General features: G+C 28.8%; 113 protein-coding genes, 1 tRNA gene and 1 pseudogene. 69 read left to right on the forward strand and 46 right to left on the reverse strand.

The annotated features are described in order from the left end of the window. The first annotated feature begins 282 nt into the window (after positions 1 to 282). On the forward strand, positions 283 to 1,131 hold the full coding sequence (gene htpX / locus O6B72_RS05465) for a zinc metalloprotease HtpX (RefSeq protein ID WP_269492462.1): 849 nt from the start codon (positions 283 to 285) through the stop codon (positions 1,129 to 1,131). 140 nt (positions 1,132 to 1,271) lie between these two features. Beyond that, complete coding sequence (brnQ, locus tag O6B72_RS05470; RefSeq protein ID WP_269492463.1) at positions 1,272 to 2,600, forward strand: branched-chain amino acid transport system II carrier protein; 1,329 nt, start codon at positions 1,272 to 1,274, stop codon at positions 2,598 to 2,600. Positions 2,601 to 2,658: 58 nt separating this feature from the next. Here brnQ and O6B72_RS05475 read toward each other — a convergent pair whose 3' ends face one another. Beyond that, positions 2,659 to 6,063, reverse strand: coding sequence for an acyl-[ACP]--phospholipid O-acyltransferase (locus tag O6B72_RS05475; RefSeq protein ID WP_269492464.1), 3,405 nt, complete (start codon positions 6,061 to 6,063; stop codon positions 2,659 to 2,661). Positions 6,064 to 6,189: 126 nt separating this feature from the next. On the opposite strand from O6B72_RS05475, the gene O6B72_RS05480 reads away from it, so the two are divergent. Then, positions 6,190 to 6,711 (forward strand): hypothetical protein, encoded by a 522-nt coding sequence (locus O6B72_RS05480; RefSeq protein ID WP_269492465.1) that lies wholly within the window; start codon positions 6,190 to 6,192, stop codon positions 6,709 to 6,711. On the opposite strand, the gene ciaB is transcribed toward O6B72_RS05480, so the two are convergent. Next, positions 6,701 to 8,485 (reverse strand): invasion protein CiaB, encoded by a 1,785-nt coding sequence (gene ciaB / locus O6B72_RS05485; RefSeq protein ID WP_269492466.1) that lies wholly within the window; start codon positions 8,483 to 8,485, stop codon positions 6,701 to 6,703. The two genes, O6B72_RS05480 and ciaB, sit on opposite strands and share 11 nt — an antisense overlap. 115 nt (positions 8,486 to 8,600) lie before the next feature. Here ciaB and O6B72_RS05490 point away from each other — a divergent pair, with 115 nt between their 5' ends. Then, positions 8,601 to 9,011, forward strand: a complete 411-nt coding sequence (locus O6B72_RS05490) for an acyl-CoA thioesterase (protein ID WP_018712897.1) — start codon at positions 8,601 to 8,603, stop codon at positions 9,009 to 9,011. Between the two features lie 66 nt (positions 9,012 to 9,077). On the opposite strand, the gene O6B72_RS05495 is transcribed toward O6B72_RS05490, so the two are convergent. Further along, positions 9,078 to 9,722, reverse strand: a complete 645-nt coding sequence (locus O6B72_RS05495) for a ferritin family protein (protein WP_269492467.1) — start codon at positions 9,720 to 9,722, stop codon at positions 9,078 to 9,080. 256 nt (positions 9,723 to 9,978) lie between these two features. Beyond that, positions 9,979 to 10,671, reverse strand: a complete 693-nt coding sequence (gene dut, locus O6B72_RS05500) for a dUTPase (RefSeq protein WP_269487983.1) — start codon at positions 10,669 to 10,671, stop codon at positions 9,979 to 9,981. 79 nt (positions 10,672 to 10,750) lie between these two features. On the opposite strand from dut, the gene O6B72_RS05505 reads away from it, so the two are divergent. After that, positions 10,751 to 11,161 carry a hypothetical protein gene (locus O6B72_RS05505; protein ID WP_258299191.1) on the forward strand — a complete coding sequence of 137 codons (411 nt, stop codon included), beginning with the start codon at positions 10,751 to 10,753 and terminating at the stop codon, positions 11,159 to 11,161. Positions 11,162 to 11,176: 15 nt separating this feature from the next. Here O6B72_RS05505 and luxS read toward each other — a convergent pair whose 3' ends face one another. The 7 genes from luxS to O6B72_RS05540 all read right to left on the reverse strand — a co-directional run bounded on the left by luxS (position 11,177) and on the right by O6B72_RS05540 (position 18,404). Next, positions 11,177 to 11,671 (reverse strand): S-ribosylhomocysteine lyase, encoded by a 495-nt coding sequence (luxS, locus tag O6B72_RS05510; protein WP_101637092.1) that lies wholly within the window; start codon positions 11,669 to 11,671, stop codon positions 11,177 to 11,179. A gap of 11 nt (positions 11,672 to 11,682) precedes the next feature. Then, entirely contained in the window at positions 11,683 to 13,131 is a 1,449-nt protein-coding gene (locus tag O6B72_RS05515; protein ID WP_269487985.1) for a Ppx/GppA phosphatase family protein, read from the reverse strand. Then, positions 13,128 to 14,366, reverse strand: coding sequence for a sensor histidine kinase (locus O6B72_RS05520; RefSeq protein ID WP_269492468.1), 1,239 nt, complete (start codon positions 14,364 to 14,366; stop codon positions 13,128 to 13,130). Before O6B72_RS05520 ends, O6B72_RS05515 begins: the two co-directional genes overlap by 4 nt. Positions 14,367 to 14,404: 38 nt before the next feature. After that, positions 14,405 to 15,076 (reverse strand): homeostatic response regulator transcription factor HsrA, encoded by a 672-nt coding sequence (gene hsrA, locus O6B72_RS05525; protein WP_024962405.1) that lies wholly within the window; start codon positions 15,074 to 15,076, stop codon positions 14,405 to 14,407. A gap of 78 nt (positions 15,077 to 15,154) precedes the next feature. Continuing rightward, a complete protein-coding gene (locus O6B72_RS05530; RefSeq protein ID WP_258299193.1) occupies positions 15,155 to 15,472 on the reverse strand; it encodes a dihydroneopterin aldolase in 318 nt (105 codons plus the stop codon). Next, positions 15,469 to 16,068 carry a glycerol-3-phosphate 1-O-acyltransferase PlsY gene (gene plsY, locus O6B72_RS05535; RefSeq protein ID WP_258299219.1) on the reverse strand — a complete coding sequence of 200 codons (600 nt, stop codon included), beginning with the start codon at positions 16,066 to 16,068 and terminating at the stop codon, positions 15,469 to 15,471. Before plsY ends, O6B72_RS05530 begins: the two co-directional genes overlap by 4 nt. Positions 16,069 to 16,154: 86 nt before the next feature. Further along, positions 16,155 to 18,404, reverse strand: coding sequence for a helicase HerA domain-containing protein (locus O6B72_RS05540; protein ID WP_269492470.1), 2,250 nt, complete (start codon positions 18,402 to 18,404; stop codon positions 16,155 to 16,157). Between the two features lie 102 nt (positions 18,405 to 18,506). Between O6B72_RS05540 and O6B72_RS05545 the strand changes: the two genes are divergently transcribed. After that, positions 18,507 to 19,400, forward strand: coding sequence for a methylenetetrahydrofolate reductase (locus O6B72_RS05545; RefSeq protein ID WP_269492472.1), 894 nt, complete (start codon positions 18,507 to 18,509; stop codon positions 19,398 to 19,400). A gap of 38 nt (positions 19,401 to 19,438) precedes the next feature. On the opposite strand, the gene O6B72_RS05550 is transcribed toward O6B72_RS05545, so the two are convergent. The 4 genes from O6B72_RS05550 to O6B72_RS05565 are packed head-to-tail and all read right to left on the reverse strand — an operon-like array spanning position 19,439 to position 23,900. Beyond that, positions 19,439 to 20,650, reverse strand: coding sequence for a hypothetical protein (locus tag O6B72_RS05550; protein WP_269492473.1), 1,212 nt, complete (start codon positions 20,648 to 20,650; stop codon positions 19,439 to 19,441). Between the two features lie 56 nt (positions 20,651 to 20,706). Beyond that, complete coding sequence (gene dxr / locus O6B72_RS05555) at positions 20,707 to 21,783, reverse strand: 1-deoxy-D-xylulose-5-phosphate reductoisomerase (RefSeq protein WP_269492474.1); 1,077 nt, start codon at positions 21,781 to 21,783, stop codon at positions 20,707 to 20,709. Then, a complete protein-coding gene (locus tag O6B72_RS05560; protein ID WP_269492475.1) occupies positions 21,777 to 22,532 on the reverse strand; it encodes a phosphatidate cytidylyltransferase in 756 nt (251 codons plus the stop codon). Before O6B72_RS05560 ends, dxr begins: the two co-directional genes overlap by 7 nt. A 51-nt stretch (positions 22,533 to 22,583) precedes the next feature. Next, positions 22,584 to 23,900 (reverse strand): NFACT RNA binding domain-containing protein, encoded by a 1,317-nt coding sequence (locus O6B72_RS05565; protein WP_269492476.1) that lies wholly within the window; start codon positions 23,898 to 23,900, stop codon positions 22,584 to 22,586. Between the two features lie 69 nt (positions 23,901 to 23,969). Here O6B72_RS05565 and leuC point away from each other — a divergent pair, with 69 nt between their 5' ends. From leuC to O6B72_RS05595, 6 genes are all read left to right on the forward strand, one after another. Then, entirely contained in the window at positions 23,970 to 25,235 is a 1,266-nt protein-coding gene (gene leuC / locus O6B72_RS05570; protein ID WP_269492478.1) for a 3-isopropylmalate dehydratase large subunit, read from the forward strand. 9 nt (positions 25,236 to 25,244) lie between these two features. Next, positions 25,245 to 25,808: a molybdenum cofactor guanylyltransferase gene (locus O6B72_RS05575; RefSeq protein ID WP_269492479.1), complete on the forward strand. Its 564-nt coding sequence runs from the start codon at positions 25,245 to 25,247 to the stop codon at positions 25,806 to 25,808. Beyond that, positions 25,805 to 26,863 (forward strand): phospholipase A, encoded by a 1,059-nt coding sequence (locus tag O6B72_RS05580; RefSeq protein WP_269492480.1) that lies wholly within the window; start codon positions 25,805 to 25,807, stop codon positions 26,861 to 26,863. The genes O6B72_RS05575 and O6B72_RS05580 overlap by 4 nt, the downstream gene beginning before the upstream one ends. Positions 26,864 to 26,881: 18 nt before the next feature. Continuing rightward, complete coding sequence (locus O6B72_RS05585) at positions 26,882 to 28,255, forward strand: GntP family permease (RefSeq protein ID WP_269492481.1); 1,374 nt, start codon at positions 26,882 to 26,884, stop codon at positions 28,253 to 28,255. Beyond that, positions 28,252 to 29,361, forward strand: a complete 1,110-nt coding sequence (locus O6B72_RS05590) for a glycerate kinase (RefSeq protein ID WP_269492482.1) — start codon at positions 28,252 to 28,254, stop codon at positions 29,359 to 29,361. Before O6B72_RS05585 ends, O6B72_RS05590 begins: the two co-directional genes overlap by 4 nt. Positions 29,362 to 29,426: 65 nt before the next feature. Then, a complete protein-coding gene (locus O6B72_RS05595; protein WP_269492484.1) occupies positions 29,427 to 29,708 on the forward strand; it encodes a hypothetical protein in 282 nt (93 codons plus the stop codon). Between the two features lie 57 nt (positions 29,709 to 29,765). Here O6B72_RS05595 and O6B72_RS05600 read toward each other — a convergent pair whose 3' ends face one another. After that, positions 29,766 to 30,488: a nitrous oxide reductase accessory protein NosL gene (locus tag O6B72_RS05600; protein WP_269492485.1), complete on the reverse strand. Its 723-nt coding sequence runs from the start codon at positions 30,486 to 30,488 to the stop codon at positions 29,766 to 29,768. A gap of 158 nt (positions 30,489 to 30,646) precedes the next feature. Between O6B72_RS05600 and O6B72_RS05605 the strand changes: the two genes are divergently transcribed. Continuing rightward, a complete protein-coding gene (locus tag O6B72_RS05605) occupies positions 30,647 to 31,417 on the forward strand; it encodes a hypothetical protein (RefSeq protein WP_269492486.1) in 771 nt (256 codons plus the stop codon). Here the strand turns inward: O6B72_RS05605 and tilS are convergent. From tilS to panC, 3 genes are read right to left on the reverse strand one after another with little or no spacing between them, the layout of a single operon-like run. Beyond that, positions 31,414 to 32,391, reverse strand: a complete 978-nt coding sequence (gene tilS, locus O6B72_RS05610) for a tRNA lysidine(34) synthetase TilS (RefSeq protein ID WP_332112745.1) — start codon at positions 32,389 to 32,391, stop codon at positions 31,414 to 31,416. The two genes, O6B72_RS05605 and tilS, sit on opposite strands and share 4 nt — an antisense overlap. Further along, entirely contained in the window at positions 32,372 to 33,667 is a 1,296-nt protein-coding gene (gene rimO / locus O6B72_RS05615) for a 30S ribosomal protein S12 methylthiotransferase RimO (protein ID WP_269487999.1), read from the reverse strand. The genes tilS and rimO overlap by 20 nt, the downstream gene beginning before the upstream one ends. Before the next feature lies 1 nt (position 33,668). After that, positions 33,669 to 34,490 (reverse strand): pantoate--beta-alanine ligase, encoded by an 822-nt coding sequence (gene panC, locus O6B72_RS05620; RefSeq protein WP_269488000.1) that lies wholly within the window; start codon positions 34,488 to 34,490, stop codon positions 33,669 to 33,671. A gap of 156 nt (positions 34,491 to 34,646) precedes the next feature. Between panC and nhaA the strand changes: the two genes are divergently transcribed. The 4 genes from nhaA to O6B72_RS05640 are packed head-to-tail and all read left to right on the forward strand — an operon-like array spanning position 34,647 to position 37,811. After that, the gene (gene nhaA / locus O6B72_RS05625; RefSeq protein ID WP_269488001.1) at positions 34,647 to 35,906 is read left to right on the forward strand and encodes a Na+/H+ antiporter NhaA; all 1,260 of its coding nucleotides are present in this window, start codon (positions 34,647 to 34,649) and stop codon (positions 35,904 to 35,906) included. Next, positions 35,899 to 37,005 carry a peptide chain release factor 2 gene (gene prfB / locus O6B72_RS05630; protein WP_269488002.1) on the forward strand — a complete coding sequence of 369 codons (1,107 nt, stop codon included), beginning with the start codon at positions 35,899 to 35,901 and terminating at the stop codon, positions 37,003 to 37,005. The genes nhaA and prfB overlap by 8 nt, the downstream gene beginning before the upstream one ends. Positions 37,006 to 37,020: 15 nt before the next feature. After that, positions 37,021 to 37,344 carry a hypothetical protein gene (locus O6B72_RS05635; protein ID WP_024962305.1) on the forward strand — a complete coding sequence of 108 codons (324 nt, stop codon included), beginning with the start codon at positions 37,021 to 37,023 and terminating at the stop codon, positions 37,342 to 37,344. Between the two features lie 5 nt (positions 37,345 to 37,349). After that, positions 37,350 to 37,811: a hypothetical protein gene (locus O6B72_RS05640; protein ID WP_269492487.1), complete on the forward strand. Its 462-nt coding sequence runs from the start codon at positions 37,350 to 37,352 to the stop codon at positions 37,809 to 37,811. Between the two features lie 37 nt (positions 37,812 to 37,848). Here the strand turns inward: O6B72_RS05640 and O6B72_RS05645 are convergent, their stop codons facing one another. Genes O6B72_RS05645 through gatC form a run of 8 tightly spaced genes read right to left on the reverse strand, consistent with a single transcriptional unit; the run spans position 37,849 to position 44,749 of the window. Beyond that, a complete protein-coding gene (locus O6B72_RS05645; protein ID WP_101637069.1) occupies positions 37,849 to 38,622 on the reverse strand; it encodes a shikimate dehydrogenase in 774 nt (257 codons plus the stop codon). Next, entirely contained in the window at positions 38,622 to 39,506 is an 885-nt protein-coding gene (locus O6B72_RS05650) for an SPOR domain-containing protein (protein ID WP_101637068.1), read from the reverse strand. Before O6B72_RS05650 ends, O6B72_RS05645 begins: the two co-directional genes overlap by 1 nt. 8 nt (positions 39,507 to 39,514) lie before the next feature. Further along, on the reverse strand, positions 39,515 to 40,759 hold the full coding sequence (locus tag O6B72_RS05655) for a serine hydroxymethyltransferase (RefSeq protein WP_101637067.1): 1,245 nt from the start codon (positions 40,757 to 40,759) through the stop codon (positions 39,515 to 39,517). A 2-nt stretch (positions 40,760 to 40,761) separates the two neighbouring features. After that, entirely contained in the window at positions 40,762 to 42,273 is a 1,512-nt protein-coding gene (gene lysS, locus O6B72_RS05660) for a lysine--tRNA ligase (RefSeq protein WP_269492489.1), read from the reverse strand. Between the two features lie 3 nt (positions 42,274 to 42,276). Further along, on the reverse strand, positions 42,277 to 42,759 hold the full coding sequence (locus O6B72_RS05665; protein WP_101637065.1) for a Fur family transcriptional regulator: 483 nt from the start codon (positions 42,757 to 42,759) through the stop codon (positions 42,277 to 42,279). Continuing rightward, complete coding sequence (locus O6B72_RS05670) at positions 42,728 to 43,372, reverse strand: CvpA family protein (RefSeq protein ID WP_269492491.1); 645 nt, start codon at positions 43,370 to 43,372, stop codon at positions 42,728 to 42,730. The genes O6B72_RS05665 and O6B72_RS05670 overlap by 32 nt, the downstream gene beginning before the upstream one ends. Beyond that, positions 43,373 to 44,455, reverse strand: a complete 1,083-nt coding sequence (locus O6B72_RS05675) for a type IV pilus twitching motility protein PilT (protein WP_269492493.1) — start codon at positions 44,453 to 44,455, stop codon at positions 43,373 to 43,375. 12 nt (positions 44,456 to 44,467) lie between these two features. Continuing rightward, entirely contained in the window at positions 44,468 to 44,749 is a 282-nt protein-coding gene (gene gatC, locus O6B72_RS05680) for an Asp-tRNA(Asn)/Glu-tRNA(Gln) amidotransferase subunit GatC (protein WP_269492495.1), read from the reverse strand. A 123-nt stretch (positions 44,750 to 44,872) separates the two neighbouring features. Here gatC and O6B72_RS05685 point away from each other — a divergent pair, with 123 nt between their 5' ends. The 5 genes from O6B72_RS05685 to hisG are packed head-to-tail and all read left to right on the forward strand — an operon-like array spanning position 44,873 to position 47,995. Then, positions 44,873 to 45,451 (forward strand): hypothetical protein, encoded by a 579-nt coding sequence (locus O6B72_RS05685; protein ID WP_269492497.1) that lies wholly within the window; start codon positions 44,873 to 44,875, stop codon positions 45,449 to 45,451. Beyond that, positions 45,438 to 46,445, forward strand: coding sequence for a hypothetical protein (locus tag O6B72_RS05690; protein WP_269492499.1), 1,008 nt, complete (start codon positions 45,438 to 45,440; stop codon positions 46,443 to 46,445). Before O6B72_RS05685 ends, O6B72_RS05690 begins: the two co-directional genes overlap by 14 nt. A gap of 13 nt (positions 46,446 to 46,458) precedes the next feature. Further along, positions 46,459 to 46,776 (forward strand): hypothetical protein, encoded by a 318-nt coding sequence (locus tag O6B72_RS05695; RefSeq protein ID WP_269492500.1) that lies wholly within the window; start codon positions 46,459 to 46,461, stop codon positions 46,774 to 46,776. Next, on the forward strand, positions 46,758 to 47,390 hold the full coding sequence (locus O6B72_RS05700) for a type III pantothenate kinase (RefSeq protein ID WP_269492554.1): 633 nt from the start codon (positions 46,758 to 46,760) through the stop codon (positions 47,388 to 47,390). The genes O6B72_RS05695 and O6B72_RS05700 overlap by 19 nt, the downstream gene beginning before the upstream one ends. Next, on the forward strand, positions 47,387 to 47,995 hold the full coding sequence (gene hisG, locus O6B72_RS05705) for an ATP phosphoribosyltransferase (RefSeq protein WP_269492502.1): 609 nt from the start codon (positions 47,387 to 47,389) through the stop codon (positions 47,993 to 47,995). Before O6B72_RS05700 ends, hisG begins: the two co-directional genes overlap by 4 nt. Here the strand turns inward: hisG and O6B72_RS05710 are convergent. Beyond that, positions 47,981 to 48,886, reverse strand: coding sequence for a LysR substrate-binding domain-containing protein (locus tag O6B72_RS05710; protein WP_269492504.1), 906 nt, complete (start codon positions 48,884 to 48,886; stop codon positions 47,981 to 47,983). The genes hisG and O6B72_RS05710 overlap by 15 nt on opposite strands. 173 nt (positions 48,887 to 49,059) lie before the next feature. On the opposite strand from O6B72_RS05710, the gene O6B72_RS05715 reads away from it, so the two are divergent. After that, positions 49,060 to 50,151 carry a YeiH family protein gene (locus O6B72_RS05715; protein ID WP_269492506.1) on the forward strand — a complete coding sequence of 364 codons (1,092 nt, stop codon included), beginning with the start codon at positions 49,060 to 49,062 and terminating at the stop codon, positions 50,149 to 50,151. Between the two features lie 29 nt (positions 50,152 to 50,180). Here O6B72_RS05715 and nadD read toward each other — a convergent pair whose 3' ends face one another. Beyond that, positions 50,181 to 51,059 carry a nicotinate (nicotinamide) nucleotide adenylyltransferase gene (gene nadD / locus O6B72_RS05720; protein ID WP_269492508.1) on the reverse strand — a complete coding sequence of 293 codons (879 nt, stop codon included), beginning with the start codon at positions 51,057 to 51,059 and terminating at the stop codon, positions 50,181 to 50,183. 66 nt (positions 51,060 to 51,125) lie between these two features. On the opposite strand from nadD, the gene gap reads away from it, so the two are divergent. The 34 genes and pseudogenes from gap to O6B72_RS05885 all read left to right on the forward strand — a co-directional run bounded on the left by gap (position 51,126) and on the right by O6B72_RS05885 (position 83,895). Next, complete coding sequence (gap, locus tag O6B72_RS05725; protein ID WP_269488013.1) at positions 51,126 to 52,130, forward strand: type I glyceraldehyde-3-phosphate dehydrogenase; 1,005 nt, start codon at positions 51,126 to 51,128, stop codon at positions 52,128 to 52,130. A 10-nt stretch (positions 52,131 to 52,140) separates the two neighbouring features. Beyond that, positions 52,141 to 53,352 carry a phosphoglycerate kinase gene (locus O6B72_RS05730; protein ID WP_050335598.1) on the forward strand — a complete coding sequence of 404 codons (1,212 nt, stop codon included), beginning with the start codon at positions 52,141 to 52,143 and terminating at the stop codon, positions 53,350 to 53,352. After that, on the forward strand, positions 53,349 to 54,047 hold the full coding sequence (locus tag O6B72_RS05735; protein WP_269492509.1) for a triose-phosphate isomerase: 699 nt from the start codon (positions 53,349 to 53,351) through the stop codon (positions 54,045 to 54,047). The genes O6B72_RS05730 and O6B72_RS05735 overlap by 4 nt, the downstream gene beginning before the upstream one ends. Further along, positions 54,040 to 54,243, forward strand: coding sequence for a hypothetical protein (locus tag O6B72_RS05740; protein ID WP_018712847.1), 204 nt, complete (start codon positions 54,040 to 54,042; stop codon positions 54,241 to 54,243). The genes O6B72_RS05735 and O6B72_RS05740 overlap by 8 nt, the downstream gene beginning before the upstream one ends. Continuing rightward, a complete protein-coding gene (locus O6B72_RS05745; RefSeq protein ID WP_101637053.1) occupies positions 54,240 to 54,626 on the forward strand; it encodes a type II toxin-antitoxin system death-on-curing family toxin in 387 nt (128 codons plus the stop codon). The genes O6B72_RS05740 and O6B72_RS05745 overlap by 4 nt, the downstream gene beginning before the upstream one ends. Beyond that, positions 54,623 to 55,444, forward strand: a complete 822-nt coding sequence (gene fabI, locus O6B72_RS05750; protein ID WP_258298747.1) for an enoyl-ACP reductase FabI — start codon at positions 54,623 to 54,625, stop codon at positions 55,442 to 55,444. Before O6B72_RS05745 ends, fabI begins: the two co-directional genes overlap by 4 nt. Positions 55,445 to 55,453: 9 nt before the next feature. Beyond that, entirely contained in the window at positions 55,454 to 56,308 is an 855-nt protein-coding gene (locus O6B72_RS05755; protein ID WP_269492511.1) for a 3'-5' exonuclease, read from the forward strand. Between the two features lie 53 nt (positions 56,309 to 56,361). Further along, entirely contained in the window at positions 56,362 to 56,544 is a 183-nt protein-coding gene (locus O6B72_RS05760) for a hypothetical protein (RefSeq protein ID WP_269492512.1), read from the forward strand. A 531-nt stretch (positions 56,545 to 57,075) separates the two neighbouring features. Next, entirely contained in the window at positions 57,076 to 58,089 is a 1,014-nt protein-coding gene (gene galE / locus O6B72_RS05765) for a UDP-glucose 4-epimerase GalE (RefSeq protein ID WP_269492513.1), read from the forward strand. 3 nt (positions 58,090 to 58,092) lie between these two features. Continuing rightward, entirely contained in the window at positions 58,093 to 58,533 is a 441-nt protein-coding gene (locus tag O6B72_RS05770) for an ecotin family protein (protein ID WP_269492514.1), read from the forward strand. Between the two features lie 17 nt (positions 58,534 to 58,550). After that, positions 58,551 to 60,047, forward strand: coding sequence for an oligosaccharide flippase family protein (locus tag O6B72_RS05775; protein ID WP_269492516.1), 1,497 nt, complete (start codon positions 58,551 to 58,553; stop codon positions 60,045 to 60,047). Continuing rightward, positions 60,044 to 61,324, forward strand: a complete 1,281-nt coding sequence (locus O6B72_RS05780; RefSeq protein ID WP_269492517.1) for a Coenzyme F420 hydrogenase/dehydrogenase, beta subunit C-terminal domain — start codon at positions 60,044 to 60,046, stop codon at positions 61,322 to 61,324. Before O6B72_RS05775 ends, O6B72_RS05780 begins: the two co-directional genes overlap by 4 nt. Next, positions 61,321 to 62,400 carry a polysaccharide pyruvyl transferase family protein gene (locus tag O6B72_RS05785; protein WP_269492518.1) on the forward strand — a complete coding sequence of 360 codons (1,080 nt, stop codon included), beginning with the start codon at positions 61,321 to 61,323 and terminating at the stop codon, positions 62,398 to 62,400. The genes O6B72_RS05780 and O6B72_RS05785 overlap by 4 nt, the downstream gene beginning before the upstream one ends. Next, positions 62,390 to 63,418, forward strand: a complete 1,029-nt coding sequence (locus O6B72_RS05790) for a glycosyltransferase family 2 protein (protein ID WP_269492519.1) — start codon at positions 62,390 to 62,392, stop codon at positions 63,416 to 63,418. Before O6B72_RS05785 ends, O6B72_RS05790 begins: the two co-directional genes overlap by 11 nt. Continuing rightward, positions 63,411 to 64,292, forward strand: coding sequence for a choline kinase family protein (locus tag O6B72_RS05795; protein ID WP_269492520.1), 882 nt, complete (start codon positions 63,411 to 63,413; stop codon positions 64,290 to 64,292). Before O6B72_RS05790 ends, O6B72_RS05795 begins: the two co-directional genes overlap by 8 nt. Then, complete coding sequence (locus O6B72_RS05800) at positions 64,289 to 65,161, forward strand: DMT family transporter (protein ID WP_269492522.1); 873 nt, start codon at positions 64,289 to 64,291, stop codon at positions 65,159 to 65,161. The genes O6B72_RS05795 and O6B72_RS05800 overlap by 4 nt, the downstream gene beginning before the upstream one ends. Before the next feature lie 3 nt (positions 65,162 to 65,164). Then, positions 65,165 to 65,872: an NTP transferase domain-containing protein gene (locus tag O6B72_RS05805; RefSeq protein WP_269492524.1), complete on the forward strand. Its 708-nt coding sequence runs from the start codon at positions 65,165 to 65,167 to the stop codon at positions 65,870 to 65,872. Continuing rightward, positions 65,850 to 66,671: a LicD family protein gene (locus O6B72_RS05810; RefSeq protein ID WP_269492526.1), complete on the forward strand. Its 822-nt coding sequence runs from the start codon at positions 65,850 to 65,852 to the stop codon at positions 66,669 to 66,671. Before O6B72_RS05805 ends, O6B72_RS05810 begins: the two co-directional genes overlap by 23 nt. 1 nt (position 66,672) lies before the next feature. Continuing rightward, positions 66,673 to 67,740 carry a glycosyltransferase gene (locus O6B72_RS05815; RefSeq protein WP_269492527.1) on the forward strand — a complete coding sequence of 356 codons (1,068 nt, stop codon included), beginning with the start codon at positions 66,673 to 66,675 and terminating at the stop codon, positions 67,738 to 67,740. Then, the gene (locus O6B72_RS05820; RefSeq protein WP_156846932.1) at positions 67,737 to 68,702 is read left to right on the forward strand and encodes a glycosyltransferase family 2 protein; all 966 of its coding nucleotides are present in this window, start codon (positions 67,737 to 67,739) and stop codon (positions 68,700 to 68,702) included. The genes O6B72_RS05815 and O6B72_RS05820 overlap by 4 nt, the downstream gene beginning before the upstream one ends. Beyond that, complete coding sequence (locus O6B72_RS05825; protein WP_269492529.1) at positions 68,703 to 70,787, forward strand: STT3 domain-containing protein; 2,085 nt, start codon at positions 68,703 to 68,705, stop codon at positions 70,785 to 70,787. 9 nt (positions 70,788 to 70,796) lie between these two features. Next, entirely contained in the window at positions 70,797 to 71,912 is a 1,116-nt protein-coding gene (locus O6B72_RS05830; RefSeq protein ID WP_156846930.1) for a glycosyltransferase family 4 protein, read from the forward strand. After that, positions 71,905 to 72,510 (forward strand): undecaprenyl phosphate N,N'-diacetylbacillosamine 1-phosphate transferase, encoded by a 606-nt coding sequence (gene pglC / locus O6B72_RS05835; RefSeq protein WP_269492530.1) that lies wholly within the window; start codon positions 71,905 to 71,907, stop codon positions 72,508 to 72,510. Before O6B72_RS05830 ends, pglC begins: the two co-directional genes overlap by 8 nt. Continuing rightward, positions 72,497 to 73,078 (forward strand): annotated as a pseudogene (locus O6B72_RS05840) (acetyltransferase); the annotation flags it as partial. The gene pglC and the pseudogene O6B72_RS05840, both read left to right, overlap by 14 nt. 21 nt (positions 73,079 to 73,099) lie before the next feature. After that, positions 73,100 to 73,450 carry a DUF6578 domain-containing protein gene (locus O6B72_RS09520; protein WP_332112747.1) on the forward strand — a complete coding sequence of 117 codons (351 nt, stop codon included), beginning with the start codon at positions 73,100 to 73,102 and terminating at the stop codon, positions 73,448 to 73,450. A gap of 26 nt (positions 73,451 to 73,476) precedes the next feature. Then, entirely contained in the window at positions 73,477 to 73,686 is a 210-nt protein-coding gene (locus tag O6B72_RS05845) for an alkylphosphonate utilization protein (protein WP_024962270.1), read from the forward strand. A 42-nt stretch (positions 73,687 to 73,728) separates the two neighbouring features. Continuing rightward, positions 73,729 to 74,835: a UDP-N-acetylbacillosamine transaminase gene (pglE, locus tag O6B72_RS05850; RefSeq protein WP_269492531.1), complete on the forward strand. Its 1,107-nt coding sequence runs from the start codon at positions 73,729 to 73,731 to the stop codon at positions 74,833 to 74,835. After that, positions 74,828 to 76,618 carry a UDP-N-acetylglucosamine 4,6-dehydratase (configuration-retaining) gene (gene pglF / locus O6B72_RS05855; protein WP_269492533.1) on the forward strand — a complete coding sequence of 597 codons (1,791 nt, stop codon included), beginning with the start codon at positions 74,828 to 74,830 and terminating at the stop codon, positions 76,616 to 76,618. Before pglE ends, pglF begins: the two co-directional genes overlap by 8 nt. 3 nt (positions 76,619 to 76,621) lie before the next feature. Next, positions 76,622 to 77,524 carry a PDC sensor domain-containing protein gene (locus O6B72_RS05860; protein WP_269492534.1) on the forward strand — a complete coding sequence of 301 codons (903 nt, stop codon included), beginning with the start codon at positions 76,622 to 76,624 and terminating at the stop codon, positions 77,522 to 77,524. 24 nt (positions 77,525 to 77,548) lie between these two features. Next, entirely contained in the window at positions 77,549 to 78,256 is a 708-nt protein-coding gene (gene hisA / locus O6B72_RS05865; RefSeq protein ID WP_258298760.1) for a 1-(5-phosphoribosyl)-5-[(5-phosphoribosylamino)methylideneamino]imidazole-4-carboxamide isomerase, read from the forward strand. Positions 78,257 to 78,325: 69 nt separating this feature from the next. Beyond that, positions 78,326 to 79,153 carry a 50S ribosomal protein L11 methyltransferase gene (locus O6B72_RS05870; RefSeq protein WP_258298761.1) on the forward strand — a complete coding sequence of 276 codons (828 nt, stop codon included), beginning with the start codon at positions 78,326 to 78,328 and terminating at the stop codon, positions 79,151 to 79,153. 17 nt (positions 79,154 to 79,170) lie between these two features. Beyond that, positions 79,171 to 81,111 carry an ATP-dependent zinc metalloprotease FtsH gene (gene ftsH, locus O6B72_RS05875; protein WP_050335567.1) on the forward strand — a complete coding sequence of 647 codons (1,941 nt, stop codon included), beginning with the start codon at positions 79,171 to 79,173 and terminating at the stop codon, positions 81,109 to 81,111. Positions 81,112 to 81,382: 271 nt separating this feature from the next. Beyond that, positions 81,383 to 82,894, forward strand: coding sequence for a 2-isopropylmalate synthase (locus O6B72_RS05880; protein ID WP_269492535.1), 1,512 nt, complete (start codon positions 81,383 to 81,385; stop codon positions 82,892 to 82,894). Between the two features lie 71 nt (positions 82,895 to 82,965). Next, positions 82,966 to 83,895: a bile acid:sodium symporter family protein gene (locus O6B72_RS05885; protein WP_269492536.1), complete on the forward strand. Its 930-nt coding sequence runs from the start codon at positions 82,966 to 82,968 to the stop codon at positions 83,893 to 83,895. Positions 83,896 to 83,949: 54 nt separating this feature from the next. Here O6B72_RS05885 and serS read toward each other — a convergent pair whose 3' ends face one another. From serS to O6B72_RS05925, 8 genes are all read right to left on the reverse strand, one after another. After that, the gene (gene serS, locus O6B72_RS05890) at positions 83,950 to 85,194 is read right to left on the reverse strand and encodes a serine--tRNA ligase (protein ID WP_101637030.1); all 1,245 of its coding nucleotides are present in this window, start codon (positions 85,192 to 85,194) and stop codon (positions 83,950 to 83,952) included. Positions 85,195 to 85,263: 69 nt separating this feature from the next. Next, entirely contained in the window at positions 85,264 to 85,422 is a 159-nt protein-coding gene (locus O6B72_RS05895) for a hypothetical protein (protein ID WP_258298766.1), read from the reverse strand. 556 nt (positions 85,423 to 85,978) lie between these two features. Beyond that, positions 85,979 to 86,422 carry a copper resistance protein CopD gene (locus tag O6B72_RS05900; protein WP_332112746.1) on the reverse strand — a complete coding sequence of 148 codons (444 nt, stop codon included), beginning with the start codon at positions 86,420 to 86,422 and terminating at the stop codon, positions 85,979 to 85,981. 53 nt (positions 86,423 to 86,475) lie between these two features. Further along, on the reverse strand, positions 86,476 to 87,447 hold the full coding sequence (gene trpS, locus O6B72_RS05905) for a tryptophan--tRNA ligase (RefSeq protein ID WP_258298768.1): 972 nt from the start codon (positions 87,445 to 87,447) through the stop codon (positions 86,476 to 86,478). 13 nt (positions 87,448 to 87,460) lie between these two features. After that, positions 87,461 to 87,964 (reverse strand): hypothetical protein, encoded by a 504-nt coding sequence (locus O6B72_RS05910; protein WP_018712811.1) that lies wholly within the window; start codon positions 87,962 to 87,964, stop codon positions 87,461 to 87,463. After that, a complete protein-coding gene (locus tag O6B72_RS05915; protein ID WP_101637027.1) occupies positions 87,930 to 88,496 on the reverse strand; it encodes a shikimate kinase in 567 nt (188 codons plus the stop codon). Before O6B72_RS05915 ends, O6B72_RS05910 begins: the two co-directional genes overlap by 35 nt. Then, positions 88,471 to 89,847, reverse strand: a complete 1,377-nt coding sequence (der, locus tag O6B72_RS05920) for a ribosome biogenesis GTPase Der (RefSeq protein ID WP_269492538.1) — start codon at positions 89,845 to 89,847, stop codon at positions 88,471 to 88,473. Before der ends, O6B72_RS05915 begins: the two co-directional genes overlap by 26 nt. Positions 89,848 to 89,906: 59 nt before the next feature. Then, a complete protein-coding gene (locus O6B72_RS05925) occupies positions 89,907 to 91,241 on the reverse strand; it encodes a hypothetical protein (RefSeq protein WP_156846913.1) in 1,335 nt (444 codons plus the stop codon). 81 nt (positions 91,242 to 91,322) lie between these two features. Between O6B72_RS05925 and O6B72_RS05930 the strand changes: the two genes are divergently transcribed. The 10 genes from O6B72_RS05930 (at position 91,323) to O6B72_RS05975 (ending at position 98,781) form a co-directional block, all read left to right on the forward strand. Beyond that, a complete protein-coding gene (locus O6B72_RS05930; protein WP_018712807.1) occupies positions 91,323 to 92,216 on the forward strand; it encodes a DMT family transporter in 894 nt (297 codons plus the stop codon). Between the two features lie 9 nt (positions 92,217 to 92,225). Then, positions 92,226 to 93,029, forward strand: coding sequence for a 3-deoxy-8-phosphooctulonate synthase (kdsA, locus tag O6B72_RS05935; RefSeq protein ID WP_258298771.1), 804 nt, complete (start codon positions 92,226 to 92,228; stop codon positions 93,027 to 93,029). Next, positions 93,019 to 93,351 (forward strand): DMT family transporter, encoded by a 333-nt coding sequence (locus tag O6B72_RS05940; protein ID WP_018712805.1) that lies wholly within the window; start codon positions 93,019 to 93,021, stop codon positions 93,349 to 93,351. Before kdsA ends, O6B72_RS05940 begins: the two co-directional genes overlap by 11 nt. Continuing rightward, entirely contained in the window at positions 93,344 to 93,664 is a 321-nt protein-coding gene (locus O6B72_RS05945; protein WP_018712804.1) for a DMT family transporter, read from the forward strand. Before O6B72_RS05940 ends, O6B72_RS05945 begins: the two co-directional genes overlap by 8 nt. A 12-nt stretch (positions 93,665 to 93,676) precedes the next feature. Next, positions 93,677 to 94,147 carry a 6,7-dimethyl-8-ribityllumazine synthase gene (gene ribH, locus O6B72_RS05950; RefSeq protein WP_024962249.1) on the forward strand — a complete coding sequence of 157 codons (471 nt, stop codon included), beginning with the start codon at positions 93,677 to 93,679 and terminating at the stop codon, positions 94,145 to 94,147. Continuing rightward, on the forward strand, positions 94,148 to 94,537 hold the full coding sequence (gene nusB, locus O6B72_RS05955) for a transcription antitermination factor NusB (RefSeq protein ID WP_258298773.1): 390 nt from the start codon (positions 94,148 to 94,150) through the stop codon (positions 94,535 to 94,537). Next, on the forward strand, positions 94,534 to 95,283 hold the full coding sequence (locus O6B72_RS05960; protein ID WP_269492540.1) for a DUF3108 domain-containing protein: 750 nt from the start codon (positions 94,534 to 94,536) through the stop codon (positions 95,281 to 95,283). Before nusB ends, O6B72_RS05960 begins: the two co-directional genes overlap by 4 nt. Before the next feature lie 60 nt (positions 95,284 to 95,343). Further along, positions 95,344 to 95,434 (forward strand) — tRNA-Ser (locus tag O6B72_RS05965). 204 nt (positions 95,435 to 95,638) lie between these two features. Further along, a complete protein-coding gene (locus tag O6B72_RS05970; protein WP_269492542.1) occupies positions 95,639 to 96,784 on the forward strand; it encodes a tyrosine-type recombinase/integrase in 1,146 nt (381 codons plus the stop codon). 410 nt (positions 96,785 to 97,194) lie between these two features. Next, positions 97,195 to 98,781 carry a primase-helicase family protein gene (locus tag O6B72_RS05975; protein ID WP_269492544.1) on the forward strand — a complete coding sequence of 529 codons (1,587 nt, stop codon included), beginning with the start codon at positions 97,195 to 97,197 and terminating at the stop codon, positions 98,779 to 98,781. Positions 98,782 to 98,904: 123 nt separating this feature from the next. Here the strand turns inward: O6B72_RS05975 and O6B72_RS05980 are convergent, their stop codons facing one another. The 3 genes from O6B72_RS05980 to O6B72_RS05990 are packed head-to-tail and all read right to left on the reverse strand — an operon-like array spanning position 98,905 to position 101,580. Further along, positions 98,905 to 100,137 (reverse strand): ATP-binding cassette domain-containing protein, encoded by a 1,233-nt coding sequence (locus O6B72_RS05980; protein ID WP_269492546.1) that lies wholly within the window; start codon positions 100,135 to 100,137, stop codon positions 98,905 to 98,907. Positions 100,138 to 100,139: 2 nt separating this feature from the next. Continuing rightward, a complete protein-coding gene (locus O6B72_RS05985) occupies positions 100,140 to 101,159 on the reverse strand; it encodes an excinuclease ABC subunit UvrA (protein ID WP_269492548.1) in 1,020 nt (339 codons plus the stop codon). Next, the gene (locus O6B72_RS05990) at positions 101,152 to 101,580 is read right to left on the reverse strand and encodes a MarR family winged helix-turn-helix transcriptional regulator (RefSeq protein WP_269492550.1); all 429 of its coding nucleotides are present in this window, start codon (positions 101,578 to 101,580) and stop codon (positions 101,152 to 101,154) included. The genes O6B72_RS05985 and O6B72_RS05990 overlap by 8 nt, the downstream gene beginning before the upstream one ends. A 709-nt stretch (positions 101,581 to 102,289) precedes the next feature. Between O6B72_RS05990 and O6B72_RS06000 the strand changes: the two genes are divergently transcribed. After that, positions 102,290 to 102,640, forward strand: a complete 351-nt coding sequence (locus O6B72_RS06000; protein WP_269492555.1) for a plasmid mobilization protein — start codon at positions 102,290 to 102,292, stop codon at positions 102,638 to 102,640. Position 102,641: 1 nt separating this feature from the next. Continuing rightward, entirely contained in the window at positions 102,642 to 103,862 is a 1,221-nt protein-coding gene (locus O6B72_RS06005) for a relaxase/mobilization nuclease domain-containing protein (protein ID WP_462898179.1), read from the forward strand. A 184-nt stretch (positions 103,863 to 104,046) separates the two neighbouring features. Here O6B72_RS06005 and O6B72_RS06010 read toward each other — a convergent pair whose 3' ends face one another. The 6 genes from O6B72_RS06010 to O6B72_RS06030 all read right to left on the reverse strand — a co-directional run bounded on the left by O6B72_RS06010 (position 104,047) and on the right by O6B72_RS06030 (position 108,337). Beyond that, positions 104,047 to 104,376, reverse strand: a complete 330-nt coding sequence (locus O6B72_RS06010; RefSeq protein WP_000359188.1) for a hypothetical protein — start codon at positions 104,374 to 104,376, stop codon at positions 104,047 to 104,049. Between the two features lie 649 nt (positions 104,377 to 105,025). Further along, positions 105,026 to 105,409: a hypothetical protein gene (locus O6B72_RS06015; protein ID WP_001027813.1), complete on the reverse strand. Its 384-nt coding sequence runs from the start codon at positions 105,407 to 105,409 to the stop codon at positions 105,026 to 105,028. 15 nt (positions 105,410 to 105,424) lie between these two features. Next, complete coding sequence (locus O6B72_RS06020; RefSeq protein ID WP_000039974.1) at positions 105,425 to 106,114, reverse strand: hypothetical protein; 690 nt, start codon at positions 106,112 to 106,114, stop codon at positions 105,425 to 105,427. Positions 106,115 to 106,538: 424 nt separating this feature from the next. Continuing rightward, the gene (erm(A), locus tag O6B72_RS06025) at positions 106,539 to 107,270 is read right to left on the reverse strand and encodes a 23S rRNA (adenine(2058)-N(6))-methyltransferase Erm(A) (protein WP_000810833.1); all 732 of its coding nucleotides are present in this window, start codon (positions 107,268 to 107,270) and stop codon (positions 106,539 to 106,541) included. Positions 107,271 to 107,327: 57 nt separating this feature from the next. After that, complete coding sequence (locus O6B72_RS09580; protein ID WP_415271061.1) at positions 107,328 to 107,453, reverse strand: erythromycin resistance leader peptide; 126 nt, start codon at positions 107,451 to 107,453, stop codon at positions 107,328 to 107,330. 404 nt (positions 107,454 to 107,857) lie between these two features. Next, positions 107,858 to 108,337 (reverse strand): Csac_0668 family 2Fe-2S cluster-binding (seleno)protein, encoded by a 480-nt coding sequence (locus O6B72_RS06030; protein ID WP_269492552.1) that lies wholly within the window; start codon positions 108,335 to 108,337, stop codon positions 107,858 to 107,860. Positions 108,338 to 108,420: the final 83 nt, after the last annotated feature.

Consider the following 108,420-nt stretch of genomic DNA (forward strand, 5'->3'; position numbering starts at 1 on the left):
TGGAGGTGAACTTGGTGTTATTTATAGTATAAAACCTCTATCAAATATAAGCTTTGGTGTTGGAGCAATGGGTGGTAAAATAGATGAACTTAGTGCAAATCTTAGATTTGTGTATGGGTGGTAGTAAGATATATTAAAAAATAACTATAAAATTAAATTTGCCAGTCTATTTTTTATAGACTGGCAAAATATTGTGTAACATACTTCTACGATATTGATTCAAAAAGACAAATTTATATTTTTAGTGTAAAATATTAGGTACTAAATTTAAAGGATAAATTTATGCAAATAATAAAAACTTCTATTTTAATGATTGTTTTAATGCTTTTATTCATGATAATTGGCTACGCAATCGGTGGTCAAGGCGGTATGGTAATTGCATTTTTAATAGCTTGTGCAACAAATTTTTTTAGTTATTTTTTTAGTGACAAGATAGTTTTAAAGCACTATAATGCAATTTTAGTAACTAAACAAAACGCATCTGGTCTTTACGATATAGTTGAGAAACTTTGTAAAAAAGGTAATTTACCACTTCCTAAAATTTGCATTATTCCTGATCCTACTCCAAATGCTTTTGCAACTGGAAGAAACCCAAAGCATGCTGTTGTTGCAGTAACTGAAGGTCTTTTAAATTTAATGAGCGAAGAAGAGATTGAAGCTGTTATTGCTCATGAGTTAAGCCATGTAAAGCATTATGATATTTTAACTGGCTCAATTGCAGCTGTTTTTGCAGGGGCAATCGCAATTTTAGCAAATATTGCAAAAATGGGAGCTATGTTTGGAGGTAATAATAAAAACTCAAATAGATCAAATATTTTTGTTTTAATAGCTCTTGCTGTTATTGCTCCACTTGCTGCTACTATTATTCAGCTTGCAATTTCAAGAAGTAGAGAGTTTGAGGCCGATCGTGGTTCAGCTGAGCTTACTTCAAATCCAAACGGACTTATAAAAGCACTTTCTAAGCTTGAAAGCTATTCTAAAAATCCTCTTAAAAATGCAGATCCAAGCAGTGCTCATATGTTTATTGTAAATCCACTGAGTGGTAAAAGTAACTTTTCATCTTTATTTAGAACTCACCCAAGCACAGAAGAGAGAATTAAAGCACTTAAGAATTTAAGAATAAAAGCTTAAATTTAGTTAAATTTAAGTACAATTTCAGATTATTGTAAATTTGTAACATAAATTTTGCATAGTTTTAAAATTTTTAGTAATTTTATATAAATTTAATTAAATTGCTATATTATTACTAAAAGTCAAATAAAGGTTTTTGTATGAAAGAGATATCGTTTAGGAGCTTTTTAGTAGTTGGGCTTACGCTTTTTTCTATGTTTTTTGGTGCTGGAAATTTTATATTTCCACCATTTTTGGGTAATCTTGCGGGAGAGCAAACTCCAATTGCAATAATTGCATTTTGCTTAACAGCTGTTTTATTTCCTATTTTAGGTATTGCAGCAGTTGCAAAGTCAAATGGACTTCATAATCTTGCACAAAGAATTTCACCTAAATTTGCACTAATTTTTTCAATATTTTTACTTCTTATAATTGGACCATTTTTTGCTATTCCAAGGGCTGCAAATATGCCTTTTGAGCTTGCTATTAAGCCATTTTTATCACAAGGCTTACAAGCCAGTTTTATACCTTTATTTTTGTACTCTATAAGTTATTTTATAGTAAATTGGGCTCTTTCAAGAAATCCAACAAAAATGATATCAACATTGGGTAAAATTTTAACTCCTATTTTACTTATTTTGATACTTGTTTTATTTGCTGTTTCTATTATTGATCCACTTCACAGTTCTTCATTTTTAGAAGCAAAGGGAAGTTATGCAGCTCATCCTATAACTACTGGTATTTTAGAAGGCTATCAGACAATGGATGCTTTGGCAAGCCTTAGTTTTGGACTTGTTATTTTGCTTACTTTTAAAAGAATTGGCATAAAAGATAATGAAAAAATAGTAAGTGCAACCATAAAAGCAGGCCTTTTGGCAGGACTTATTTTGATGATAATTTATATGATGCTTTCATATATTGGTGCAAGTGCAGGTGCAGCAGTAGGCTTGCTTGAACAAGCACCTACAAATGGAGCTGAAATTTTAGCAATAGCAACTGAGTATTGGTTTGGAAAATATGGCATTATAATATTTGGTTTAGCAATGTTTTTAGCTTGTTTGACAACAACTGTTGGTCTTACTTGTGCAATAAGCGAATATTTTATAACAATTACAAAGATTAAGTATAAACATTGGATAATCATTTGGTCTGTTATAAGTTCACTTATGGCCAATGTTGGTCTTACTGCGATTATTAATTATGCGGTGCCATTTTTAGGCATTATTTATCCACTAGCACTTTCTTTAATAGTTTTATCTTTATTAAACAATAAGTTAAATGAGGATAAATTTACTTATTCTTTAGTTATTTATGTTGTTTTAGTGATAAGCTTAATTGGAACTTTTGATAGAAGTTTTAATATTGCAATACCAGGTTTGGTTGATTTGTGTAGGCTTTTACCACTGTATGATCAAAGTCTTGAGTGGATGATACCGGGCATTATTTGTTTATTGGTTGGTATGATCAAGATAAAATCAGGTAAAAAATAAATATTTACATAGAGGGCTTTTGCCCTCACATTTACATTAAAATTTGCTTTTTGTATTTTTAATCTTGTTTATCAAGTTGTAGTGCTAGATCTTTAACACCTTTAAAATTTACCTTTCCTGTACCTAAAACTGGAATTTTTTCTACTTTATGAATAACACTTGGTCTCATAAGAGCATTTAGATGTGAATTTTTTATTAGTTCTTTTATCTTGTCAATACTTTTTTCGCCCTCATAAAGTAAGACTATCTTTTCGCCTTTTTTATCGTCTTTTAAATTTGTAACACTTATAATATCATCATCGCACAATACTTCGTGAAGTGCATTTTCAACCATTGAAAGACTTATCATCTCGCCACCAAGTTTTGCAAAACGTGATATTCTATCTGTTATATATATAAAATAGTCTTGATCTAAGTATCCTATATCGCCTGTTTTGTAATATTTTATGCCATCTGCCTCAACTAAAACATCACTAGTTTTGTTAAAATAGCCTCTCATAACTTGATGTCCGCCTACTAAAATAAGACCGTTTTCGTAATCTTCAAGCTCTTTTAAGGTATCTGGATCTACTATCTTTACGATAGTTCCATTTAATGGCATTCCAACACTTCCTTTTTTGTTGAAAACTTGCACTTTCCCATCTTTTAATTCATTTGGTAAATTTACACTAACCACAGGTGAAGTTTCTGTTGTGCCATAACCTTCTAAAATTTCTTTATCAAATTTTGCTTCAAATTCATTTTTTGTATTTAAATTAAGTTTTTCACCACCTGCTACTGCGTATTTAATACTTTCAAACATATCTTTTGTAACTTTTTTATTTTTAGTATAAAGTCTAAAGAATGTAGATGTTCCGAATATAACTTCTGCTTTATGCTTTTGAAGCATTGTGCCAAGAGTAAATCCATCTGTTGGATCAGCTACAAAAACGCTTTTTAGGTTTGAATAAAGTGGATAAAGTGTAGTTAAAGTAAGTCCAAAAGAGTGAAAAACAGGAAGACTTGAAAGCATAACTTGGATATTTTCTCTTCCCAAAAGATCACTTACTTGAACTATATTTGTAAGTAAATTTTTATGTGTTAATACTATGCCTTTTGGTTCGCCTTCGCTTCCACTGCTATAAATTATTGCTGCTGTGTCATCTAAGTTTGCTTTTTTAAAATAGAGTTTTTCAATTAAAATTTTAGGCAGCATGGCTTTAACAAAAGCTCTTATTTTATCAAATTTTGTAATTTTTAAATCTTCTAAATAAAAGAATTTCTGTTTTATTTGTGTGCTGAAATTTATATCTTTACTGTTTAATTTCTCTACAAATTTTTTAGAAGTTAAAATGGTTTTAATACCTGCATTTTCTAAGCAGTTTTGCAAAGAGTTTGTGTTTGATGTGTAGTTTAAATTTATAATTACTTTTTTTTGTGTAAGAAGTGTAAGGTTAATTATCGCACAAGCGTTTGATGACGGAAGTAAAATTCCTATATTTTCTTCATCTTTTAAGTTAAGTTTTTTTGCAAACAAAAGCACCCCAACAAGCACTTTGAAATTTGATAATGTTTTGGTGCTAAAATCAACCATAGAAGCATGAAATGGAGTTCTTTTTACCCATTTTAGCCATTCATATTGAAGTGGCTTTTGCAAATCTAGATAATTCCCAAGGTTAAAATAAGATAGTTTTATAACCTCTTTTTTAAGATTGCTTGGTGAAATTTGTGAGTCTAGGGGTTGACTAAAAGATATATTTAAAACTCTTCTTTTAAATGTCTTTTTCTTATAACTAATATCAGCTCTTGAAAAAAATGAACCCCAAAAACCTCTTATATGAAAAGCAACTATTTTAGCACCCGTGTCTTTTATAGCAAGCATATATCCTTTTTTAAAAACATTTAAATTTGAGTTTTGAGTTATGTGACCTTCTACAAACATCGCCACAACTTCACCATTTTTAAGTGCAGCTTGTATTTGATTCATAGCAAGTTTGTTTGTACCTTTTCCAACTCTTATAACATCAAAAATATTAAAAAACCACTTTAGATGAAGCTTTTCATAAAAACTTACATGCATTACAAATTTAATTTTTCTATTAACTGCAATTTGTATTAGTGCCCAATCTATAAAGCTTAGGTGATTTCCAAGCATTAAAACCCCACCATTTTGTGGTATGTCGCCTTTAACTCTTACTTTATAAAAAAGTTTAAAAAATGGCATTACTAAAAGTCTTAAAGTTAAATTTGGTACAATAAAAAATGAAATTATTGAACAAATTAATGCACTCAAGCTTGCTAAATAAAAAATATTTTTTGAGTTTATACTAAAATATGCACAAAATATCGCTAAAAATAAAAATATAACCATAAAAATGTTTTGTATGAAATTGCTTCCTGCCATTATCTTACCTGCATTTTCCTTTCCTGCATTTAGTTGAATATTTGCATTTAAAGGGATTATAAAAGCCCCACCCATAAAGCCAAATAAAATAGCTGTTAAAAACATTAAAAAGATAGAATTTACACTTGCAAAAAGTACAAGCATAATAAAAAGTCCAAAAGATGAGATGCAAACTATTCCTAGTTCTACTCTTTTTTTAGATAAATAACCTGAAAATAGTGCCCCAAACACTATTCCGATTGTACTGCTTGCTAAAATTATTTGAATTATTGCAACATTATCATCTATAATATCTTTATAGTGCCTTGGAAAAACTGCTATTATAAGCTGAGCCAATGCCCAAAAAACAGAAACTCCAAGTACGCTTAATAAGATGTTTTTGTTTTTAAAAATTAGCGTTAAATTTTCTTTTAGATATCCAAAAGTTATATATTTTTTAATTTTAAACTCACTTGTCTTATCGCCAGCTTCAAAATATGGAATTTTAAATGCAAAATATGTTTCCAAACATGTGAAAATAAATAAAATTATTCCTATAAACCAAACAGAACTCATCATCTTTCCTGGGCTATCAGCAATAATTACAAATTTTTCAAAAATTATAGAAAAAATTAAAGATGAGAGTAAAATAGCGATAATTGTGGCAGATTCCACTACGCTATTTGCTAAAGCAATATTTTCTTTTTTTGCAATTTGCTTTATAAGTGCATATTTAGCAGTAGAAAAAATCGCACTTTGAACAGCTAAAAGCAATGTCATGAAAAATGCAAAATAAAACCAACCCTTAAAGTAAGCAATTGTTATTAAAAATGTAAAAATTATAGTAATAGCTGCTGCAATCCTTGAAATTTGAGTACGCGAAAATTTATCATTTAAAAATCCAGATAGCGAAAAAAGTGAAATATAAGGAAGTAAAATGAGTAAATTGACAATTGCAGTAAGAGCTATTAAAATATCACCCGAATAACTTTTAACTAAGATATTTTGAATGGTAATTTTGTGTCCTAAATCAACTACTGCATTTATAAAAAGAACTACAATAAAAGGCAAAAAGCCTTTTATGTTAAAAAGTTTTCGCATATCTTTCCTAACATTTTTTATATAAAAATTATTTTTATTTGTAAATTTAAGATTTTAGCGAAATTAATAAAATAAATTAAGAAAATTTGATAAAATAGTCAAAATTTATAAAATTTAAGGAAAAAAATGGAAGTAATAATTACAAATAAAGATGTTGGGAATTTAAGGAAATTTATGATACTCTACAGTAAAAAGGCAAAAAGACAAAAAATAATGAGCTTTTATGCTGTACCATTTGAGTTTGTTGTTGTTGGTCTTATTTTAGATGGTCTTTTAAAAACAGTTCCTATTTTAAGCTTAACTTCTTTGGTTTTGGCTATTTTATGGTTAATATTTTTTCCAAAATATTATAGAAAAATTTGCAATAAAGAGCTTGTGAAGTCAGATAATTTACCAGAATCTAAAATAAAAATGAAATTTAATGTAGATGAGAATAATATAACTTTTTCAAACGATGAAAAACCAAAGCCAAGTGAAATTTTTAACTTGAACTCACTTGATAAGATAGCAAAAACTAATGAAAATTATTTTATCTCATTTAAAGAGGGTCATCACATCGTGCTTCCACTAAGTGATGAGACTACAAAAAAAATAAATGAGATAAAATCTCGCTTTTCAAAAGGCAGTATTGAAGAAGTTACTCTTTAACTTCTGAAACTTCATTGCCAATTTGTCTATAAAGATCAAAGTAGTAGATAACAAACTCTTTTACATCTTTACAAATTGGCAAATAGCTTGATTTATGAGGTACACAAAATTTTGATAAAAACTTATTTGCATCTTCTTTTTCATCATAGATTTTTGCTAAATTTTCATAGTTTTTTATACAAATATTTTTGAAATCACTATATTTTTCCAAATTAACTTTTAGTTTTTTACCATCAAACTTTAAAGCCTTACTTTCAAAAAGAAGAGTTAGATGAATTAAACTTTCGCAATAATATGCCTTAACAGGGTCATTTTCCATCCATGAGATAAGTCCAACACTTCTTTTTATAAGCTCGGCAAAAACTGGAAGTTTTAACTCTTCAATCTCATTATCAAAAAATGCTATAAGTCCACCAGTTGTGGCTTTATACTCTTCTATAAATTTAAAAACTCCACTTTTATTCATTAAAGTTTCACTATCTTCATCTATAAATAAAATATGCCCAAACTCATGTCCTATAGTGCTTACTCCATAAACTTGACGCCAAATTTCTTTTTTGTTAAATAAAATATCGCGCGTATAGTTTAAAAACTCTTTTTCAAAAATTTCGTCATTTATTTTCATAAAAGGTTTTGCTTTTATGCTTTCATAAACATGATCTACAAAAGCAAATATTTTTTTACCTGAGTTTGCACTCACAAACTCATCATTTGGCACAACTTGTGCACTGAAAAGCCCTTCTAAATCAGCTCCATAATAAATCATTGGGGTTGAGATATAAAGTTGTGTTTTATCTATGTTTGAATTAACCATAGAGTGCATTATTTGGTTATTCGAGCCAATATTTTTATAGACATTATCGAAGCTATTTTTAACCGATTTTTTTATCTCTTTTTCGTCATATGTAGTTTCTTCTTTTAGCCTTATATCCCATTCTAGAGCAACTGCGTGAGTGTAAAAGTCTTCATAATATTCAAGTGGATGACCAATTTGAAGATATGATTTAGTATCCATCCACGCCATTTCAGCATCTCTCCAAACTTTTATAACATCACTATTATCTGTGCATGCAAATGCAATTTTTAATTTTTTAAAATATTCTATATATGCTTTTTCATCGCTGCTTATAGCAAGAAGAGATAGCGCTTGGATTAAATTTTCAAACTCATCAATTAGTTTTGGCATATCTAAAAAAGCTTCATAATATGTTTTTAAAACAGCACTTGTGTTATTTTTATTAAAAAATACAACTCCGTAAGTTCTATCGCAAATTTCACCTCTTGGGGTTTTTTGATAAAGTTCATTTTTTTCTATAAATTCAAATGGATTACTCATTGAAGCAAAAATTTTAGAGTTTTTATCAATTACTATATGTTGCCATTGTTTTTGAATTTTGTTTAAAATAAGGCCTATTTTATGAACACCACTTATTAAGGCCAAGTTAAATTCATTTAAAATTTTATTATCGACTGCTTTTAAGATTAAATTTCTATGAGAGTTTTCGTGTATTAAAGATACAAAATCATACATTTCATCACGTATTTTCAAAATTTTATCTTCACTATAATTTTTCTTTTTTAGTTCAGTTAAAAGAGGGTCTGTTTTTAAATCAACAATTCGTCTTAAAACGGCTATTTTTTCAGACTCACTTCCTTTAAAACCACAAATTTCAAGTGCTTTTTTTACATAGTCATTATCTTGATTTTTATATAAATCGTTTATTATTTTTTGATTTTCATCTGAATATTGTAATAATTTTTTATAATCATTCATAATTTATCCTTTTAAATTTATAAAAAAATTTTAGCAAAATATAATTAACCAGTATTAAAACAAACTTTAAAAATAGTTGGTAAAATCATAATAAATTTATAATTAAAGGAAATTTATGGATTTAAAAAATATGGGAGAGCCAAAGATAAAAATAGTTGCAATGCCAAGAGACACAAATCCTGCTGGAAATATATTTGGTGGATGGATACTAGCTCAAATAGATAAAGCCGGGGCAGTTGCAGCAAGGGAAGTTGCACCAATTAGAGTTGTAACTATCTCATTTAAGGAAGTAATTTTTAAAGAACCTGTTTTTGTTGGGGACTTAGTCAGTTGCTATGCAAAAATTATAGGAGTTGGAAAAACATCCATAAAGGTAAAAGTTGATGTTATAGTTCAAAGGTTAAATGAAGATAATAAGGTTGTTAAAATACCAGTAACAAGCGCAGAAGTAACCTATGTAAGCGTTGATAGGGCAGGAAACAAAAGAGTTATTGATGAGGATTTGAAAAAAATTTGTGGATTTTAAATTAGAACAAAAAGAAAATATTTAGGAGAAGTGCTTTCTCCTAAATATTATTATAAATTTTTGATTTTACCCTAAAAATTCTCTTTTAAAATACTCTTTTGGAGCTTTACATAAAGGACAGGCACCAGGAGCTTTTTTGCCACGATGAACATGACCGCAAACTTCACAAACCCAAACATCTTCTTCTTCGCTTTCAAAAAAGCCATCATTTTCAAGCATTTTTTTGAGTTCTAAATACTCTCTTTCGTGCTCAACTTCAACTTTTGCAATAGCTTTAAAAAGTCTTGCAACATCTTTTTTGCCCTCATCTTCAGCTATTTTTGCAAAACCTGGATACATCTCTTCGTGTTCAAATTTTTCTCCAGCTGCTGCATCAAGTAGATTTTTATCCATTCTATCAAGCGGTATGTTGGCCATTTCATGATGTTTTTTAAGCTCAGCTCTTGCGTGCCATTTTTCATTTTCAGCTGCTTCATAAAAATGCTTTGCAATAGCGTGATATCCAGCTTCTTTAGCCAAATCTCCATATAAATCATATTTGTTTCTAGCCATTGATTCACCAGCAAATGCTTTCATCAAATTTACAGAAGTTAGATCAGTTGTTATGCACTCCATCTCTTCACCACAGCATACTAGTTTGCCACCACCGACTTTTTGTACTTCAACTTCATTACCACATTTATGACATTTGTAAGTCTCATATTGCCTCATCATTAAACCTTTCATTATCAAAATTAAGAGATTTTATCATATTAAAAAAAATTTGTCAATAATAAAATTTATTGATACTAAGTATCAAACAAAATATTAAAAGTAGTTTGAAATATCAAGTAAATTCTAAGCTTTAAGAAATTTGATATTTATGATTTTATATTATTTTTGTGTAAAAGATGTGCGAACACATCTTTTTTGTATTTTGTAGTTTTTATAACTATGTATTCAAAATTTATATATTGTTTTTTAAAATTTATTTTTTGATTTTTTTATAATTTTCATCAAGTTTTTTATAAATTTCATCCATATTTATAACGTCTGAGTTTAAAATTTGACTTAATACTTCGTTATCTTCTTTGCCATTCCAAATTTTTACATAAGTTCCGTTTTGATATCCATGATCTTGTCTAAATTTGTTTAACACATTTTTGCCAACATATTTTTCAAAAAGCTCATTTAAGTTTAAGCCGCATTTGAGTGAGAGTCTAAAAAAGTTAGTTAAAAGCTCATGAATTTTAAGTTCAAAACCACTGCATTCATGTATTATAATCTCAATATCGTTAATAATTTCATATAGATTATATTCACTCATACTGTAGGCTTCAAGTGTAAAATCCCTAAATCCACTAACTGAAATAATATCTTTTACAATATCATCAATATTTTTATTCGGATATGCTTTTTCTAAGACCAAGCTCATTATAAAATGCCAAATATCAGTTAGTTCAATCTTTATATTTTCACTATTTGCTTTTTGGTTTATGCTTTTCCAGTGTTTCCATGAAAAGCTATCGATTAGTTCAGCACACTCCATATAAATACATCTTTTCCAATTTATGAGTTTGCCATTTTGTGCGGTTCCTTCTTCCCATTTTTTACCATTTGTTTCATCATTTAGTCGTTGTTGCATTAAAAACATCTGTTTTAGAATTTCTACATTTTCCATTAAATTTCCTTAATATTTTCATTAAATTATACAAAAAATTTGCTATTATTAAGTAAATTTTATAAAAAAGGCAAAAAAGTTGTATGAAGAAATAGATAAATTCGTAAAAAAAATGCATCTTTTATCTTTTTGCGTGAGTTTTGATAATAAACCATATTGTGCAAGTGCATTTTATGCTTATGATGAAAAAAATTCAAGTTTAATTTTTGCTTCAGATGAAAAGACAAGCCATATTCAAATGGCTTTAAAAAATACAATTGTTTCAGGTATAATACATCTTGATACAAAAATAGTTGGAAATATTAAGGGTGTTCAGCTTTTAGGCGAGTTTAAAAAGGCCAATGAAGAGCAAAAAAAAATTTATTTTAAAAGATTTCCTTACGCGCTTGCTTTAAAGCCAAATATTTGGTGTATGGAAATTTCGTGGGCGAAATTTACAAATAACAAGGCTATTTTTGGTAAAAAATTAATTTGGGAAAAAGCAAAATAAATTTTTTTCTTTAAACTAAATATCTTTTAAAGCAATTTCATCATTGTTTATAATGCAAATTCCTTTATTTAAAACATTTTGAGCTATTTTTTTAGCTTCTTTTAAACTGTGCATAGAAGCAGTTCCACACTGATAAATATTAAGTTCTGGAATATCACTTTGTGAAGATACATTTAAAACATCTTTCATTGAATTTTCCCAAGCATTGATAACTTTATCAATATTTGGATTTCCTATTAAGCTCATATAAAAACCAGTTCTGCAACCCATTGGCGAAATATCGATTATCTCAACATCTTTACTATTTAGGTGTTCTCTCATAAAGCCTGCAAAAAGATGCTCTAATGTATGTGTTCCATCTTCGCTCATAATCTCTTTGTTTGGTAGGCAAAATCTTAAATCATAAACGCTTATAATATCACCTTTGGGGGTTTTCATACTTTTTGCAAGTCTTACTCCCGGAGCTTTCATTTTTGTGTGGTCAACTTTAAAACTATCAAGTAGTGGCATTTTATTCCTTTTTAATTAAATGTAATTGCAAAAATTCCTGGTTTTTGCATTTTTTTAATAGTGTCTTTTATATATTCATCTTCTTTTAATCCATAAATTTCAAGTGTTTTATTTTTGTAGCTAAGACTTACATTTTTTATATCACTATAGTCTAAAACTGTAGCTAGTTTTAAAATAAAACTTAGCCAAATAATTGAGTTTTCATCGGGTAATAACTCTTTTAATTCTTCATATTCAATTTGACTCATGCTTTTTTTTCCATTTTGTTTTATTATCGTTGCAATTAGGGCTTTTTCTTTATGTGTATAGCCATAATTAAGTGCGTTTAAGATAATAAAATTAGCGTTTAAATGCTTTGAGTAAAAGCCTATTTTTCTTCCAATGTCTGTGAGTTTTGAGGCTGTTAAAAGTTCATTTATATAATTTTCACTAACTTTATGAAGGGGTTTTAGGGTATAAAAAAGCTCTTTTGAAAATTTAGTTATATTTGGACGATTTTGAGTTATAAACCTATCTTGTAAGCTTTTTAAAGATGGATTAAAATTTCCAGGAAATTTTGCATTTTTACCTATTAAATTTGTTAAAAAAACTCCCTCTCTAACACCAACTCCACTTGTAATTATCTCTTTTGCTTTTAAAATATCAGCAACTTTTTTGAAAATATAAGCTCCGCCTCTTATCGTATCAAAACGATCTTTTTTTATAAAAAAGCTTCCCAAATCTGATATTTTTGAAGAATAAATTTTTTCTATAAAGCTTTTTTCTCTTTCATAATTATAGGAAAATCCATGAACCATTTTTAAAGGATAATTCTTTCTTTGTATAATTGCATTTGAAATGGCTCTTAAGCTTCCCCCAATTGAGATAATTGTATTGTTTTGAAAATCTTTTGGAATTTTATCTGTTAACTCTTTAACAAATTTATCAAGTCCATTTAAATTTTCTTTATCATAAAAAAGCTCTTTTAATCTTACAGTTCCTAAATTTAAAGAAAGTGTTTTTACAACTTTTCCACTTTGTATTTTAGCAAGTTCTGTTGAGCCACCACCAATATCAATAGTTGTTGCATTATCTGGGTATTTTACAAGTCTTGCTGCTCCAAAGCCACCATAGTATGCCTCCATATCGCCATCTACAACTTTTAGGCTAATGCCAAGCTTTTTAACCATATTTATAAACTCATTTGCATTTTTTGCATCTCTTAAGGCTGATGTTCCAACGGCTAGAATTTTTTGAATTTTATACCTATTTAATATTTTTCTAAACTCCACAAAAGCGCCAAAGCATTTTTTCATAGCATCTTCTTGGATAATTCCACTATGCTCATAGGCTCCTTCACCAAGTCTTACTTTCATTTTATATTCGCCAAGTATGTAAAATCCAAGCCTACTAGTTCTTCCAAAAATTACCATTCTTGCTGAGTTTGAGCCAAGGTCTATAACTGCTACTTTTTTCGTCATTTAAAAGCCTTATTTAATTTTTTACTTGTTTTTGAAATTGGAATTTTAATAGTTGCAATGACTCCTTTTTGATCACTTCTATTTTTAAGTGAAATTTGAGCATTCATTGCATCGGCTGCACCTTTTGCTAAAAATAAGCCAAGTCCAGCACCGCTTTTATTACCACTTCGTTTAAATGGTGCAAAAAGATCCAAACTTTCATCTATTCCAATTCCCTCATCAACAACATCAAGTTTAAAACAATCGTCTAAAATAGTGCTTTTTATGATAATAGCTGAGTTTTGTGGTGAAAACTTAATAGCATTTTGAATGAAATTTTGGACAATATGTAAAAATAAATTTGGTTGAATGCTCATAAAAAACTCATCTGGTTTTAATTTTGTAATTATTGCCTTATCTTTTGATTGTGCTAATATCTTAAAATTTAAACAAGTTTCTTTTATAAGTTTTATAATGTCAATTTCAACAGGCTTTTCAAATTGTGCACCTTCTTGTCTTCCAACTTCTAAAATTGAGCTTATCATTTTATTCATATTATCAATTGAAATATTATTATTTTTTAAAGCTTCTATATATTTTTCATTATCTCTTGGCTTTAAAAGTGTAACTTCATTTTTGGTTTTCATAACAGCTAGTGGAGTTTTTAACTCATGAGCAATGCCTATAAAAAGTTCTTTTTGATATCCTATAAAAGTGTGAATTCTATCAATAAGCCTATTTATACCCATTCCAAGAGGTTTGAATTCTAATGGAATTTCATTTTCATCTATGTGGTCAAGTGCTATTTCATTAAGTTTTGAAAGCTTGGCTGAAAGAAGCTTAACAGGAATTAGAAGAGATCTCGATAAAAATAAAGCAAAAAATAAAATTAAAAATATCATGGTCGCATTTATAATGATAATATCAGTTAATATTTGAGAAATTAATTTGTTATAAAAAGTTGTGTCCGTATCAAGTATGATAATGCTATTTTTATAGGGATATTCAAGCATAAGAGATGATTTTTCTTCTGTTTTTATGCTTGTATATTTTGGTTTTTTTAGATTTTTTTCATTTTGAATTATTTTTACATTTATCGGTGTGTGACCAAGCTCTTTTGTGTAAAAGTTAAAGCTATTGGTTATATTTTGAGATGATAATTTTATAGCTTCTTGATTTAGAACCTGTACCACTGTTTCAAAAATATTGATTTTTATATAGTGGTAAAGCATAGTTGAAAATATTAAAATTAGCATCGAAGAACCCGATGCTAACTGAATGATAAATTTAGTCCTTAAGCTTTTTTGGGAAAGCAAAATCTATATCCGCGTCTTCTTACAGTTTCTATTGTTGATATATTTAAAGGTTTATCCATTTTTTGTCTAATTTGGTTTATTGCTACTTCAATCACATTTGGAGTAACAAGCTCTGGCTCCTCCCAGATTGCATCAAGGAGTTGCTCTTTTGAGACTATTTGATCGCTATGTCTTGCAAGATGAGTTAAAACCTCAAATGGTTTTCCTTTTAATTCTACTTCTTGATCTTTATAAATTATTTTTTCCTCATCTGGGTCTATTGTAAGTTCGCCTATTTGAATTACATTTGTACCACCAAATCTAAGTTGAACTTCAATTCTTGCTAAAAGCACATCAAAATCAAATGGTTTTTTTACATAATCGCTTGCTCCTGCTTTTAATGCTTTTATTTCACTTTCTTTATCTTCTTTTGCTGATAGCATTACAATTGCAGTTCTAGGGCATTTTTGTTTTATAATATTGATAAGGTCAATTCCATCTCCATCAGGAAGCATCCAATCTGCTAGAACTAAATCATAGTTTCTTATGCCGATATAGTACTCAGCATCTTTGAAGTTTTCAGCACAGTCTGCTTGATAACCAAATTCTTGCAAACCCTCGGCAATTGTTTTATTTAGAGTAACTTCATCTTCTACTATCAAAATTCTCATTATACTTTCCTTAATTTTAAAATTATTTCAGCGATTATAACAGAATTTAAGCTTAAATTCAAGTTTTTTAAATATATCTTAAAAAATTTTTTCTATCATTGCCCCAACATCTGCATTTTGTAAAATTTCTTTTTTTATAATTTTCATAAAAAAATAATTTATTGTTGGGTATTTTTTTTTAAAAAAATCACAAAAATAATTTAAAGCATCTTCAACTTTTACAAATTTATTTTTATTAAACTCATTTTCTATAATTTCACAAGCTAACGCATAATCGATAAACTCATGAGCTTGAAATTTTGCATCTATTTTTATCATTTGAGTAGTAGTGCGTTCAAACTCAAGCATTCCAATAATTGTTTTAAGTTCTAAATTTTCAATTAAAACAGTTATCATAGAACCTGTTTTTCCTCTTTAAAAATAAGTCTTTTGATATTTGGAATGTGTTTATAAAACACAATAAAAACAATTATTATAATTGGTGCATGTGTGTTTATTGGTAAAATTTGTGGATGTATTATTAGTGAAAGAATTAAAAAGGTAAAAATTCCACTAAGAGATGCAATGGATGAAACTTTTATAAATTTTCCTACAAAAAACCAAACAACTACTGATAAAGCAACTTCAATTGGTAAGAATGCTGCAAAAACTCCATAGCTTGTTGCCACACCTTTTCCACCTTCAAATTTTAAAAATGCACTAAAACAATGCCCTAATACAGCCATTACTGCCATCATCCATAAAACATTTTCATCAATTCCTGCAAATTTGGCAATAATAATAGGCAAAAAGCCTTTTAATACATCGCAAATTATTGTAATAATTGCTATTTTTTTTGCATTTTTTAAATCAATATTCTTTAAAACTCTATAAACATTTGTTGCTCCAATGCTTTTGCTTCCTTCTTTTGTAATGTCCACACTATAAAGAGATTTTACAATAATAACTCCAAATGGAATTGAGGCTATTAAATAAGCAGTCAAATAAAGCATAATATTTGGATTTGTTAAGAAATTTATTAATCCGTTCACTGTTTTTCCTTTAAAATTTTTAAGCTTAAAATTCTATCAAAACTATTTTAACTTTTCCATAAAAGTGATATTTTTTCATCAAAAATATCACTTTTTTTAGCTGCAATTTCAGTTGTTTTAATATCTAAATTTTTTAAATTATACTTTTCTCTTAGTTCTTTTAGTTTCGCGCTTTCTTCCAATATAAGCTCATTTAATTTATTTTCAAGTGCTTCAAGTGCATCTTTTGCAAGTGCGACATCTTTTCTTTCATTTAAAACTCTATTTGCACTTTTTGAACTAGTTAGAACTTTTGAAGCATTTGTTTTTGTAAGAGTTTTATTTCCTAAAAGCATACCTAAAATAGCACCTCCGATACTAATAGCTGCGTTTATTCCACTTGATTTAACATCTGATTTTTCTTTATCAAGTTTAATTTGAGCTTTTTGAATTTGAGCTTCTAATTTTTCTTTTTCTGCTTTAAATTTAGCTTCAAATTTGGAGGTTTCATCCTCTAAAATTTCATTGCATTTATCATTTAGTCTTATTAAAAAATCGCTTTTTTCTTCATTTGGTTTTGAAATTTCACCAAGAGCCTCAAAAAGTGTAAGTTTAATATTTCTAAAAATATAATCTTTAAAATCTCTTGCTTCTTTACTTAAATCTTTATTTGAAGATATAAATGAAGGGAGTGGTTCAAACTCGCTATCTTCTTTTGCTGTTTTGCTTAAAATTTGATTGAAATTAAAGGCATTTTCCCACTTTATTTCATCACTGACAAGTGGTATTGCTAAATTTAAATCTTTTTGATATTCAAAATCTTTTGTTTTGTATATTACTTTTGCACTTGCTAGAAGATGCGGTATTAAATTTAGTGAGTTTTCATAACAAAAATACTCATCAATGTTTGGTGAAACTACAGGTTTTGTTTTTGAAAGTGTTAAATTTAATGGTTTGAAATTTTCTTTTTTATCGGCCATTAAATTTGAAATTTGATCACTACTTAATGGGCCTTTTAGATAACTTAATGCAAATCTTGAAGAAATTATTTCTAAATTTGATTCATTTATGTTTTTAACTAAAAAACTTCTTTTTTTAAGATTTGAAATTTGCTCTAATAATTTATTTTTATCACTTTCTCCAACACCAGTTAGCCCGCTTATTACTCTATTTTTATCTTGAGCTGTTTGAAGTCTTCCAATAAACCAAGTGCCTATGTTAGAAAGACCTTTGTAGTCTAGATCTATTGGGTTTTGTGTTGATAAAACACATCCAATACCAAAAGCTCTTGCTTGTTTTAAAAGTGTTAGCATTGGTGTTTTTGACGGAGGATTTGAAGTTGGCGGAAAAAATCCAAAAATTTCATCCATATATAAAATCATTCTTAGGCTATTTGTGCCATCAGTTGTTCGCATCCATCTTATGATTTCATTTAAAAGCAAGGTCACAAAAAACATTCTTTCATCATCATTTAGATGTGAAATTGTAAAGATATTGCATCTTGCTTTTCCACTATCATTAAAAAGCATTTTTGAAATATCAAGTTTTTCGCCTTTACACCATTGCGAAAATGACGGACTTGCGATTAAGGAGTTTAGCTTCATTGCAAATTCCATTCTTTTATTTGCTGGATAAAGAGTTTCTACATCAAAAACTCCAAGCTTTGAAAATGGTGGAGTTACTATTTGATGAATTAAATCTGCAATACTTAAATTTAAATTTTTTTTGAAATTCGCTAAAAATATGTTTTGTAAAAAAAGCTCTTTTGAATTATCATTTTCGCCTATTAGTGATAATACTGAGTTCGATAAAGATAGTGTGTATTCATTTAAGCCTTCTTCATCTAAATTTATAGGTGCTTCAAAATTACTTAAAAGGCTTATTCCAAGTCCGGAGCTACTTTTTGGAGTAAATATCTTAAACTCAGCACTGTTTTTTAATAAATTTACTCTATCTAAACTTTGAAATGACCCCTCAATACCATTTTTCCAGATTTCAGCTGTTTTTTCTGCCAACTCTTTTGTTGTCATACTTTTGCTTTTTGCCTCATTTTCATCAATATATGGTAAAAAGTCATCTGCTTGCATTTTTGGAAAAGTAAGAGCTAAATTTGTCATATCGCCTTTTGGGTCAATTACAATTGATGGGATATTATCAATGGCAGCTTCTTCTAAAAGCGTAATTCCAAGACCAGTTTTTCCACTTCCAGTCATTCCAATAATTGCTGCGTGAGTTGTTAAGTCTTTATTTTTATATAAAAATGGCTCACCATTTTCTTTAAGTCCTAAATAAAATAATTTTAAATTTTCTTGTAGCATTTTCGCCTCTTTTTAAAAGTTTTTTGTATGATACCATATCAAGGTTTAAGAAAAAGCAAAATTTTAATTTGTTATCATATAAAAAATAATTTAAGGAAAAATATGTTTTTTGAAAAACTTAAAAACAATGAAAGTGGAATTTTGCTTTATGGCCAAACACCACCAAAGCAAAATCATCAAAATTTAGAAAATTTATTTGAACTTAGAAAAAAAAGACTTAACTTACTTGATGTTGATGGTATCGTTATATATGATTTGCAAGATGAGGGCGATAGAAATGATGAAAAAAGAACTTTTGAGTTTGTAAAAACTATAGATCCGTATGAGTATTATAAGGCTTTGGAGCTTAAATTTCCAGGTATTATTTATAAATCAGTAGGAAAATACAACCAAGATGAGTTTATAAAAAGTTTAAAATTTGATAAAAATATAGCAAATGTTTTTGTAGGTGCTAGTTCAAAGGATCAAAAAATAAAACTTAGTTTAAAAAAAGCTTATGAGATCAAAAAAGAATTTGCAAAAGATATCCCACTTGGTGGAATTTGTATACCTGAAAGACATGAAATAAAACACAATGAGCATTTAAAAGTTGCAAATAAAACACTAAATGGTTGTGAGTTTTTTATAACCCAAGCAGTTTATAATGCAATAAATGCCAAGAATTTTATAGATGACTATGCAAAACTAAATATAAAAAAAGTTCCAATTATTTTTACTTTTACACCGTGTGGAAGTTTAAAAACACTTGAGTTTATGAAATGGCTTGGTATTTCAATTCCACCATTTTTAGAAAATAGGTTAAAAAATAGTATTGATATTTTACAAAGTTCAGTTTCGCTTAGTTTTGAAATGTTTGAATTTATATATAGATATGCTAAAAATAAAGGCGTTGTTGTTGGGGCAAATGTTGAAAGCATTTCAACTAGAAAAGTTGAAATAGAAGCATCTATCAAGTTATTAAAAGACATAAAAAGAAGCATCGATAGAAAAGTTTAAAAAATCAAGCAATTAAGTTTGCTTGTTTTTCTTAAATTTTATTTAAAAAATCTATCAAAAAGGTTGAAAATATCAGCTACAACACTTATAAATGTTAAAATTGTAATAGTTGCTGCAATAAGTGTAATCTTAGAGTTAAATTTATCTCTTTTTTCTTTTTCAGCTTCTTTTTGAGCTTTTTCTTTTTCTCTTTCCTCGGCTATTTTTCTTAATTCTTCCTGGCGTGAATCTCTTTCTATTTCCCTTTGGCGTTTTTCATCTTCAAGAGCTTTTTGTCTTTCATCTCTTTCAAGCTCTCTTTGAACTCTTGCATCCTCATACTCTTTTTGTCTTTGAATTTGCTCTTTTTCTTTTCTTTCTAGCTCTTTTTGGCGATATTTTTCTTCTTTGATGTTAGTTTCTTCTTTAATAATTTCAAAAAAATCACTCAAATTTTTAGAAATTTCGTCATATTTTTCTTCAAATTTTAAAGTTTTTTTAACAAGAGTAAAAATATCACTAGCTTCTTTTCTATCTTCTTTGATTTCGTAATTTGTCATTATCTTATAACTAAAAAATTTCTTTTTTAGCTCTAAGACTTCATCTACTGAAATTAAGTCAAATTCATTCTGCAATTTTTCCTTAACGCTTAGATTTATATTTTCATAACTTAATGCAATTAATTGAATTATGAGATTTTTAAATATATTTTGTTCTTTTGATAAATTTATTTCATCTTGAAATTTCGATAAATTTGCATCAAAAAGTATGAAATTTCTTTCGTTAAAAGCAAGATTATAATCTCCATTTTTTCTTTTAAAAATACTATCTTCGCCTATAAAGCATCTATCTTTTAAAGATGTGAATTTATCGGGCTCATCAGTTATAACAAAGTAATTTCCAACCCAAAATCTATTTTTAAAATTCTCATTTATCCACTCATCTTTAATTTCTTGAACAAAAAACATTATTTGATTATTAAAAAGTGTGAAGATATAATCCGAATATAAAATTTTATACTCTTCATTTATTTTAACAATTTCTGTGATTTCTTTTAAATTTTTTTGAAAATGTTCCAAAAGCTCATAAAAATTTCCATCAATTATCTTTATCTTGTCTTTTTCATTTTGTAATTTAAAATGATTTTTTAGATATTTTACAAATTCTATAAATTCAGGCTTACAAGCATTTAGATTTCCTTTTATTTCTTTGTTTAAAACAGTAAAAATTTCTTTATTTTCAACTAAATTTATCCTATAAAATTTTGTCATTTTCTACCTTTTAAAAATTTTTTGTAATTATATATAAAAAAGTTATATTTTAAAATTTATGCTAATTTTTTAGCAAATTCTCTTACTTTTTTATCCATTTCAAAAATTTCTTCTAGATTCAAAGGCTTAAAAGAGGCAAAATTATCTAAACTTTCAAAAATTATTTTTTTAATATCTAAAAATTTGCACTCATTATTTAAAAATTTATTAACATAAATTTCATTTGCAGCATTTATTATTACCCCTAAATCAGGGTTTTTTATGACTTCATCTTTTAGTGAAAAGACTGGATATTTTTCTAAATCAATTTTTTCAAATTTAAGCCCTTTTTCTAAGCTCAACAAATCAAAATGCTCTAAGATTGGTTCATCTATTTCATCTAAAATAGCATTTGCAATTGAAAGTTTCATATCTGTTTTTGAGATATGAGCCGTGGTTGAGCCATCGATAAACTCAATTAATGCGTGAATCGTTGAGGTTCTTTCAATATATGCATCTAAATTTGAAATTTTATAAAGATGAAACGCTTCCATTATTTCAAAAAGTTTATTCATCATAGTTGCACTATCTATTGTTATCTTTGCTCCCATGCTCCAATTTGGATGCTTTAGTGCATCTTTTGGAGTTGCATTTTTAAGCGTATTTAAATTGGCATCTCTAAATGCTCCTCCACTTGCAGTGATTATCATTTTATGAATTTTCATCTCTTTTAGTAGAAATTTAAGTCCAAAATGTTCGCTGTCAATTGGAACTATTTTTTTTGTATCAAGAAATTTTCCAGCCACAACCAAGCTTTCTTTATTTGCAAGGCATAAGGTTTTATTCAAATTTTGTGTTTTAATACTTGGTTTTAGTCCGGCAAAACCAACAAGGGCGTTTATAACTTTTTTGCTTTTGCAGTTTTCAAGCATTTTTAAAAGCCCATTTTCACCAACAAAAACAGTTTTGTGATTTACTGATTTAACTAAATTTTCATCGCCAACACAGACGAATTTCGGTTTGAATTTTGCAATTTGTAAATTTAGCAAATCCACATTTTTATTGCAACTTAATGCTTCAACTTCAATGTCAAATTTATTGGCTATAAGGAGCGAATTTACGCCAATTGATCCAGTTGAGCCTAAAATTACCATATGTAAATTAAACTCATAGCAACCCCACCAAAAAGGTAGCTGTCTATTCTATCGAGCATTCCACCATGTCCTGGAAATATATCGCCACTATCTTTAACTCCAGCTTTTCTTTTCAGATAGCTTTCAAACAAATCTCCAAAAATTCCAGCAATAACGATAAAAATAGTTGAAATTAAAGGATTGGGTAAAGTTCCTGCATCCATGAAAAATGCGTAATAAGCTCCGCCTACAAACACGGCACAAACTACACCGCCAAGAAGTCCCTCAAGTGTCTTGTTAGGTGATGTTTGACAAAAACCGTGCGAACCAAAAGCTTTGCCGATAAAATATGCACCACTATCTGCACAGGCTATTACTATAAGCAGATAAACAAGGCAAGTAATGCCTAAAACTTGATATATACTAAACATTATAAATATTGGAGCTAATGGATATATAAATACTTTTAAAGAATTTAAATTTTCACTATTTTTATAGGCTAAAAATGAGCTTGCAATAAGTAAAATAAGTGCTATAAATTTATAAACATGTGAAAAACTATTTCCTGAAAAAATAGCAAATATTACAAAAAGTCCAACGCCAAGCGGAATGATAGTTTCATCATCTATTTTATAAAGCTTTAAAGCCTCACTCAAAGATAATGCTAAAACACCTGCAAATATTAAAAAGTTGAGCAAATACAAGTCTAGCCAAACAAGCACAAGTAGTGCTAAAATTAGTATACCTGCTGTTTTTAAGCGAGTTTTCATAATGCATCCTTTTGTAAGAATTTTAAACATATTTTATCTAAATTTACTTATTTAAGTCTTTAAGATATTAATTGTTTTGTAGTTTATGTAATTTACAAATGCTCCATCAACCACTTTTACATTTGCTCTTTTTGTGTAATCAACTTCAAAATTTCCACTATTTTTAACGCTAAAATTAACACAAATTTTTGCTGCCATTTTAATTATTTCATCGCTTAAGTTTTGTTTATTTGTTTTAATTATCACATGAGCTGATGGGATATCTTTTAGATGAAACCAAAAATCATCTTTTTTTGAGTTTTTAAGTAGGCTTATATTTCCTTTTTCGTTTTTTCCAACAGAGATTTTGAAATCACCTATATAAAAATTTTCTATTATCTCACTTTCCTTATTTAAAGGAAGTTTTTTACTTTTTTTAGGAAATAAAGCCTCAATTTCATCTAAATTTGAGACATTTTTAACTAATTCTTTTAAATTTTGAAAAAACTCTATTTTTTCATTTAAATTTGCTTTTTCAAATTTAACTCCACTAGCTTTTTGTCTTAGTTTTTTACTCTCATCAAAAAGTCTTTTTGCTTCAAGTTTTGGAGTATTTTCACATTTAAAAAAGACATCATTTCCGTTAAAATCTTTTAAAATAAACTCTTTTTGAAAATCATTTAAAAGATGTAAGTTTGCTGTTATAATTTCACCTTTTTTATTTAAGCTCATTGATTTTTCAAGTAGATTTTCTTGGCTTTCTAGCTCAGTTAAATTTTTAGTTAAACTATCTATTTTTTTATCTAAAATTGTTATTTTTGAATTTTTTATATCAAAAAGCTTTTTTGAGTTTATTTTTTCAAATTCGCTTTTTAAAAACTCATCAAAATTTACAATTATTTGGCTTGGCTTCTCTTTTATTGTGATTTGGCTTAAGTGTTTCAAAGTTTTCCCAGGTTTTATGCTTCTATTTGTGTTTTCATAGTGACTTAAAGCTTCTAATATATTATCATTTTCATCTGTTATTATAATATTTGTAAATCGCCCTGTAAATTCAAAATATAAATTTGAAACTATCTCTTTGTAACTTCCACTTTTTTTTGCTTTTATAAAAAGTATTCTATTATTTTCTAAAACTTCTAAATTTATTAAATTTGACGCATTAAATCTTTTACTTAAAATTACATCAAAAGGTGCTTTATAGCTTTTTAAATTCTTGTAATCATCGTTTTTATAAATAGCTGAGTTTTGCTTATCCATATCAAAAAAGATAGTGTTTTGTTTATCGAACTCTATTAAAACAACTCTATCGCCAACTCTTTTTATACTGTTTATTTTTTCAAATTTTTTTAAAAAATCCGCAATTTGCATTAATATTTTATACTTCATAACTCTAATTTTAGCAAAATTTAGATAAAATCTTTTAGTTTAAATAAAAAAATAACAAAAAGGGATTTAATGAAACAAACAATTACTGAAAAAATTTTCAGCGATCATGTAGGATATGAGGTAAAAGCTGGGCAAATAATAGATAGCAAGATTGATATGGTTATAGGAAATGATATAACAACACCAATTTCCATAAAGGCTTTTAAAGAAAGCGGTGCAAAAAGCCTTGCGAACCCAGATGGTTTTGCCATTGTTATGGATCACTACATCCCAGCCAAAGATATTTTAAGTGCAAATCAAGCAAAAATTTCAAGAGATTTTGCATATGAACATAACTTAAAAAACTATTTTGATGAAAAAGATATGGGAATTGAGCATGCACTTTTGCCTGAAAAAGGACTTGTTATTCCAGGAGATGTAATAATAGGGGCTGATTCTCACACTTGTACTCACGGAGCTTTAGGAGCTTTTGCAACAGGTATGGGAAGTACTGATTTAGCATATGCAATGATAACTGGAAAAAATTGGTTTAAAGTACCTGAAACAATAAAGATTGTTTTTAAGTCAAAACCTGCACAACATGTTTATGGAAAAGATTTAATTTTGGAAGTAATTAGGCAAATTGGCGTTGATGGAGCACTTTATAAAGCTTTAGAATTTACAGGTGATAGCATCCAATATTTGGATATGGATTCAAGATTTAGTCTTTGTAATATGGCCATAGAAGCAGGCGGAAAAAGTGGCATAATTGCAGTTGATGAAATAACAAAAGATTTTTTAAAAGATAAGAATTTAAGAGATGAGCCAAAGTATTTTTACTCAGATGATGGAGCAAATTATACAAAAGTTATAGAAATAGATACTTCAAAGCTAGATCCTGTAATTGCCTATCCGTTTTTGCCAAGTAATGGAAAAAGTGTAAGAGAAGCTGTTAAAGACAATATTGCAGTTGATCAAGCTTTTATAGGAAGTTGCACAAATGGAAGATTAAGTGATTTAAGAATTGCAGCAAGTATTTTAAAAGGTAAAAAAGTAGCCCGTAAAACTCGTCTTATAATAACACCAGCTACACAAAAAATAGCCTTGCAAGCACAAAAAGAAGGACTTATTGATATTTTTATAGAAGCAGGTGCTGTTGTAAGTAATCCAACCTGTGGAGCTTGTCTTGGCGGATATATGGGAATTTTAGGAGCAGGAGAAAGATGCATCTCTACAACAAATAGAAATTTTGTAGGTAGGATGGGTGATAGAAGTAGTGAGGTTTATCTTGCAAACTCAGCTGTTGCAGCAGCATCTGCAATAACTGGAAAGATTGCTGATCCAAGAGATTTATAAAGATTTAAAATGTATGAAAATTGCGTTGTTTTAGCTGGTGGAAAAAGTTCTAGAATGGGAAGAGACAAATCACTTTTGCCATTTGAAAATTTTCATACTTTAACGCATTTTCAAGTTTTTAAATTTAGTAAAATTTTTAAAAATGTTTTTGTAAGTTCTAAATTTGATAAATTTAGCGGTGAATTTAAATTTATAAAAGATACTTTTGATGATTTTTCGCCAATGGGCGGACTTTATTCAGTTCTATCAAATTTTAAAAATAAAAATGTTTTTATAATGGCTGTTGATATGCCTTTTGTCAAATTTGAAACTATAAATTTACTTTATGAAAATTTAGGCAAAAATGAAATTTGCGTTGCAAAAGATAAAGAGCATATTCATAGCCTGTGTGGATTTTATAATTCAAATTTGAGTGATTTAGCCTTGTCTTTATATAAAAAAAATATTCATAAAATAAAAGCTTTATTTCAAAAGTCTAAATTTAAAAGCGTTTTTTTTGATGATGAAAAAGAGTTTTTAAATTTGAACTACTTTGATGAATATGAAAAAGCAATAAAAAAAGGAACTTTATGAAAAAAATAGTCTATTTATCGCTAATAGCAACTTTGTCTTTGGCAAATAATTTTAGTGATGAAGTGTATCAAAAATCACTTAAAAAAGCTATGGAATTTGAACAAAATGGTGATTATAAAAATGCAATGCTTGAGTATAAAAAGCTTGCTGAGTTTTCAAAAACACAAAATGAAATTTTGCAAAAAGAAGTAGCTAAAGAAAATACTAATACTTTAAATAAATCACAAGATGAAGTAAAGCTTCATTATGCAGATTTGAATTCTCAAAACTTAGATAATTCAAAAACTACTTTGAATAATGAAGAAATTACACCAAAAATTTCTCAAAAATCAAAATCCTTGTATCCAAAAGCAAATGAAGAAAATTCTCAGTGGCTTTATATGTATGAGCCAACTTATATAGGCTATGCTTATGATTTTAGTAAAAAACCAGATAGGAGAAAAGGTGAAACTAAATTTCAAATAAGTTTTCAAAAACCAATTTTTGATGATATTTTAGGTCTTGATGAAACTTGGAGCGTGGCTTATACTCAAAAATCTTTTTGGCAAATTTCACAAGATTCATCCCCATTTAGAACAACTGATTATGAGCCTGAAATTTTTGTAACCATACCAACTGATTTTTTAGGACTTGATTATTTTAGAGTTGGATTTAATCATCAGTCAAATGGTGAAGCTGGAGAAATTTCAAGATCTTGGAATAGGATTTTTGCACAAACTAGCTTTAATTTAGGAAATTTACGTATAACTCCAAGAGTTTGGCATTCGTTTAACTTTGATAATACCAATAAAGACATAAGACAATATTTAGGCTATGGAGATATTAAATTTAACTACGATATTGGAAATCATCATTTAATGGCTCTATGGAGAAACAATTTAAGATTTGATAAGGAAAATCGCGGAGCGATAGAATTAAATTATTATTTTCCACTTCCATTTTTTAAAGAACTTCACGGATTTGTGCAGTATTTTAGTGGATATGGTGAAAGCTTGATTGATCATAATAAACATGTTGATAAGGTAATGTTGGGTATTGCATTTTATGAAAACTAAGCTTTAAGGAGGCTTATTATGAGTGGAATTTGGCTTATTGTGGCTTTAGTTATAGCCATTGTTTTAGTTATTTTTATGATAGCAAAATTAAAAATTCACGCATTTTTATCTTTAATGAGTGTTTCTTTGCTTTTGGCAATTGTCGTAGGAATTCCACTTGTAAAAATTCCTACAATTATTGGAGAAGGTTTTAGCTCCATTTTTAAAAATATTGGAATAGTCATTATCTTAGGTGCATTAATTGGAGCTATTTTGGAAAAAACTGGAGCCGCGCTTAAGTTGGCCGACATGGTTGTAAATGCTGTTGGTGAAAAAAGACCAAATTTAGCAATGATGGTAATGGGTTGGGTTGTAGGAATTCCAGTATTTTGCGATAGCGGATATGTTGTTTTAAATCCAATTAGAAAAGCTCTTGCTCAAAAAATATCATCAGCAAATCCTATGGCAATGGCAGTTTCGCTAAGTGGAGGACTTTTTATATCACATAATTTAATCCCACCTACTCCAGGACCAATTGCAGCTGCTGGGGCTTTGGGTGTTGGAGAAAATCTTTTTTTAGTAATTATGCTTGGAGTTGTTATAAGTATTCCAATTTTAATCTCTCTTTGTTTTATTTCTAAATTTATGGATAAAAAAGAGATTTCTAAAAATGAAAAAGATGAAATTTTTAAAACTTATGATGAGTTAAAGGCTGAGTTTGGAACTCTTCCGTGTGGTTTTAATGCTATTATGCCAATTTTAGCTCCAATTATTTTTATGGCACTTGGCTCAATCAGCTCTATTTTAAAATTTGGTGGTTTTTTTGGAAATTTGTGCACATTTTTAGGAGCTCCAATAATTGCTTTAAGTATTGGTGTGTTATTTGGAATTTATCAGCTTTATAGCTCAAAGAGATTGGGTGAGTTTTATGAACTTTGTGAAAGTTCATTAAAAGTTGTTGGTCCGATTATTTTTATAACTGCTGCAGGTGGTGTTTTAGGTAAAGTTATAACTGAGGCGGGCTTTGTGAATTTTATGAAAGAAAATGCTAGCGTTGTTTCAAGTGTTGGCATATTTTTCCCATTTATTATTGCGGCTGTTTTAAAAACAGCCCAAGGTTCATCAACAGTTGCTATTGTAACAACCGCTTCTATTTTGGGGGCTTACGCAGATCCAAACTCTTTAATGGCAGTTTTAGGGCTTAACACTTCACTTGCTGCAGCACTTTGTGTTATGGCGATAGGTTGCGGTGCAATGTGTGTATCTCATGCAAATGATAGTTATTTTTGGGTTGTAACAAATTTTAGTGGATTGTCAGCTGAACTTGGCTATAAGACTCAAACATTAATGACGCTTGTAATCTCAGTTGTAGGCATAATAAGCGTGTTTATATTGTCTATAATCTTGCTATGAAAGTTTTAGTGGCAATTGACTCTTTTAAGGGTAGTTTAACTTCTATTGAGGCTGGAAATGCTGTAAAAAATGGCATTTCTAGTCTTTGTGATGAGGTTGCTGTGATTGGAATTGCTGATGGGGGTGAGGGTAGTTTAGATACTATTGCAAATTTTCTCGGAGCAAATTTTGATGAAATTTTAACTTTTGATCCGCTTTTTAGGCAAATAAAGGCAAAATATGCTTATAAAGATGATTTAGCAATTTTAGAAATGTCTCAAAGCTCTGGGTTAAATTTATTAAAAAAAGATGAGCAAAATCCATATCTTACTTCAACTTACGGACTTGGAATTATGATAAAAGATGCTATTTTAAAAGGTAGAAGAAATTTTATCATAGGAATTGGTGGAAGCGCAACAAATGATGCGGGAACTGGAATGCTTGAAGCTTTGGGATTTAGCTTTTTTGATAAAAATGATAATTTAATAAAAGCAAATGGTCAAAATTTGATAAAAATTTCTAAAATTTCAGATAAAAACATCTTAAAAGAACTAAAAGAGTGCAAATTTAAAATAGCTTGCGATGTAAATAATCCCCTATATGGCAAGAATGGAGCCGCTTATGTATATGCTGCGCAAAAAGGTGCTAGTAATGAAATGATAAAAAATCTTGACTTAGGCCTTATAAATTTTAGTAAAGTAGTTTATAAATTTATGGGCATTGATAATTCTAATATTGCTGGAAGTGGGGCAGCTGGTGGGCTTGGGTTTGGATTTATGAGTTTTTTAAATGCTAAGCTTTTAAGAGGATTTGAAATAATTTCAAAGATTATAAATTTAGAAGAAAATATTAAAAATGCTGATTTGATCATAACTGGTGAGGGAAAACTAGACGCTCAAAGCTCTATGGGTAAAGTTCCTAGCGAAGTAGCAAAATTAGCTAAAAAGCATTCCAAAAAAGTAGTGGCTTTGGGCGGTGCTGTTGATGATGGTTTCGATGATGGACTTTTTAATGGGGCATTTTGTATTTTAAACTCACCAATTATCCTTGAAGATGCTATGAAAAAAGAGATTGCAAAAGCAAATTTAACTAAAATTTCAAGACAAATTTTAAAACTTTTAAAGTAAATTTCAAAAAGCTTGACATGTTTTTTTTGTAAAATACAGCAATTTTATAAGAAAAAGGATTGCCTATGATTTGCCCTTATTGTGGTGAAGAACTAAAATATGGTGTTAGTGTTTGTAGAGGTTACCAAGCAGAAATTTCTTATAAATCAGCACCTACAGGTTTTTTGATGTTTATAATTGGATGTGGACTTATATATTATCATTTTAAAGGGTTTTTCCCATATACTATTGTTCCCCTTATCATTGGAATTATAACTTTATTGGTTGGGATATTTCAATTCTATTTAAAAATAACTGGAAAAAGAGGTCCCGCAAAACTGATATTTAGAAGGCAATTTAGTAGATAGTTTTGTAGAATGCATAAGCTAAAGTACTTTGAATTTTAGGGCAAAATCGCCCTAAAATTATCTTCTTTTTAGATAATGTGCAACTTGGGAAAGTTCTTTTGGATTTAAATCACCGCAAGGTTTGTTTTTGATTAGATAAGCTTTTGCTCTTCCTGATGTGTTAAATTTCTCTTTTATATCTGCACAACTTGCTTTATATATTTCTTCGCCTTTTAATGCTGCCATTTTTTGTCTTTTGTCGATTAAGGCTATATCATCAGCCAAACTTTCTTCAACTTTTTTTGAAATTTCGCCAAAGCTTAAAATTTCTCCACCAAAGTTATTTTTAAATTCTTTCGCATCATCTTCATTTTCAAATGCGTATGAACTTACAGTTGCCATTGTGGCTGGCTTATTTGAGCCATAAACATAAAAAGCATTTTTTGAATCTATAAATTTTAAAGTTTTAGCATCAACTACTTTTGGATTTTTAATTTCCACTTTTTCGCTCATTGCCTCTTCAAACATGCAGTGAATTGAGCAATATTGATGAATTTCATCTTTGCCATTTACATCATAATCGCTTGCGTGAGAAGTTTTATAAAACTTAATTAAACTCATACCGCAAACTATGCAAAACTCTTTACCATCTCCATCTTGTAAAATAATTGCTTCCTCGGGTTTTACCTCTCTAAAATCAATCTCACTCATATCCATTTTTGCAAAAAGATTTGGACTAAAACCAATACTTCCTGCTAAAAAAACTAATCCAGTTGTTTTTAAGAAATTTCTTCTTTCCATTTGTATGCTCCTAAGAAAAATAATAAAATTAATTTTATCACACAAATATTAAATTTGTGTTAAGTAAATTGTTATGAAAAAACACAAAATTCAAATTTTCAGTTTATTTTATTAAAAATTTGATAAAATTGTAAATAATTACATAAAAGGAAATCATAATGGCTTTTTTAAAACGAAATTTAAGAAATTTTTATACGGTTTTTTTTGATGATGGCTCATGTAAGATTAAATTTAGAAATCTTAACTCACAAAAAGTGATATTAAAAGAGTATTTTAATACAGTAAGACCAAAAGATGGCGACTTATTTAAAAGTGTAAATGAGTATTTAAAAGACACTAAAAAAGATAAAAAAAGTTATGTTTCCGTGATAGATGGAACTTTAAAGCACTCCTTGGTTATGGAAAATAGCGATGATCTAAAAGATAAGCTTACACAAAAAATAGATAAAAATATAATAGCTATTTTAGATGAAGATAAATTTCAAAAATATAAAGAAAATATAGAAGTAAATGAATTTGAATATATAAGCCCTTTTAAAGTGCTTTATTTCTTATATAAAAATTGCAAGCTAGATGGCGTTAATCTATTTTTAATAAAATTTCATCAAACTCTTGCAATAATGGTTGCTAGTAAAGATAAAGTAATTGATGCAAAAATGATATCTTTAGAAAAAAGTTATGAAAAAATGATTTTAGAAAATTTAGATTTAGATATAAATAGTGATGAAATTTTTTGCGCAGCTATTGAAGATTATTTAAAAGAATTCTATGAAAAACATGATGATTTTATAGAAAAAATTATGGTCTATGGGAGTGTAGGACCTGAGATTGGATATTATATTTTCACTAAGGTTTTCATAAAAACAGAAGTTGGCATGGAAAATATAATAGACTTTGCAAACAAAATAAATATAAAAGAAAACTTTTAAAAATATTTAAGTAAATTTTGATGAGTAAAAATATAGCCTCTAATTAATTTAGGGACTTTTTTTACTCTACAAATTTCTTTAAATTTCTTAGTCATAATTTCTTTTTTATATGGCGCTATGTAGATTTTATCATCTTTATAAGAAATTGTTATTTTACCACTTATAACGGTATCTTTTATCGCTTCATCTCTTTGTTTTTGGCTCATTACAATACCAAATTTTTTTAAAATTTTATCTAATAAATTTATGGAATTTGGCTGGTTTTTTATAACGAAAAACTCCAAATTTTCATATATTAAGCCATCTTGTAAAATTTCTTTATCTTTTTGCATAAATTTTAAGCTGCTTTCTAGACCTTTTTTATAAAGTTTTACAAACTCATTGCTAAAATTCTCTCTTATAAAATTTCTTTGAAATTTAGTGTTTTTATTTGAGCTATCTATAAAGTATTTTAGATGATTTTCATTTAAGAAATTTAGTATTTCATCCCTTGAGGTATATAATAAAGGTCTTATTATTTTTAAATTTTCTTTTTTATCATAAACACTCATTCCAATGACATTACAAAGTCCAGCACCTTTTGAAATTCTCATTAAAAACCATTCGAAAAGATCATTTAAATTATGAGCTGTAATTAGAAATTTATAATCAAATTTAGAAAAAATTTCATTAAAAAACTCATATCTTAAATCTCTTGCTATTTTTTCAAAATTTGAACTTTTTTCAAGATTTAAATTTACTTTTTTAACAAATATTTTTTTATTAAATTTTTTTGCTAAATTTATAGCTTCATTTTCTTCTAAAATACTTTCTTTTCTTGTGTTGTAGTTTACAAATGCCAAATCAAAATTAATATTTTGATTAACCAAAAGATAAAACAAAGCTGTGCTATCAACTCCGTGAGAAAATGCTAAAATCGAGCTTTTACCTTTTAATAAATTTAAAGCATTTTGGTCAAGCAATAATTTCTCCAACTAACTTATCGCCAGCAATTGAAGTTATAAGACACTTATAGACTTTGCCAATTTCAAGATTTTTAACTTTACTATCATTTATTAAAATCTCTCCATCGATATCTTTATCCCAAATTACATTTTTTGCACCATAAAACATTTCACCTTCACTGCTAATACCATTAATTTCACAAAGTATTGTTTTTCCTACTTCTTTTTGAAGGCTATTTTTAAGTGAGTTTAAAGTTATTTTTTCTATTAAATTTAATCTTTTTGTAACTACTTTTGAAGGAATTTGCTCCATTTCAAACGATGCGGTATCTTCTTCTTTTGAGTAGGCAAAAACACTAATTCTATCAAAACTAAATTCTTTTAGAAATTTGCAAAGTTCATCAAAATCTTCCTGGCTTTCTCCTGGATGTCCCACGATAAACCCACTTCTTAAAAATGAATTTGGTGCTTTTCTCATCATTTCTAAAAGTTTAAATTCATTGCCATTTGGGCGTTTCATAAGTTTTAACATTTTTTGACTAATATGTTGTAAAGGCATATCAAAATAGTTTAAAAACACTTTGGAATCAATTATTTTTTGAATTAAATTTACTGAAGTTGTAGCAGGATAAAGGTATAAAATCCTAGCAAATTTAACACCATCAATTTTTTCAATTTCGTTAATTAAATTTATAAGCCCGTCTTTTATACCAAAATCTCTTAAATAACTTGAACTATCTTGAGAGATAAAACTAAAATCATAAAAGCCTTGTTTGACTAGACTTTTTACCTCTTCAACAATACTTTTTAAGTCTCTACTTTTTAGTTTTCCCTTAAAAGTTGGAATCGCACAAAAACTACATTTTTGATTACAACCTTCTGAAATTTTAATATAGGCATGATAGTTTGAGCCAGTTATAACTCTTTTTTCATTTTTTTGCAGATATGTTTTTGGACTAAATAAATTTTGTTTTTTTAAAATCATTTCATCTATTTTATCATAGTCTCCAACTCCACTAAAAATATCAACCTCTGGAAGTTCGCGCATAAGTTCATCTTTGTAACGCTGCATCAAGCACCCAGTTACTACCAAAACCGAGTTTTCTTTTTTGTAGTTTGCTAATTCTAAGATTGTTTTTATGCTTTCTTCTTTTGCAGAAGTTATAAACCCACATGTATTTACTATCATAACATCAGCGTTATCAGGAGAATTTACAACTTCATAGTTTTGTAGTCTTCCAAGCATTATTTCACTATCGACTAAATTTTTATTACAGCCTAAAGAGCAAAGATAAAGTTTTGGCATTTTAAATCCAAATGTTATCGATTAATCTTGTTTTATCAACAAATGCTGCTATTAAAATTATTGTATTTCCTAGTTCAATTTTTTCTATTTCGTTAAAGTTTCTATCTACAATTGCTACATAATCAACTTTTAATGGCTCAAGTGTTTCCTTTATGGAGGCAATAATTTGTTTTGATTCAGTCTCACCTTTTTTTACTAAATTTGAAGCTTTCAAAAGAGATCTAGATAGTTTTAAAGCATCTAGTTTTTGCTCTTCATTTAAGTAGGTATTTCTTGAGCTAAGCGCTAAACCATCGGCTTCTCTAACTATTTCACAAGGATTTATTTTAACATCTAAGAAAAATGAATCAACCATATTTTTTACAACCGCAATTTGTTGAGCATCTTTTTTCCCAAAATATGCATTATTTGGTTTTATGAGATTAAAAAATTTATTTAAAACTCTACATACACCATCAAAGTGTCCTGGTCTAAAAGCGCCTTCTAAAACGGAATTTAATTTTTCATTTGCTTTTATAGTTGTTTCATTTTTTTTATAAATTTCATCCACGCTTGGTAAAAATAGCAAATCAACTTCCGCAACTTCGCATATTCTTGTATCTGCTTCTTGATTTTTAGGATATTTTTCAAAGTCCTCACCTGGTAAAAATTGAGTTGGGTTTACAAAAATTGAAACAACTGTAAAATCATTATCTTTTTTTGAGTTCTCTATTAAACTTAGATGACCCCTATGTAAGGCCCCCATTGTAGGGACATATCCAATTGTTCCATTAAATTCTTTTAAATTCTCTTTTAATTCGCTAATTGTGCGAGCTATTTTCATAATAAAACTTTCCTATTTAGTGTAAAATTTTCGCAATTATAACTTAAATTTTCTAAATTACTCTTAATCTATGTTAATCTATGCTAGATTTAAAGATTTTTAGATAAAATATAATACTAAATTTATGTCATACAAATAGTGTGAGAAAGGGTGTAGGTGGAAAGACTAGGGAGGTTTTTAAAACACGAATCAATTGGTGGAATTTTGATAATTATGGCTACATTTTTAGCTCTTGTTTGTCAAAATACAATTTTAACTGAATTTTATAATGATTTTTTAAGATTAAAAGCTGGAATTACGGTAGAAGATTTTAAAATAGTTAAACCAATTATTTTATGGGTAAATGATGGTTTAATGGCGCTTTTTTTCTTTTATATTGGACTTGAAGTTAAAAGAGAGATACTAGTTGGTGAGTTAAGTTCTCCTGATAGAGTTGCACTTCCATTAGTTGGAGGCCTTGGTGGTGTTATAGTTCCTGCACTTGTTTTTGCAGCTTTTACCTATGGCGATAGTTTTGCTATGCGTGGTTGGGCGATACCTACTGTTAGTGATACTGCTTTTGCTGTTGGAGTGTTGCTACTTCTTGGTTCAAAAGTACCACCATCCTTAAGAATTTTTCTACTTCTTTTAGCAATCATTGATGATATTTGTGCTGTTGTTATAATTGCTATTTTTTATACAAGTGAACTTTCTAATTATGCTCTTATAATGGCTGGAGTTTTAATTGTAATTTTGATTATTTTAAATTTGCTTAAGGTAAATAAAAAGTTTTTTTATATTGTAATTGGGCTTTTACTTTGGACAGCGTTTTTGCAATCAGGTGTTCATACTACAATAGCTGGAATAATAGCTGCTATTTTCATTCCACTAAAGCCAATTCATGGGTACTCTATGCTTAGAGATATTGAAAATAAATTAGGCGGATTTATAACTTATTTTGTAATGCCATTATTTGCTTTTGTCAATGCCGGTATTCCACTAACTTCAGATGCTTTTAGTCATTTAATTCATCCTGTTTCCTTGGGAATTATTGTAGGGCTTGTTATAGCAAAACCTTTGGGAATTTATGGATTTTCTTATGTTATTATAAAATTTGGAGTTTCAAAACTTCCATCTGGTGCAAATTTAATGCAATTTTTTGGACTTTGTGTTTTAACAGGAATTGGTGCAAGTATGAGTTTATTTATCTGTTCAATTGCTTATCATGATAGCAATATATTCCATTATGCTGAAAAATTTGCTATACTTATAGCATCATTTATCGCAGCCATTGCTGGATATTTTGTAATGAAAATAGGCTATAAATATCAAAAACAAAGAGAAATTTTGAAAGAAGATGATTATTTATTGGCTGAAAAAGCAAAAGAAGCACAAAAAGTTTTAGAAGAGCAGAAATTAAAGGAAAGTATTGGATAATTACGAATATGGTGAATTATTAAAAAAACTAAAAACAAAAGTTGATAATATAAGCCTCATAATAAAACCAGATTTATTGCAAAAAAGAGTTGATAGTATAGCAGTAGAGCAAGCAGATCCTAGTTTTTGGAGTGATGCAGCAAATGCGGCTAAAATCAATAAAGAAAAAACTCAAATTTCATCTATGTTAACTAAATTTAAATCAGTAAAACAAGCAGTTGAAGATGCGTTTGATATGTTCAAGTTAGCAAGTGATGAAAACGATAGTGATCTTTTAGAAAGTCTTTTTGAAGATGCTGATGAGTTAGAGGAAAAAATTACAAATTTAGAGATTTCAATGCTTTTAAGTAGCGAAAATGACTCTAAAAATGCAATTGTTACAATTCATCCAGGTGCTGGTGGAACAGAGAGTAATGACTGGGCTAGCATGCTATATAGAATGTATTTGAGATTTTGTGAGAGAGAAAATTACAAGGTTGATGTTTTGGACTTTCAAGAGGGTGATGAGGCTGGATTAAAAGACGTAAGCTTTATAGTAAAAGGTGAAAATGCCTACGGATATTTAAAAGCTGAAAATGGCATACACAGACTTGTTAGAGTAAGTCCATTTGATAGTGCTGGAAGGCGTCACACAAGTTTTACAAGCGTTATGGTAAGTCCTGAGCTTGATGATGATATAAACATAGAAATAGAAGAAAAAGATATAAGAATAGATGTTTATAGGGCAAGTGGAGCAGGTGGCCAACATGTAAATAAAACAGAAAGCGCAGTTAGAATAACTCACTATGAAACTGGTATTGTTGTGCAGTGTCAAAATGATAGAAGCCAACACAAAAATAAAGCAACTGCAATGAAGATGCTTAAATCGAGACTTTATGAGTTAGAACTTCAAAAACAAAATGAAGCACATAATAATGTAGATAAAAGTGAAATTGGATGGGGGCATCAAGTTAGAAGTTATGTACTGTTTCCATATCAACAAGTTAAAGATAATAGATCAAATTTAAGTTATTCAAATGTTGATGCAGTCTTAGATGGTGATATTAAAAAAATCATTGAGGGAGTTCTAATCTCTCAATCTGATAAAAAACAATTTTAAATAAAAGGATTTAGTATGAACGAAGAAGGAATTTTAGTAAGTTTGGGTTATGTTTTAAACGACTCTACTTTGGAACAACTAAGAGGTATATTATCAAAATGTGATTTTAATCAAAGTGAACTTGATGATATTATTAATTTAAATGATAAACTTAAAATTTATGGTGCTTATATAGCTATGTCAAATTCAAACCCATATTTTAAAATTAAAAATGACCCTGATAGTGAGAGAGAAAGAAAAGTTGTAAGAGATATGATATTTGAGTGGGCAGATAAATATAAGATGAATCTAGAAAAGGTTAGTGGTAAGGAAACTTACTATATTAAAGGAAGGTTATAATAAAAATGAGAAATAAAATTTTAAGTAGTTTGGCTATATTTACTGCTTTAATTTTGGCTGGTTGTTCTCAGACTACCCCAAAAACTCCAGTAGTAAGTACCCCATCTGCATCTAATGGTGGCGGTGCAGTGATTCCAGCAGCAAAAAATAGTGGTGCTGTTATAAATTCACCTATAAACTCAAATCAAGCAGCCGATATCTATAATAGGCTAAATCAATTAAGCCTGGAGCAGTGTATTTCAGTAGCTGATGGATATTATTATAATGCCAATTTTGTGAATGCACTTTTAGCGTATGATTATACTTGCGTAAGATTTCAAGATATTCCAACTTGCATGAAACTTGGTAAGATGTTTGAAAAAGGTGAGGGTTCAGCAGTAGATAAAGTAAAAGCTTTAGATATATATCAAAGAGCTTGCTTTGGTGGCTATGATCCAGGATGTAAGGAAATGAAAAGACTTCAATAGGTCGAAGTTTTAATTTTGGCTTGCAAATTTAAATATATTAATTTAGATTTGCAGCCTTTCTCATATAAAGTTCTATTTTTTTCTCATCAAGCTTATTATTAAAAAATAAATTTAGCGCTAAAACTGCTTGATAAATAAGCATATCAAGACCGTCTTTGTGTTTGAGATTTAATTTGCTAGCTAGGTTTAAAAATGGTGTTTTTCTACCATATATAACATCAAAAGCATATTTAGAAAAGCAATCCTTTAAAATTTCTTCTGGAAGTGGTAAAGTGGCATCTTTTAATCCAGCTGAGGTTGAGTTTATAACTAAATCAAATTTCTTTGGTTTGAAATTTTTATAAGTAAAAAAATTAAATTCTTTAAAATCTAAATATCTATCGCTTCTATTTACTATTTCTAAATCCAAATTTGATAAGGCGTTTGCTAAAGCTTTTGCTGTGCCTCCTGCTCCAATTACTAAAACTGATTTGATATCTTTAAATTCATTTATAGCTTTTAAAAAACCAGGTGCATCTGTGTTATAGCCAAAAAGTTTATCTTTATTTTTTACTATTGTATTTAAAGAGCCTATTTTTTCTGCATAAGGATCTATTTCATCACAAATTTGAAACGCTATTTGTTTATATGGAATTGTTATGTTTGCACCGTTTAAACCTAAATTTAAAAAAGTTTCTTTCAATAAGCTACCATCTTTTAAACAAACTCTACCATAAAAAGCATCTAAATTTAGCTCTTTTATGGCGAGGTTGTGAAGTCTTGGCGATATTGAATGAGATATTGGATCGCCAAAGACTGCAAATTTTTTCATTATTTTACTCTAAAGACAAAAGCATCTTTGTTTATGGTCGCTCTTATATTTGGCATCTCGCTATTAAGTTTTGCCTCATCAAATGGTCCTACTAAAACCTTAACATATTCTCTGCCTTTTACTGTGGTTTTATAAAGAGTATATGAGTATCCTTTACTCTTTAATTTTTTTATGTAATCGGCATCTGGTTTAAAGTCAGCAGTTGCTAAAACTTGTATATAGTTTCCTTTTTGCAAAGTTGTTTGTGTAACATTATTTTTTTGAGTTGAAGTTTGGTTTTTGCTCTCTTGCTTTTGAGCTTTAGGGGTTTGCTTTTTAACCTCTTGCTTTTGAGCTTCTTTTTTAACCTTTTCTTCTTTTATAGCTTTTTTAGGCTCTTGTTTTGGAGTCTCTTTTTTAGATGTTACAACTACAACTTCTTGTTTTGATTTAGTTGCTTCAGCTTTTGGCTCTTGTTTTATTTTTTCCTTTGAGCTGCTTTTTTCTATAGTTTGTTTAGCTTCATCTTTTGTTTCTGCTGCTATAGTATGCTCAATTTTCTCTTCTGGTTTTGGAGTCTCTTCTATTCTAATTGGTCTAATTTCAACAATTTGCGGCTCTATTTTTTTAGTTTCCACATTTTTGTTTGAAGTTTCATCAATTTCTCTTATTGGCTGACTCGGTTTTTTAGCTTTAGGCTTAAATATTGTCTCTTCACTCGGCATAACAAGTGGTTTTGGCTCTTCCATATTTCCACTATTTATAAATTTCATAATTATTAAAACTATTAAAAAAAGCACTACTAAAATAGCAATGCCAGTTAAAATTTTTTTAATATTATTTGTTTTCGCAGTTTTAGGGTCTAAGACAATATTATCATCTATACTAAATCTATCATCGCTCATTTTTTCTCCTAGAACATAGCTTTATCATAAATTATAAATTTATGTGCTAATGCTTTTACCTCTTCTTTTATTTTAGCATGAAGATCTTTATTGTTTATATCATCTAAAACATCGGCAATTTTATTTGCTATAAACTCAAATTCAGCTTCTTTCATACCTCTTGCAGTTAGTGCAGGGCTTCCAATTCTTACTCCACTTGTTACGAAAGGACTTCTTTTTTCTCCAGGAACTGTGTTTTTATTTGTTGTTATACCAGCATCTTCTAGCGCAGCTGATGCATCTTTTCCACTATATTCCTTATTTGACAAATCCATTAAAACAAGATGATTGTCAGTTCCGCCACTTACTAGGTCATATCCTCTTTTTATTAAAACCTCACCAAGTTTTTTAGCATTTGCCTTAACTTGTTTTGCATAAACTTTCCATTCAGGGCTTAAATTATGTTTAAATCCAACTGCTTTTGCTGCAATTACATGCATTAAAGGTCCGCCCTGAATGCCAGGAAATATACTTGAGTTTATTTTCTTAGCAATTTCCTCATCATTTGTCATTATAATTCCACCTCTTGGGCCTCTTAATGTTTTGTGGGTTGTAGAACTAACAACATGGCAGTGTGGAAATGGACTTGGGTGTTCACCTGCTACAACTAAACCTGCGATGTGTGCAACATCAGCAAAAAGATAGGCTCCAACAGCATCAGCTATTTCTCTAAATTTTGCAAAATCTATCTCTCTTGCATATGCACTTGCACCACAAACTATAAGTTTTGGTTGAACTACTTTAGCAATTTCTAATACCTTATCATAGTTTATTCTTCCATCTAGCTCAACTCCATAAAAAAAGCTATCATAGTTTTTGCCACTAGCATTTACCTTTGCACCGTGAGTTAAGTGTCCACCATGGCTTAAGTCCATACCTAAAATTCTATCACCTGGTTTTAAAAGTGCCCCATAAACACCTTGATTAGCTTGACTTCCTGAGTTTGGTTGAACATTTGCAAATTTGCAGTTAAAAAGCTTCTTACATCTTTCAATAGCAATTTCTTCGATTCCATCTACAAACTCACAACCTCCGTAGTATCTTTTATGTGGATACCCTTCGGCATATTTGTTTGTCAAAATTGACCCCATAACTTCCATAACATCAGGATAGGTAAAATTTTCACTTGCAATCATTTCCAAGTAGTCACACTGTCTTTTTAATTCCTTGTTTGTTAAATCAAAAATTTCTTTATCGTAATTTTCTAAACTCATTTTTACTCCTTATCTTCATCGGTTTGTATTGTTTTTAATGGTCTCATAGCTGGAAATAAAATAACGTCTCTAATTGATTTTTTATTAGTTAAAAGCATTGTAAGTCTATCGACTCCAAGTCCCCAACCAACAGTTGGTGGCATTGCATAGCCAAGAGCTTTTACATAATCCTCATCCATTTCATGAGCTTCATCATCTCCTGCATTTTTTGCCTCAATTTGTGCTTTAAATCTTTCATATTGATCAAGTGGATCATTTAGTTCATTAAAAGCGTTTGCTAGTTCATTTCCTGCTATAAATAGCTCAAATCTTTCGGCAATATTTGGATTTTCATCACTTCTTCTTGAAAGTGGGCTTATTGAAATTGGAAAATCAACTATAAAAGTTGGATTTATAAGTTTTTCCTCCACATAATTGTCAAAAAGCTCAGCTTGTAAATGTCCAAGATCCAAATTTTCATTTGCTTCAAAGCCATCTTTTTCTAGTTTTTCTAAAATTTTATCTTTATCATTTATGATATCTTGTGAAAGTCCACCTATCTCAACAAGAGCATCTAAATATTTAACTCTTGCAAATGGTTTTGAAAAATCAATCTTTTTATCATCATATTCTAAAATTTCAGGTAAATTAAGCCCTTTTAATAGCATTTTGAAAAGCTCTTCTGTTAGATTCATGGCCTCATTATAATTATGCCATGCCCAGTAAAACTCAATAGATGTAAATTCCGGATTATGGGTTAAATCCATTCCTTCGTTTCTAAAATTTCTATTTATTTCAAAAACGGCTTCCATTCCACCAACAATTAGTCGTTTTAAATAAAGTTCTGGCGCTATTCTAAGATATCTATTTACATCAAGTGCATTATGATAAGTTACAAATGGTTTTGCATTTGCTCCACCAGCAATTGGGTGCATCATAGGAGTTTCAACTTCCATAAAGCCTTTTTCTTCAAAAAAATGTCTAATTAGTGAGATGATTTTCGATCTCTTTTTAAAATCATTTCTAACCTCTGGGTTCATTATCATATCAAGATATCTTTGTCGGTAACGCATCTCAATATCTACAAGTCCATGAAATTTCTCAGGAAGTTGTGAAATTGCTTTTGAGGCTAGAGTTAGGTTTGTAACATGCATAGAAAATTCCCCTGTTTGAGTTACAAAAGGAAAACCTTTTACTAAAACCACATCTCCAACTTCAAGATTTTTTTTAAAAACTTTATATAAATCCTCGCCTATACTGTCTCTAGAATAATAAATCTGAACATTACCACTTTCATCTTCAATATTTGCAAATGTTGATTTACCAGCTACTCTTTTTAGCATAAGACGCCCTGAAATTATAACTTCATCATTAACTCTTTTTTCATCGAGTTCTTTTATATATTCAAATTTATCCCTAAATTCTTTTATATCCATATCTTTTTTTAGAAAATGCGGATATGGATTTATTCCTAATTTTCTTAATTCTTCTGATTTTTCTATTCTTTGAATTTCTAATTGATTATCAAATACCACTTACTATGACTCCTTTTTACTACAATTTTTGCAAGTTCCGTAAAGTTGCATTAAATGCCCTGTTAATGTAAAACCGTTCTTTTTTGCTATTTCTTCTTGCTTTTTTTCAACAGAAGGATCTTCAAATTCCACTATTTTACCACAGTTTTTACAAATCAAATGATCATGATGTGGCTTTGTTGCAAGTTCAAATTTCTTACCTTGTGTGCCGAAAGAAATAGATGTAACCATACCTGAGTCTTCAAGTAAATTTAAAGTTCTATAAACGGTTGCAATACCTATATTTAGTTCAGGTTGCTCGTCTCTTATCTCCAAATAGAGCTCTTCTGGAGTAAAGTGATGGTCACTGTTATAAAGCATTTTGATAACAGACTCTCTTTGTTTTGTATATTTAAGCTTGTTTTTTCTTAAGATTTCTCTAAACTCATATAGAATTGCATCAAATTCTAAATTTTCAATTCTCGTAGTTTTGTTTTTCTGTTTCATTGCTCTCTCCATTTATAAAATTTTCATTAAAATTACTTTTTTCATAAATTATATTTGTTTGATTTGCTTCTTGGTTTTTTTCATCTTCAATAACAGGAATAATATCATTCAATTTCAATCCCATCATCCAAGCACCTGTATTTATAAGATATGGGTAAGTAAAGCTATTTTCAAAAAAAGGTCTTGCTTGTTTGTTTAAAAAAGCTGATGATCTTATAAAAACAGCAATTATTGCAAAAATTAAAAATATTTTTGCTCCGCCAAATACAAATCCACCAATTCTATCAACTATACCAAGACCACTAAGACTTAGCATTTTAGTTAAAAGTTCACCCAAAATCAAAGCTATAAACCAAATACCAAAAAGTGCAGCTACAAATCCTGCTATAATCTCAGTTCCATTTGAATCCATAAGTCCTAATTTATTTAAATCATAAATATTTGCACTTATCCAAGCTCCAACTTCTGCTTTAAATTTTATTGCGATTATAAATCCACCAATCATACCTATAATTCCAAAAATTTCTCTTATAAGACCAGAGCTAAGTCCTTTTAGTGCAAAAATTAAAGTAAAAGCTATTATTATTAAATCGAGCCAATTTATGCCGCTCATCTACTCACCCCCTAAAGCTTTAATTAACTCTTGTCTATTTGTAGTGTAAGCAAGAGCACTTTCTTTTGAAATAAGTCTTTTATTAAGTGCTTGTAATAGTGCTTGAGTTTGAGTTACCATACCTGTTTCTTGTTGATTTAACTGCATTTGAGAATAAATTTGTTGAGTTTTATCTTCTCTTATTAGGTTTGCAATAGCGTGATTATTTACCAAAATTTCATGAACTGCAAGTCGTCCTTTTCCAATTTTTGGAAGTAGGGATTGTGAAACTATTGCACTTAATGAAACTGATAACATATTTCTTATTTGTGTTTGTTCACTTCCATCGAAACTATCAACTATACGGCTGATTGTTTGCATAGCTGAGTTTGTGTGAAGTGTAGCAAAAACTAAGTGTCCTGTTTCAGCTGCTGTAATGGCAATTGAAATAGTTTCTCTATCTCTCATCTCACCAATTAGTATAATATCAGGGTCCTCACGAAGAGCATATTTTAAAGCATTTGCATAAGAGTGAGTATCGGTTCCTATATTTCTATGAGAAAAAAGACATTTTTTATTTTCATGGACAAATTCAACTGGGTCTTCAACTGTTATAATGTGCTTTCTTTCAGTCAAATTTATCTCATTTAGCATTGCTGCTAAAGTAGTTGATTTACCACTTCCTGTAGGACCAGTTACTAAAATCATCCCTTTTTCTCTTTTAACTAGATCTTTAAAAATACTTGGAGCCCTTAAATCATCAAGCGATGGAATGTCAACAGGAATTTTTCTAAATGCAGCTGCCAAATCACCATTCATAGTATAATAATAATTTCCTCTAAACCTTCCTATGTTTGGAATTTCCATAGCAAAGTCAAGTTCTTTTTTTTCCTCGAGTTCACTTTTTTGTGCATCTGTAATAATTGCATAACAAAGATGTTCAATGTCTGTTCCTGTTAAATTTGGCATATCAAGAGGAACTAGTTTTCCATCGATTCTAATTTGTGGGGCACTTCTGCTTACTATATGAAGGTCACTTGCATCGTTATTTATTTGTACCTTTAAAAGGGTTTGAATATCGGTTTTTATATTGCTTTTTTCCATTACGGTGTCCTTTTATTCTATAATTTTTGGAACTACAAAGAAATGATCTTCACTTGCTGGAGCTGATTTTAAAATCATATCAATAACTTCTTGATCTTGATGTGGTAAATCCTCTCTTAATGGAGTGAAATTTTGGTTTTTAATTTCCAAATTTTTACTATCAACCTCATCTAAAATTTTGACAAAATCTATAATTTTTTCAAGCTGTGATTTCATTTGACTTCTTTGGTTTTCTGGTATTTTTAAGGCACTTAGTTTTTCAAGTTTATTTAATAATTCATCATCAATTAGCATAGAATTTTTCCTTTTTTGCAAATAATAAGTGTTGGTATTATAACACATTTTATCTTACATTAGGCGTTATTTAAAAGATTTTATGCTACAATACACGAAAATTTTATTTAAAAGGGAATAAGTTTGGCTATAAAAGACGATATTAAAGATGTCAAAGAGAGAATGGACTCTCAAGGGCAGTTTTTAGAAAATATTATAAAAAGTGAGTTGTTTATCAAAAAATACAAGAAGCCAATTGTTGGCACTTTTATTGTTGTGTTTTTGGCTATTGTTGTGTATTTGGTGGTTGATTACCAAAAAGAAACAAAATTTAAAAAAGCAAATGAAAGCTATAATGAGCTTATTTTAAACCCAAATGATAAAGAAGCAGCCAAGAAGTTAAAAAGTTTAGATAAAAATCTTTTTGCTCTTTTTGAATTCAGACAAGCCATGGATAATAACGACAGTAAAAAAATTAACGAATTATCAAATTTAGAAGATATCGATAGGCTTTTAAAAGATATTATAAAATATGAAGCTGGAGAGCAAAGCGGTGAAATTTTAAGCTCATATAGTGCTTTTATAAATGGGTATGCTTATTTAAAAGATGGAAAAGTAGAAGAGGCTAATAAAGAATTTATTAAGATTTCTCCAAGCTCAGGATTGACTCAAATAGTTAAAAATTTAAGACACTATAATGGAAATAAAAATGAAAAAAATTAATTTGTTAAGTATAGTTTTATTATCTATTTTTTTAGTTGGTTGTTCAACAAAAAGAGAGTATTTTTCACCACAAAAAGAGGAAATTTTAGGAAAAGTTTCTTTTGATAATAAAACAGGAAGTGAAATTTTATATGTAACAAAAAGTGGAATTACTCTTAAAAATGGCAAAGTTATAACAAAAGATGAAAGGTCTTTTAATTTAGATTTAGAAAAAAAAGAGAAATTTTTAAACTATAATGATGAAAAAATAATAACCTCAACTATTGATGGAAAGTTGAAAATACTAGATGTAAACTCAAATCTTATTTTCAGTGAAAAGTTTTCATCTCAGCCTATTAGTGCAAGTTTAATTGGAACAAAACTAGCGGTTGTTTGTGCTGATAATTCTATTTGGATGATAGATATAAATAATAAAAATGTTATTTTAAGTGATAAGTTTGATACTACTTTTACGCTTGATTCAAGAATCGCATCTCCTTTATTTGCTGGAAATGGAGTTGTTATTTTTCCAACACTTGATGGAAGGATTGTAATAACAGTAAATGGAATGAAGGCGCAAGATGTTTTTGTAAGTGCTGAGTCATTCTTTAACAATATAATATATTTAGATGTGTTGGGTGATAAGATGTTTGCAGCTACAAATTCAACTTTAATTTTAATTTCACCAAGTGGAAATAAAAGATTGCTTCAAAATATAAGAGATATTTTTAGATATGAAGATAGAATTTATATATTTGGAAAAGATGGAATAGCCAAAATTTACGATTTAAATTTGAATGAGATCAAAGAAAGTAAGTTTAAATTTGCAATTTTTTCAGGGGTTATGCCATATAAAGACAGTATTTATATATTTGAAAAAACAGGATATCTTATAAAAACAGATTTAAATTTAGAAAATGCTCAAATTTATAAATTAAATGATGAACTTAGTAAGCTTAGCTTTGCAAGTATAGAAAATTTTTATCATAAAGATAAATTTATAAAGTTAAAATAAAGTTGTGTTAAAAATGGATGAGCTTTTAGTAAAGCACAATATAATACTTCAAAAAAGCAAAAATTTAAGCCTTAAAGAGTTTAAAACAAGATCTTATAAGGCTTTATTTGGCATTGATCTAAAGTCAAATAATACAATTTTATTTTTTAGGGATGCTAAGAGCAGGTTTTTACAAAAAGATAGCTTAAAGCTTGTCCAAATGTTAGAAAGTTTAGCAAAAAAAGAAAATAGAATCATCAAAAAAAAGATATTTTTTTATAATTGTGAAATTTGTTCAAAGGCGTTGGAATTTTTGAAAAAGAGTGGTTGGAAATGTTACTTTGCGATGTAGGAAATTTTAGCGCTAAGTTTTGGGATGATGGAAGACTTTTTAGTCTAAGTATTGATGAGCTTAATAAATTTAACCCAAAAGAAGATGTTTATTACATAAGTGTAAATTCTAAATTTATTCCAAAAAGCAGTAGCTTTATAGATATAAAAGATTATTTTAAATTTGATACTATTTACAAAGGTCTTGGTATAGATAGGATAGCAGGGTGTTATACTATAGAAAACGGGGTTATTGTAGATGCAGGAAGTGCAATAACGATTGATTTGATGATTTCAAATACTCATCAAGGTGGATTTATTACTCCAGGCATTGGAGCTTATCTAAATGCTTATAAAAGTATCTCGCCAATTTTAAATATTCCATTTAACTCACAAATTGAGCTCGATTGTTTTCCGCAAAAAACAAATGATGCTATTTCTTATGGAATTGTAAAGCCTCTAGTTTTAGCTATAAATGAAATGGCAAAAAATAAAGAGATTTATTTTACAGGCGGAGATGGAAGTTTTTTTGTCAAATTTTTTGAAAAAGCTATTTTTGATAAAAATTTGGTTTTTAGAGGCATGCTTAAAGCCATAAATGAACACAATAGTAAAACTACTAAGGATGATAAATGATAACAATCGCCCTTCCAAAAGGAAGAATAGCAAATGAAACTTTAGAAATTTTTGAAAAAGTTTTTAAAAAAGAGTTCGTTTTTGAAGATAGAAAACTTATATTAAATGTGGAAAATTTTAAATTTTTAGCTATTAGAAGTCAAGATGTGCCTACTTATGTAGAAAATGGCGCTGCTGATGTAGGCGTAGTTGGACTTGATGTTTTAGAAGAGCATAAGCCAAATATTTTAAGACTGCTTGATTTAGGGATTGGTAAATGCAAAGTCTGTGTTGGCATACAAAAAGATAAGATTTTAAATTATGATAAGCCAAATTTAACAGTTGCAACAAAAATGACAAATATAACAAAAGAATTTTTTGCTAAAAAAGCCACTCCAGTTTCTATTATAAAACTATATGGTTCTATTGAACTTGCTCCGTTAATAGGACTAAGTGATTTGATAGTTGATAATGTTGAAACCGGAACAACAATGAAACAAAACGGACTAAAAGTAGCTGAAACTATCATGGATAGTTCAGCTTTTTTAATATCTAACAAAAATAGTTTCATAAATAAAAAAATTGAAATTTTAGAAATTTATGATAAAATCTCAGCTGTTTTGTGATGAGATTTTCTTGTGAAATTTTCTTATATTTTCAATAATTTCATTTATTATATTCATAAAAGTTTCGCTATTTTTCTTGTCTTTTGAGTAAATTGCATATAGATTTCTTATAAACTTTTTACCTTTCATATTCACTTTATAAAGTCCATTTCCAAGTTCATTATGTATTGCAAAATAAGGCAAACAGGTAAATAATGGTCTGTTCCTAATAGAGTTTTTTATTGCTTCTGATGTTGGAAGCTCTAAGATTATATTTAAATTTGGATTTTCTTTAATATTATTAAAAAAGACTTCTCTTGTGCCAGAGCCAACTTCTCTCATAACCCAACCATAGTCTTTTAAAGAGCTTATGTTCCAAGATTTTTGCGCGAGATCTTTATCTCCAGTTACTATAAAAAGCTCATCTTCACATATTGTTATAGTACTTACTTCACTGTTTTTTAAGCTGCCTTCAACAAGACCAATATCGCATTGATTATTTAAAATACTTTGCAATATAGCTTCAGTATTTTCAATTTTTATATCTAAGTGAATTTTTGATTTATCGTTTTTATTTTCCAATATTTCGCTTACTGCTTCTGGCAAAAGATAACTTCCGATATTTTTACTCGATGTAATTGCAATATCAAACATACCTCCATTTAGCATATTTTTTCTAATTTCTAAAACTCGGTTATAAATTGGAGTAATTGATTTTAAAAAAGCTTTTCCTCTTTCATTAATTACAAGACTTTTACCTATTCGATCAAACAGCTCACCGCCAAGCGAGTTCTCAAGATTTTTAATAGCAATTGACATTGCTGATTGTGAAATACCAAAAAATTTTGAACACTCACTAATTTGTTTTAATTCGCAAACCTTGATAAAATACTCAATCTGCTTTAGTGTCATAGAAAATCCTTTTTGATATAAAATTTATTGCATTATAGCTAAATAATTAAAAATATATTATATAAAATAATTTATTATATAAATTTTTTAAATGTTTTGTGAATTTATGTAATAATTTAGTTTTGTTTGATAAAATACAAATATCAATATAAAATTTATATAAAGGAAATTTTTTGGAAAATTCCAATTTAAGTAAAAAGAATTTTAAAAAAGAAAATAATAAGAAAAAACTATCTCATAAATCAATATATAAAAATAGAAAATTGAAAGCTTGGGTTTTTATTTTAACAAGTGCACTTTGTGCTTATTCTTTATCGCTTCTTGCACCAATTAAGACTTTAGCAATAAGCCCTTTAATAATTGCTGTTGTTTTAGGAGCTATTTTGTCAAATACTTTTTATGAGACTTCACTTTTTTTAGAAAAAACAGGCGTTATAAAAATTGCAACAAAACAAATTTTAAGACTTGGAATAGTTTTATATGGCTTTAAAATAACATTAAATGATATTGGTCATGTTGGATTTAGCGGCGTTTTAATGGCATTTTTTATAGTTTTTTCTACATTCTTTATAGGATATTTTTTAGGACTTTTCTTAGGACTTGATAAAAAAAGTTCTATTTTGATAAGCTCAGGAAGTTCTATTTGTGGTGCAGCAGCAGTTTTAGCAACAAGCAGTGTTATAAAAGCAAAGAGCGATAAAATAGGAGTTGCAGTTTGTACTGTTGTGGTTTATGGGACTATTTTTATGTTTTTATATCCAGTTTTATTTAGACTTGGAGTTTTGGATTTATCAAAAACACAAATGGGATATTTAATGGGACTTTCTCTTCATGAAGTAGCTCACGCAGTTGGTGCTGGAGCAGCTGTTGGCCAGGAGGCAAATGATTTAAGTGTTATAATGAAAATGCTTAGGGTTTTAATGCTTGTGCCATTTTTATTTATGATAAGTTTTTTAAATTTTGAAAAAAGCAGTGGTGAAAATAGTGAAAAAATGAGTAAAAAAGTAACTATTCCTTGGTTTGGACTCTGGTTTTTAGCTATGGTTTTTATCGGGTCATTTTTGCCATTAAATTTGCGTGATATTTCACTCCCAATTGTAAATTTTATAGATATTATGCTTTTAACAACAGCTATGTTTGCCCTTGGTGTTACAATTAGAAAAGATATGTTAAAAAAATCAGGTAAAAAGCCATTTATCCTAGCTACTTTTTTAGCTATATGGCTTTTTACTATTTGTTTTATGATTGCTAAATTTTTAGTTTAGATTTCTTAAATTTTGAAGATTTAAATTTCTTAACCTTCTTTTTTCTTAAGTTTTGCTAAAAGTTCTTCAATGTCATATTTTGCTCTGTGGCTTTCGCTCATTAGATGAATAATTACATCGCCTAGGTCTATTACGCTCCACTCATCACTTGCTTCAACACCTAAAAACTCTTCACCTAAAGGTTTTAAAGCTGCATCTAAATCATCAGTTAAAGATAGTCCATGTTTTCCTGTAAGAGTTGTGGCAATTACTACGTATTTTGCAATATAGTCCTCATTTCTCATATCGATTATCTCAATATTTTCAGCCTTTTTATCCTCTAAAACTTTTTTGATAATTTCAAGTTTTTTTTCCATTTTTTTATCCTTATAAAAATTTATTACTTCACTTTTTATGGAATTTGGTATGAAGTCTTTGTTTAAATTTTGTCTAAATTCTGTAGATGAAATATTAACATTAATGTTTAACTTTTTCAAGGGTAAAATGTTTATCAAATTTTTTATTTTAACTTCATTTCTTGAAGCCACTACAAATTCTACCAAACTGCACAGCTCGTCAAATTTATGCCACTTATTTAAATCTTTTAAATTATCTTCGCCAATAATTAAATAAAATTTATCAATTTTAAATTTAGAATATAAAAATTTAACGCTTTGTATTGTGGAAACTGGATGATTTTGCAAAATTTCATAATCGCTTATTAAGACATTGTCTAAATTTTGCCAAAGTTTTTTACACCAATTAAGTCTTAAATTTGGTGGGGCAAAAAAACCATTTTTAAATGGATTTATAAAAGTTGGCATTACGATAAGTTTGTCTAAATTTAGAACTTTTAAAGTTTCTTTTACAATTTTATCATGTCCTAAATGTGGTGGATCAAAGCTCCCACCAAAAAGTGCTATTTTCATTTTAATTAGTTTTAACCTTAAATTCAGTAAAATAAGCTTTGATTATACCAAATAAAAGGAAAATATATGGCACTTAAATTTGCAATAAACGGTTTTGGACGCATCGGAAGATGTGCTGCTAGAATTTTATTAAACAGACCTGATACTGAACTTGTTGCGATAAATGATACAGCTAAAAGAGATATTACAAGATATTTATTAGAGCATGATTCAGTTCATGGTAAATTTAACAAAAAAGTTGAAGTAATAAATGATGATTATATAGCTGTTGATGGTAAAAAAATAAGAGTTTTTTCAACACGCGATCCAAATGAATTGGAATTTAAAGATTTTGGTGCAGAAGTTGTACTTGAATGTACAGGAGCTTTTCTAACAACTCAAAGTTGTGAGGTTTATATTAAAAACGGGCTTGATTTGGTTGTAATGAGTGCCCCTGCTAAGGATGATACACCAACTTTTGTAATGGGTGTAAATAATGAAAATTATAAAGGCGAAAAAATCATTTCAAATGCAAGTTGTACAACAAACTGTCTTGGACCTATTGCAAAAATACTTGATAGTGAGTTCGGTATCCAAAAAGGACTTATGAATACAACTCACGCATATACAAGTAGTCAAAACTTGCTTGATGTAAAAAGTAAAGATTATAGAAGAAGTAGAGCAGGGGCTATTAATATCATTCCAACAACCACAGGTGCTGCAAAAGCCATAAGTTTAGTTTTGCCAAACTTAAAAGATAAAATGCATGGACTTAGTCTTAGGGTTCCAGTGCCAAATGTCTCAATGCTTGATTTAACTGTTTTACTTGAAAAAAATACAACTGCTGATGAGGTTAATACAAAATTTAAAGAGTATGCAAACTCTTCAATGAGTGGAATTTTAAGCGTTGATGAAGATTATTGTGTTTCAAGCGATTTTATAGGAAGTAGTTTTTCAAGTATTGTTGCAGCTGATATGACACAAGTTGTAGGTAAAAATATGCTTAAAGTTTTGAGTTGGTATGATAATGAATGGGGTTATTCAAATAGACTTATTGATTTGGCTATTTATGCAAAAAATAATATGAAATAAAAGGGCTAAAATGAGTGAGAATTTACTGTTTATAAAAGATGTTAAGTTTGAAAAAGGCAAAAAAGTTTTTATAAGATGTGATTTTAATGTGCCAATGGATGAGTATCAAAATATAACTGATGACAGAAGGATTAGATCAGCACTTTCTACTATAAAGTACTGCTTAGATGAAGGCATGGCGGTTATTTTAGCTAGTCACTTGGGTCGTCCAAAAAATGGTTTTGAGGAGAAATTCAGCCTAAGTCCAGTTGCAAAAAGACTAAGCAGACTTTTAAAAAAAGATGTAAAATTTGTAAATGATATAATAGGTGAAAATGCTCAAAATGCAGTAAATGAACTGGGCGAAAATGAAATTTTACTTTTAGATAATTTGAGATTTGAAAAAGGTGAAACTAAAAATGATGATGAGTTTGCCAAAAAATTGGCTGGATTTGCCGATTTTTATATAAATGATGCTTTTGGAGTTTGCCATAGGGCTCATGCATCAGTTCATGCAATAACTAAGTTTTTTGATGAAAACCATAAAGCAGCTGGCTTTTTGCTACAAAAAGAGATAAATTTTGCTCAAAATTTGATTAAACATCCTGCTCGTCCTTTTGTTGCGATAGTTGGAGGAAGTAAAGTTAGCGGGAAGCTTCAAGCTTTAAAAAATCTGCTTCCAAAAGTTGATAAGCTGATAATTGGTGGAGGAATGGCATTTACATTTCTAAAATCAATTGGTTTTGAAATAGGAAATTCACTTTTAGAAGAAGAGCTTTTAGAAGATGCAAAGAAAATTTTAGATAAAGCAAAAGAGCTTGGAGTTAAAATTTATCTTCCAGTTGATGCCATTGTGGCACCATATTTTTCAGCAGATAGCGTTATGAAATATGTTACAACTCAAGAAATTCCAAAAGATTGGATGGGTTTAGATATTGGACCTGCTACAGTTACTTTATTCAAAGAAGCGATTGAAGATGCAGGAACTATATGGTGGAATGGGCCAATGGGTGTTTTTGAAATGGATAAATTTGCAAGAGGAAGCCTAAGGATAAGCCATGCAGTTGCCGAAAGTAATGCAACTACAGTAGTTGGAGGTGGCGATACGGCTGATGTTGTAGCAAGAGCAGGCGATCAAGATGAAATAACATTTATCTCAACAGGTGGTGGAGCAAGTTTGGAATTAATTGAAGGAAAAGAACTTCCTGGAGTTAAAGTTTTATTAAGAAAGGAAGATTTGTGATATTTGCTGCAAATTTAAAGTGCAACCACACAAGAAACAGTTTTTTAGAATACGCAAGCGTTTTAAATAATTTTTTAAAAAACCGCAAAAGCTGTGAAAACAGTGATGAAATTTTTGTTTTTCCTACAAGTTCAGCATTTTTAGAGGGCGACTTTGTTTTTAACCAAGGTGCTCAAAATTTTTATCCTGTAAAAAATGGAAGTTTTACAGGTGAAATTGGAAGTGAAATTTTAGATGAGTTTGGTATAAAAACTGTTTTGGTAGGACATAGTGAAAGAAGAGCTTTAGGTGAAAATAATGAATTTTTAAAAGCCAAATTTGAGTTTGCTAAAAAAAATGGATATAAAATAATTTTTTGCATTGGTGAAAGTGATATAACCTATATGAACGCTTCAACTAAAAGCTTTTTAAAATCACAGCTTGAAGGACTTGATTTAGAGTATGAAAATTTAAACCTAGCTTACGAGCCGATTTGGGCTATAGGAACTGGAAAAAGTGCAAAAATAAACGAGATAAGTGAAGTTTTAGATTTTTTAAGAACTTTTACAGATGCTCCACTTCTTTATGGTGGAAGTGTAAATTTAAGTAACATTAGTGAAATTTTAAGCGTTAAAAACTGCGATGGTGTTTTAGTTGGAAGTGCAAGTTTAGATGTAAATAACTTTATAAATTTAATAAAGGCAAAAAATGAATGATGTAATTATTAAAGGGGTAAAAGATGAAAATTTGACTCTTTTAAAGAGCATTGCTAAGCTTTTAAATAGTGAATTTATTGTTAAAAATAGCAAAGATTTAAGTCAAAGTGAATTTGAGGAGCTTGAAAAAAATATGTTAAAACTGGCAAATATGCCAAAAAATTTAGAAGTTTTAAAAAGGCTCAAAGATAGATGAAATACTTAAATATTTCTCAAGTCATAAAACTTCATACGCAAATTATCGCAGTTTCTGGAGGGCTTGATGGATATAATAAAACACAAATTAGCTACCTAAATTCTGTTTGTGAAAATATTAAAAATGATGAGTATTATCCTACTTTTTTAGATAAATTAACTCATTTGATTTTTTCTTGCGTTAAATTTCATCCATTTTTAGATGCAAACAAAAGGACGGCTTTACACATAGGATTAGCATTTATTTTAATAAATTTTCCTGATTTAAAAATAGATGATTATTATATAAAAATGGAAGATATTGTCATTAACGTTGCTGATGGAAGTGTTTCAAAAGATAAGTTAAAAGAAGAATTAAACAAAATTTTAAAGGGTAAAAGATGATTTTAAAAGGAAAAAAAGGTTTAATAGTTGGAGTTGCAAATCAAAAATCAATTGCTTATGGTATCGCAAAAGCTTGCAGAGATATGGGGGCAGATTTAGCTTTTACATATTTAAATGATGCACTTTTAAAAAGAGTTGAGCCAATAGCAAATGAGCTTGGTAGCGATAAAATTTACAAACTTGATGCAAATAGCGATGAAGATTTAATAAATTTAAAAAATAGCCTAAAAAAAGATTTTGGAAAAATTGATTTTGTTCTTCACGCAGTTGCTTTTGCCCCAAAAGAAGCATTAGAGGGTGAGTTTGTAAATACTTCAAGAGAAGCGTTTAATGTTACTATGCAAACAAGTGTTTATTCGCTTTTAGCTTTAACAAATGCAGTTTTACCACTCATAAATGAAGGTGGAAGTATTTTAACTTTAACATATTTAGGTGGCCCTAAGTTTGTGCCACATTACAATGTTATGGGTGTTGCAAAAGCTGCTCTTGAAAGTAGCGTGAGGTATTTAGCTCACGATTTAGGAAGTAAAAATATAAGAGTAAATGCAATTTCTGCAGGCCCTATAAAAACTCTTGCAGCAAGTGGAATAGGGGATTTTAGAATGATTTTAAAATGGAATGAGATAAATGCCCCGCTTAAAAGAAATGTAACAATTGAAGATGTTGGTAAAAGTGGAATGTATCTTTTAAGCGACCTTGCTTCAGCAGTAACTGGAGAAATTCACTATGTTGATTGTGGTTATAATATACTTGGAATGGGCGATATCGACACTGATGAAGAGGGAAAAACAATTTTAGCATGGGATAAGGATAAGTAAGGATATTTTATGAAAGAAAGCTTATGTGTATTTGACTGTGAGACAATTCCTTGTGTTGAAAGTCTTAAAAAAGCTTTTCCAAACGAGTATGAAAGTATTTTAAAAAACTATGAAAATAATGCGGATGAAAATAAGATAAATTATGAGTTTTCAAATCTTATGCAAAACAAACAGCTTGAAAAAACAGGAAGTAGTTTTTTACCAGTAAATTTTCATAAAATCGTTGCAATTAGTGTTGTTTTTGGTGATGAGTATGGAAAATTTGTAAGAGTTGCACAAATTCCAGGAGATGAAAAAGAGATGATTAAAAATTTCTTCATGGTGATGAAAAAAAATATGCGACTAGTTAGCTTTAATGGGCGTGGATTTGACTTACCGATGATGATGATAAGAGCAATGCGTTATAATTTAAGCATTCCAGCTTATTTTGAGATTGAAAATAAAGAATTAAATAAAAGCAAGTGGAATGGGAATTATAAAAGCAGATATGATGGTAAATTTCATCTTGATTTAATGGATCATATAAGCGAATTTGGCTCAGTTAGAGGATTAAATTTAAACTCACTTTGCCTTAGTTTAAATTTACCTGGCAAATTCGATACTCACGGCGATGAAGTTATGGAGCTTTTTTATGGCGGAGAGCTTGAAAAAATTCAAATTTATTGTCAAAGTGATGTTTTAAATACATATTTGCTTTTTTTAAAATATGAAATTTTAAAAGGAAATATAAATTTAGAAGATTATGCAAGTTTTATCTTAGGGGCAAAAGAGTATTTAAATTCTGAAAAACAAGGTATGAACTACACACCTGTTTTTACAAAATGCATTGATGAAGAGATAAAAAGGTGTGAAAGCGAAATTTAAATATTGTGATGCTTTTAAGCGAGTATAATGGTGAGAATTTAAGCTACTAGCTTATGGATGAAAAACTTGTTGGCATTCGTGTCATATGGGATGGTAAAAATCTAATTTCAAAAAAAGGAAATAAATTTGTTACCTCTAAGTTTTTTACAGAGCATTGTTCTAAAACCAAGCTTGAGAAGGATTTATATAAAAAAAAGATGATTTTGAAAAAATTGTCTAAATTGCTTCAAAATTAACTCTAAGTTATGAGTGAAAAGAGCTTAAATTTTATATTTTTGATATGCCTGAATATAGAAAAAATTTCAGCATAAAATATAAAAAAATGAAATTTAAAAACTCTAAAATCATTGAACTTGTTTTATAAGCTAGAGTTAAAGCAATGATGTGGTTTTTAGGTTTTTAGATGAAGTTATCGTCTGTGATGGTAGAAAGTTGTTGTGTATGATCCAAATTTGAGTTATGAAAATCAAAGAAGTGCTAAGCTTTAAAAAAATTAGAAAATAAGGAGAAATGATAAAAATCAATTCTGAAAAAGGTAAATTAAAAGGATTAAAGGACTCGATAAATTGTAAAATGCCAAATTAAAACATCTAAATAGAAAGTGGTTTTAAAAGAAAATGATTGAAAAAATCCATCATGAATATGGCAAATTGCTATTTATAAGTTTCAAAATTTAGCCATAAGTAAAGTGCTAAGATTTTCAGTATTTTTAAGAATTAGAGATAAAATTTAACAAAATTAATGTAAAATAACAAAAAGGATAAAAAATGAAAATTCTAATTACTGGTGGTGCTGGATATATCGGCTCACATGTTACAAAACAATTAATTGAAAGCAAAAATCACGAAATAGTCGTGATAGATAATTTTTGCAAGGGTTCAAATTTAGCTATACAGACTTTAAAAGATGTTGCAAAAAAAAATGAAGTAAAATTTGAATTTATAAATTTAAGTCTAGAAAACATAGATGAACTTGAAGATGTTTTTAAAGAGCATAAATTTGAAGCCATTATTCATTTTGCAGCATTTATTGAGGTTTTTGAAAGTACTCAAAAGCCACTTAAATACTATAGAAATAACTCAGCAAATGCCTTAAATTTGATAACTTTATGTGCTAAATATAATGTTAATAAATTTATTTTTAGCTCAACAGCTGCTGTTTATGGGGAGCCTAAAGATGGAATAGTAAAAGAGGAAACTCCTTTAAATCCAATAAATCCTTATGGTAGAAGCAAGGTTGTTACAGAGTGGATTTTAAAAGACTATGCGTTGTCAAATCCGAATTTTAAATATGGAATTTTAAGATATTTTAATGTTGCAGGTGCAAGCAATGATGGACTTTTAGGGCAAAATTATCCAAATGCAACACACCTGATAAAAGTAGCAACCCAAACAATACTCGGAAAAAGAGAAAAGATGAGTATTTTTGGTGAGGATTATGAAACAGATGATGGAAGTTGTATAAGAGATTATATTCATATTGAAGATTTAGCTGCTGCACATTTATCGGTTTTAAAATACCTAAATGATGGAGGAAAAAGCGAGATTTTTAATGTTGGATATGGTAAAGGATATAGTGTAAAAGAAGTTATTAAAAAAGCTAAAGAAGTCAGTGGAGTTGACTTTAAAGCCGAAGTTAGTGACAGAAGAGATGGTGATCCTGCTAGGCTTGTGGCGGACTCAACAAAGCTTAGAGGCTTAACAAACTGGCAACCAAAAAATGAGGATTTAGGCTTAATTATAAGCTCAGCTTTAAAGTGGGAAAAGAAGATAAAAGGCTAAAAAATGAGATTTGTTTTAGGGTTTTTAATAATGGTAAGTACAATATTTGGTTTTGATGCTAGCATTTTTCCAAAGACTGAAAATGGAGAAAAGCAAGTTATTTTAACACTTAAGCCTTTAGAAAATGAAGATGAGTATTTAGTAAAGGTTTTTTTTGGAAAAGAGATGATGTTAGATTGTAACGCTCATTCTTTTATGGGGCTTAATTTAGAGAGAAAAATACTTAAAGGTTATGGATATGAGTATTTTAAACTTGGTGGAAGAGATGATATAGCCTCGACTATGATGCTTTGCAGTGAGCCTAAAAAACTTAGCTTTTTAAGTTTTGATCCAAATTTGATATTAGGATATAACTCAAACTATCCACTTATATTTTATGTGCCTATAGATTTTAGTGTAAAATATGAAGTATTTAAAAAAGTAGAAAGTAAAATATTAGATTAATTCTAGGTAGTTAAAAATTGCAAAGAAAACAAGGTGCTATTTTAACATATGTAAATATTTTTATAAGTACCGTTGTAATGATTTTTTACACACCTTTTGTTATTAAAATGCTTGGGCAAAGCGAATTTGGACTTTATTCGCTTGCTTTAAGCATAATGGGCTACATTGCTATATTTGATTTTGGTTTAGGAAATGCGATTATTGTTTTTACTTCTAAATTTTTGATAAAAAACCAAACAAATAAGCAGAAAATATTATATTCGACTGTTTTTGGTTTTTATATTTTTATGAGTTTTTTAGTTGTTGTTTTTGGTATTGTTTTTTTGAATAATATTAATATTGTTTTTAAAAATTCTTTTAACGCTTATGAGATAGAAACTTTAAAAAATATCATCTTACTTCTTATATTCAATATGGCTTTTTTACTTCCTTGCAGTATTTTTTCATCTATATTAAATGCTTATGAAAAATTTATATTTATGAAAAAAATGGGAATTTTAAGATCACTATTAACACCTATTATAATTGCTTTTGTGCTATTTGCTGGTTTTAAATCAACACAAGTAATAATCTCAATAACAATTTTAAATGTATTATACACTTTTTTTATAATACTTTATTATAGAAAAAATATTGGTATAAAAATAAATATTTTTAATTTTAGATTCAAAGCTTTAAAAATAATTTTGAGCTATTCTGTTTTTGTTTTTATTGCAGCTATTGTTGATCAAATTAATTGGAATTTTGGACAGCTGATAATAGGATCTGCTCTTGGTGCTAAAGAAGTTGGTATTTTTGCTATATCTATACTTTTTAATGGTATGTTTATCATGCTTTCAACTGCAATTAGTAGTGTTTTTTTACCTAAAATATCTCAAATGGTTTCAAGTGGTGTAAACAATGAGATTTTAACTGATGAGATGATAAAGATAGGAAGACTTCAAGGGTATATTATTTTTTGTATGCTTTTTGGATTTATTTTATTTGGTCAAAAATTTATTGAAATTTGGGCTGGTGAAGAGTATCAAGATGCCTATTATTTAACCGTTATTATAATGATTCCTCTTGCTATTCCTCTTGTGCAGAATTTAGGTATTAGTATTTTACAAGCTAAAAATAAGTATGCGTTTAGATCTTTATCTGCTTTAATAGGTGCTATTTTAAGCATTATTTCTTCTATTTATTTTGTAAAAATATATGGTTATTATGGTGTCGCTTTTAGTATTTGTATGTCTTTTTTAATGGTAAATGGAGTTGTTGTTAATTGGTATTATAAAAAAATTGGTTTAAATATTTTCAAATTTTGGAAAAATTTATTTTATAATTTTTTTCCGCAGCTTGTTTTATTTATTCTGTTTAATCTATTTTTTAAATTTATGAATGAAAAGTTATTTTTCATAAGCATGATATTTTTTATTATTTTATACGCTTTAATAAGTTATTTTATATCTATGAATGAGTATGAAAAAAGCTTAATAAGGTCTTTAATTGTAAAAAATAAAGGTAATATGTGAAACCAAATATTATAGAGCTTGTAGTAAAAGAAAATAGATGTATAGGCTGTGGAGCTTGTATTTCGATATGCCCTGTGAATGTTTTATCTATAGACTTTAATAGTGATGGTTTATATGAACCAAAAGAAATTTCAGGATGTTTAAAAAAGTGCTCATTGTGTTTAAAAGTGTGTCCTTTTTACGAAAAAGAACAGTATGAGGACATTTTATCAAAAGAGTTATTTTATGAATCAGAATATAAGCAATACATTGGATATTTTATAAACACATACGAATTTTCAAAATTAAATTTAAAAGAAAAACTTTGTTCGGCAAGTGGTGGAGCGGGAAATTATTTTCTTAAAAAACTTTTAGAGCTTAATTTTGTTGATGAAATTTTAACAGTTAGGCCAAATGGCGATCCAAATAAGCTATTTAAATTTAATGTTTTTAAGACCAAAGATGAGATAGATGAAAGTAGAGGTTCAGTTTATTACCCAGTCTCTATGGATGAGATTTTAGATTATGTATTAAAAAATAATAAAAGATACGCAATAACAGCACTTCCATGCTTTGCAAAAGCCATAAGACTTTTTCAAAAAAGCAATCATAAAGCTAAAAATAGAATAAAATTTATAGTAGGCTTGGTTTGCGGTCAAATGAAGAGTAAAGATTTTGCACAGCAAATTGCAGATGAGGCTTTTAAAAATAAAACTTTGATTAAAAGTGTAAATTTTAGAAAAAAGATTCCACATAAAACAGCGTATGGGTTTGCTTTTGAGTTTGAGGACATAAATGGCGATTTAGCGATTGATTATAGGGATAAATCAGCTTTTAAGTATTGGACAAGTAGGGCTTTTACACCGTTTGCCTGTAATAACTGTATAGATGTTTTTGCAAAATGTGCAGATGTAACTTTAATGGATGCTTGGCTTGATGAAAAGATAAAAGATTATTCAGGACATTCTTTGCTGATTGTAAGAAATAAAATTTTTGATGAAATTTTAAAAAATGTTAATAAAAACGAGGTTTTTTGTAAAAAAATAGATCCAGATTTAGTGGTAAAATCACAAAACGGTGCTATAGATGAAAAAAATAGTTTTTATTTTTATAATAAACAAAATATTTTAAATAAAAAAATAGTAAGAATAAAAAAAGATATTCAAAAACAAAGTTTAAAAGATAAAAAAATGGATGAAATAAAGCTTAAAAAATTAAAAAAACAGATAAAATTAAAAGCAAGAAAAGATACCATTATTTATCTTTTTAAAAAGCATATTTTAAGGAAAACAGTTTGAAAATAGCAGTTTTTACACTTCCGCTTTTAAATAATTACGGTGGAATTTTGCAAGCTTTTGCTTTAGTAAAATTTTTAAATGAGTGTGGATTTAGTGCGAAGTTATTAAATTTAGAGCCAAATGAAAGCAGATTTAGTCTTAACTATTTAAAATTTTTAATAGCAAAAATCATATATTATAAAAAATATAAAAATGTGGTTTTTAAAAAGAAACAATACAAAAAATTTGAAAGCTTTATTTTAAAAAACATACCTTTAACATCAAAAATAAATAGCGCTAAGCAATTAAATAAAGTCTTTAAAAGATATAAATTTGATGCTTGCATAGTAGGAAGCGATCAGGTTTTTAGACCAGAATATTTTTGGCTTTATAAAGATAGTTTTTCATTAGGTTTTTTAAATGAGAATATTATAAAACTTTCATACGCTGCTTCTTTTGGAGGAGCAAAATATAGTGGCGATAATAAGGAATTTCATGCAAAGAATTTTAAAAAATTTAGAGCCATTTCTGTTAGAGAAAAAAGTGGCATAAAGGTATGTAAAGAAACTTTTGGGATTGATGCAACTTGGGTTTTAGATCCAACTATGATGCTTGAAATATATGAGTATAAAAAACTTTTTAAAGATATAAAAGCATCAAATTCAAAAGGTAAGGTTTTTGCTTATGTATTAGACAAAAGCTTGGAAAAACAAAAACTTATCAATAGTTTTGCAAAAGATAAAAATTTAGAAATTTATGAGATAAACGATGGGAATTCATCCAATAATATTATATCTATTGAAGAGTGGCTTAAAAATATTTATGAAGCAGATACCATAATAACAGATTCTTTTCATGGATGTGTTTTTTCGATTTTATTTAATAAACCATTTTATGCTTTTATAAATAAAGAAAGAGGGGCTGATAGATTTTATTCTTTATTTGAAATGTTTGATTTATTTGATAGAATTATAGATTGCAATAATTTTAGTCAAAAAAATATAAATTATAAAAAAGTTAATGAAATCATTAAAAAACAAAAAGAGTTTTCTAAGAATTTTTTGATATTAAATTTAAAGGTTGATAATGCAAAATAATCCTTTAATTTCTATAGTAGTTCCAGTTTATAATGTAGAAAAATATCTTAAAAAATGCATCCAAAGCATTGTAGATCAAACTTATAAAAATTTAGAAATTATCTTAGTTGATGATGGAAGTAGTGATAACTCAGGTAAAATTTGTGATGAATTTGCCCAAAAAGATAACCGGATAAAAGTTATTCATAAAATAAATGGAGGTCAAGCAGATGCTAGAAATAAAGCCTTGGATATTATGAATGGAGAGTGGGTGAGTTTTGTTGATAGTGATGATTTTGTAAGTCCTTACTATATAGAAAATTTACACTATTTAATAAGCAAATATGATGTAGATATAGCCATAACTTCATTTGTTAGATTTTATAATGAAAATACCAAATTATCGTCAAGTAAAATATCAAATCAAGAAGTGTTACTTCATAATCCAGATGAAGCCGTAAAAAATATGCTTTATGGAAAGTACTACTCTGTAAGCCCATGGTCAAAAATATATAAAAAAGATTTATTTTACAATAACAGATTTACAAAAGGTAAAATTTATGAAGATTTTGAATTGATGCCAATTATCATTAGTCAATCAAAAAAAGTGGCGTTTTGTGATGTGATAGATTATTTTTATTACTGTAGGCAAAATTCAACAACAAAGTCAGATTTTTCCCAAAAAAATATGCAAGGATATGAGGCTTTAGATAGCCTAGATAGATACTTTAGCAATAATTTATCTATAAAAAATGTTTTAAAAGATATTAGAGCTCTATCACCCTTAACAGATCTGCCTAAAATAAAGATTTCTTCAGACAATGAAAGAGTTTTATTTGATGAAGTAAGTAAAAATATAAATCATAAAAGATTATTTATCTTACTTTTTAGCAAAAATATAAATTTAAAATTAAAGATAAAAATTATATTTTTTATCTGTTTTGGTCGTCATACTTATGCCAAATTTGAAAGAATGCGTTTAAAAAAACGTATCAACAAAATAATCAATAATGAAAAAAGTGGTGTAGTGTATGAATAATGCTAAAATAGAACAAAAATTCAAAGAGATTTTTACAGATTACAAAGTTGATAGAATTATTTTTATCGGCGGCATGACTAATAAAAACTATCTTGTTGTTTGCGACAATGATAAATTTGTTTTTAGACTTCCTAGAAAAAATGCAAATAGCATAATAAATAGAATAAATGAAAAAAACAATCAAATTTTAAGTTTTAAGAGTGGATTTAATGTCCAAACAATTTATTTTAATGAAGAAACAGGAATAAAAATAACTAAATTTTTAGAAGAAGCAAAAACTTTAAATCCACAAACTGTAAGAGAACATATAGAAGAAATTGGTAAAGATATTAAAAACATCCATAGTTCAAATATGCCATTTACAAATCATTTTGATGCATTTAAAGAGATGGATAAATATCTATCTTTGCTTTCTAGTGAGTATAAAAATCATAAATTTTTAAAAGATGGACTTATTTTATTTGAAAAATTAAAAAATAAATTAATTGAAATAAATATGGATTTATACAATAAAAGCTTTATTTATACTCCAACTCATGGAGATATAGTTCCTGAAAATATTTTAGCTATAAAAAATCCTGATAATAGTATAAAAAAACTCTATTTCATAGACTGGGAATACTCAGGTTTAAATGATCCTATTTGGGATGTGGCTTTTATATCAGTTGAGAGTAATTTTAACAAACAAGAAGATGAAAAGCTTATAAAAAGCTATGGCTTAAAAAATGATGAAGTTATTAAGATTGATATTTTTAAAAGTATTCAAGATATTTTATGGTCTGTATGGGGACTTGCAAAAATGAGTGCAGGAGAAGATTTAACATCATATGTTGATAATAGGTTTAAACAAGCCTTTGATAGGAAAATATTTTGAGTGGATTTTTTTTAGGTCTTTTTAGCGGTATATTTTGGAGTATAGATACAGTACTCTTATCTTATTCAACTTTAATTATATTACTTACAGCTTTTATACATGATGGTTTTGGATTTTTATTATTATCCATAAAATCATCTTTTTCAAAAACTTCAAATTTTAAAAATATAGTTAAAAGTGATAGTTTTAAAATAGTAATTTTTGCTGGTCTTATTGGTGGACCTATTGGAATGGGTTCATATATCATTGCTATATCTTTGATAGGACCAGCTTTAGCTACTTGCATTAGTATAACTTATCCAGTAATTGCAACACTATTAGCAAGATTTTTATTAAAAGAAAAGTTAAATTTAATAGGTAAGATAGGTCTTTGTATAGCTATTGTTTCTACAATTTTACTTTATTCTTTAAATATTAAATTTAATATTAGTATATTAGGATTTGTTTTTGCACTTATAACAGCTCTTTCTTGGGGAAGTGAATGTGTTATTATAAAAAAAGCTTTTATTAAAGATAGCTCGCTTAGTGAATTTTCTGCACTTTGCATAAGGCAAGGTATTAGTTTTACTACATATTGTTTTATAGCCTTTATCTATTTTTTATATGCAGATTTTAACACTAACTTTCAAGTTAAAGATTTTAATATAGTTTTTTTAGCTTCTATTTTTGGAACTATCTCATACCTGTTTTATTATGCTGCAATAAAAAAAATAGGTGTACTTAAAGCTATGGGATTAAATATATCATACTCTGCTTGGACTGTTTTAATAATGTTTTTTATAAGTGGACAATTTATGCTAACAACTTTTATACTTGCTTTATTTATAATAACAGGAAGTATGCTTACAAATATAAATAATAAAGGATAACTAGTGAGTAATGCAATAATAATGGCAGCTGGTCTTGGATCAAGACTTAAAGAGTATACAAAAACTACACATAAATCTCTTTTTTTAGTTGATAATGTACCAAATTTAGAAAGAACTATAAGATATTTAAATGAAATAGGCATAGATGAAATACATATAGTTATAGGTTATTTAAGTGAGCAATTTTTATATTTAAAAGATAAGTATAAAAATATAAATTTAATCTTTAATCCAGATTTTGCAACTAAAAATAATGCTTATTCTTTTAAATTAGCAATGGATTATTTTTCAGATAGTTTTATTATAGATGCTGATGTTGTATTGTTAAAAAATATATTTAGTTTAGAAACTAGATCTACATACTACACAACATTAAGAAGAAAAACACAAAAAGCTGAATGGATTGTTTGTGCAGATGAAAAAAATAGAGTTTTTGATATAAAAATATGCACAGATGAAAAGCCAAGCTTACTTGGGATTGGTTATTTTACAAAAGAAGATGCAAAGATAATAAAAAATGAAATATATAATTTAGATGATGATTATTTTTTAGATTCTAAGCTATATTATGATAATGTTATTGCTAAATTAATAGATAAAATATCTATATACTCTAAGTTTATAGATCCAAGCTATGTATGCGAATTAGATGATATAAAAGATATAGATGAATTAAAGGAAAAGCTAAATGGAAAATTTAGTAGAAATTAGCCTTGATGAGGCAAAAGAAAAAATGCTTGAAATGATGTGTTATATAGATAAAGTTTGTAGAGACAACAATATAAAGTATTCTTTAGCTTATGGCACATTAATAGGAGCTATTAGACATAAAGGATTTATTCCATGGGATGATGACATGGATATAATGCTAACAAGAGACAATTACGACAAACTCATAGAAATAATTAAAAAAGATGATAAGTATGATTTGTTGGATTTTGATAGCGGCTTTATCTTAAATTTTTCCAAAATTTGCTGTAGGAATACTTTGGCTATAGAAAAAGATAAATATCGCTTAAAATGCGATTCGATTGGCGTGTTTGTTGATATTTTTCCCATTGATAATTTGCCAGAAAAAGAGCCAAAAAGACATTTAAGAAAAATATCTTTAATACAACATTTGCTTATATATAGAAATTTTAATATGATTTTATCACCAGGAAGCTTTTTGAAAAAAATAGCTAAATTTTCTTTGCTTTTTCCGTTATTTTTCATTTCAAGAGTGTTTTTTACAAAAAAATATCTAATAAGAATTTTAAAAGAAACAATATTAAAATATAAAAATATAACTACAAAAAAATGTGGTATTTTCTCAGATGGACTAAAAGAGATTTATTATAAGAGTATTTTTGAAAACTATATTGATGTAAGCTTTGAAAATTTTAAACTAATGGCTGTTGAAAACTATGATGCTATTTTAAAAATTTATTATGGTGATTATATGAAATTACCACCGGAAGAAAAAAGGATTAACATACATACCTATAAATATTATGCAAGTAGAATATAAAATGGAAAAAACTACAATAATATTTTTTATAGGCCTTATGAACGGTGGAGGAGTAGAGAAAATAATATTAAGCTATTGTGAAAACCTAGATAAAAATAAGTTTAATTTTATATTTGTAACCAGTAAAAGCTCTGCGCAAATACCATACGATAAGATTAAATATTTAAATGCAAAGCTAGTATTAACACCTGATTATTATAAAGATAAATTATCTTATATAAAAACTGTTTTTAAAATTTTAAAAGAAAATAAAAATAGTATTTTTCATTGTAGTTATTTATCCCCACTTCCATATTTTATAGCCAAACTTGTTGGTATAAAAAACATAATAGCTCATTCTCATGCCTATCAGACTAAAGTAGATTTTAAGCATAGAATAAGAAGATTTTTAGTTTGTAGTTTTGCTAATACATACTTTGCATGTGGTAAAAATACTGGAAAATATGCTTTTAAAAATAAAAAATTTACAATAATTAATAATGCTATAAATTTAAATGATTTTGCTTTTGATGAGAATTTTAAAAAGCATTTTTTTGAAAAAAACAATCTTTTTGATAAAAAAATTATAGGACATATTGGTAGATTTTCAAAAGAGAAAAATCATAAATTTATAATCGATGTATTTAAAAAGGTTTTAGAAAAAGATCCTAGCTTTTATCTTTTGTTAGTAGGAGATGGTGAGCTTTTTGACGAGATTAAAAACTATTCTAATGATATCGGTGTTTGTGATAATATTATTTTTCTAGGAAACGTTGATAATGCAAATAAAATTTATAGTTTATTTGACATTTTTATTTTGCCAAGCCTATTTGAAGGTTTTCCTATAGTGTTGGTAGAAGCTCAAGCTAATGGATTGAAATGCTTAGTTTCAGATAGGGTTTCAAAAGAGATTAAATTTATAGATAATTGTAGTTTTTTAACCATTAAAAATATTGATTTATGGGTAAATGAAATTTTAAATTCCAACTTTCTTAGAGAAAAAAATAGTTTAAAAATTTTAGAAGAAAAAGGATTTGATATAAAAAAAGAAGCTAAAAAATTAGAAAAAATTTATGAAAGTTTTAAATGATTTACTTAATTTCAGTTATCGTTCCAGTTTATAATGTAGAAAAATATCTTAAAAAATGTGTTCAAAGTATTATAAATCAAACTTATAAAAATTTAGAAATTATCTTAGTTGATGATGGAAGTAGTGATAACTCAGGTAAAATTTGTGATGAATTTGCCCAAAAAGATAACCGCATAAAAGTTATTCATAAAACAAATGGCGGACTTAGTGATGCAAGAAATGCAGGACTTGATGCAATGAGTGGAAAATGGGTAAGTTTTGTTGATAGTGATGATTTTGTAAGCCCTTACTATATAGAGAATTTATTAAACTTGTCTTTAAAAACCAACTCTGATATATCAATTACAAGCTTTAAATATGTTTTTGAAAATAATGAGGATGGAATTTCAGCAAAAATAGATGAAAATGACAGTGTTTTAACTCATGAAAAAGATGAGTTTTTATCACAAATTTTTTATAGTAAGCTTTATGATATTGGTGCGACTAGAAAGCTTTTTAAAAAAGAGCTTTTTAATGGCTTGCGCTTTCCAAAGGGCGAAATCTCAGAAGATTTAGCAATTATTCCATATGTTTTTAAAAATGCAAATAAAGTAGTATTTTGTGATAAAAAAGATTATTTTTATCTTTTAAGAAGTGATTCTATCTCAAGAACTAATGTTTTTAGCCAAAAAAATCTTTTCATGTTTAAGGCTTTAAATGATTTAAAATCTAATTTTATAAATTATAAAAAAACTTTACGCGCTATAAATTTTTATGAAAATTTAGTAAATTTAGCAGCAGCAGTTCGTTTTGGTGATGATTATAAACCATATAAAAAACCTCTTAAATTTAAAGATTTCATAGAAACTTTATTTAATAAAAATGTAAAATTTACTCATAAAATTTACTTTTTGCTTTATTTTTGTTTTGGTTATAAAATTTGTGCTAGAATTTGGAAATTTCATAAAAAATCAAGGAAATAAATGACGAAATTTAACTTTAATAATAAAACTTGGATCAGTACTTTTATAATAATAGCTTTTTTATTTGGTGTTGTTTGTAGGCTTTATTGGATTTGGTGGGCTGGTGAGTTTAGCGAGATGAAATTTGGTGATATTGTTATGATAAATACCAACGATGGATATGCTTTTGCAGAAGGAGCAAGAGATATAATAGCAGGTTTTCATCAGCCGAATGATTTAAGTTACGTAGATCACTCGATGTCAAAATTTACAGCTTTTGTGGCAAAAATTTTACCATTTGAGTTTGAAAGTGTGATTTTATATATGAGTGTGTTTTTAAGCTCGCTTTTAGTAATTCCACTAATTCTTATATCAAAAGAGTTTAAAGCAATCCCCGCAGGAATAATTGCTTCTTTTACAAGCGTTATTGCAAACTCATATTATAACCGCACCATGGCAGGATATTATGATACTGATATGCTAAATATCGTTCTTCCTTGCTTTGTACTTTGGGGACTTATAAGAGCATCATTAAAAGAAAAACCTTGTATAATAGCTCCTTTGTTTGTGTTAATTAGTCTTTGGTGGTATCCATCATCTTTTACTCTAAATTTGGCTTTATTTGGGACATTTTTTCTTTATACATTAGTTTTTCAAAGAAAGGTTTTAGCAAATTATCAAAATCTTATTTTATATTTAGTCTCACTTATAAATATAACTATTTTTATAAAATTTATAGCCATTTTAGCACTTTATTTTATATTTAAAAAAGGACTTAGTTTTAAAAAATCAGCCGTTATTGGCGGAGTAGTTTTTGTAATATTTGCTATTTTGGGAGGATTAAACTCTGTATTTTTTAATCTTCAGTTTTATATTTTAAGAGATTTATCAGAGATAAAAACTACAAATTATATATTTTTTAATGTCAATCAAACCATTCAAGAATCAGGCATGATTGATTATGATTATTTTATGGATAGGATTAGTTCAGAAGCAGCACTGTTTTTCTTATCAGTTTTAGGTTATGTTTTATTATGCTTTAAAAATAGAGCATTTTTACTCTCACTTCCAATTTTGGGACTTGGTTTTTTAGCCTTAAAAGCTGGTCTTAGATTTACTATTTACGCAGTGCCTATTATGGGACTTGGTCTTGGGTATTTTCTTTATTTTATTGTAAAAAGTTTCAATTTTAAAGATGGTTTAAATATTATAATCTCATTTATTTTGGCAATTCTTTGCTCTATTCCTGCAATCTTACACATTAAAGAGTATAAAAGTCCAACAGTGTTTTTCGCTCCAGAGGTTGAAGTTTTAAACAATCTTAAAAATATTGCCAATAGAGAGGATTATGCACTTGCTTGGTGGGATTATGGTTACCCGATTCGCTATTATAGTGATGTTAAAACTCTAATTGATGGTGGAAAACATCTTGGAAATCAAAATTTTCCAGTAAGCTTTGCCCTTTTTAAAGATGAGATAAGTTCTGCAAATATGGCAAGACTTATTGTAGAATACACAGAAAAACAATATAAAGAAAAATTCCCAAACATACTAGATCAAATTTTAAAAGATTACAACTTTAAAGACGTTGATGACTTGCTTTTAAGTCTTAGTTTTAGGGATTTTACTTTGCCTAAAAAAACAAGGGATGTTTATTATTATTTGCCAAAAAGAATGTCAAATATTTTTGATACTGTGATTTTATTTTCAAATTTGGATTTAAAAACTGGCAAGAGTAAAAACAAGCCATTTTTTAATACCTCTTACGCTGTTTCAGGCTCTGCAGATGGAATTTTATTAAATAATGGTGTTGTTTTATCACCTGATTTAAAAACTCTAAAATTAGCAGATCAAAGCTTTAATATAAAAACTTTTTATGAAGTTGAAAACAAAAATGGCAAATTTAGCAAAAATGTTACTCACTTAAATAAAGATGGATTTTTAAGCTTAATTTTAGTAAAAAATGATGGAACTTTTATAATATTAGATGATGAAGCATTAAAATCAAGCTATGTTCAGCTCTTTTATTTAGAAAATTATGATGAAAAGCTTTTTGAACCAGTTATTTTAACACCACTTTCAAAAGTTTATAAATTAAAAATTTAAGGAAAATTAGTGAAAATTGGTTTTTTATCTCATTCTGATTTAAGCATAGCTTTATTTCGTGCTCCGATAATGAGAGCCTTAAAAGATCTTGGGCATGAAGTTTATGCTATTTATCCAAAAGGAATTATGGATGAAGTTATAAAATCAGAGTTTAAGGCTATAAATTATGAAATTGATAAGGCTAGCTTAAATCCATTTAAAATAGCAAAAAACTCACGAGATTTAGCACAAATTTTAAAAAACTTAAATTTAGATATGCTTCAAACTTCAGCTCATAAATCAAATGTTTTTGGAACTTATGCGGCAAAAAAAGCTGGGATTAGAGTTATTATAAATTTAATTGAAGGACTTGGAAGCTTTTATGTTGATAATGATTTAAAATCACGCTTTGTGCGTTTTGTTATGGAAAGGCTTTATAAAAAAAGTTTAAATTTGAGTAATGCATGTATATTTGTAAATGAAGCTGATCCAAACTACTTTTTAGATAAAAATTTAATTTCAAAACAAAAAACTTTCATAGTAAAAAGCGTTGGAATTGATTCTTTAAAATTTAATCCACAAAAAGTAAAAGCTTATGATTATAAAAGCGATAAAAAAATAGTTTTAATGATAGGGCGAGCTTTGTGGCATAAAGGTATAAGAGAATTTTATGAAGCAGCACAACTTTTAAATAATAGATGCGATCTTAAATTTGTCTTTGTGGGAGATACTTACGAGGGGAATAAAAGCAGTGCTGATAAGAGCTTTTTGGAAAATAAAAATGTAAGTTGGATAAAATGGAGTGATGAGATTGCCCAGCTTTTAAAAGGAGCTTATATGTTTGTTTTGCCAAGTTACAAGGAGGGTTTTCCAAGAACTGTTTTAGAAGCTATGAGTATGCAAAAACCATGTGTTGTAAGCAATGTAGCCGGATGTAATGAAGCTATAAAAGATGGCTTTAATGGTCTTTTATGCGAGCCAAAAAACTCTAGTGATTTAGCCAAAAAAATTGAAATTTTGGCAAATGATGAAAAAATGGCATATGAATTTGGTAAAAACGCACGAGATGAAGTTTTACAAAAATACGATGAAAAGATTATTGTTAAGAAATATTTAGAAATTTATAGGAAATTTATTGATGTATAGAAGATTTTTAAAAAGATTATTAGATATTTTAGGAAGTTTAATTTTAATAATTATAACTTTGCCTATTATGATAATCTTATATTTTTTAATCAAAAATAAAATCTCAAAAGAGCCAATTTTTAAGCAAATTCGCCCAGGGTTTAATGAAAAACTTTTTAAAATTTACAAATTTAAAACGATGAGTGATGAGAAAGATAAAAATGGCAATTTGCTTAGTGATGAACTTAGGCTTGGTAAATTTGGAGCTAAAATACGCTCGACCAGTCTTGATGAGCTTCCTCAGCTTTTTAATGTCTTAAAAGGAGATATGAGTTTCATAGGTCCAAGGCCTTTGCTTGAAAAATATTTAACTCTTTATTCTCCAAAACAAAGGCTTCGTCACAGCGTTCGCCCAGGAATTACTGGCTTAGCGCAAGTTAATGGCAGAAATGAAATTTCTTGGAAAAACAAATTTCGTTACGATAGTTTTTATGCATCAAATTTAAACTTTTTGCTTGATCTAAAAATACTGTTTTTAACTATAAAAAAAGTTATAAAAAAAGAGGGTATTTCGAAAAAAGGTATGGCTACTGCGGAGGAATTTAATGGTTCAAACTAAAAGTATTTATATCTATGGAAGCGGTGGTCATGGAAAAGTTGTAGGCGAAATTGCTAGATTAAACGGATATGAAAATATAATTTTTTTAGATGATAAAAAAGGGCTTAAATTTAGTAAAAATTTAGCCAAATTTGATATCATAATCGCAGTTGGAGATAACAAAATTAGAGCAAAATTACAAGAAAAAGTACTTAATTTAGGCTTTAATGTAGTTAGTTTAATTCACCCAAAAGCAGTTATTTCAAAAAGTGCTGTTATAAACCAAGGCGTAGTTGTAATGGCTGGGGCTATAATAAATCCAGATGCAATAATCGAAGATGGAGTCATTATAAATTCAGCTGCTGTTATAGAGCATGAATGCGTGATTAAAAAATTTGCACACATTAGTCCAAATTCAGCATTGGCTGGTGGCGTAACGGTTGGAGAATTTTGTCATTTAGGCCTTGGAAGTTCTGTAATTCAAAATATTAAAATTGGTAAAAATTCAGTAGTAGGCGCAGGTGCAGTTGTAATAAATAATATCCCATCAAATAGTGTTGCTGTTGGAGTTCCAGCAAAAGTAATAAAAAATTTGAAACTAAAAAGCCTTTTGGATAAAGAAAGTATTTTTATCTATTATGAGTCTTGGGAGTTTGATTGCTGTGGAAAATCTTTTAGTGTTAGGGATAAGATTGACTGGAGTGTAGATTTAGATATCGAGTTAAAAATAGATAAGTTTAACATAGAGTTATATTACGATGGGCATTGTAGAGCAATTAGTCCATACAGCCTAATTGGAATTGTAAAAAGTATAAACAAGCTTTACAAGGATGACAATGGTAATAGGCTTGTAAAATGTTGTATTAATACAAATCGTTTTGAAGAAAATTATAAAGATTATAGATTTTTTGGCTATATTGTAGAGATTGAAAATTTTACATTAAAAGAATGTAAAGAATAATATAAATAAATAACAAAGGAGAAAAAATGGCAGTTGTTGATGTAAATGGAGTTGAGCTTCAAAGTGGGGATAATATAGTTGTTATTAAGGATTTAAAACTAAAAGGTTCTAAAAATAGTGTTAAGCAAGGCACTAAAGCAAAAATTCGTTTAACAAAAAATGAAAATGAAGTTGAGTGCAAGCTTGATAAGCTTGGAACTGTTATTTTAAAAACTGAATTTATAAGAAAAGCTTAATATTTTTGAAGTAAAATAACAATTTTATTTTAAGGACAATTTATGGCAAGAGTATTTTTAAGCCCGCCTAATATGGGTAAAGATGAGCAGAAATATGTAGAAGAAGTTTTTAAAAGCAATTATATTGCTCCACTTGGAGAATTTGTTGATAAATTTGAAAAAAGTATTTGCAATTTTGCAGGTATAAAATCAGCACTTGCATTAAGTTCCGGCACTGCAGGACTTCATCTAGCATTAAAAAGCCTTGGTATAAAAGATGGTGATTTGGTACTTGGATCAACTTTTACTTTTATGGCGTCTTTAAATCCAATATTTTATGAAAGATGCAAACCTTTGCTTATCGATAGTGATGAAAGTTGGAATCTAAGTCCAGAGCTTTTAAAAAAAGCTATTAAAAAAGCTCCTAAAAAGCCTGTTGCTTTAATAGTAACCCATCTTTATGGTCAAGCTGCCAAAATGGATGAAATTTTAGAAATTTGTTTTGAAAATAAGATTAAAGTTATTGAAGATGCTGCTGAGGCACTTGGTGGAACATATAAAAATAAAGCTCTTGGAACGCTTGGAAATGTTGGAGTTTATAGTTTTAATGGAAATAAAATAATAACTTGCGGTGGTGGTGGCATGCTTGTTTCAAATGATGAAAATTTAGTTAAAAATGCTAGATTTTTAAGCACTCAAGCAAGAGAGCCATTTTTACACTATGAGCACAAAACTTATGGATATAATTATCGCTTAAGCAATGTTTTAGGAGCTATTGGTGTTGGGCAAATGGAGGTTTTAGAAAAAAGGGTAGATAAAAAAAGAGAAATTTTTGAAAAATATAAGCATAATTTATCAAATCTAGACATTGAATTTATGCCAGAAATTCCAAATTCCAAAGGCAATAGATGGCTTACAACCTTAGTTTTTAAAGAAAAAAATAGCCATCTAAAAGTTATAGATAAACTAAATAAATTTGATATTGAGAGCAGACCTTTATGGAAACCTATGCACTTGCAACCTATATTTCAAGGGGCTTTAAGTGTTATTGATGGTAGTAGTGAAGATCTCTTTGAAAGAGGAATCTGTCTTCCAAGTGGAACCAATATGAGCGACAATACAATAGATAAAATTTGCGAAATTGTAAAAAGCGTTATAAAAAATGACTAATTTTTTTAAACCAACTAAGTTAAAAAGATTTTTGTTTTTCTTAGTAGCCGATTTCTTTATCTCAGTTTTTTCAACTATTTGGGCATTTTATCTTCGTTTTAGTGGAGATATGCCTGAAGTTTTTCAAAAAGGACTTTTATTAAGCTGCCTTTTCTTGGCTATTTTTAAGATATTTTATCTATGGAGTTTTAAAATTTATCTTGTTCCATGGCGTTTTTTTGGACTCTATGAAGCTAAAAAAATATTCTTAGCTCATCTTTTGGCCGCTTTATCATTTTTGATTCTATTTTTATTGCTTGATGATGTCTTTAATCCTTTTCCAAGAAGTGTCATCATAATTGATGCAGCGATATCATATATTTTAATAAGCGGATTTAGAATTATAAAAAGAATGCTTTTGGATAGTTCTAAAAAATCTCACCAAAACGAACCTTGTGTTGTGATTGGTGCTACAAAAAAAGCAGTTCACATTATACAAGGGATAAAAGAAGGATACATAAATTATTACGCAGTTGGTGTTTATGATGAGAGAAAAGAGCTTGTTGGTACATCTTTTGAAAGCTTTAGTGTGAGGGATAAATCAAAACTTAAAGATGACATTAAAAAACAAAATATAAAAACCGCAATTATTGCTTTAAGACTTGAACAAGATGAGCTTAATAAGCTTCATAATGAACTTATAGATTTTGGCATAAGAGATGTTAAAGTTTTTTCATTGCTTGAAAAAGAGAGCATTAGAGATATTTCTATTGAGGATCTGCTTGCTAGAAAACCAAAAGATTTAAATGATGATATTGTAAAAGATTTTATGTTTGAAAAGGTAGTTTTGGTAACAGGAGCTGGTGGAACAATTGGTAGTGAAATTTGCAAACAGTGTTTAAAATTTGGCGTAAAGCGTCTTATTATGCTTGATCACAGTGAATTTAACCTTTATAAAATAAATGAAATCACCAAAAGCAATAAGAAAAATGTTTTAAAGCTTTTAAGTGTTATTAATTTAAAAGATATTGAAGACGAAGTTTTTAAAGAGTTTGATATTGATATTGTTATTCATGCAGCAGCCTATAAGCATGTGCCTCTTTGTGAGTTTAACATAAAATCAGCCGTTAAAAACAATATTCTTGGTACAAAAAATATGATAGATTTAAGTAATAAATATAATGTCAAGCGATTTGTTTTAATTTCAACAGATAAAGCCGTTCGTCCAACAAGTATAATGGGTACAACAAAGCGAATTTGTGAGCTTTATGCGCTAAATCAAAATTCAAAAACAGAATTTGTTGCAGTAAGATTTGGTAATGTTTTGGGAAGCAGTGGAAGTGTGATACCAAAATTTAAAGAGCAAATTAAAAATGGTGAGAATTTAACTGTAACCCATCCTGATATAGTAAGATATTTTATGCTTGTAAGCGAGGCTTGTCAGCTTGTGCTTCAAGCCGCAAGTATTGCAAAAGGTGGTGAGCTTTTTGTTTTAGATATGGGAAAACAGGTTAAAATAGCTGATCTTGCTAAAAAGATGCTTGAACTTGCAAACAGAACTGATCTAAAGGTTGTATTTACAGGTCTTAGACCTGGTGAAAAACTCTATGAAGAACTTTTAATTGATGAAAATGACAAGCAGACCAAATTCGAATCTATTTTTGTAACAAATTCTCAAAAATATGACCTAAATTTATTGAATTTGCAAATTAATGAACTTTTAAATTTGGATGAAAAAGATATAGAGTCTAAACTTTGCGAAATAGTTCCTGAATTTTCTCACGCACTTAATAAAAAGGATTAGTATTTGATAATTAGAGAAATTGAAGAATTTAAACTAACAAAGTCTAAAATAAAAGCTTATCTTAGTTATATTTTCAGTCAAAATTTACCAAATTTTAGTGAAGATATAGATGAAGAAAAAATCCTAAAAAGTTGTAAAGATATCTCAGATGAACTTATGGGATATGATACTTTTTATATTTTAGATAAAAATGGTCATCAAATAAGTGATAATTTAGTTTTTTCTGCTAAGGGTGTAAAAAACACTTTTAAAGGTGAAGATAAAAGCACTAAGTCATATTATAAAAAAGCTGTAAAAGAAAAAAGAGCTTATCTTTGTGAGCCATATCCTGGCACTTTTGATAGCAAGCTTAAAGTTACTATGGCAGTTCCTATTTATTCGCAAAATAAGGAGCTTTTATACGTTGTTTGTTGTGATATTTTGCTTGAAGATATTTTAAAACTCATAAATCCAAGTTCTGTTGATAGTGTTTTTGGTAAGATTTCAAGACTTTCATACTTTATTATAAGTATGACACTTTTTTGTGTAGCGGGAATTTTATTTTATTTTGGTGTAAAAAGTATAATTGTTACAAATTTTAGCTTAAACGATACATCAAAAATATTTGAATCAACGATTTTGTTAACTCTTTCTTTAGCTATATTGGACCTTATAAAAGCATATTTTGAGGAAGAAATTTTAGGAAGACATGAAAAAAATAGCACAAATTCAAAAACTATGATAAAGTTTTTATCATCAATTATTATAGCTCTTGCAATTGAAGCTTTGATGCTTGTATTTAAATTTGCCATGACCTCACCAAAAGAAATTATTTATCCAATATGTTTGATAGTGGCAATCGCATTTTTAGTAGCTTCTTTAGGATTATATATCTACATAACTAAAAAAGCTATTTTTCAAAAATAACAACAAACAATAAAAGGAGATAAGATGGAGATTTTTCCAGCAATTGATTTAAAAGAAGGCTATGCAGTAAGACTTAGCAAGGGTGATATGAATAGTGCAAAAATTTACTCTAAAAATCCAAGTGATGAGGCCAAAAAATTTGAAGATTTTGGTGCAAAATGGCTTCATATAGTTGATTTAGATGGAGCTTTTGCAGGAAGAAGTATAAATTATAAAGTCATTGAAGAAATAGTAAAATCAACAAATTTAAAAATACAAGTAGGCGGTGGCATAAGAGATGAAAAAGCAATTAAATTCTATGAGAATTTAGGAGTTGATAGATTTATATTGGGTTCAACTGCCTTAAATGATCCAGAACTTACAAAACAATTAGCTAAAATTTACAAAATTGCAGTTGGAATAGATGCAAAAAATGGGTTTGTAGCAGCACATGGTTGGGCAAAACAAAGCAAAGTTTTAGCTTTTGATTTAGCAGCTATTTATAAAGATAGTGAAGTTGATGCTATAATTTGTACTGATATAAACAAAGATGGAATGCTTGGTGGTATGAATTTTGACTTTACTAAAGAAATAGCCTTAAAAAGTGGAAAAAAGACTATTGCAAGTGGCGGAGTTTCTAGCATTGATGATATTGTAAAAGCAAAACAAATAGATGAAATTTATGGAGTAATTGTCGGAAAAGCATATTACGAAGGTAAAATAAATTTAGAAAAAGCTTTTAAACTAAGCTAAATTTGAACTATTTTTTTGTAAAATGATAATTTTCGAATAAATATCAAATTTCACAAAATGAGGTAAAAAATGAAAGAATTTTACTTTGAACTTGTTGTTAGAAGCAATGCATTAGAATTTTTTAAAAATTTTGCTTTCGAAATGGGTGTTGATGCAGTTGAGTTTAAAGATGATTTTTTCATAATTCGTGATGAAAATCAAAGCTCTATAGACACTTTAAAATTTGCCTTTTTAGAGTATAGAAAAAGCCTTGAAAAAGCTCTAAATGTAGAAATAGATTTAGAATTAAAAGATGAAAAGAAAAAAAATATTGATTGGATAGATGAGTATAAAAAAGGTGTTCAGCCAATTGAAGTCGGTGAAATTTATATTCATCCAAGTTGGGAAAAACCAAAAGACAACAAATTAAATTTAATGGTTGATCCAGCACTTGCTTTTGGCTCTGGTCATCATGAAAGCACAAATATGTGTTTAAGCCTTATTCAAAAATATAAAAATGGCTATAAATCGGCTTTAGACGTTGGATGTGGAAGTGGGATTTTAAGTATAGCTTTGTCAAAATTAGGAATTGAAGTAAGTGCTTGTGATACTGATCTTCAGGCAGTTTTGGCAACTAAAGAAAATGCTTTGAAAAATGGTGTAGAATTGTTTGAAATTTATACAGGAAGCGTTACAAACACAGATAAAACATATGATATTGTTGTAGCAAATATCATTGCTGATGTTATTATAGTGTTAAAAAATGATCTTATAAAATCTTTAAACAAAGGTGGAGTTTTGATTTTATCAGGAATTTTAGAAAAATATTTTGATAAAATTAAAAAAGAATTTTGTCAGCTCGAGTTAGTTGAGAGTTTGCAAAAAAATGATTGGGTAAGTTTTGTATTTAAAAAATAAATTTAAAAGGATTAAATTTGAATAATAACTTAAAAAATAGTAACCAAAATGATCAAAACAATAAAAATAGCAATTTTTTTAATCAAAATCCTATAATTGTGTTTTTAATTTTTGCAGTTTTGATTATAGCGGTATTTAGATCTATGTCGCCAGACATTGGTATGGACGGCTCAAAAACAACGAAAAATATTCCATATTCTGAACTTAAAAGCTTAATAGTCAATAAGCAAATTTCAAAAGTTTATATTGGTCAAAGCACTATAAAAGCAGATGGTGGAAATGTACTTTATACTGCTAAAAAAGTGCAAGATCCAAATCTTACGACTACGCTTGATGAAAATGAAATTCCTTATGGAGCTTTTAATGAATCAAATGTTTTAACTGATATTTTATTTACTTGGGTTATACCGATTTTTATTTTCTTTGGAATTTGGATGTTTTTGGTAAGTAGAATGCAAAAAAATGTAGGTGGTGGAATTTTAGGAATTGGAAGTAGTAAAAAGCTTGTTAATTCTGAAAAACCAAAGGTAAAATTTGATGATGTTGCAGGCGTTGAAGAGGCAAAAGAAGAAGTTCAAGAAATTGTTGATTATTTAAAAAGTCCTGATAAATACTTGCGCCTTGGAGCAAAAATTCCAAAAGGAATTTTACTTGTAGGACCTCCAGGAACTGGTAAAACACTTTTAGCTAGAGCTGTTGCAGGGGAGGCCGATGTGCCATTTTTTAGTATTTCAGCATCAAGCTTTATAGAAATGTTTGTTGGAGTTGGAGCAAGTAGGGTAAGAGATTTATTTGAAAATGCTAAAAAAGAGGCACCTTCTATTGTCTTTATAGATGAAATTGATGCCATTGGAAAAAGTAGATCAAGTGCTCCAATGGGGGGAAATGATGAAAGGGAACAGACTTTAAATCAACTTTTATCTGAAATGGATGGATTTGATGCTGACAAATCTCCTGTTATTGTAATGGCTGCAACAAATAGACCTGAGATTTTAGATCCAGCACTTTTAAGACCTGGTAGATTTGACAGGCAAGTTTTAGTTGATAGACCAGATTTCAAAGGTAGAATGGATATTTTAAAAATTCATATGAAAGATGTAAAATTTGCTGATGATATTGATATCGAAGAGATTGCTAGACTTACAACAGGACTTGCTGGAGCTGATTTGGAAAATATTGTAAATGAAGCTGCTCTTTTAGCTGGACGTGAGTCTAAAAGAGCCGTTGAGCAAGATGATTTAGTTGAGGCAGTTGAAAGAAGTATAGCAGGACTAGAAAAAAAATCACGCCGAGTTAATCCAAAAGAAAAGAGAATCGTTGCTTATCACGAATGCGGACATGCCTTGATTGCAGAGGTTACAAAAGGGGCTAAAAAAGTTACAAAAGTTTCAATTATTCCAAGAGGGCTTTCGGCTTTAGGATATACTTTAAATACACCTGAAGAAAATAAATTTCTTATGCAATATCATGAACTAATTGCAGAAGTTGATGTTCTTTTGGGCGGGCGAGCTGCTGAAAAAGTATTTATAAAAGAGATTTCAACTGGTGCAAGTAATGATCTTGAAAGAGCAACTGATATTTTAAAAGCCATGGTTTCAATGTATGGAATGAGTGAAGTTGCAGGGCTTATGGTTTTAGAAAAACAAAGAAACACTTTCCTTGGTGGACAAAGCGTAAAAGATTATAGTGAAAAAACAGCTCAAAAGCTTGATGAAAGTATAAAAGAAATGCTTTCAAAAAGATTTGATGAGGTTGTAAAAACTATGGAGATTTATTCTGGTGCGATTGAAAATATGGTAGCCGAGCTTTATAAGTCAGAAACAATTGAGGGCGCTAAAGTTAGAGAAATAATCTCTAAATTCGAAGAAGAAAATAATCTTGTATCAAGGCTTTCAGAAGTTGATGAAGATGATGAGCTAAAAGATATAAAAGAGGCTAAAGAAAAACAAAGCCACTAAATTTTACCGAGAAATTCTCGGTAAAATTTATTTTTATAAAATCCTTGCAAAAAAGAACTAAATGCAGTATAATCAACAAATTTCATTTAAAAAAGGAGCAAGGATGAATTTTAAACAAAATACATTCAAAAAATTTCAAACATTTCATACTGATTTTAATACACTACTGCTTCTTATTCTTATTTAAAACTTTTTATATATTTTTACAATTTAATTTTGTTGCTAATTTTTTAGCTCTCTAATACCATAATAACTAAAAAAAGGATGAAAAATGGATAATAAAATAATTATATTTGATACTACACTAAGAGATGGCGAGCAAAGCCCAGGGGCTTCTATGAATACTGAAGAGAAGTTAAGATTAGCATTACAGCTTGAGAAATTAGGCGTAGATGTTATTGAAGCAGGTTTTGCTGCTGCAAGTCCAGGCGATTATGAAGCAATAGAAAAAATTGCTCAATCAGTTAATAATATAAATGTTTGTTCTTTGGCAAGAGCTGTCGAGAAAGATATAAAAGCAGCAGGTATGGCGATAAATTCGGCTAAAAATAAAAGAATCCATACATTTGTTGCCACAAGTCCAATTCATATGGAGTTTAAACTTAAAAAAACACCAAAAGAAGTTATAAAAATCGCACAGAATGCTGTAAAGTATGCTAAAACTTTCACAGACGACGTAGAATTTAGTTGTGAAGATGCAGGAAGAAGTGAAGTAAGTTTTTTAAAAGAGATTGTTGATGCAGCTATTGAAGCAGGTGCAACTACTATAAATTTGCCAGATACTGTTGGATATAGACTTCCAAATGAAATTTATAATTTTATCAAAACAATGAGTGATTATGTTGGAAATAAAGCTATTATTTCGGTTCATAATCATAACGACTTAGGACTTGCTACTGCAAATAGCCTATTCGGAATAATGGCTGGAGCTAGACAAGTAGAGTGTACAATTAATGGAATTGGTGAAAGAGCTGGAAATGCTGCACTTGAAGAAATAGTAATGGCCATAAAAACAAGAAAAGATGAGTTTAGTGAACTTTATACAGACATAGTTTGCAAAGAAATTTATAAAACTAGTCGTTTAGTTTCATCAATAACTGGAATGGAGCCACAAGCAAATAAATCAATTGTCGGTAAAAATGCATTTTTACATGAAAGTGGAATTCATCAAGATGGTGTTTTAAAGCATCCTGAAACCTATGAAATTATAAAAGCAAGCGACATTGGTCTTGAAAATGACAACATAGTGCTTGGAAAACACTCAGGAAGACACGCTGTAAAAAGTAAGCTTGAAACTCTTGGATTTGATTTAAGTGATAACGAGTTAAATGCAGCGTTTGAGAGATTTAAAATTTTAGCTGATCAAAAAAAAGATATTTTTGATGATGACTTAAGGGCTTTAGTAACTGATGAGATGATAAAAATACCTGAAATTTTTGAAGTTATAACATTAAGTTCTAATTCATGTAACAAAGGACACTCAAGTGCAAGCATTACAATAAGACATAAAGATAGAATAATAAGCGATTCAGCTCTTGGAAATGGCTCTGTGGATTCTATTTTTAAAGCAGTTGATAGAATTTCAAATATCAATGGTATTTTAAAAGACTATCAAGTAAAAGCAGTAAGCAGTGGAAAAGATGCTATGGCGAAAGTAACTGTAAAAGTTCAGTTTGAAGACAAAATGGTTGTTTTGGGAAGTGGGCTTGATGTTGATACTATGCTTGCTAGTGCAAAAGCTTATGTTTCTGCACTAAATAGCTATTTGAATTTAAAAAAATAATTAAAATCTCTAACATTATAGATTTTAAAGTATTAAATGTTTAAAGGAAAAATTTTTAATAAAGGTAAAGAATGTTAAAAAATATAAGTTTGTTAATTTCAAAACAACTGGTTATTTTAGTTGTACTTGCTACACTATTTTCATTGTATTATCCACAAGTTGGATCAAATTTAGTTAAAACATCATGGGTAGTTTATATTTTAGGCATTATAATGTTTGGTATGGGGCTTAATGTAAAAGCAAGTGATTTTAAAGAGCTTTTTATAAGGCCAAAATTTGTTTTAATTGGTATTGGCGCACAGTTTATAATAATGCCATTAATTGCCTATATTTTGGTAAAAGGTTTTAATCTTCCACTTGGTCTTGCAATTGGTGTTGTTCTTGTTGGAACCTGTCCTGGCGGAACAAGTTCAAATGTTATTACATACTTAAGTAAAGGTGATGTGGCTCTATCTGTTGGAATTACAAGTTGCACGACACTATTGGCTCCTTTTATGACGCCTATTTTAACAAAATTATTAATTGGTCAAAGTATAGATGTAAATGTAATAGCTATGTTTTTAAGTGTTGTTAAGGTTGTGATTGTACCTATTGTGCTTGGAATTTTAGCACACAGATTTTTACCAAAAATAGCTGGACTTTTAAAAGATGTTTTACCTATGATCTCAACTCTTGGAATAGTGGCAATTGTTATAGCTGTAGTTAGTGTAAGCGCTGAAAAAATAATAGCAAATTTAGGAATTATAGTTTTAATAATTGTTTGTCATAATTTGTTTGGGTATCTGTTTGGCTTTTTAGTTGGCAAATCAGTTACAAAAGATATGGCAAAGGTAAAAGCTTTATCTGTTGAAGTAGGTATGCAAAACTCAGGTCTAGCAACATCTTTAGCTTTAACTCATTTTGCAACTCAACCACTTGCTGCAGTTCCTGGAGCACTGTTTAGTGTATGGCACAATATTTCAGGTGGAATACTAGCTTCTATTTATGCAAGAATTAAATAAATTTACGCCTATAAAAGGCGTAAATTTATCGATAAAACTTTATTAATTTGGTTCTTATATATATTTTTCCAAAACTTCTGGTATTTTTATAGAACCATCATTTTGCTGATAATTTTCCATTATTGCAATTAAGGTTCTACCAACTGCTAGTGATGAGCCATTTAGAGTATGCGCTAAAACATTTTTTTTGCCATCTTTGTAGCGAATTTTAGCACGACGAGCTTGAAAATCACGACAATTTGAAATAGAGCTAATTTCACGATAGCAATTTTGAGATGGTAGCCAAACTTCTAGGTCAATTGTCTTTGCCGCGCTAAAACCAAGATCACCACTACAAAGTAGCATATGACGATGAGGTAGTCCAAGACTAGCTAAAAGATCGCTTGCACAGCTTACCATCTCTTCAAATACTTTATCGCTCTCATCAGCTTTAGCTATAGAAACAAGCTCAACTTTTTCAAATTGATGTTGTCTTATCATTCCCCTAGTATCTCGTCCAGCACTTCCTGCTTCACGCCTAAAGCAGTGGCTATAGCAAGTCATTTTGATTGGCAAAATATCTGCATTTATTATCTCGTCGTTATATAAATTTGTGACTGGAACTTCACTTGTTGGTATAAGATAAAGTTCATCTTCGTTTATTTTATAGAGATCTTCTTCAAACTTTGGAAGCTGCCCTGTGCCATAAAGAATTTCAGGCTTTACAACAAATGGGACATTCACAAGCTCAAAACCACGAGATTGGTTAAAGTCAATCATATAGTTAATCAAAGCTCTATTTAACCTTGCACCATAACCTTTAATGGCGGTAAAGCGGCTTCCGCTAAGCTTTACGCCACGTTCAAAATCAAGCCAACCAAGTTTTTCTCCAAGCTCATAATGAGGTTTTGGAGTAAAAGTAAAATTAGGAACTTCTAAAACTTTTTTAAGTTCAACATTTTCGTTTTCATCTTCTCCAAAAGGCACATCATCATCTATTATGTTTGGGATGTGAGATGCTTTTTGATCTAGATTTTCTTGAATAAAATTTACTATCTCTTGCAATTTTTGAATATTTTGTTTATTTTCTTCAAGCTCACTTTTAAGTTCAGTTATATCTTCACCATTTCTTGCTTTTATGCCAACTTCTTTACTTTTTGTGTTTTGAAGTGCTTGAAGATTTTCCAACTCAAGTTTTTTTGCTTTTAAGTCGTTATAAACAGCTAAAAGCTCTTTTAATGCCTCTTTACTTACTTTTTTTGCGATGAGTTTTTTATTAAACTCATCAAAATTTGTTTCTATTAGTTTTAAATTTATCATAGTTATTCTCCATAAAATCGCTATTTTATCGAAATTTTGATTTAAATAGGCTAAAATTGGAGATTTATTTTATTTTTTAATATTTTGAAATCTTTGAATAATTCCAACTATTTTATCTAAATCTTTTTTAGAATATGGTACTGAAATAGTTATTTTCATGTTATTTGAGTTGTCTATTAACTCATACCATGATTTTACTTTTTTTATGGTTATATCTTTTAAATTCATAGTGTAATTTTTTTGTAAAATCCAAACTCCACGCTTTTCGTAATTTTACCATTATAAATAGTTATTTCTTTATTCGCTAAAAGTGAAATTGGGAAAAACATTACCCCTATGAGTATAATAACTTTAATAAATCTTTTGTCTTCTTCTTTTTCGAGCGTTAGTTTTAAAAATCCATTTTCGAATTTTGGATCATTTTTATCTAGACATTTTATTTGTATTTCGTCCTCGTATGAGTAAATTCTTCCATGTTTTGAGTCTAAATTTCTAAGTATTGCACCATAAAATTTGTATTTTTTGTGTTTATAAAATTAATTTTATATATTTATCATGATAAATTCTAGGAGGTTCAGTGATTGTATCATAAATAGCATAGGTAAAAAGTATAAAAATAAAAAGTGAAAGTGAGTAAGAAAAAATTTTTATTGGATAAAAAATTAACTTTGTGCCTTTTACTTTCCTAAAAGACACAAAATAAAACAAAAAAAGACTAAATATAACTGTGACGAGAATTAAAATTAATAAAACTCGCATCTAAATTTAAAACTTATCAATTTTTTTATCCTGCATATTGAAAATATACAGCTAAAAAAACAATAAATGCCGATAAAATAAGTGCTAAAGGATGTATATCTCCAAGTGGACTAGGGCGTTTAAAGATGAATTTACAGCTTAAATTTGTAGCAACTGCGATAAAAATAACAAATGCTAAAAGCACTTTTATCATAAAAAATATCTGCAAATTTGAGTTAAAGTATCCACCAGCATTGCTTCCAACCCATCTTGTCATCATAAGTCCACCAGTTAAAAGTAACAGTAAAACACAAAATGGCATTATTTTCACTCCACTTGAAGTGATAGCTTTTTTCATTTTTTCACCAGTTTGATTATCAACTTTTTTTAAAGCCATTTTAAAGACAACAACATCAAAAAATAGATATCCAACGAAAATTATCGCACAAGATAGATGAATAATCCTAGCGTATTCATATACTCCCATCATTTCTCCTAAATTTTAAGTTAAAGCCAAAATTATAATAAACTTTTATAAATGTTTTATCTATAAATTCCACAAATTTTTCTAATTTTTTGCATTTTTTCTACTGCTATGTCTTTTGCTTTTTTTGCTCCATCATCTAAAATTTCAAAAACTTCATCTTTATGGTTCATAAAATAGTCAAATTTCTCTCTTGCATCTTTAAAATAGTCCCAAATAACTTCATTTAAATACATTTTAAAGTGCCCATATCCCTCGCCACCTTTTTCATATCTTTTTTGTAAGGCAAGTTTTTCATCTTCATTTAAAAATAGCTCAGCAATTTTATAAACATTGCAATCTCTCCACTCTTTTGGTTCTTCTAAGGCAGTACTATCGGTTACGATGCTTGAAATTTGCTTTTTTAAGGTTTTGGCATCGCTAAAAATATCAATTGTATTTTTATAGCTTTTACTCATTTTGGCCCCATCAGTCCCTGGAACTGTGGCTAAGTTTTCTTCAACTTTTGCTTGTGGCAATGTAAAAATTTCACCGTGAGCGTTGTTAAATTTAAGTGCGATATCACGTGCTATTTCAACATGCTGAATTTGATCTTTTCCCACTGGTACAAAATCAGCGTTGTAGAGTAAAATATCAGCCGCCATTAAAACAGGATAGCTAAAGAGATCATGTTTTGTATCAAAACCTTTTGCAATCTTATCTTTATATGCATGAGAACGTTCAAGCAGTCCCATCGGTGTATAAGCGCTTAGTATCCAGTAGAGTTCAAGTACTTCTTTTACATCGCTTTGAACCCAAAATATGCTTTTTTTAGGGTCTATTCCAAGAGCTAAAAAAGCACACGCTGCTTCGAAGGTATTATCGCTAAGTTTGTGTGCATCACTTACACTTGTCATTGCGTGGTAATTTGCAATAAACATAAACATCTTGCTATCGCCTAAATTTTGCTTCTCAACCATTGGTTTAATGCTAGCAAAGTAATTTCCTAGATGAAGTTTTCCTGATGGTTGAAGTCCGGTTAGTGTTATCAAATTTTATCCTTTATTAAAATTCTATAATTTTTTTATTTGCTTTTTTTGCTCTTCTTATCGTATCTACCACTCCACCTGAATCATATCGATGAAATGCAAGTAAAGCCCCATCATCATCAATTAAATCGACCATAGCCTGATTTCTTGCAAAGTATCCATAATAAAAATTGCCACCATTATAATCCTTTTTTATCTCTTTTATTTCAACATTTTCGTAGTTTAAAATTTCATCGTATCTATCAGCTCCTCTTGATTTGTGCCAAGATATTTTATTTGGAATACAAAGAATTAGTTTCTTTTTCATTTTCATTGCTATTAGTGCAAAAATTTCATCAGCACCTTTTGCCATGCCGGATACAAAAACTAAATTTTCATTGTCATGAAAATTATTATTAATTGTTTCAATTATAAGTTTTTCTAAAACTTCAAAAGCCTCTTCATTTGTTTCTATATTTGGATGTGTTGTTTTATTGAGTGCTTTTTTAACTTTTACATGTCCTGTTAAGGCTATTACCATCTTTTGGTCCTTTTATTATTTTTTTTATCTCTTTTACAATTTGCTTTGGCGTCTTATCACTTACATCGACGATGAAATCCGCCACTTTTTCATACTCATCTTCTCTTTTATCAAAAAGCTTTTTTGCCTCATTTAGGTCTTTAAGAAGTGGTCTTTTGGCTAGTTTTTTTTCGGCGTTTGGTGAAGTTTCAATCCGTTTTATCATACTATCAAAGTCTGATTTTAGGTAGATAATAGTTCCAAGTTTTTTTAAATTTGGCACTTTGTAAAATCCCCCACCTGTTGAGACAATAGCATTATTGATATTTTTTTCTATAAATTTAGCCAGTTTTTTTTCTATTTTTCTAAACTCATCTTCGCCATGTTTTGCAAAAATTTCTTTTATTTTTGAGTTATATGCGCTCTCTATCAAATCATCGCAATCAAGTGGAAAAAGTCCAATTTCTTTATATAGTGCTCTTGCGATAGTTCCCTTGCCAACACCCATAAAGCCAATTAAAACGATATTATTTTTTTTCTTCATCGTTTTCATCTTTGTTTTTGCTTCTTGGGACTAATACAAGTGGAACGCCGGTTAAATCAAAATTTTCTCTAATTTTATTCATCAGATATCTTTTATAACTAAAATGAAGTGAGCGTGGACGGTTCATTATAAGTGCTATTTTTGGTGGATTAAATCCAAACTGAACGGCGTAGTAAATTTTTACAATTTTGCCTTTATCATGTGGAATTGGGTGGTTTATAGTAGCTTCTTTTATGACTTCATTTAGGCGAGATGTTTTAAGTTTTTTTGTAAAATTTGCATAAATTTCAAGTATTAAATCATAAATTTTATGAACTCTTTTTCCTTGCAGTGCTGAAACGCTAATAATTGGGGCATAACTTAAAAATTTAAATTTATCTCTTATTAGTAGTGAAATTTGATCAAAGTCTTTTTCTCCTTTGTTTTCCCATTTATTTAAAACAATTATTACGCCAAGTTCAAATTTAGCCGCGAGTCCGGCTATTCTTTCATCAAGCTCTGTTAAATCTTCACTGCTATCTAAAACCAATAAAGCAATATCTGAGTTTTCTAGAATTTGTTCAGTTCTATTTAGTGCAAATTTTTCAATTCCCTCAATTTTACCACGTCTTCTAATGCCAGCAGTATCAACAAACTCAATAGTTTTATCATTATAAACAAATGTTTCATTAACAGGATCTATCGTAGTTCCTGCAACACTGCTTACAACACTTCTTTCATCTTTAACCAAAGCATTCAAAAGGCTTGATTTACCAACATTTACACGACCAATTATGCCAACTTTTATATTTTTATCACTTTCTACAAACTCACCATCATCATCAAAATTTTCTAAAAAATCTTCCAAAAATTCTGTTTCATCTGGTTTTAAATTATCTTTTAAAAGTGGATAAATAGCATCTTTTAGCTCTTCAATGCCTGTATTGTGACTAACTGAAATAGCAAAACTATCCTTTATTCCAAACTCTTTAAACTCAAAACTTCTTTTTTCATCATTTCTGCTATCGATTTTATTGATGATTAAAAAAATAGGAATTTCAAGTCGCATAAGAGAATAGACTATTTTTTTATCTTCATCTTGAGGCATCATTTTGCCATCTACCATAAATAAAATTATATCAGCTTCTTTTGCTTCTTTTAAGGTTTTTTCTCTTATGTTTTTAAAAAGTTCTGAGCTTTCATCAAGTCCGCCACTATCAATTAAAAAGCAAGTTTTATCATAAATTTCAATCTCAGTTTTATTTGTATCTCTTGTTGTTCCACTAACATCGCTTGTAATGGCAATCCTTTGTCTTGCAAGACGATTAAAAAGTGAGCTTTTTCCAACATTTGGACGGCCAATAATCATTATTTTTTGCAAAAATTAATCCTTAATCTATTTTTAAGTTTTCATTATACTGCAAATTCGCCTAAATTTAGCTAAATTTTATTTAGTGCAATTGGTAAAATTTGATAAAAAAGCTTTTTCCCAAATTCTCCATCTTTTTGCAAAAGCCAGTTTGCATTATATAAATTTAACTCATTTTTTAAAATTTCTTGACAAATTTGTTTAAAATCATCTACTTTTTTGTCTTTAAATTTATAACAAAACAGGTCTAAATAAAAATCAAAAGAGCCTAAAAATTCAGGGGTATTGTCGTATGTTAAAATTTCTAAGCCATTTCTTAGCGGTGTTTTAAAAGGCACAAACCCACTTTCATAAAGAGCAGTTTTTAGGATAGTTTTAGATAGATTTTTAGCATCTTTTTGTGATAAATTACTAAAATAAATTGGATTGTCAATATAGTTTTCAAGCATTTGTTTAAAGATAAAATTTAATGTATCGTAAAAAAGCCTATCTTGTTCAAAAAGAATTTGTTTTTTTTGCCAAGATTTTAAAAACGACCCTACATAAAAAGTGTTATAAAAATAAATTTCTAAAAGTTCTTTATCTGGACTATTATAAATTTCAAAAATAACTTGTCTTCTTTTTTCTTTGTTTGTATTTTCTAGAAGGTTTTCTGCTGTTTGGAATGAGTTTTTTTGTAAAATTTCATAAAGCAGGTTTTTATAAATTTGTATTGCAACTTGACCTTTTTGTCTTTTTAAGGTAGCTGGAGAATATGCATTAATATAGTTTTTTATAAATAAATTCCAGACTTTGTTGGTTATATTTTTTATATCATTATTTTTTACACCAAGTTTTTTAAAAATTAAATTTTGTATTTTCTCCCAAAGACCTATTAAATTTGAAAAATACATCACAATTTCAGAATTTTTTAAATCATAATTTTGAAAATATTTTTCATAATTTAGTAAAAATTCATCTTTATTTTCTTTTAAATCCGAGTTTATATTATTATAAATAAAATCAAAAATTTTATTAATTTTTTCACTGTTTAGCGTAAAATCATAATCAAAATTTAATGAATATGTATCTTTTATAGTTAGGCTTAAATTAATATATAATGGATCTTTTTTATAAGTAGTCAGTTTTTCTTTAATTTGATCTTTAAATTTTAGTGAATCTCCAGAGTCATTCTTTAATATATTTTTTTTATCTTTTTTTGGACTTAAATTTATAAAAATAAATATAATTGTTAAAATAACTAGCGTTACAATAGCACTTATGATAAAAAATTGTTTTTGATTGAAAATTTCTTTGTCATCACTTAAACTAAGTGCGGCTGAGTAAAGTATTACAAAGCTCATGCAAAAAATAGCAAAAATTTTAATAAGTTTTAGTATTGTATTTTTTATTTTTTTTTCATCCATAAATTTGCCTTTAAGTGTTTTTATTAAATTAGCCGTTAAGCAAGATTATACTAAAATAGTACTTATGAAAGAGAGAGTTTTATGAACAAAAGGTTTTTGATAAGAAATTTAGGTGTTTATTATATGCTTTTAGCCTCATTTTATTTCGCACTTACGGGAGCTTTTGCTAAGGCTTTGGGAGGTGGGATGAGTTCAGTTGAAATTTCATTTTTTAGAAATGTTGTAGGGTTATTCATAATTCTTTGGGCTATTTTTAAATACGGACATAACTCCAAAGGTGGAGCTTTGTTTTTGCTTTTTATGCGTGGATTTGTAGGGATAATTGCGATGATGGCATTTTTTTACAACATTGCTAATATGGGCTTAGCTGAAGCTTTTACATTTGCTAAAACTTCAGCTATGTTTTTAGGACTATTTGGAGCTATATTTTTAAAAGAAAAGCTTGGATTTTGGGCTTGGTTTGGTATACTTATTGGATTTTTGGGGATAGTTTTTATAATGCAGCCAAATTTAGGTTTTACAAAAAACCATTTTATGGGACTTTTAAATGGTTTTTTAGCAGCAGTTGCTTATATGAGCGTGCATGAATTAAGAAAAGCTTATGATACGAAAATAATAGTTTTATCTTTTATGCTTTCAGGAACTTTGGTTCCACTTTTTTGTATGGTTGCATCTGAGTTTTTTACAGTGCCTATTTATCTTGATTTTTTATTTGCAAAATTTATAATGCCAACACCTAAAATGTGGATTTTTATAATCTTAATGGGAGTTTTTGGACTTTTATTTCAAACTTATATGACAAAGGCGTATGCTGCTTCAAGACACGCTGGAACAGTGGCTGCTGTTGCATACTCAGATATAATTTTTACTTTAATAATCGGAATTATTATGGGCGATAGTTTGCCAAATTTAATGGCTGGTTTTGGTATAATTTTAGTTATAGTTAGTGGCGTTATAGTCGCCATGCAAAAATAAAGGAAAAAGATGATTTTAATAGCAGGACCGTGTGTAATTGAAAGTAGGGATTTGATATTTAAAGTTGCTGATAAGCTTGTTAAATTTAATGAAGATAAAAGGCTTGATTTTTATTTTAAAAGTAGTTTTGATAAGGCAAATAGAACAAGCATTAAAAGCTTTAGAGGTCCAGGGCTTGAAGAGGGACTTAAAATTTTAAGTGAAGTTAAAAGCAAGTTTGGTTTTAAAATTTTAACAGATATTCATGAAAGTTATCAAGCAAAACCAGTAAGTGAAGTAGCTGATGTTTTGCAAATCCCAGCATTTTTATGTCGCCAAACAGATTTATTAGTTGCAGCTGCAAAAACAAAAGCTATTGTAAATATCAAAAAAGGACAATTTTTAGCACCAGATCAGATGAAGCATAGTGTTAAAAAAGTTCTTGAAACTCGTGGAGTTGATGAAAGTGGCTTTGAAGTGGCTAAAAACAATGGTGTTTGGCTTTGTGAAAGGGGTAGCACTTTTGGCTATGGAAATTTAGTTGTAGATATGAGAAGCTTGCCGATAATGAGAGAATTTGCCCCAGTAATTTTTGATGCAACTCATAGCGTGCAAATGCCTGGAGGACTTGATGGAAAAAGTGGTGGTGATGCTAGATTTGTCCCATATCTTGCAAGAGCTGCGGCGGCTGTTGGCGTGGATGGATTTTTTTATGAAACACATTTAAATCCTTGCGAAGCACTTTGTGATGGACCTAATATGCTAAATTTAAGTGAACTTGAAAAAGTTGTAGATGATACTCTAAAAATAAGAGAAATTTTAAGTGAAAAATAAAGGATTATTTTTTGTTATTATAGGTGCTTTATTTGAATGTGCGTGGGTTTATGGTCTTAAATTTGCACATACAAATTTGCATTATATTTTAACTGTTTTTGTTGTTTTTGCAAGTACATTTTTCTTCATTCAGTCATTTAAACATCTTCCTACAAGTCTTGCATATATTCTTTATGTGGGGCTTGGAACACTTTTTGTTGTTGTAGCTGAGATAATTGCGACAAAAAATTTTGATATTATTAGAACTCTTTGTATAATTACGCTTTTAATCGGTATTTTTGGCTTAAATAAAGAAAATAGCAAGGAAAATAAAAATGCATAGTTTTGCCCTTTTAATTTCTGGTGCTTTGGAAATTTTTGGTATTTTTCTAAATTCTAGGTTTCCAAAATTTAGAGGATATAGAAAATATATAGTTTTTAGTGTAATTATGGCAAATTTTGGTCTTTCACTTCTTTTTTTAAGATTTGCTATGAAGGCAATGCCAATGAGTGTAGCTTATGCTATCTGGACGGCAATTGGAGCAATAGGGGCAGTAGGAATTGGCATAGTTTTTGATAATGAGAAATTTAATTTTAAAAAAGCTTTTTATTTAGCTTTAATAGTATTTAGTGTTATAATGTTAAAAATTTTATAAAAAAGGAAAAAAATGAAAATCATAGAGGGAAAACTCAGCATTGATGGTAGTAAAAAAGTTGCAATCATTAGCTCAAGATTTAATCATATTATAACCGATAGATTGGTTGAGGGGGCAAAAGATGCCTTTTTAAGACATGGCGGAAAAGATGAAAATTTAAGCCTTATTTTGGTTCCAGGAGCTTTTGAGATACCATTTGCATTGCAAAAAGTATTAGAAAGTAAAAAATTTGACGCAGTTTGTTGTGTTGGAGCGGTAATTAGGGGTTCTACTCCTCATTTTGATTATGTAAGTGCAGAAACTACAAAAGGTATTGCAAATGTTACTTTAAAATATAATATGCCTGTAACCTTTGGAGTGCTTACAACAGACACGATAGAACAAGCCATTGAAAGAGCTGGAAGCAAAGCTGGAAATAAAGGCTTTGAAGCTATGAGTGGACTAATAGAACTTCTTAGTTTGTATGAAAATTTAGGAGAGTAAATGGCTACAAGACACCAAGTAAGACAAGCTGTTGTATCGCTTCTTTATGCAAGAGATATAAATGGTGAAAATGATGAGTTTAAAAATGAGTTTTTAGAGAGTAAAAAGATAAGAAATAAACAAAAAATTTTTACTGAAGAATTGATAAGTGGAATTTTGTCAAATTTAAATACTCTTGATGATGTTTTAAATGAGCATTTGAATGAATACAAAATGAATGAAATAGGCGAAGTTGAAAGAGCTATTTTAAGACTTGGAGCTTATGAAATTAAATTTAGTGATATTGATAAAGCAGTTGCTATAAATGAAGCGATTGAGCTTGCAAAAGAGATGGGAAGTGATACCTCGCCAAAATTTATAAATGGAGTTTTGGATAAAGTAGATAAATGAGAGCTTTAGCCTTTATTTTTATTTTTGCTAATTTTGTTTTTAGTAGTGAGATATTAGCTACTTATAATGTTAAATTTGGAATATTTGGCAAAGTAGGAGAGGCAAAAACAAAACTTATAAAATATGAAAATAACGCCACTTATGAAATTTATATGGATGCTAAAACAACTGGACTTGCAAATAGTTTAAGTGGCGATAGAAGGGAATATTTTTATAGCTATGGAACTATTTATAAAAATTATTTAATCCCTAAATTTTATACACAAGAAACTAGGAGAAATAAAAAAGGTAAGCAAATAATAAGCAAGAAAAATTATGAATTTGACGAGTTTGGTAAAAAGATCAAATTTGTAAGGTACAAGGGAGATGATAAGAGTCTCGAAAAAACAGATGAAAGGATTTTAGATTACTACTCACAAAATGATTTGCTTACTTTGTTTTTTAATTTCTCAAAAATAAAAACTACTCATTTGCACTTTGCCTTAGTTGTAGCTGGAGCAAAAGACAAAGATGGATTAATTGAGATCAAAATTCCACAAGACAAACAAAAATCACGCCTTCAAAACGAGCTAGATACTAAATATCAACCTTATATAGTTTTTATAAATCAAAGGATTTTCTCATCAAAAAGAGGTGAGCTCCATCTTGCTTTGGATGAAAATGGATACGCAACAAAAGCTATTTTAAAAGATGTTATTTTATTTGGTGATATCGTAGGAGAGTTAAAAGAGTTAAATTTTAGATGATTTTTGGAATTTAAGCAATATATCAGAAATTAATGGATATAATTATAATCTTATTTTTTTGGATAGATGGGTGAGTGGTCGAAACCACACCCCTGCTAAGGGTGCAGCTCATAACCTGGGCTCGAGGGTTCAAATCCCTCTCTGTCCGCCATGTAAAAATACGCACGGCCATTTTAGGCATTTTGCTATCTTCTTTCAGTAAAAAATTCAACAAAAAAGAATAAAATGGGAGTCATTTTGGGAGCTTTTTTTTAAAAAAAGCACAAAAATTCTCAAATTTGTAAGCGTTTAGGTTTTTTAACTAGATTTTTTAAATCTGGTACGTCATAATTAAAGATAAAAAAAAGGACCTAAAATGATTGAATTTATCGCAGTCGAGGGAATCGACAAACCACTAAAAAAACGGATAGCTCCGAAGCTATACCTAGAGGTTAAGCCCTTGAAAAATGGGGAGTTTTCCAAAATATACTTCGTTCGAGAAACAGTAGGTGGTAAAGACACAAGAAGGACTATTGGTCGCCACCCAGACATTACCCCAGAGCTTGCAGTCCAAATTGCTGGTGCTGGACTTGAAAAAAATCATACTTTATTGGATTTTTACAATGAGTTTGTTAAGAAAAAACAAACTGTTGTTAAGTTTAGGACAATCCAGCGATATCGACAGTATTTGGCAAAATTTGAACCACTAATAGATAGAGATATAGCAAGCATTCAGCCCCCAGAAATCTACAAGCTAATTGAAAAAATGTACTTGAAGGGTGAACATAGTGTAATGATGAAATCAGTCCAAATGTTGCGAGCAATATTTGGAATAGCCATATCACGTGGAGTAATCCAGTATAGCCCTGTTCCAACGAGAGAAAGCATGAGGCTGAATTTTACCCCCAAAATTGGTAGTCATTCAAGCCTTAACCCTTTATTTGAGGAGGGTCTTGTGGAATTAATAAATTTTATTAAGGGCATTGAATCAGTCCCACTTAGGAATCTATTTGCGTTTGACCTCTGCCTGCCTTTACGCTCTAGGAACGCAAGGGAGTTCGAAATATGCGAAAATTTAACTCAAATTAAGGATGAATATGTTGTTAGGATAGTAGGTGAAAAATACAAGCAAGGACACGAAGGGGATCCCGATAAATACTTCGGCATTGCTTTTGAGTTTGGAGAATGGCTTAAAACACTTGATAATGGTGGTTATATATTCTCTGATAATCCAGAAAAAATAATGCCTGAAAACACTCCAAATTATTGCATCAAAACAAAATTTAAGTCGAGTTACATAACAGGAAAAAAGAAATACTTAAATTTTCATAGTTTGCGAAGTGTATTTAGCAGTTTTGCGAACGAGATTGGAATAAATGATCGAGCAGTAGAGATATGCCTTGGACACGCAAAAAAGGGAGTAGAGGGAGTTTATAACCGATCTAGTAGCCTATCAAGGGGTCGAGCTGCAAATGAAAAATGGATTCAATATCTGAAAGGATTGGGCTTTGATATATTTTAAAGAGGGTGTAGCCACCCTCAAAGACCCAAAAAGTTGCACTAATTATACCTTTTTTACTTTTAAGTGTCAAATAAAAAGCACTCTATTTCGTTTAAGTTTCACGGACCAAAAAATCAAAAAAAATGAAAATAAAAAAAACTTTTTTTAGTGATTACGTGGTGTGCGTGGTGGCAACCCCATTTTAAGGGCATAGTGTGGTGTGCATTCAGGTTACATACGGTGGCACTCGGTTACAAAGGAGTAAATGCCCTTAAAATGGTATTTTCATACTTTAAGAAAACTTTGACAAAAGGAGGAAAAAGTGTAAAATTTTGAATTTTAAGGCTAAAATAATAGCATAGTTAAATAGTATGTGTTTTTAAGTTTCACGCTTAATTTTTTAAAATAAACCTATTAAAAAAGGAAATAAAATGAGTAAAAACTATAAATTACCTGAAAGTTTAATTAAAGAAGGGGTGGCCGCCTTAAAAACCACCCCTAAAAACAACACTGATATTTTAACAAAAATAGCTGAAATAGACCTAAATTTGCCTATTATATCGAGAAAATTTGGATATTTTTTCGATAATTCTATTTCAAAGTTTGTTCAATATGATTTTATTAAAAACAGTGTTAATGTTGTAGATTTTGTCCAAATTATGAGGGACATCACTTCCGATAGTGAAATGAAGGCTGCACTGGTTGAATTTGACGCAAAAACAGAGCGATATGTGCCTATATCTAGATCAAAAATAAGAGAGGATAAACAATATATTGGGTCAGCGAGATTTTTATTTGATCCATTCTCAAATGAAAAAATAAAATTCAACCAAAACAATGAATATGAAATAAATCTATATGAAAAATCAAGCTTCTATAAAAAATACGAATCAAAAAGTATAAAAAAACTAGATAAACACCCAAATATAGACCTTTTGTTAGGAAATCTGTTTCCGGAAAAAGACGACCTTGAGTATTTTCTCAATTGGTTTGCTTACATTTTACAAAAGCGACAAAAAACAGGCACAGCAATCCTACTTTACGGGATTCAAGGCACAGGGAAGGGGGTATTTTTTGAGGAAATCGTAAGGTATGCATTCGGCCAAAAAAATACAATGACTTTGTATCAACAGAATTTGGATTCAAAATTCACCCCACGAGGCATAGAAAACACACTGCTTGCTTGTTGTAATGAGGTAAAGGTAGATCATCGAAAGGATTCAAATTCGAGTTCGGAGCGACTCAAGTCTTGGATCACAGACCCATTCTATTCAATCGAACAAAAATACCAAGATTGTAGAGATGCCCCTAACTATACGAATTTCATTTTTTTTAGTAACTCCGACACACCCTTGCAAATTCAGCAAACGGATAGGCGATTCAATGTGTTTCAGACAAGTGATACCAGCCTAAAGGAAATATGTGAAAGTAACGAAATGACCACAGCAGGATTGGTTGAGGCAATTCACAATGAGCGAGATAGTTTTTTGCAAAAAATAATGGAACTAGAGGTAGATGAGGAAAAAGCTCGTAGATGCCTCGAAAGTGTCCAAAAAAGGGCAATTCAAAAAGCAACCACATCGAAATTAGAAAACTTAATAAACGATTTAAAGAATTTAACAAATCCTAATGTAATATCTACTTTTAAAGACGATTTCATTGAAATAGCGAACCTGATTATTGAGAATAACTATGACGAGGAAAGACCCTCAAAAGAGTACATTGCACTCTGGAATTTGGGAAACAAAATAGGATTTGATGTAAAGAATACACAAATAACAGAAATAGCAGAATCTTTGACTAAAACTATCACAAATGACATATACAATCATCAGGGGATTCGTGCATCAATCTTGCCTTTTTTGTATCAAGTTTTTGTCAGAAGCGATGAAACCTCGCAAACTATTTTTGTCAATTTAGGGAAATTTTTTGACACTGCGATAACCGTGAGGGAAGATGGAAAAAACATAAAAATGAGAAAATTTTTAAATTTTACACTCAAGGTTTTACCATTTTAAATTCTAAAAATAGGAGAATTTTTTCTCCTATTTTATCTGTTTTCATTTACTTTCATTTATCTTTTATTTACATCACTCATTATTAATAAATCTATTTCTTTTATACTAAGAGAGTACCTTAGTTTAATAAATCTCCACAAACTTTATTAAATTCTTAGAAGTATAAGATTCTGTGCATCTAATAAAATCTATTGGGTAACCCTGAAATAATAATTTCCCTCCAAGATTACCTCCTTTAGGACCCAGATCTATTATCCAATTTGCTTGACTTATTACTGATAAATTATGCTCTATAATTATTAACGTATTACCAACTCTTACCAAATCATGAACTAGGTCCATTAACTTATCAATATCTGCTTCATGAAGTCCTGTTGTTGGTTCATCTAGGATAATGATTCCCTCTATTTTTTTATTAAGCATTTGAGCAATTTTTAATCTTTGAAGTTCTCCTCCTGAATAAGTATCTAAGGTCTGTCCAAGTTTAATATATGACAAATTTGATTTCATTAGGGAATTTAAAACTAAACTTATTTTGGAATTATCAAAAAATATTTCTTTAGCATCTTTGACTGACAAATCAAATATCTCACTAATATCTTTACCTTTATATTTATACGAAAGAGTTTTATCATTAAATCCCTTACCACCACACTTTTCACATATGTGTTCAGAGTCTCCCAAATAAGCTAAATCAAGGCTTATCGTTCCTTTTCCCTTACATTCCGGGCAAGCACCTTTTCCTCTTACTGAAAAGAGATTTTTATTCACTTTATTTTCTCTTGCAAAGAGTTTCTTGACTTCATCATATATATTTAAATAAGTGATAATATTTGACCGACTCGATGCCTGTGGCAGATTCTGGTCTAAAACAATAGACTCTGGATATTTACTTGTAAAGATTTCTCTTATTAAGGTACTTTTACCTGAACCTGCAAGACCAGTTACAAGGGTTATCGCATTTTCAGGAATTTTCACCGATATATTCTTTATGTTATTTTTCGACACATTTTCTAAAGTATAATATCCTTTGAAATTTTTTCTACTCTTATTAATTTGATGATCTTTTGTAAATGCTTTAGCAGTTATAGTATTGGATTTTAATAAGTCTTTGTAAGAACCCTGAAAGGTAACCTTACCACCATCTGCTCCTGCGCCTTCTCCAAAATTTATAATTTCATCTGAGCATTTTATCATGTCTTGGTCATGATCGACAAACAAAACAGAATTCCCTTTATCTTTTAGACCCTTAAAAATATTTGTTATTCCCTTAATATCTTCTGGATGAAGACCTACGCTTGGTTCATCAAAAATATAGAGAACATCTGATAGTGAGCTGTTAAGATATTTAACCATTTTTATTCTTTGAGATTCACCACCAGATAGGGTTTTGTTCCTTGATTTACTTTTAAATAATCTAAGCCAACAAGGAAAAGGCTGGTTAACTTTTCTTTCAATGCTTTTATAATCTCATTAACTTTATCTTCTTTAATGCCATCTATAAACTCATACAAACTACTAATATCCATATTAGAACAGTCTGCAATGGACTTATCCTTTATCTTGGCACTTAGAACTTCATTGTTAAGTCTTGCTCCATGACATACTGGACAAGTCTTTGTTATTAAAATCCTTTTTAAATCTTCTTGATATTGAGGATCTTGACCATTGACAAAAGTCTCCATAATACGAGGAATAATTCCATAATACTTAGCTGTCTTATGCCAGTTCTTACTAGGATTTTTAGGCTTAATTTTTGGCGAATTTAAAAGCATGTCTAATTCTTCTTTAGTATAATCAGATAATTTTTTATCATTATCAAAATAGCCTGATTCTGTATAACGGGTTAATCTCCATCCTCCATTTTGAAATGTAGGAAATTTTATGGCATTGTCATTTAAGGATTTATTAACATCAATTAATCTATTGATATCTATTTCTCGAATAACACCTAATCCTTGGCAATTTTTACACATTCCTTCAGGATTGTTAAAGGAATACTTCATAGAATATCCGATGAAAGGTTTAGCAAGTCTTGAATAAAGTAATCTCAAGTCTGAATATATATCGGTAACTGTCCCAACTGTTGACCTTGAATTTCCACTAATCCTCCTTTGATCAATAACTAAAGAAACTGGAAGATTAGATATCGAATCAACATCTGGCTTTTTATATTTAGAAAGTAAGTTTTGAACATATGCGGAATATGTTTCATTCAATAGTCGTTGAGACTCTGCTGCAATCGTATCAAATACGAATGAAGATTTTCCTGAGCCAGAAACTCCAGTAACACCAACAATTCGATGCTTAGGAATTTTTATAGTAATATTTTTTAAGTTGTTTGTTCTAGCCTTTTCTACATAAATGAAATCATTCATCTTTCTCTAGTCTCTTTTTTCTCAATTCATTAGATAGTATATTTGATAGTCGTATAAAGTCTTTTTGCTCTTCTTTTGTAAAAGATTTAGACGCAATTTCAAAAATAGAAGTATGTTTTTTTGCTATGTCCTCAAGAAGTTTGTTTCCTGCATTAGTAAGTGTAGTATATAGCTCTCTGCCATCTAATTTATTAGGAAATTGTGCAATATATCCCTTAGATTTTAGACCTTTTAAAGCTTTTGATAGTTTTGTTCTTGATATTTCTAAAATAATACTTAAATCTGAGGGTAATATTTTTTCTAGTTTTTTTATCTGACTTAATATATCATATTGTAACCACGATATATTTTTGGGATTGACTGAATTCCTTTCTGCCACCATTTCACATTGTAGTTCCATAATTGCTCTTTTTAAATCCATAAATTCACCTCAAAGTAATTTCTATATAGAAATTATACCACTTTTGAAATTATTTTAAACTATTTCCAGTATCATTCTGGTAACAATTATCTATCATTTACTGTTCTATCTTGTTTTATTTGTTCTTTTTTGCCTAAAATATACTTTATGCTCAAGTTATTTATAGACAAAAAAATAAAGGCAGTTATAAGAATGTCGATATTTATCTCTCTGCCCCTTTGCTATGGTCTTTCCTTATTTGACTTAGCTTTGGCATCTGTCTTAAAGTTTTTTATTTGCCCTAATATGGACTTTTTATCCCTATCTTGACTCTTTACTTGTTCTTTTGCTTTTAAGAGCTTAGAAGACAAAAAGAGATATTATATTAAAACAATATTTCTCCGGTACTGGGATTGGGACGGGACTAAAAATTTGAAAACGTCCTATAATTAGGTGGATTTAATGGTACTCTGAAAAATAGAACCTAGTATTTTGAATGGTTTGGGATATATCGGACGTTTGGAAAAGAAGAATGGAAATAGTTACAAAAATTTATAAAATGGCTTGATTGCAAGCTATAAAGAAAATGTAAAATAGCTACTGGTACTCAAATGGTACTAGAAGCTAAAAAGAATAAACTGAATGATAGTTCCAAGTGGTTTGTATTTGGATAAAAAATTAGACTGTAACTTAGTTGTTATGGTCTTTTATATTTTAAAAATATCTCTTTATAAAAAATTCAAAAAATCAACTAAAAATATATTTAACAGATGAAGAAAAAGAAATTTTTGAAAAGAAAATGAAACTTGCAAATTGCAAAACTATGTCTCACTTTCTTAGAAAATGCGTATTGGAAAAAGAAATTTATGTAGTAGATTTAGAACCATTTAGAAATCTCCAATGGCTACCTTCAAATGCAACAAATAACATAAACAAGATTGCAAAAGCTACTAATACAACTGGTGTTATTTACAAGAATGAAATTGAATCTATGAATAATCAGATAGAAAATTTATCAAGAGAAATATGGCAGATCCATTCCCTACTTTTAAATAAATCAAAAGAAAATTCTGGTGATTAGTATGGCAATTACAAAAATACATCCTATAAAATCAACTCTAAATTTGGCAATAGATTACATTACTAAGAGCGAAAAAACTGATGAAAAAATCTTAGTATCTTCATTCAAATGTCATCCATCTACTGCCCATATTCAGTTTATAAAAACACGAGAAGACAATGATACTAAAGGTACAGTTTTGGCTAGACATTTAATCCAATCTTTTCTACCAGGAGAGGTTGATCCTGTAAAAGCTCACGAAATTGGAATGGAATTATGTAAGAAAATTTTAAAAGAAAATTATGAATTTGTTCTTGCAACTCATGTAGATAGAGGGCATATCCATAACCATATTATTTTTAATAATGTTAATTACAAGACTGGTAAATGCTACCAATCTAACAAAAAAACTTACCATAAAATTAGGTATCAAAGTGACGAATTATGTAAAGAAAATAAGCTTACAGTCATTGATGAATACTATGAAGCTTACAAAAGAAAATATAAAACTGCTGGTAAGTCTTGGTACGAATATGACCAAAATAAGAAAGGAAATTCTTGGAAGTCTAAACTGCAATTTGATATAGATAGAATGATTAATAAGTCTAAAACGTGGGAAGAGTTTTTAGAAAATATGAAGTCTCTTGATTATGAAATTAAGTTTTGTAAACACATTGCTTTTCGTCATAAAGATAAGCAAAGATTTACAAGATCGAAGACTATCGGAGAAGATTATACTGAAGAAAAAATCAAAGAAAGAATAGATTTAGCTATCAAAAATAAAGCTAATCCTATTAAAAAACGAGTAGGAAATGTTATTGATATATCTACTAATGAAAAAGCACAATCCTCTAAAGGTTACGAAGTTTGGGCAAGAAAACACAATATCAAAACAATGGCTGATTCAATAATTAAACTTAGAGAACAAGGAATTAATTCAATCACTCAACTAGATGATCTAATCAAAAAATCTGCTGATGATAGACAAGACTTGTTGGATAAAATAAAGAAGATTGAAACTGAAATGAAGAGTTTATCTCAAGATATGGAAAATATAAATACTATAAATAAGTATCGTGAAATCTATAAATACCATAAGAAAAATCCTGAAGACAAGCAATTTGTAGATGAGTATTATATCGAACTTTCTATTTATAAAATAGCTACTAATGAAATTTTAGAAATCTATAAAATATTACCAAACATAAAAGAAATATTAATCAGACTCGATAAGTTGCAATAAAAAAGAATACCCTTATGCAAGAGCATTCTTTGAATAAAGAAGAATTTTCTGACCTTTTTCAGTATAGGAAAAACTATGAAAATCACTTATGGGAAGGAAGTGGAGAGATAAAATGCTATAAGCAGATAAACTTATATCTTTTTAAGATTATTTACAAAATTTTACTCTAAGCTTATTATATTACTTAAGGAGATCCTACTAGATGACCTACGAACATTGTTATAGGAAGTAATAAAATCAAAAGGATATTTAATGCCATAAACAACTTATCCTTTTCCTTTACCCCATATACTAAACCTATTAGTCCAATAATTGGCAGAAAAACATTAATGTGAAATTTATAATAATCTTTATGAATTTCATGAGCATCTATATAATTACTTGATTTGATTTTTATTTCACATCCACCATTAAATTTACAAACAACTTCATAAATACCATCACTGGAAAAATTTAATGGATATTCAACATTTTCATCATGATTTATAACTCCAATATATGCCAATTTATCCATTATTATCCACCATAAAATTTACTACTATATCTTTTAAGAGACATTTTAAAAATAAAGAAGGTTAACAAAAACAAAAATGTTCTTGATAGTAGTAGTTTTATATAATCATGTTGTAGTAAACTTAAAACTTTTATAGTCATCGGAAATGTAATATATCCACTATTAACTACTAAAAGTACCATTAATAAAATGTAATAGTTTATATAAGTAAACAAATCCTTTTTTAATAGTAATAAAATAGATAGAACTATATAACTTGCAGATAGAATTTCTAAAATTGTTAATACATTAAACTTAATACTAATTAAATACACTTCACCTGTTATAAAATAATTAATTCCTTGAAAAAAAATTTGTCCCAAAATATAAAATATTAATTCAGTCCCCAAAATAATATAAAATATCTTTCTAATATTCTTTTTCTCGTTAATTGAATATATTACCATATAGTCTTTCTGTATACATATAAACTTTTCATTTATTACATTTAATACAAAAATAGGCACCAAGAATATTAAAAATACTTGATGAGTCAAAAGACGAAATAAGGAGTTACTCTAGCACTTTTATTGTTTTTTATTACTTCCATTGCATATTCTTCTCCATCTAGTTCATCTAATTCTTTAGTTGCTACTGCCATTTTCTCAGTTTAATATAGATCCTTGCCTAGCTTATCAAAATCGCTGAAGTTATTTATAAGGCTATAGCAATGCAAGTTGAAACTTAGGCTTACTAAATCTGCCATTGTATTAGGTTCTTCTGTAAAGGTCGCAGCACAAAACTTTTCTATTTCCCTTGGACTGAACCCATCAAATCTTTTCATTAAATAGTTTAGTTCATCTATATTTACATTTTTATCAGCCAGTATATTTGAAAATCTTTCATCCCTACTGCCTTCTATATAACAGTTTGACCTTGTACTCATTTCTATTCCTAATTCATTGCATACCTCTTGTAGTTTATCTTCCTCCATTGGAATCCATATGGTTTTTCTTTTATCATCATCCCTTGATTTTTTAATAGTTATATTCAATCTTTTTCCTCCATTCTATTTATTAATTAAAAATAACTCTGTCCCGTATCTATTGATTAAGGCAGAGTTAATTATTGATTTAAATATATAGTCATCTATTAATTCCCTATCTGCTAGCTCATTGATTCTTATACACTCCTTTCCAGTTGATAGGGTCTTTGCAGTTTGGTATAAGGCATAGCCATTGGTATCTATATCCCGAAGACATATTTGTTTTAAGCCAAACTTAACATTTAAAATATGATTTTCAGAAACCTTCCATAGATTTTCATCGGCAGTAAGTAAAAATAGGATAGCAATAAATCTTGGGGATATATCATGAATATCTAGATCTTGGTTTCGAAGAAAATTATAGAATCTTTCTTTGTGGTTATGATTTAAAAAGATTTCCCCCTTGAAATTATTTGCTAGACTTTCTAATCTTTCCTTTAAATAATAATTATTTATCTTTCCAAAGCACTCTCTGACTAGATCCTTATATCTACATCTATCCACATTGATTTTGAAGTTTGAACCAATGTGTCCACACTCCTTACAATCATCATCAACATTAATCACACCAATCTTGCAATCTCCATCACCCCCTTGGCAATTAAAATAATTATTGATGATTATTCCATTTCCTCTTGGCTGGAAATTTGGAACCATAACCATCAATTGCTCTATTCCTTCCAAGGATGTACCATACATAAATAATTTTGACATTGTTCCCAATCCTTTCTTTCTATTTTTAAGCATAAAAAAATGACGAAGTTTATTGGTCTTTAGTTGACCTAAACTTCGCCACCATATTCTCGATATTTAATCTTGATTTATATACAAATAGATGTATTAGAATATCAGATATTCTAATACATCTATTTGCTACATTTCAAATTCCTTTAAATATTATTTCTTCATTAATTAGTTGCACATATACCTACTATATCAATAAATTTTGAGTTATCATTGACTATATTAGTTGCTATTATCAGAATAGTCGTCGATAACTATATTTTCGTGCAAATATGCAAATAAGTAAAATGATAGTTATGTTATATCATAATAATTGAAAATAATAGAATGCATTTTTCAATGTAATAAGATTAAGCGTTCTCTTAAAGTTAGAGAACGCTTAATTATTTTTAATTTATTGAAATAATTTGTAACTATTGAAAACAGACAAAAATTGTTCATTGGATAATTTATCAAGATCAGTAACATTCGCATGCTTCAGCACCTGTCTTAATTGATTTTTAGTAAAAAGAACATGATATTCCCTGTTTACCCATTTATAAACGAAAAATCTATACTTTTTGTAGTCCTTCTTTAAAATAAATGGTTTATGCCTTTCAAGTACAATCAATACAGAATCTACATTAGGCTTAGGGTGAAAATATGCTCGTGGCACTTTTTTAAGAATTTTTATATCCATTTCCACCATTAACAGCAAACCTAAAGCTCGTTGGGTATTTTGCAACCTTTTAGCAAATCCCCTCTCTACAATAAGGTAGCTATATTTCGCTTGACTATCAAAAGCAATCTTTTTTACAATATCAGTACTAATATTGTAGGGAATATTACCAAATATTTTATAGTCTGTATTTTTAGGAAAGCTAAACTTCAAAATATCCTCATGAATAACTTTTATATTCTGAAAAGGTTCAACTGCTTTTTTCGTGGCATGACATAAACCTTCATCAATCTCTATAGCATTCACCCGTTGACTCATTTCCACAAGTTCCTTGGTAAAATGTCCTTTTCCTGACCCAATTTCTATTATTTTATCTTGTTTATTGATATTCGTATATTTTAATATTTCCTTTACATGCTTTTTAGATGTAATGAAATTTTGCGTATTTTTCGGGTTTTTCTGTTTCATTATAACCTTCTCCTTGCCGGTTATAATGAACTAATCTTAAGAGCTCATTATAACCAATTATTTTTGGTTTAGTTGATAATTAAATTTCTCAATAACAAATATAGAAAACATACCCATACCTTTACCTCCTTTAATTTTTTTCATTATAAATGAGATAAAGTAATATCTACTACTGCAATACATGTACACATATTTAACTCCTCCTTATGCAACTGATTATATCACTTTTAATTTCTCTATTCAATAAAGTTCTGTGCTAATCTACCTCACCCTATGGATTTTTAATCCCGAAACATCAAATGTCATCTGTCAAATGCCCTATTTAAAAGGGTCAAAAAACGGTATTTTTTAGCCTGTTTTTGACCCGATTTTCGTACTCAAACCACTACATGTTGTGGTTGACTCCTATTATTCCTTGTCCAAACCACAATACGTCATCAGAATTGCTGCTTCAACGTGTGTCGAGTTGCCTTGATAGCTATCAAAACTGCATTCTCAACCCCTATGGTTATGGGGAACATATCCACGCTCGTAGATGGAAACATATCAAAGATTGGCTCTCGTTTGTAGGAACATATCGACTGTAATTATTTCATTTTCAAGCCTTTATCGATAGCTTCCTGAATAATCTTATGACAACAAACTCCCAACGGATTGTTTTCTTTACAATTAGAATTTTTCATTGCCCCAGTGATGGCATTTACTTCTTTTACGGATTTCGCGCCATGCTTTACAACTGCTTCAATTACCTGATTTTCTGTGACTTCGCTACAATAACAAGCATACTTAGGATCTGCATCTTTCTTAAACCAGATAGGAACTCTAACTTGGTCTTTCAAGAATTTTATTTCATTATCTAAGTTATAGTAAACAACGTCGCAGTCCTCGTTCATGCAAATCTTATATTGATCTCCGTTAACAGCATTACGATAATCATCTACCACTAGATGTTCAACAGTTACTTTACTAACGGAAATCCCTTCATTATTACATAAAGGACAATTGTCTTTAATTTGATCCGGCTTTTCTGTTTTGCATCCACAACAACATTCATTATTAATCTTCATATTCTTAGCCTCCATATTTTCATTATAATTTCTTTTTTAAACTAGGTAAAACCAATTTCATATACTTGTCATTTATTAATAGC

Source organism: Campylobacter ureolyticus (assembly GCF_027277485.1).
GTDB classification, from domain to species: domain Bacteria; phylum Campylobacterota; class Campylobacteria; order Campylobacterales; family Campylobacteraceae; genus Campylobacter_B; species Campylobacter_B ureolyticus_B.

What these genes read in the sequence shown, in the direction of transcription:
- hisA (WP_258298760.1), top strand. Translation starts at nt 77,549, where the DNA reads ATGGAGATTTTTCCAGCAATTGATTTAAAAGAAGGCTATGCAGTAAGA.
- gatC (WP_269492495.1), bottom strand. Translation starts at nt 44,749, where the DNA reads ATGCTAATTGATGATGAATTATTAAATAAACTTGAAAAACTAAGTGCC.
- O6B72_RS05815 (WP_269492527.1), top strand. Translation starts at nt 66,673, where the DNA reads ATGGAAAAAACTACAATAATATTTTTTATAGGCCTTATGAACGGTGGA.
- O6B72_RS05560 (WP_269492475.1), bottom strand. Translation starts at nt 22,532, where the DNA reads ATGAAAACTCGCTTAAAAACAGCAGGTATACTAATTTTAGCACTACTT.
- plsY (WP_258299219.1), bottom strand. Translation starts at nt 16,068, where the DNA reads ATGCTTTATTTGACTGCTTATTTAATAGCCTCAATTCCATTTGGAGTT.
- O6B72_RS05475 (WP_269492464.1), bottom strand. Translation starts at nt 6,063, where the DNA reads ATGCGAAAACTTTTTAACATAAAAGGCTTTTTGCCTTTTATTGTAGTT.
- O6B72_RS05650 (WP_101637068.1), bottom strand. Translation starts at nt 39,506, where the DNA reads ATGAGCGATGATAGATTTAGTATAGATGATAATATTGTCTTAGACCCT.
- O6B72_RS05600 (WP_269492485.1), bottom strand. Translation starts at nt 30,488, where the DNA reads ATGGAAAGAAGAAATTTCTTAAAAACAACTGGATTAGTTTTTTTAGCA.
- O6B72_RS05665 (WP_101637065.1), bottom strand. Translation starts at nt 42,759, where the DNA reads ATGAAACAGAAAAACAAAACTACGAGAATTGAAAATTTAGAATTTGAT.
- hisG (WP_269492502.1), top strand. Translation starts at nt 47,387, where the DNA reads ATGATAACAATCGCCCTTCCAAAAGGAAGAATAGCAAATGAAACTTTA.
- O6B72_RS05635 (WP_024962305.1), top strand. Translation starts at nt 37,021, where the DNA reads ATGAACGAAGAAGGAATTTTAGTAAGTTTGGGTTATGTTTTAAACGAC.
- O6B72_RS09580 (WP_415271061.1), bottom strand. Translation starts at nt 107,453, where the DNA reads ATGTATTGCAGTAGTAGATATTACTTTATCTCATTTATAATGAAAAAA.
- nadD (WP_269492508.1), bottom strand. Translation starts at nt 51,059, where the DNA reads ATGAAAATAGCACTTTTTGGTGGGAGCTTTGATCCACCACATTTAGGA.
- O6B72_RS05845 (WP_024962270.1), top strand. Translation starts at nt 73,477, where the DNA reads ATGGCAGTTGTTGATGTAAATGGAGTTGAGCTTCAAAGTGGGGATAAT.
- O6B72_RS05710 (WP_269492504.1), bottom strand. Translation starts at nt 48,886, where the DNA reads ATGACACTAAAGCAGATTGAGTATTTTATCAAGGTTTGCGAATTAAAA.
- O6B72_RS05580 (WP_269492480.1), top strand. Translation starts at nt 25,805, where the DNA reads ATGAAAAAAATAGTCTATTTATCGCTAATAGCAACTTTGTCTTTGGCA.
- O6B72_RS05755 (WP_269492511.1), top strand. Translation starts at nt 55,454, where the DNA reads ATGAAAGAAAGCTTATGTGTATTTGACTGTGAGACAATTCCTTGTGTT.
- O6B72_RS05545 (WP_269492472.1), top strand. Translation starts at nt 18,507, where the DNA reads ATGTTTTTTGAAAAACTTAAAAACAATGAAAGTGGAATTTTGCTTTAT.
- O6B72_RS05730 (WP_050335598.1), top strand. Translation starts at nt 52,141, where the DNA reads ATGAGTGAGAATTTACTGTTTATAAAAGATGTTAAGTTTGAAAAAGGC.
- dxr (WP_269492474.1), bottom strand. Translation starts at nt 21,783, where the DNA reads ATGGTAATTTTAGGCTCAACTGGATCAATTGGCGTAAATTCGCTCCTT.
- O6B72_RS05790 (WP_269492519.1), top strand. Translation starts at nt 62,390, where the DNA reads ATGCAAAATAATCCTTTAATTTCTATAGTAGTTCCAGTTTATAATGTA.
- O6B72_RS05515 (WP_269487985.1), bottom strand. Translation starts at nt 13,131, where the DNA reads ATGACGAAAAAAGTAGCAGTTATAGACCTTGGCTCAAACTCAGCAAGA.
- O6B72_RS05530 (WP_258299193.1), bottom strand. Translation starts at nt 15,472, where the DNA reads ATGATAACTGTTTTAATTGAAAATTTAGAACTTAAAACAATTATTGGA.
- luxS (WP_101637092.1), bottom strand. Translation starts at nt 11,671, where the DNA reads ATGCCACTACTTGATAGTTTTAAAGTTGACCACACAAAAATGAAAGCT.
- O6B72_RS05825 (WP_269492529.1), top strand. Translation starts at nt 68,703, where the DNA reads ATGACGAAATTTAACTTTAATAATAAAACTTGGATCAGTACTTTTATA.
- O6B72_RS05590 (WP_269492482.1), top strand. Translation starts at nt 28,252, where the DNA reads ATGAAAGTTTTAGTGGCAATTGACTCTTTTAAGGGTAGTTTAACTTCT.
- O6B72_RS05880 (WP_269492535.1), top strand. Translation starts at nt 81,383, where the DNA reads ATGGATAATAAAATAATTATATTTGATACTACACTAAGAGATGGCGAG.
- O6B72_RS06020 (WP_000039974.1), bottom strand. Translation starts at nt 106,114, where the DNA reads ATGTCAAAATTATTTATGTATGGTACATCCTTGGAAGGAATAGAGCAA.
- O6B72_RS05975 (WP_269492544.1), top strand. Translation starts at nt 97,195, where the DNA reads ATGAGTAAAAACTATAAATTACCTGAAAGTTTAATTAAAGAAGGGGTG.
- O6B72_RS05885 (WP_269492536.1), top strand. Translation starts at nt 82,966, where the DNA reads ATGTTAAAAAATATAAGTTTGTTAATTTCAAAACAACTGGTTATTTTA.
- O6B72_RS05690 (WP_269492499.1), top strand. Translation starts at nt 45,438, where the DNA reads ATGAAAAAAATTAATTTGTTAAGTATAGTTTTATTATCTATTTTTTTA.
- pglC (WP_269492530.1), top strand. Translation starts at nt 71,905, where the DNA reads ATGTATAGAAGATTTTTAAAAAGATTATTAGATATTTTAGGAAGTTTA.
- O6B72_RS05770 (WP_269492514.1), top strand. Translation starts at nt 58,093, where the DNA reads ATGAGATTTGTTTTAGGGTTTTTAATAATGGTAAGTACAATATTTGGT.
- O6B72_RS05540 (WP_269492470.1), bottom strand. Translation starts at nt 18,404, where the DNA reads ATGCTACAAGAAAATTTAAAATTATTTTATTTAGGACTTAAAGAAAAT.
- O6B72_RS05900 (WP_332112746.1), bottom strand. Translation starts at nt 86,422, where the DNA reads ATGATGGGAGTATATGAATACGCTAGGATTATTCATCTATCTTGTGCG.
- O6B72_RS05915 (WP_101637027.1), bottom strand. Translation starts at nt 88,496, where the DNA reads ATGAAAACGATGAAGAAAAAAAATAATATCGTTTTAATTGGCTTTATG.
- O6B72_RS05980 (WP_269492546.1), bottom strand. Translation starts at nt 100,137, where the DNA reads ATGGTTAAATATCTTAACAGCTCACTATCAGATGTTCTCTATATTTTT.
- O6B72_RS05970 (WP_269492542.1), top strand. Translation starts at nt 95,639, where the DNA reads ATGATTGAATTTATCGCAGTCGAGGGAATCGACAAACCACTAAAAAAA.
- O6B72_RS05640 (WP_269492487.1), top strand. Translation starts at nt 37,350, where the DNA reads ATGAGAAATAAAATTTTAAGTAGTTTGGCTATATTTACTGCTTTAATT.
- hsrA (WP_024962405.1), bottom strand. Translation starts at nt 15,076, where the DNA reads ATGAGAATTTTGATAGTAGAAGATGAAGTTACTCTAAATAAAACAATT.
- O6B72_RS05605 (WP_269492486.1), top strand. Translation starts at nt 30,647, where the DNA reads ATGGCTTTTTTAAAACGAAATTTAAGAAATTTTTATACGGTTTTTTTT.
- O6B72_RS05585 (WP_269492481.1), top strand. Translation starts at nt 26,882, where the DNA reads ATGAGTGGAATTTGGCTTATTGTGGCTTTAGTTATAGCCATTGTTTTA.
- O6B72_RS05700 (WP_269492554.1), top strand. Translation starts at nt 46,758, where the DNA reads ATGTTACTTTGCGATGTAGGAAATTTTAGCGCTAAGTTTTGGGATGAT.
- O6B72_RS05820 (WP_156846932.1), top strand. Translation starts at nt 67,737, where the DNA reads ATGATTTACTTAATTTCAGTTATCGTTCCAGTTTATAATGTAGAAAAA.
- O6B72_RS05575 (WP_269492479.1), top strand. Translation starts at nt 25,245, where the DNA reads ATGTATGAAAATTGCGTTGTTTTAGCTGGTGGAAAAAGTTCTAGAATG.
- nusB (WP_258298773.1), top strand. Translation starts at nt 94,148, where the DNA reads ATGGCTACAAGACACCAAGTAAGACAAGCTGTTGTATCGCTTCTTTAT.
- brnQ (WP_269492463.1), top strand. Translation starts at nt 1,272, where the DNA reads ATGAAAGAGATATCGTTTAGGAGCTTTTTAGTAGTTGGGCTTACGCTT.
- O6B72_RS05565 (WP_269492476.1), bottom strand. Translation starts at nt 23,900, where the DNA reads ATGAAGTATAAAATATTAATGCAAATTGCGGATTTTTTAAAAAAATTT.
- O6B72_RS05910 (WP_018712811.1), bottom strand. Translation starts at nt 87,964, where the DNA reads ATGGTAATAGCCTTAACAGGACATGTAAAAGTTAAAAAAGCACTCAAT.
- O6B72_RS05480 (WP_269492465.1), top strand. Translation starts at nt 6,190, where the DNA reads ATGGAAGTAATAATTACAAATAAAGATGTTGGGAATTTAAGGAAATTT.
- O6B72_RS05895 (WP_258298766.1), bottom strand. Translation starts at nt 85,422, where the DNA reads ATGAATTTAAAAGATATAACCATAAAAAAAGTAAAATCATGGTATGAG.
- O6B72_RS05740 (WP_018712847.1), top strand. Translation starts at nt 54,040, where the DNA reads ATGAATGATGTAATTATTAAAGGGGTAAAAGATGAAAATTTGACTCTT.
- O6B72_RS05985 (WP_269492548.1), bottom strand. Translation starts at nt 101,159, where the DNA reads ATGAATGATTTCATTTATGTAGAAAAGGCTAGAACAAACAACTTAAAA.
- O6B72_RS05490 (WP_018712897.1), top strand. Translation starts at nt 8,601, where the DNA reads ATGGATTTAAAAAATATGGGAGAGCCAAAGATAAAAATAGTTGCAATG.
- O6B72_RS05745 (WP_101637053.1), top strand. Translation starts at nt 54,240, where the DNA reads ATGAAATACTTAAATATTTCTCAAGTCATAAAACTTCATACGCAAATT.
- O6B72_RS05675 (WP_269492493.1), bottom strand. Translation starts at nt 44,455, where the DNA reads ATGGAAAAAAGCAATATAAAAACCGATATTCAAACCCTTTTAAAGGTA.
- O6B72_RS05870 (WP_258298761.1), top strand. Translation starts at nt 78,326, where the DNA reads ATGAAAGAATTTTACTTTGAACTTGTTGTTAGAAGCAATGCATTAGAA.
- ciaB (WP_269492466.1), bottom strand. Translation starts at nt 8,485, where the DNA reads ATGAATGATTATAAAAAATTATTACAATATTCAGATGAAAATCAAAAA.
- O6B72_RS05670 (WP_269492491.1), bottom strand. Translation starts at nt 43,372, where the DNA reads ATGAGCGGCATAAATTGGCTCGATTTAATAATAATAGCTTTTACTTTA.
- O6B72_RS06010 (WP_000359188.1), bottom strand. Translation starts at nt 104,376, where the DNA reads ATGGATAAATTGGCATATATTGGAGTTATAAATCATGATGAAAATGTT.
- pglE (WP_269492531.1), top strand. Translation starts at nt 73,729, where the DNA reads ATGGCAAGAGTATTTTTAAGCCCGCCTAATATGGGTAAAGATGAGCAG.
- kdsA (WP_258298771.1), top strand. Translation starts at nt 92,226, where the DNA reads ATGATTTTAATAGCAGGACCGTGTGTAATTGAAAGTAGGGATTTGATA.
- O6B72_RS05795 (WP_269492520.1), top strand. Translation starts at nt 63,411, where the DNA reads ATGAATAATGCTAAAATAGAACAAAAATTCAAAGAGATTTTTACAGAT.
- fabI (WP_258298747.1), top strand. Translation starts at nt 54,623, where the DNA reads ATGATTTTAAAAGGAAAAAAAGGTTTAATAGTTGGAGTTGCAAATCAA.
- O6B72_RS05760 (WP_269492512.1), top strand. Translation starts at nt 56,362, where the DNA reads ATGGATGAAAAACTTGTTGGCATTCGTGTCATATGGGATGGTAAAAAT.
- gap (WP_269488013.1), top strand. Translation starts at nt 51,126, where the DNA reads ATGGCACTTAAATTTGCAATAAACGGTTTTGGACGCATCGGAAGATGT.
- galE (WP_269492513.1), top strand. Translation starts at nt 57,076, where the DNA reads ATGAAAATTCTAATTACTGGTGGTGCTGGATATATCGGCTCACATGTT.
- O6B72_RS05990 (WP_269492550.1), bottom strand. Translation starts at nt 101,580, where the DNA reads ATGGATTTAAAAAGAGCAATTATGGAACTACAATGTGAAATGGTGGCA.
- serS (WP_101637030.1), bottom strand. Translation starts at nt 85,194, where the DNA reads ATGATAAATTTAAAACTAATAGAAACAAATTTTGATGAGTTTAATAAA.
- O6B72_RS05645 (WP_101637069.1), bottom strand. Translation starts at nt 38,622, where the DNA reads ATGAAAAAATTTGCAGTCTTTGGCGATCCAATATCTCATTCAATATCG.
- dut (WP_269487983.1), bottom strand. Translation starts at nt 10,671, where the DNA reads ATGGAAAATGTAGAAATTCTAAAACAGATGTTTTTAATGCAACAACGA.
- O6B72_RS06005 (WP_462898179.1), top strand. Translation starts at nt 102,642, where the DNA reads ATGGCAATTACAAAAATACATCCTATAAAATCAACTCTAAATTTGGCA.
- O6B72_RS05930 (WP_018712807.1), top strand. Translation starts at nt 91,323, where the DNA reads ATGAACAAAAGGTTTTTGATAAGAAATTTAGGTGTTTATTATATGCTT.
- O6B72_RS05925 (WP_156846913.1), bottom strand. Translation starts at nt 91,241, where the DNA reads ATGGATGAAAAAAAAATAAAAAATACAATACTAAAACTTATTAAAATT.
- htpX (WP_269492462.1), top strand. Translation starts at nt 283, where the DNA reads ATGCAAATAATAAAAACTTCTATTTTAATGATTGTTTTAATGCTTTTA.
- O6B72_RS05520 (WP_269492468.1), bottom strand. Translation starts at nt 14,366, where the DNA reads ATGCTAATTTTAATATTTTCAACTATGCTTTACCACTATATAAAAATC.
- ribH (WP_024962249.1), top strand. Translation starts at nt 93,677, where the DNA reads ATGAAAATCATAGAGGGAAAACTCAGCATTGATGGTAGTAAAAAAGTT.
- O6B72_RS05810 (WP_269492526.1), top strand. Translation starts at nt 65,850, where the DNA reads ATGGAAAATTTAGTAGAAATTAGCCTTGATGAGGCAAAAGAAAAAATG.
- O6B72_RS05655 (WP_101637067.1), bottom strand. Translation starts at nt 40,759, where the DNA reads ATGAGTTTAGAAAATTACGATAAAGAAATTTTTGATTTAACAAACAAG.
- O6B72_RS06030 (WP_269492552.1), bottom strand. Translation starts at nt 108,337, where the DNA reads ATGAAGATTAATAATGAATGTTGTTGTGGATGCAAAACAGAAAAGCCG.
- O6B72_RS05495 (WP_269492467.1), bottom strand. Translation starts at nt 9,722, where the DNA reads ATGAGGCAATATGAGACTTACAAATGTCATAAATGTGGTAATGAAGTT.
- O6B72_RS05595 (WP_269492484.1), top strand. Translation starts at nt 29,427, where the DNA reads ATGATTTGCCCTTATTGTGGTGAAGAACTAAAATATGGTGTTAGTGTT.
- rimO (WP_269487999.1), bottom strand. Translation starts at nt 33,667, where the DNA reads ATGCCAAAACTTTATCTTTGCTCTTTAGGCTGTAATAAAAATTTAGTC.
- O6B72_RS05550 (WP_269492473.1), bottom strand. Translation starts at nt 20,650, where the DNA reads ATGACAAAATTTTATAGGATAAATTTAGTTGAAAATAAAGAAATTTTT.
- panC (WP_269488000.1), bottom strand. Translation starts at nt 34,490, where the DNA reads ATGAAAATAGCTCGCACAATTAGCGAATTAAAAGAGAATTTAAAAGAA.
- O6B72_RS05945 (WP_018712804.1), top strand. Translation starts at nt 93,344, where the DNA reads ATGCATAGTTTTGCCCTTTTAATTTCTGGTGCTTTGGAAATTTTTGGT.
- pglF (WP_269492533.1), top strand. Translation starts at nt 74,828, where the DNA reads ATGACTAATTTTTTTAAACCAACTAAGTTAAAAAGATTTTTGTTTTTC.
- O6B72_RS05960 (WP_269492540.1), top strand. Translation starts at nt 94,534, where the DNA reads ATGAGAGCTTTAGCCTTTATTTTTATTTTTGCTAATTTTGTTTTTAGT.
- O6B72_RS05695 (WP_269492500.1), top strand. Translation starts at nt 46,459, where the DNA reads ATGGATGAGCTTTTAGTAAAGCACAATATAATACTTCAAAAAAGCAAA.
- leuC (WP_269492478.1), top strand. Translation starts at nt 23,970, where the DNA reads ATGAAACAAACAATTACTGAAAAAATTTTCAGCGATCATGTAGGATAT.